Annotated in this window: 102 protein-coding genes, 2 tRNA genes and 1 pseudogene (2 of these 105 running past the window's edge); 50 read left to right on the top strand and 55 right to left on the bottom strand. The window is 69.1% G+C overall.

The window, feature by feature from the left end:
- From ACQP0P_RS28190 to ACQP0P_RS28155, 8 genes are all read left to right on the top strand, one after another.
- A protein-coding gene (locus ACQP0P_RS28190; protein ID WP_433359779.1) for an ABC transporter permease subunit crosses the window boundary here: on the top strand, window positions 1–2,411 show its 3' portion. The gene continues 367 nt to the left of window position 1, outside the view; the window shows 2,411 of its 2,778 coding nt (coding positions 368–2,778); its start codon lies beyond the left edge, outside the window; the stop codon is at window positions 2,409–2,411.
- Between the two features lie 10 nt (window positions 2,412–2,421).
- Window positions 2,422–4,419, top strand: a complete 1,998-nt coding sequence (locus ACQP0P_RS28185) for an alpha-ketoacid dehydrogenase subunit alpha/beta (RefSeq protein ID WP_433359776.1) — start codon at window positions 2,422–2,424, stop codon at window positions 4,417–4,419.
- 264 nt (window positions 4,420–4,683) lie between these two features.
- Window positions 4,684–5,724 carry an LLM class flavin-dependent oxidoreductase gene (locus ACQP0P_RS28180; protein WP_433359773.1) on the top strand — a complete coding sequence of 347 codons (1,041 nt, stop codon included), beginning with the start codon at window positions 4,684–4,686 and terminating at the stop codon, window positions 5,722–5,724.
- A 202-nt stretch (window positions 5,725–5,926) separates the two neighbouring features.
- Window positions 5,927–7,909, top strand: coding sequence for an FAD-dependent oxidoreductase (locus tag ACQP0P_RS28175; RefSeq protein WP_433382150.1), 1,983 nt, complete (start codon window positions 5,927–5,929; stop codon window positions 7,907–7,909).
- Between the two features lie 104 nt (window positions 7,910–8,013).
- A complete protein-coding gene (locus tag ACQP0P_RS28170; protein ID WP_433359770.1) occupies window positions 8,014–9,669 on the top strand; it encodes an FAD-dependent oxidoreductase in 1,656 nt (551 codons plus the stop codon).
- A 29-nt stretch (window positions 9,670–9,698) separates the two neighbouring features.
- Entirely contained in the window at window positions 9,699–10,604 is a 906-nt protein-coding gene (locus ACQP0P_RS28165; RefSeq protein ID WP_433359768.1) for an acyl-CoA thioesterase, read from the top strand.
- A gap of 53 nt (window positions 10,605–10,657) precedes the next feature.
- Window positions 10,658–11,245, top strand: coding sequence for a VOC family protein (locus ACQP0P_RS28160; RefSeq protein WP_433359765.1), 588 nt, complete (start codon window positions 10,658–10,660; stop codon window positions 11,243–11,245).
- 67 nt (window positions 11,246–11,312) lie between these two features.
- On the top strand, window positions 11,313–11,957 hold the full coding sequence (locus tag ACQP0P_RS28155; RefSeq protein ID WP_433359762.1) for an EthD domain-containing protein: 645 nt from the start codon (window positions 11,313–11,315) through the stop codon (window positions 11,955–11,957).
- Between the two features lie 80 nt (window positions 11,958–12,037).
- Here ACQP0P_RS28155 and ACQP0P_RS28150 read toward each other — a convergent pair whose 3' ends face one another.
- Both ACQP0P_RS28150 and ACQP0P_RS28145 read right to left on the bottom strand, forming a co-directional pair.
- Window positions 12,038–13,489: a phosphotransferase family protein gene (locus ACQP0P_RS28150; protein ID WP_433382147.1), complete on the bottom strand. Its 1,452-nt coding sequence runs from the start codon at window positions 13,487–13,489 to the stop codon at window positions 12,038–12,040.
- A gap of 242 nt (window positions 13,490–13,731) precedes the next feature.
- Window positions 13,732–14,433 carry a CBS domain-containing protein gene (locus ACQP0P_RS28145; protein ID WP_433359759.1) on the bottom strand — a complete coding sequence of 234 codons (702 nt, stop codon included), beginning with the start codon at window positions 14,431–14,433 and terminating at the stop codon, window positions 13,732–13,734.
- A gap of 163 nt (window positions 14,434–14,596) precedes the next feature.
- On the opposite strand from ACQP0P_RS28145, the gene ACQP0P_RS28140 reads away from it, so the two are divergent.
- Both ACQP0P_RS28140 and ACQP0P_RS28135 read left to right on the top strand, forming a co-directional pair.
- Window positions 14,597–15,292, top strand: a complete 696-nt coding sequence (locus tag ACQP0P_RS28140; protein ID WP_433359756.1) for a GntR family transcriptional regulator — start codon at window positions 14,597–14,599, stop codon at window positions 15,290–15,292.
- Window positions 15,293–15,320: 28 nt separating this feature from the next.
- Window positions 15,321–16,328, top strand: a complete 1,008-nt coding sequence (locus tag ACQP0P_RS28135) for a 1-aminocyclopropane-1-carboxylate deaminase (RefSeq protein ID WP_433359753.1) — start codon at window positions 15,321–15,323, stop codon at window positions 16,326–16,328.
- Between the two features lie 119 nt (window positions 16,329–16,447).
- Here ACQP0P_RS28135 and ACQP0P_RS28130 read toward each other — a convergent pair whose 3' ends face one another.
- Window positions 16,448–17,410, bottom strand: a complete 963-nt coding sequence (locus ACQP0P_RS28130; protein WP_433359751.1) for a threo-3-hydroxy-L-aspartate ammonia-lyase — start codon at window positions 17,408–17,410, stop codon at window positions 16,448–16,450.
- 656 nt (window positions 17,411–18,066) lie between these two features.
- On the opposite strand from ACQP0P_RS28130, the gene iscB reads away from it, so the two are divergent.
- From iscB to ACQP0P_RS28115, 3 genes are all read left to right on the top strand, one after another.
- On the top strand, window positions 18,067–19,422 hold the full coding sequence (gene iscB / locus ACQP0P_RS28125; RefSeq protein WP_433359748.1) for an RNA-guided endonuclease IscB: 1,356 nt from the start codon (window positions 18,067–18,069) through the stop codon (window positions 19,420–19,422).
- Window positions 19,422–20,072, top strand: a complete 651-nt coding sequence (locus ACQP0P_RS28120) for an SRPBCC family protein (RefSeq protein WP_433359746.1) — start codon at window positions 19,422–19,424, stop codon at window positions 20,070–20,072. The genes iscB and ACQP0P_RS28120 overlap by 1 nt, the downstream gene beginning before the upstream one ends.
- 360 nt (window positions 20,073–20,432) lie before the next feature.
- Window positions 20,433–20,873 carry a cold shock domain-containing protein gene (locus tag ACQP0P_RS28115; protein WP_433359743.1) on the top strand — a complete coding sequence of 147 codons (441 nt, stop codon included), beginning with the start codon at window positions 20,433–20,435 and terminating at the stop codon, window positions 20,871–20,873.
- Window positions 20,874–21,030: 157 nt separating this feature from the next.
- Here ACQP0P_RS28115 and ACQP0P_RS28110 read toward each other — a convergent pair whose 3' ends face one another.
- Window positions 21,031–21,642, bottom strand: coding sequence for a S1 family peptidase (locus ACQP0P_RS28110; protein WP_433359740.1), 612 nt, complete (start codon window positions 21,640–21,642; stop codon window positions 21,031–21,033).
- A 312-nt stretch (window positions 21,643–21,954) separates the two neighbouring features.
- Here ACQP0P_RS28110 and ACQP0P_RS28105 point away from each other — a divergent pair, with 312 nt between their 5' ends.
- Together ACQP0P_RS28105 and ACQP0P_RS28100 are read left to right on the top strand one after the other, a co-directional pair.
- Entirely contained in the window at window positions 21,955–23,283 is a 1,329-nt protein-coding gene (locus tag ACQP0P_RS28105) for an aminotransferase class V-fold PLP-dependent enzyme (protein ID WP_433359737.1), read from the top strand.
- A 231-nt stretch (window positions 23,284–23,514) separates the two neighbouring features.
- Window positions 23,515–24,021: a lytic polysaccharide monooxygenase auxiliary activity family 9 protein gene (locus ACQP0P_RS28100; RefSeq protein ID WP_343977958.1), complete on the top strand. Its 507-nt coding sequence runs from the start codon at window positions 23,515–23,517 to the stop codon at window positions 24,019–24,021.
- A gap of 55 nt (window positions 24,022–24,076) precedes the next feature.
- Here the strand turns inward: ACQP0P_RS28100 and ACQP0P_RS28095 are convergent, their stop codons facing one another.
- The 3 genes from ACQP0P_RS28095 to ACQP0P_RS28085 all read right to left on the bottom strand — a co-directional run bounded on the left by ACQP0P_RS28095 (window position 24,077) and on the right by ACQP0P_RS28085 (window position 26,706).
- Window positions 24,077–25,024: an extracellular solute-binding protein gene (locus ACQP0P_RS28095; RefSeq protein ID WP_433359733.1), complete on the bottom strand. Its 948-nt coding sequence runs from the start codon at window positions 25,022–25,024 to the stop codon at window positions 24,077–24,079.
- Between the two features lie 108 nt (window positions 25,025–25,132).
- On the bottom strand, window positions 25,133–26,191 hold the full coding sequence (locus tag ACQP0P_RS28090; RefSeq protein ID WP_433359731.1) for a hypothetical protein: 1,059 nt from the start codon (window positions 26,189–26,191) through the stop codon (window positions 25,133–25,135).
- A gap of 272 nt (window positions 26,192–26,463) precedes the next feature.
- The gene (locus ACQP0P_RS28085; RefSeq protein WP_433359728.1) at window positions 26,464–26,706 is read right to left on the bottom strand and encodes a hypothetical protein; all 243 of its coding nucleotides are present in this window, start codon (window positions 26,704–26,706) and stop codon (window positions 26,464–26,466) included.
- Between the two features lie 770 nt (window positions 26,707–27,476).
- On the opposite strand from ACQP0P_RS28085, the gene ACQP0P_RS28080 reads away from it, so the two are divergent.
- The gene (locus tag ACQP0P_RS28080; protein WP_433359725.1) at window positions 27,477–31,400 is read left to right on the top strand and encodes an NB-ARC domain-containing protein; all 3,924 of its coding nucleotides are present in this window, start codon (window positions 27,477–27,479) and stop codon (window positions 31,398–31,400) included.
- Window positions 31,401–31,414: 14 nt separating this feature from the next.
- Here ACQP0P_RS28080 and ACQP0P_RS28075 read toward each other — a convergent pair whose 3' ends face one another.
- The 5 genes from ACQP0P_RS28075 to ACQP0P_RS28055 form a co-directional block, all read right to left on the bottom strand.
- Window positions 31,415–32,479 carry a radical SAM protein gene (locus tag ACQP0P_RS28075; RefSeq protein ID WP_433359722.1) on the bottom strand — a complete coding sequence of 355 codons (1,065 nt, stop codon included), beginning with the start codon at window positions 32,477–32,479 and terminating at the stop codon, window positions 31,415–31,417.
- Window positions 32,480–32,606: 127 nt separating this feature from the next.
- Window positions 32,607–34,451 (bottom strand): ABC transporter ATP-binding protein, encoded by a 1,845-nt coding sequence (locus tag ACQP0P_RS28070; protein WP_433359719.1) that lies wholly within the window; start codon window positions 34,449–34,451, stop codon window positions 32,607–32,609.
- Window positions 34,452–34,817: 366 nt separating this feature from the next.
- Window positions 34,818–37,394, bottom strand: a complete 2,577-nt coding sequence (gene lanKC / locus ACQP0P_RS28065; protein ID WP_433359716.1) for a class III lanthionine synthetase LanKC — start codon at window positions 37,392–37,394, stop codon at window positions 34,818–34,820.
- Window positions 37,395–37,460: 66 nt separating this feature from the next.
- Window positions 37,461–39,119, bottom strand: coding sequence for a cytochrome P450 (locus ACQP0P_RS28060; RefSeq protein ID WP_433359713.1), 1,659 nt, complete (start codon window positions 39,117–39,119; stop codon window positions 37,461–37,463).
- A gap of 58 nt (window positions 39,120–39,177) precedes the next feature.
- Window positions 39,178–39,330, bottom strand: coding sequence for a hypothetical protein (locus ACQP0P_RS28055; RefSeq protein ID WP_433359711.1), 153 nt, complete (start codon window positions 39,328–39,330; stop codon window positions 39,178–39,180).
- 113 nt (window positions 39,331–39,443) lie between these two features.
- Here ACQP0P_RS28055 and ACQP0P_RS28050 point away from each other — a divergent pair, with 113 nt between their 5' ends.
- Window positions 39,444–39,782, top strand: a complete 339-nt coding sequence (locus tag ACQP0P_RS28050; protein ID WP_433359708.1) for a MarR family transcriptional regulator — start codon at window positions 39,444–39,446, stop codon at window positions 39,780–39,782.
- On the opposite strand, the gene ACQP0P_RS28045 is transcribed toward ACQP0P_RS28050, so the two are convergent.
- Window positions 39,733–40,809, bottom strand: coding sequence for an RNA-guided endonuclease InsQ/TnpB family protein (locus ACQP0P_RS28045; RefSeq protein WP_433359705.1), 1,077 nt, complete (start codon window positions 40,807–40,809; stop codon window positions 39,733–39,735). The genes ACQP0P_RS28050 and ACQP0P_RS28045 overlap by 50 nt on opposite strands.
- Window positions 40,810–40,901: 92 nt before the next feature.
- Between ACQP0P_RS28045 and ACQP0P_RS28040 the strand changes: the two genes are divergently transcribed.
- Window positions 40,902–41,093, top strand: a complete 192-nt coding sequence (locus tag ACQP0P_RS28040; protein ID WP_433359702.1) for a hypothetical protein — start codon at window positions 40,902–40,904, stop codon at window positions 41,091–41,093.
- A gap of 344 nt (window positions 41,094–41,437) precedes the next feature.
- On the opposite strand, the gene ACQP0P_RS28035 is transcribed toward ACQP0P_RS28040, so the two are convergent.
- From ACQP0P_RS28035 to ACQP0P_RS27970, 14 genes are all read right to left on the bottom strand, one after another.
- Window positions 41,438–42,226, bottom strand: a complete 789-nt coding sequence (locus ACQP0P_RS28035) for an IclR family transcriptional regulator (protein WP_433359699.1) — start codon at window positions 42,224–42,226, stop codon at window positions 41,438–41,440.
- A gap of 44 nt (window positions 42,227–42,270) precedes the next feature.
- Window positions 42,271–42,576: a hypothetical protein gene (locus ACQP0P_RS28030; RefSeq protein ID WP_433359696.1), complete on the bottom strand. Its 306-nt coding sequence runs from the start codon at window positions 42,574–42,576 to the stop codon at window positions 42,271–42,273.
- A complete protein-coding gene (locus ACQP0P_RS28025; RefSeq protein ID WP_433359693.1) occupies window positions 42,573–43,643 on the bottom strand; it encodes a class I SAM-dependent methyltransferase in 1,071 nt (356 codons plus the stop codon). The genes ACQP0P_RS28030 and ACQP0P_RS28025 overlap by 4 nt, the downstream gene beginning before the upstream one ends.
- Window positions 43,640–44,491, bottom strand: a complete 852-nt coding sequence (locus ACQP0P_RS28020; protein WP_433359691.1) for a cupin domain-containing protein — start codon at window positions 44,489–44,491, stop codon at window positions 43,640–43,642. Before ACQP0P_RS28020 ends, ACQP0P_RS28025 begins: the two co-directional genes overlap by 4 nt.
- Window positions 44,488–45,549: an ABC transporter ATP-binding protein gene (locus ACQP0P_RS28015; RefSeq protein ID WP_433359688.1), complete on the bottom strand. Its 1,062-nt coding sequence runs from the start codon at window positions 45,547–45,549 to the stop codon at window positions 44,488–44,490. Before ACQP0P_RS28015 ends, ACQP0P_RS28020 begins: the two co-directional genes overlap by 4 nt.
- Complete coding sequence (locus tag ACQP0P_RS28010) at window positions 45,546–46,511, bottom strand: ABC transporter ATP-binding protein (protein ID WP_433359685.1); 966 nt, start codon at window positions 46,509–46,511, stop codon at window positions 45,546–45,548. The genes ACQP0P_RS28015 and ACQP0P_RS28010 overlap by 4 nt, the downstream gene beginning before the upstream one ends.
- Window positions 46,511–47,380, bottom strand: a complete 870-nt coding sequence (locus ACQP0P_RS28005) for an ABC transporter permease (protein ID WP_433359682.1) — start codon at window positions 47,378–47,380, stop codon at window positions 46,511–46,513. Before ACQP0P_RS28005 ends, ACQP0P_RS28010 begins: the two co-directional genes overlap by 1 nt.
- Window positions 47,377–48,372: an ABC transporter permease gene (locus tag ACQP0P_RS28000; RefSeq protein WP_433359679.1), complete on the bottom strand. Its 996-nt coding sequence runs from the start codon at window positions 48,370–48,372 to the stop codon at window positions 47,377–47,379. The genes ACQP0P_RS28005 and ACQP0P_RS28000 overlap by 4 nt, the downstream gene beginning before the upstream one ends.
- Window positions 48,373–48,400: 28 nt before the next feature.
- A complete protein-coding gene (locus tag ACQP0P_RS27995; RefSeq protein ID WP_433359676.1) occupies window positions 48,401–49,945 on the bottom strand; it encodes an ABC transporter substrate-binding protein in 1,545 nt (514 codons plus the stop codon).
- A gap of 122 nt (window positions 49,946–50,067) precedes the next feature.
- Window positions 50,068–50,889 (bottom strand): VOC family protein, encoded by an 822-nt coding sequence (locus tag ACQP0P_RS27990; protein ID WP_433359673.1) that lies wholly within the window; start codon window positions 50,887–50,889, stop codon window positions 50,068–50,070.
- Complete coding sequence (locus ACQP0P_RS27985) at window positions 50,886–52,337, bottom strand: aldehyde dehydrogenase (RefSeq protein ID WP_433359670.1); 1,452 nt, start codon at window positions 52,335–52,337, stop codon at window positions 50,886–50,888. Before ACQP0P_RS27985 ends, ACQP0P_RS27990 begins: the two co-directional genes overlap by 4 nt.
- Complete coding sequence (locus ACQP0P_RS27980) at window positions 52,334–53,737, bottom strand: aldehyde dehydrogenase family protein (protein WP_433359667.1); 1,404 nt, start codon at window positions 53,735–53,737, stop codon at window positions 52,334–52,336. Before ACQP0P_RS27980 ends, ACQP0P_RS27985 begins: the two co-directional genes overlap by 4 nt.
- Entirely contained in the window at window positions 53,734–54,957 is a 1,224-nt protein-coding gene (locus tag ACQP0P_RS27975; RefSeq protein WP_433359664.1) for an FAD-dependent oxidoreductase, read from the bottom strand. Before ACQP0P_RS27975 ends, ACQP0P_RS27980 begins: the two co-directional genes overlap by 4 nt.
- Entirely contained in the window at window positions 54,954–55,748 is a 795-nt protein-coding gene (locus ACQP0P_RS27970; RefSeq protein WP_433359661.1) for a maleate cis-trans isomerase family protein, read from the bottom strand. The genes ACQP0P_RS27975 and ACQP0P_RS27970 overlap by 4 nt, the downstream gene beginning before the upstream one ends.
- Window positions 55,749–55,933: 185 nt before the next feature.
- Between ACQP0P_RS27970 and ACQP0P_RS27965 the strand changes: the two genes are divergently transcribed.
- The gene (locus tag ACQP0P_RS27965; protein WP_433359658.1) at window positions 55,934–57,064 is read left to right on the top strand and encodes a class I SAM-dependent methyltransferase; all 1,131 of its coding nucleotides are present in this window, start codon (window positions 55,934–55,936) and stop codon (window positions 57,062–57,064) included.
- 10 nt (window positions 57,065–57,074) lie between these two features.
- Window positions 57,075–57,296, top strand: coding sequence for a hypothetical protein (locus ACQP0P_RS27960; RefSeq protein ID WP_433359655.1), 222 nt, complete (start codon window positions 57,075–57,077; stop codon window positions 57,294–57,296).
- A gap of 153 nt (window positions 57,297–57,449) precedes the next feature.
- Here ACQP0P_RS27960 and ACQP0P_RS27955 read toward each other — a convergent pair whose 3' ends face one another.
- The 3 genes from ACQP0P_RS27955 to ACQP0P_RS27945 all read right to left on the bottom strand — a co-directional run bounded on the left by ACQP0P_RS27955 (window position 57,450) and on the right by ACQP0P_RS27945 (window position 61,605).
- Window positions 57,450–58,913 carry a dihydroorotase gene (locus ACQP0P_RS27955; RefSeq protein WP_433359652.1) on the bottom strand — a complete coding sequence of 488 codons (1,464 nt, stop codon included), beginning with the start codon at window positions 58,911–58,913 and terminating at the stop codon, window positions 57,450–57,452.
- 20 nt (window positions 58,914–58,933) lie between these two features.
- Window positions 58,934–60,337, bottom strand: a complete 1,404-nt coding sequence (locus ACQP0P_RS27950; protein WP_433359649.1) for an MmgE/PrpD family protein — start codon at window positions 60,335–60,337, stop codon at window positions 58,934–58,936.
- Window positions 60,338–60,408: 71 nt separating this feature from the next.
- The gene (locus tag ACQP0P_RS27945; protein ID WP_433359646.1) at window positions 60,409–61,605 is read right to left on the bottom strand and encodes a CaiB/BaiF CoA transferase family protein; all 1,197 of its coding nucleotides are present in this window, start codon (window positions 61,603–61,605) and stop codon (window positions 60,409–60,411) included.
- 125 nt (window positions 61,606–61,730) lie between these two features.
- On the opposite strand from ACQP0P_RS27945, the gene ACQP0P_RS27940 reads away from it, so the two are divergent.
- Window positions 61,731–62,495 (top strand): IclR family transcriptional regulator, encoded by a 765-nt coding sequence (locus ACQP0P_RS27940; protein WP_433359643.1) that lies wholly within the window; start codon window positions 61,731–61,733, stop codon window positions 62,493–62,495.
- A gap of 15 nt (window positions 62,496–62,510) precedes the next feature.
- On the opposite strand, the gene ACQP0P_RS27935 is transcribed toward ACQP0P_RS27940, so the two are convergent.
- Together ACQP0P_RS27935 and ACQP0P_RS27930 are read right to left on the bottom strand one after the other, a co-directional pair.
- Entirely contained in the window at window positions 62,511–63,389 is an 879-nt protein-coding gene (locus tag ACQP0P_RS27935) for a cyclase family protein (protein WP_433359640.1), read from the bottom strand.
- A 465-nt stretch (window positions 63,390–63,854) separates the two neighbouring features.
- Entirely contained in the window at window positions 63,855–65,390 is a 1,536-nt protein-coding gene (locus tag ACQP0P_RS27930) for a glycosyl hydrolase family 18 protein (protein WP_433359637.1), read from the bottom strand.
- Between the two features lie 272 nt (window positions 65,391–65,662).
- Between ACQP0P_RS27930 and ACQP0P_RS27925 the strand changes: the two genes are divergently transcribed.
- The 8 genes from ACQP0P_RS27925 (at window position 65,663) to ACQP0P_RS27890 (ending at window position 76,841) form a co-directional block, all read left to right on the top strand.
- Window positions 65,663–65,893 carry a hypothetical protein gene (locus tag ACQP0P_RS27925; protein ID WP_433359634.1) on the top strand — a complete coding sequence of 77 codons (231 nt, stop codon included), beginning with the start codon at window positions 65,663–65,665 and terminating at the stop codon, window positions 65,891–65,893.
- A gap of 93 nt (window positions 65,894–65,986) precedes the next feature.
- Window positions 65,987–66,877, top strand: coding sequence for a sensor histidine kinase (locus tag ACQP0P_RS27920; RefSeq protein ID WP_433359631.1), 891 nt, complete (start codon window positions 65,987–65,989; stop codon window positions 66,875–66,877).
- Window positions 66,878–66,886: 9 nt separating this feature from the next.
- Window positions 66,887–67,591 (top strand): response regulator transcription factor, encoded by a 705-nt coding sequence (locus tag ACQP0P_RS27915; protein WP_433359628.1) that lies wholly within the window; start codon window positions 66,887–66,889, stop codon window positions 67,589–67,591.
- Window positions 67,592–67,721: 130 nt separating this feature from the next.
- Window positions 67,722–68,795 (top strand): ABC transporter substrate-binding protein, encoded by a 1,074-nt coding sequence (locus ACQP0P_RS27910; RefSeq protein ID WP_433359625.1) that lies wholly within the window; start codon window positions 67,722–67,724, stop codon window positions 68,793–68,795.
- A 67-nt stretch (window positions 68,796–68,862) separates the two neighbouring features.
- Window positions 68,863–70,644, top strand: a complete 1,782-nt coding sequence (locus tag ACQP0P_RS27905) for an ABC transporter permease (RefSeq protein WP_433359622.1) — start codon at window positions 68,863–68,865, stop codon at window positions 70,642–70,644.
- Window positions 70,641–71,753: an ABC transporter ATP-binding protein gene (locus tag ACQP0P_RS27900; RefSeq protein ID WP_433359619.1), complete on the top strand. Its 1,113-nt coding sequence runs from the start codon at window positions 70,641–70,643 to the stop codon at window positions 71,751–71,753. The genes ACQP0P_RS27905 and ACQP0P_RS27900 overlap by 4 nt, the downstream gene beginning before the upstream one ends.
- 323 nt (window positions 71,754–72,076) lie before the next feature.
- Window positions 72,077–75,307 (top strand): tetratricopeptide repeat protein, encoded by a 3,231-nt coding sequence (locus ACQP0P_RS27895; RefSeq protein WP_433382144.1) that lies wholly within the window; start codon window positions 72,077–72,079, stop codon window positions 75,305–75,307.
- Window positions 75,308–75,473: 166 nt separating this feature from the next.
- On the top strand, window positions 75,474–76,841 hold the full coding sequence (locus tag ACQP0P_RS27890; RefSeq protein WP_433359616.1) for a cytochrome P450: 1,368 nt from the start codon (window positions 75,474–75,476) through the stop codon (window positions 76,839–76,841).
- Between the two features lie 251 nt (window positions 76,842–77,092).
- Here the strand turns inward: ACQP0P_RS27890 and ACQP0P_RS27885 are convergent, their stop codons facing one another.
- Window positions 77,093–78,370, bottom strand: a complete 1,278-nt coding sequence (locus tag ACQP0P_RS27885) for an MATE family efflux transporter (protein WP_433359613.1) — start codon at window positions 78,368–78,370, stop codon at window positions 77,093–77,095.
- A 113-nt stretch (window positions 78,371–78,483) separates the two neighbouring features.
- Window positions 78,484–79,488 (bottom strand): phosphotransferase family protein, encoded by a 1,005-nt coding sequence (locus tag ACQP0P_RS27880; protein ID WP_433359610.1) that lies wholly within the window; start codon window positions 79,486–79,488, stop codon window positions 78,484–78,486.
- Between the two features lie 301 nt (window positions 79,489–79,789).
- Here ACQP0P_RS27880 and ACQP0P_RS27875 point away from each other — a divergent pair, with 301 nt between their 5' ends.
- Entirely contained in the window at window positions 79,790–80,410 is a 621-nt protein-coding gene (locus ACQP0P_RS27875; RefSeq protein ID WP_433359607.1) for an L-threonylcarbamoyladenylate synthase, read from the top strand.
- A gap of 114 nt (window positions 80,411–80,524) precedes the next feature.
- Here the strand turns inward: ACQP0P_RS27875 and ACQP0P_RS27870 are convergent, their stop codons facing one another.
- From ACQP0P_RS27870 to ACQP0P_RS27860, 3 genes are all read right to left on the bottom strand, one after another.
- Window positions 80,525–81,520: a hypothetical protein gene (locus ACQP0P_RS27870; RefSeq protein ID WP_433359604.1), complete on the bottom strand. Its 996-nt coding sequence runs from the start codon at window positions 81,518–81,520 to the stop codon at window positions 80,525–80,527.
- Between the two features lie 630 nt (window positions 81,521–82,150).
- Entirely contained in the window at window positions 82,151–82,591 is a 441-nt protein-coding gene (locus ACQP0P_RS27865; RefSeq protein ID WP_433359601.1) for a GNAT family N-acetyltransferase, read from the bottom strand.
- A 244-nt stretch (window positions 82,592–82,835) separates the two neighbouring features.
- Window positions 82,836–84,197 (bottom strand): hypothetical protein, encoded by a 1,362-nt coding sequence (locus tag ACQP0P_RS27860; protein ID WP_433359598.1) that lies wholly within the window; start codon window positions 84,195–84,197, stop codon window positions 82,836–82,838.
- 415 nt (window positions 84,198–84,612) lie between these two features.
- Here ACQP0P_RS27860 and ACQP0P_RS27855 point away from each other — a divergent pair, with 415 nt between their 5' ends.
- The 3 genes from ACQP0P_RS27855 (at window position 84,613) to ACQP0P_RS27845 (ending at window position 85,967) form a co-directional block, all read left to right on the top strand.
- Complete coding sequence (locus ACQP0P_RS27855) at window positions 84,613–85,056, top strand: hypothetical protein (RefSeq protein ID WP_433359596.1); 444 nt, start codon at window positions 84,613–84,615, stop codon at window positions 85,054–85,056.
- The gene (locus tag ACQP0P_RS27850) at window positions 85,053–85,337 is read left to right on the top strand and encodes a hypothetical protein (RefSeq protein ID WP_433359593.1); all 285 of its coding nucleotides are present in this window, start codon (window positions 85,053–85,055) and stop codon (window positions 85,335–85,337) included. Before ACQP0P_RS27855 ends, ACQP0P_RS27850 begins: the two co-directional genes overlap by 4 nt.
- 117 nt (window positions 85,338–85,454) lie before the next feature.
- Entirely contained in the window at window positions 85,455–85,967 is a 513-nt protein-coding gene (locus ACQP0P_RS27845) for a YdcF family protein (RefSeq protein WP_433359590.1), read from the top strand.
- Between the two features lie 121 nt (window positions 85,968–86,088).
- On the opposite strand, the gene ACQP0P_RS27840 is transcribed toward ACQP0P_RS27845, so the two are convergent.
- The 4 genes from ACQP0P_RS27840 to ACQP0P_RS27825 form a co-directional block, all read right to left on the bottom strand.
- Window positions 86,089–86,232, bottom strand: coding sequence for a hypothetical protein (locus tag ACQP0P_RS27840; protein WP_433359588.1), 144 nt, complete (start codon window positions 86,230–86,232; stop codon window positions 86,089–86,091).
- A gap of 123 nt (window positions 86,233–86,355) precedes the next feature.
- Complete coding sequence (locus ACQP0P_RS27835; protein ID WP_433359586.1) at window positions 86,356–86,490, bottom strand: hypothetical protein; 135 nt, start codon at window positions 86,488–86,490, stop codon at window positions 86,356–86,358.
- A 253-nt stretch (window positions 86,491–86,743) separates the two neighbouring features.
- Window positions 86,744–88,270, bottom strand: coding sequence for a multicopper oxidase family protein (locus ACQP0P_RS27830; RefSeq protein ID WP_433359584.1), 1,527 nt, complete (start codon window positions 88,268–88,270; stop codon window positions 86,744–86,746).
- Entirely contained in the window at window positions 88,267–88,659 is a 393-nt protein-coding gene (locus tag ACQP0P_RS27825; protein ID WP_433359581.1) for a hypothetical protein, read from the bottom strand. The genes ACQP0P_RS27830 and ACQP0P_RS27825 overlap by 4 nt, the downstream gene beginning before the upstream one ends.
- A 165-nt stretch (window positions 88,660–88,824) precedes the next feature.
- Between ACQP0P_RS27825 and ACQP0P_RS27820 the strand changes: the two genes are divergently transcribed.
- The 3 genes from ACQP0P_RS27820 (at window position 88,825) to ACQP0P_RS27810 (ending at window position 91,913) form a co-directional block, all read left to right on the top strand.
- On the top strand, window positions 88,825–89,958 hold the full coding sequence (locus ACQP0P_RS27820; RefSeq protein WP_433359578.1) for a sensor histidine kinase: 1,134 nt from the start codon (window positions 88,825–88,827) through the stop codon (window positions 89,956–89,958).
- A complete protein-coding gene (locus ACQP0P_RS27815) occupies window positions 89,955–90,620 on the top strand; it encodes a response regulator (protein WP_433359575.1) in 666 nt (221 codons plus the stop codon). The genes ACQP0P_RS27820 and ACQP0P_RS27815 overlap by 4 nt, the downstream gene beginning before the upstream one ends.
- A 294-nt stretch (window positions 90,621–90,914) precedes the next feature.
- Entirely contained in the window at window positions 90,915–91,913 is a 999-nt protein-coding gene (locus ACQP0P_RS27810) for a carbohydrate kinase family protein (protein WP_433359572.1), read from the top strand.
- A 102-nt stretch (window positions 91,914–92,015) separates the two neighbouring features.
- Here ACQP0P_RS27810 and ACQP0P_RS27805 read toward each other — a convergent pair whose 3' ends face one another.
- From ACQP0P_RS27805 to ACQP0P_RS27770, 8 genes are all read right to left on the bottom strand, one after another.
- Window positions 92,016–92,336, bottom strand: a complete 321-nt coding sequence (locus ACQP0P_RS27805) for a hypothetical protein (RefSeq protein ID WP_433359569.1) — start codon at window positions 92,334–92,336, stop codon at window positions 92,016–92,018.
- Window positions 92,337–92,599: 263 nt separating this feature from the next.
- The gene (locus ACQP0P_RS27800; RefSeq protein WP_433359566.1) at window positions 92,600–93,412 is read right to left on the bottom strand and encodes an ABC transporter ATP-binding protein; all 813 of its coding nucleotides are present in this window, start codon (window positions 93,410–93,412) and stop codon (window positions 92,600–92,602) included.
- Window positions 93,405–94,376, bottom strand: coding sequence for an ABC transporter ATP-binding protein (locus ACQP0P_RS27795; RefSeq protein ID WP_433359563.1), 972 nt, complete (start codon window positions 94,374–94,376; stop codon window positions 93,405–93,407). The genes ACQP0P_RS27800 and ACQP0P_RS27795 overlap by 8 nt, the downstream gene beginning before the upstream one ends.
- Window positions 94,373–95,230: an ABC transporter permease gene (locus ACQP0P_RS27790; RefSeq protein WP_433359560.1), complete on the bottom strand. Its 858-nt coding sequence runs from the start codon at window positions 95,228–95,230 to the stop codon at window positions 94,373–94,375. Before ACQP0P_RS27790 ends, ACQP0P_RS27795 begins: the two co-directional genes overlap by 4 nt.
- Entirely contained in the window at window positions 95,230–96,183 is a 954-nt protein-coding gene (locus ACQP0P_RS27785) for an ABC transporter permease (RefSeq protein WP_433359557.1), read from the bottom strand. Before ACQP0P_RS27785 ends, ACQP0P_RS27790 begins: the two co-directional genes overlap by 1 nt.
- Window positions 96,180–97,814 carry an ABC transporter substrate-binding protein gene (locus ACQP0P_RS27780; RefSeq protein WP_433359554.1) on the bottom strand — a complete coding sequence of 545 codons (1,635 nt, stop codon included), beginning with the start codon at window positions 97,812–97,814 and terminating at the stop codon, window positions 96,180–96,182. The genes ACQP0P_RS27785 and ACQP0P_RS27780 overlap by 4 nt, the downstream gene beginning before the upstream one ends.
- 39 nt (window positions 97,815–97,853) lie before the next feature.
- Complete coding sequence (locus tag ACQP0P_RS27775) at window positions 97,854–98,813, bottom strand: nitrilase-related carbon-nitrogen hydrolase (RefSeq protein WP_433359551.1); 960 nt, start codon at window positions 98,811–98,813, stop codon at window positions 97,854–97,856.
- Window positions 98,810–99,772, bottom strand: coding sequence for an agmatine deiminase family protein (locus tag ACQP0P_RS27770; RefSeq protein ID WP_433359548.1), 963 nt, complete (start codon window positions 99,770–99,772; stop codon window positions 98,810–98,812). Before ACQP0P_RS27770 ends, ACQP0P_RS27775 begins: the two co-directional genes overlap by 4 nt.
- Window positions 99,773–99,920: 148 nt before the next feature.
- Here ACQP0P_RS27770 and ACQP0P_RS27765 point away from each other — a divergent pair, with 148 nt between their 5' ends.
- A complete protein-coding gene (locus tag ACQP0P_RS27765) occupies window positions 99,921–100,496 on the top strand; it encodes a TetR/AcrR family transcriptional regulator (RefSeq protein ID WP_433359545.1) in 576 nt (191 codons plus the stop codon).
- Window positions 100,497–100,500: 4 nt separating this feature from the next.
- Here the strand turns inward: ACQP0P_RS27765 and ACQP0P_RS27760 are convergent, their stop codons facing one another.
- The gene (locus ACQP0P_RS27760; RefSeq protein WP_433359542.1) at window positions 100,501–101,445 is read right to left on the bottom strand and encodes a LacI family DNA-binding transcriptional regulator; all 945 of its coding nucleotides are present in this window, start codon (window positions 101,443–101,445) and stop codon (window positions 100,501–100,503) included.
- 288 nt (window positions 101,446–101,733) lie between these two features.
- Between ACQP0P_RS27760 and ACQP0P_RS27755 the strand changes: the two genes are divergently transcribed.
- From ACQP0P_RS27755 to ACQP0P_RS27725, 7 genes are all read left to right on the top strand, one after another.
- A complete protein-coding gene (locus ACQP0P_RS27755) occupies window positions 101,734–103,161 on the top strand; it encodes a purine-cytosine permease family protein (RefSeq protein ID WP_433359539.1) in 1,428 nt (475 codons plus the stop codon).
- A 33-nt stretch (window positions 103,162–103,194) separates the two neighbouring features.
- Window positions 103,195–104,364 carry an agmatine deiminase family protein gene (locus ACQP0P_RS27750; protein ID WP_433359536.1) on the top strand — a complete coding sequence of 390 codons (1,170 nt, stop codon included), beginning with the start codon at window positions 103,195–103,197 and terminating at the stop codon, window positions 104,362–104,364.
- 388 nt (window positions 104,365–104,752) lie between these two features.
- On the top strand, window positions 104,753–105,571 hold the full coding sequence (locus ACQP0P_RS27745) for a PIG-L family deacetylase (protein WP_433359533.1): 819 nt from the start codon (window positions 104,753–104,755) through the stop codon (window positions 105,569–105,571).
- 187 nt (window positions 105,572–105,758) lie between these two features.
- Window positions 105,759–107,345 carry a penicillin-binding transpeptidase domain-containing protein gene (locus ACQP0P_RS27740; protein WP_433359530.1) on the top strand — a complete coding sequence of 529 codons (1,587 nt, stop codon included), beginning with the start codon at window positions 105,759–105,761 and terminating at the stop codon, window positions 107,343–107,345.
- 100 nt (window positions 107,346–107,445) lie between these two features.
- On the top strand, window positions 107,446–108,036 hold the full coding sequence (locus tag ACQP0P_RS27735; RefSeq protein WP_433359527.1) for a phosphoribosylanthranilate isomerase: 591 nt from the start codon (window positions 107,446–107,448) through the stop codon (window positions 108,034–108,036).
- 57 nt (window positions 108,037–108,093) lie between these two features.
- Window positions 108,094–108,507, top strand: a complete 414-nt coding sequence (locus ACQP0P_RS27730; RefSeq protein WP_433359524.1) for a nuclear transport factor 2 family protein — start codon at window positions 108,094–108,096, stop codon at window positions 108,505–108,507.
- 284 nt (window positions 108,508–108,791) lie between these two features.
- Window positions 108,792–109,352, top strand: coding sequence for a GNAT family N-acetyltransferase (locus ACQP0P_RS27725; protein ID WP_433359521.1), 561 nt, complete (start codon window positions 108,792–108,794; stop codon window positions 109,350–109,352).
- A 147-nt stretch (window positions 109,353–109,499) separates the two neighbouring features.
- On the opposite strand, the gene ACQP0P_RS27720 is transcribed toward ACQP0P_RS27725, so the two are convergent.
- Both ACQP0P_RS27720 and ACQP0P_RS27715 read right to left on the bottom strand, forming a co-directional pair.
- A tRNA-Arg gene (locus ACQP0P_RS27720) sits at window positions 109,500–109,572 on the bottom strand.
- A 1-nt stretch (window position 109,573) separates the two neighbouring features.
- Window positions 109,574–109,649 (bottom strand) — tRNA-Met (locus ACQP0P_RS27715).
- A gap of 171 nt (window positions 109,650–109,820) precedes the next feature.
- On the opposite strand from ACQP0P_RS27715, the pseudogene ACQP0P_RS27710 reads away from it, so the two are divergent.
- The 3 genes and pseudogenes from ACQP0P_RS27710 to ACQP0P_RS27700 form a co-directional block, all read left to right on the top strand.
- Window positions 109,821–110,009: pseudogene (locus ACQP0P_RS27710) on the top strand (hypothetical protein); the annotation flags it as partial.
- A 15-nt stretch (window positions 110,010–110,024) separates the two neighbouring features.
- Window positions 110,025–110,462, top strand: a complete 438-nt coding sequence (locus ACQP0P_RS27705; protein ID WP_433382488.1) for a hypothetical protein — start codon at window positions 110,025–110,027, stop codon at window positions 110,460–110,462.
- 33 nt (window positions 110,463–110,495) lie between these two features.
- Entirely contained in the window at window positions 110,496–110,717 is a 222-nt protein-coding gene (locus ACQP0P_RS27700; protein WP_433359518.1) for a hypothetical protein, read from the top strand.
- A gap of 363 nt (window positions 110,718–111,080) precedes the next feature.
- On the opposite strand, the gene ACQP0P_RS27695 is transcribed toward ACQP0P_RS27700, so the two are convergent.
- Both ACQP0P_RS27695 and ACQP0P_RS27690 read right to left on the bottom strand, forming a co-directional pair.
- On the bottom strand, window positions 111,081–111,617 hold the full coding sequence (locus ACQP0P_RS27695; protein WP_433359515.1) for a hypothetical protein: 537 nt from the start codon (window positions 111,615–111,617) through the stop codon (window positions 111,081–111,083).
- Between the two features lie 128 nt (window positions 111,618–111,745).
- Window positions 111,746–111,994 carry a Panacea domain-containing protein gene (locus ACQP0P_RS27690; protein ID WP_433359512.1) on the bottom strand — a complete coding sequence of 83 codons (249 nt, stop codon included), beginning with the start codon at window positions 111,992–111,994 and terminating at the stop codon, window positions 111,746–111,748.
- A gap of 56 nt (window positions 111,995–112,050) precedes the next feature.
- Here ACQP0P_RS27690 and ACQP0P_RS27685 point away from each other — a divergent pair, with 56 nt between their 5' ends.
- The 3 genes from ACQP0P_RS27685 (at window position 112,051) to ACQP0P_RS27675 (ending at window position 114,034) form a co-directional block, all read left to right on the top strand.
- Window positions 112,051–112,287: a hypothetical protein gene (locus ACQP0P_RS27685; protein WP_433359509.1), complete on the top strand. Its 237-nt coding sequence runs from the start codon at window positions 112,051–112,053 to the stop codon at window positions 112,285–112,287.
- A 276-nt stretch (window positions 112,288–112,563) separates the two neighbouring features.
- Window positions 112,564–112,809 (top strand): hypothetical protein, encoded by a 246-nt coding sequence (locus tag ACQP0P_RS27680; protein WP_433359506.1) that lies wholly within the window; start codon window positions 112,564–112,566, stop codon window positions 112,807–112,809.
- A 94-nt stretch (window positions 112,810–112,903) separates the two neighbouring features.
- Window positions 112,904–114,034, top strand: a complete 1,131-nt coding sequence (locus ACQP0P_RS27675; protein WP_433359503.1) for a hypothetical protein — start codon at window positions 112,904–112,906, stop codon at window positions 114,032–114,034.
- A gap of 255 nt (window positions 114,035–114,289) precedes the next feature.
- On the opposite strand, the gene ACQP0P_RS27670 is transcribed toward ACQP0P_RS27675, so the two are convergent.
- Window positions 114,290–114,403: the 3' end of a PEP-utilizing enzyme gene (locus ACQP0P_RS27670; RefSeq protein ID WP_433359500.1), read on the bottom strand. The gene runs 2,220 nt beyond the window's last position; the window shows 114 of its 2,334 coding nt (coding positions 2,221–2,334); its start codon lies beyond the right edge, outside the window — the gene reads right to left on this strand; it ends in the stop codon at window positions 114,290–114,292.

Here is a 114,403-nt window from a genome sequence, read left to right as displayed (position 1 = left end):
TGTTGCCGACTGAACCGATCGAACTCATCGCGGGTGCCCCGGTGGGCATGGACCGGGTGATCCTCTTTGTGATCGGACTGGTCTCCACGGCCGCGCTCTGGGCTGTCTACCGATATACCACGTTCGGCCGGGCGACCAGCGCGGTGGCGGAGAACCAGCGCGCCGCGGCCAGCCTTGGGCACTCACCGGATCGGATCGGCACCGTCAACTGGGCCATCGGATCCGGACTCGCCGCGCTGGCGGGAGCGTTCATCGCGCCGATCACCTTCCTGCAGCCCACCCAACTGTCGTTGCTGGTCATTCCGGCGCTCGCCATCGGGCTGGTCGCCAACTTCACCTCGTTCCCGCTGGTCTTCGCCGCCGGGCTGGGCCTGGGAATCGTCGAGTCACTGATGGCGCGATATGTGACCACCCCCGGTTTGTCGCAGAGCGTCCCATTCGTCGTGGTCATCATGATGCTGATCGTGCGCGGGCGCGGGCTGCCGCTGCGCAGCCATGTCCTCGACCGCCTGCCCGCCGTCGGTTCCGGCCGGATCCGGCCGATCCCCGTGCTGGTGACCTTCGCGGCGCTGACGCTCGTGCTCACCCAACTGCTGTCCACGCGGTGGGTCGACGCCTTCACTGTGAGCATGGGCTTCGCGGTGCTCTGTCTGTCGGTGGTGCTGATCGTCGGCTATGCCGGGCAGCTCTCCCTGGCCCAGTACGTCCTCGCCGGCATCGGCGCGTTCATCGCCGCGCGCCTGGCAGCCTCGCTCGGGTGGGGGTTCCCGCTCGCGGCCGTCGCGGCGATCGTGCTCACCATGATCGTGGGCCTGCTCGTCGCGCTGCCGGCCCTGCGAACCCGCGGGATCAACCTGGCCATCGCGACTCTCGGGCTCGCGGTGGTGCTGTACAACGTGGTCCTCAACAACTTCGAGTACTCCGGAGGGACCAGCGGTATCAAGGTCCCCTCGATCAGCCTGTTCGGCCTCGACCTGAACGCCATCCGGCACCCGGAGCGGTACGCGATCTTCGCCGCGGTGATGCTGTTCGCGGTCGCCGTCGCGCTGCTCAACGTCCGCCGGGGCGCGACGGGCCGCCGTATGCTCGCCGTCCGCTCCAACGAACGTGCCGCGGCCGCGCTAGGGATCAGTGTGTTCGGTGTCAAGCTGTTCGCCTTCGCCGCGGCGGCCGGCATCGCCGCGCTCGCCGGGATCATGCTGGCGTTCCGCAGCAGCAGCGTCATCTCGGCGCAGTTCGCCACCTTCCCGTCGATCACCGCGGTCGCCATGACCGTGGTCGGCGGGGTGGGGCTGGTCGGCGGCGGCATCATGGGGTCGACGCTGCTGCCCGGTGGCATCGGCTCCAAGGTGCTGTCCGGTATCGAGGGCCTCGACACCTGGCTGCCGCTGATCAGCGGTCTGATCCTGCTCTGGATCCTGGTGACCGAGCCCTCGGGCCTGTGGCAGATGAACGCGCATCTCGGCCACCGTGTCGCCAGCCTGGTGCGTCGGACGCTGCCCGGGCGGACAGGACAGGCCGGGCAGGACGCCGCCGGAAAGGGGGCCGCACGCGAGACGGAGGCCGAATCCGTCGCGGAAGCCGGTCTCGATATCGAGAGGGTTCCCGAACGAGGGCTGAGGGTCGACGGGCTGCGGGTGGTCTTCGGCGGCGTCGTCGCGGTCGCCGACGCGAATTTCGAGGTCAGGCCGGGCCGGGTGCATGGTCTGATCGGCCCCAACGGCGCCGGCAAGACGACTGTGATCGACGCGGTGACCGGGTTCGTGGCCGCGACCGGCGGCAGCGTACGCCTCGGAGAGACAGACATCACCGGCTGGAGCGCGCGCCAGATCGCCGAGGCGGGCCTGGGCCGCTCATTCCAGTCCGTCGAGCTGTTCGACGACCTGACCATCAGGGAGAACCTGGCGGTGGCCTGCGACCGCTGGACCCCGTGGCGGTACGTGACCGACTTCCTGCGTCCCGGCCGGATCCGGCTGACCGGCCCGGCGCTCGCCGCGGCTCACGAGTTCGACCTCCACAACGAGCTGGACCTCAAGCCGGCCGAGCTGTCGATGGGTCGGCGCAGGGTGGCTGCGATCGCCCGCGCGGTGGCGGCGTCACCGTCGGTGCTGATGCTCGACGAGCCCGCCGCCGGGCTCAGCGACGCCGAGGCGGAGCACCTCGCGACGCTGATCCGCAGGCTCGCCGCCGACTGGGGGATGGGAGTCGTGCTGGTCGAGCACAACATCGACATGGTGCTGGCCGCCTGCGACGAGGTCACCGTGCTGACCGCCGGCTCGGTGCTCGTCTCCGGGCGGCCCGACGAGGTCCGCAACGATCCGCGGGTGCTCGAGGCGTATCTCGGAGCGTCCGCCGAGGACGAGAGCGACGAACTCACCGGCAGCGCCATCGTGCGGGATGCCGTCGGTTGAACAGGAGACGGTGACAGTGAATCCCGACGAGATCCAAGCCCCGCCGCGGCCGGTGGAGACCGCCCGGCTACTGCGGCTCTACCGTGAGATGTCGCGCATCCGGGCTTTCGAGGAGCGTGCGGCGGTGCTTTACGCCGCCGGCCGGATCCCCGGTTTCGTCCACCTGTCGGTGGGTCAGGAGGCGGTCGCGGTCGGTACCTGCGCCGCGCTCCGTCCGGACGACGTGATCACCTCGACACATCGCGGCCACGGCCATGTGCTGGCCAAGGGCCTCGACGTAACCGCGGCCTTCGCCGAACTGTTCGGGCGGGAGAGCGGTAGTTGCCGGGGGCGAGGTGGGTCCATGCACATCGCCGACCCTGCGCTGGGCATCTTCGGTGCCAACGGCATCGTCGGGGCCGGTGTCCCGATCGCCGTGGGTGCGGCCACCGCGGCTCGGCTGCGTGCCGACGGCCGGGTCGCGGTCTCCTTCTTCGGGGACGGCGCCACCAGCACCGGTGCCTTCCACGAGGGGGCCGTGCTCGGCGGCGAGTGGAGGCTTCCGCTGATCCTGCTGTGTGAGAACAACCAGTACTCCGAGTTCTCCGCCACCGGCGCGTCGGTGTCGCCGGAGCGCCGGGCGGGCGCCTACGACATGGACTTCGTCCGTGTCGACGGCAACGACGTCGAGCGGGTCGCCACCGAGATGGACGAGATCGTGGCACGGGTACGCTCCGGCGGCCGGCCCTGCTTCGTCGAGGCGGTCACGTTCCGGGTGAGCGGACACTACGAAGGTGACCAGCAGCGCTACCGCAGCGCCGAGTTCGACCGGCTGTGGCTGGCTCGTGATCCGATCGATCGGGCCCGCGAGGCGTTGCGGAACAGGGGCGTCGAGGACGGCGTGCTGGAGCGGCTCGCGCTGGAGGTTCAGCGGGAGATCGAGGCGGCCGTCACTGTCGCTGCCGCGGCTCCCGAACCGGCGGCGGAGACCCTGCACGCCTACGTCCGCGCCGAACCGCGGGCCGTCGTGACCGAGACCCCGCTCCCCGCCGAGGCTGAGCCGGTCCGGATGAGCCGCTCGATCCGCGCCGCACTCCGCCACGAACTGCATTACGACCCCGGGGTCTTCGTCGCCGGCATCGACGTCGGGGCCGGCGGCAACGTCTTCGGCCTCACCCGAGGACTCGCCGAGGAGTTTCCCGGGCGGGTGCGGGACACGCCCATCGCGGAGAGTGCGATCGTCGGGATGGGGATCGGTGCCGCGATGGCCGGGCTGCGGCCGGTGGTGGAGCTCATGTACTCCGACTTCATCGGGGTCTGTCTCGACCAGATCATGAACCAGGCCGCGAAGTTGCGCTACATGACCGGTGGGGGCGTCACGGTGCCGCTGACCATCCGGACGCAGTTCGGTGCCGGTCGCTCCTCGGGCGCGCAGCACTCGCAGAGCCTGGAGGCGCTGCTCGCGCACATTCCGGGGATCAGCGTGGTCATGCCCTCGACCCCGAGTGACGCCTACGGACTGTTGCGGGCGGCCATCCGGGACGACAACCCGGTCGTGGTCATCGAACACCGGTTGCTCTACGAGCGCACCGGACCGGGCTTCGCTGAGGATCACCTGGTGCCGATCGGCAAGGCGGCGATCCTGCGTCCGGGAAGCGATGTCACCGTCGTGTCGGTGTCACGGATGGCCAGGGAGAGCCTCGCCGCCGCCGAACGGCTGTCGGCCGAGGGAATCGACGCCGAGGTCATCGACCTGCGGACCGTCGTGCCACTGGACTGGGACACCGTGCTGGGGTCGCTGGCGCGGACGAACCGGCTGGTCGTGGCGCACGAGGCGGTGATCGACTTCGGGATCGGCGCCGAGATCGCGGCCCGGGCGGTGAACGAGGGCTTCTGCCACCTGGACGCCCCGGTGTTCCGCGTCGGCGCACCGGTGACCCCCGCGCCCTACGCTCCGTCGCTGGAGGCCGCCTGGCTTCCCGGCGCCGATGACGTGGTGGCCGCGGTACGACGCAGTATGGCCTTCTGAGCCGGCCTCTGACACCGCGACCCCGATCGGACTGACCGACCCCGGTACCCGGATCGGTCAGTCCGGCCTGCTCCGGGTTCCGCCACGGCGGGTCTGTCGCCGCCGAGGCTCGATCGCCTCAAGGCGAGCTTGTCGAACATTGTTGGGTAAGTAGTTCGGTCGTGGTTTAATAGGCCTCGAAAAACCAAATAGTGTTCGGTGAAGATTCGCGTCACATCATTCTCACCCGATCAGCCCGTCCGCCCTGAAGCGAGGAGTCCCAGCGTGAAGTTCAACATCATGTCTCTCGGGGACCATGTCACCGATCCGGTGACAGGTGTCCGGCCCTCCGCCGCCGCGCGGCACATGACCCTGGTGGAATCCGCGGTGCGGGCGGAGGCGGCCGGGTTCAACGGCGTCAACATGGGCGAACACCACGGCATCGAGTACATCTACTCGGCCCCCCCGGTCCTGCTCGCCGGGATCGCCCAACGGACCACGACGCTGCGATTGGGCACGGCGGTCACGCTCCTGGCGAACCTGGACGCTCTGCGCATCGGAGAGGACTACGCCACCCTGGACGTGCTCTCGGCCGGCCGGGCGGAGATCGTCGCGGGCCGGGGCAACTTCTTCGCCTCGACCTACGCGCTGTTCGGCCAGTCGGTCGATGAGTCGAAGGATCGCTTCCGCGAGAACGCCGAACTGCTGTCCAGCCTCTGGAGTGGCGAACCGGTGCACTGGAGCGGCCGGTTCCGCGCGCCGGTGAACGGTGAGCGGCTGCAGCCGCCGCCGCTGCAGCACGAGCGTGACGTGATGTGGATCGGAGGTGGCAGCTCGATGGACTCGGTCGAGCTTGCCGCCAGGCTCGGATGGAAGCTGATGCTGCCCAGCGCGTTCGGCAACCCCGACTTCTTCGTCCCGGTGGTCGAGCACTACCTGCAGAAGTGGCAGGAGTTCGGCCACCGGCACGAGCCGGAGATCGGCGCGGGCTGGCACGTGTGGGTGGGCCTCGACGGGCGACGCGCCCGCCAGGCGTGGGAACCGCGCTACCGTGCCTACCATCAGTGGATGCAGCAGCTGCTGGCGGTGGTCAATCCGGAGCTGCCCGCGCATCAGGCGCGTCCGTTCGACTTCGAATGGCTGACCGCGAGCGGGCCCGCCGTCGTCGGCAGCCCGGACGAGGTCGTGGACCGCATCGGGCAGCTCTCCGAGCGGTTGCGGGTCAGCACGCACCTGCTGTACATGGACATGGGCGGAATGCCGGATGCCGAGCTGCTTGAGGCGATCGATCTCATCGGGGACAAGGTCATCCCGCAGTTCGGCTGAGCGCTCACCGGTCCCGAGGCCCGCGTGCGAGGGTGCGTCCCCCGATCTGTCGGCGTTCGTCCGCACCCCGCCCTTCGCGATGACCCCCACGGGTGGTCTGTTCTTTCGTGGATCTCGAACACCTATCCCGTATTACCAAACGCCGTTGTGTTATTCGCGGTCGCCGTGATACCAATTGTTCCGCGGAGCTTACCTGGGCAGGGTGCGCCGCGGCGCCCGAGGGTCGTCGAACACCCCATGTCCGGAGGCATCAGTGTCGCAACTGTCGCTCTTGTTCACGCCGATCACGATCGGTGGAGTCGCGGTCCGTAACCGAGCGGCGATCACGGCACACGGTGCAAGCGAGATGTTCCGCAATCCACGGCTGGCGCCCGAGCCCTACATCGAGTATCTGCGGCGACGGGCGGCCGGCGGGGTCGGCCTGATAATCGCCCAGGCGCTGTACGTGAACCCCCTCGACGATTACCCGGCCGAGTTCGCGGACCGGCACGCCCGGCTGGCCGAGGCGGTGAAGGCGGAGGGGGCGACGCTACTGCTGCAACTCGTCCATCTCGGCGCCACGTTCCGCTCCGATGCCGACGTGCGCAGGCCACCGCTGTGGGGGTTCGGCACCACGCTGACCGACCGTGGCGAGATCTCGCACGCGATGACCGGTGAGCAGATCGAGATGATGATCGCCGGTTACGGCCGAATCGCCGCGATGGCGGTGCGTGCCGGTTTCGACGGGTGTGAGATCCACGGCGCGCACGGCTATCTTGGTCAGCAGTCGCTGAGTCCGTGGCTGAACCGTCGCGACGACGAGTGGGGCCTGGACCGCACGCTCTTCCTGCGCCGGGTGATCGAGGTCGTACGCGGCGAACTGGGACCCGATCGGATACTCGGTTACCGGAGCGCGACCGACGACCTCCGGTCGCCCGAGGACGAAGGCCTGGGCGCGGTCGGATCCATCGCGGCCGTGCAGGCCATGCTGGCGACGGGGGAGATCGACCTCGTCAACACCACGGTCGGGCACGGTGGCAAGAGCTACGCGCAGGCGATCCCCAGCTACCGGCACACCGAGGGGGTCAACATGCCCAGGACCCGGCGGCTACGGGACGCGATCGGCGCCGCGGTCCCGGTGATCGGTGTTGGGCGCATCTCCTCGATCGCGGTGGCCGAGGCCCTGCTGCGGGCCGGTGACTGCGACCTGGTGGCCATGACCCGTGCGCATATCGCCGACCCTGACATCGTGTCCAAGGCGCGTCGCGGGGTTGCGCACCGCATCCGGCCGTGCGTCGGAGCACTGGTGTGCAAAAGCCGTAAACTCGACGGATTCTCCGAGATCACCTGCCTGCACAATCCCGAGGCGCTGCGCGAACACGAGTTCGTGGTGCGGCCCGCCGAACACTCCCGGAGAGTGGTCGTGGTGGGTGCGGGACCGGCCGGGCTGAAGTGTGCCGAGGTCGCGGCCCGTCGCGGCCACGAGGTCCGGATCTTCGACGCGGCCCGCCGGGCCGGCGGGGCGCTGCGCTGGGTGGAACGGACCGCCGCGGCCGACCTTGCCGGCAGCGTGGACCATCTGGCCGCCGAACTTGAGATTCTGGGCGTCAAACCGGAGCTCGGCGTGACCGTTGACGCCGGGCTGCTTGAGGAACTACGGCCCGACCACGTTGTCCTCGCCACCGGTGCGGCCCGGGCGCCCGGCGAGCCGTTCCCCGGTGCGGAGACCACCAGGGTGCTGTCCGGTGTCCAGGCGCTCGACGCCCTGGATGGCGATGGTGACGACGTGCTCGTGTTCGACGCGATCGGCGCGAACGAAGGGGCGCTGGTGGCCGAGGCGCTGGCGGCCCGCAGCCGGCGGGTGACGTTCGTGACGCCTTACGAGACCGTGACACCGTACAGCGGAGCCAGTCATCGCATGGAGGTGCCCGATGTGCTGCGCAGGCGGATGTCCCAGATTGTCACCCAGGGGCTGCTCGGATTCGCCGACGGGCGCGTCGTGACGGTTGTACGCCCGGAGGGGGAGACGATCGCGGAGATCGAGGTGGGCGCTGTGGTGGCGATCGTACCGCCAGAACCGCGGCTGGAACTGCTGGAAACCATCAGGGCCACCGGCGTGTCCCACTCCATCGTGGGTGATGCCCAGGCGCCGCGGACCGCGACCGAGGCGTTCCGCGAGGGCGCACTGGCCGCACTGGTCATCTGAGCATCGCAGAGGTGTTCCGCTGGGGTTTGCCGCCAAATTAATCAATCATCGTTGGTTTATGGGGGTCGTTACCCCTTCCGCCCGTTGGACAAGGAGTAGATGACATGACTGAGCCGGTCCAAGGTGGGGCGATCCCGGCCGCCACCGGAGTCGTGGTGCTGGGATCCGGAGCGGCCGGCCTGTCGGCCGCGCTCTCGGCACGTGCTTACGGCGCCGACGTGGTGCTCCTGGAAAAAGGGCCATCGGTCGGGGGCACCGCGGCGCTGTCGGCAGGCGTCGTCTGGGTCCCGGGCAACCATCACGCGGCGGCGGCGGGCATCGTGGACTCCCGCGAGGAGGCGATCCGCTACATCACCTCGCTCTCCAACGACCGGCAGAACCCGGAGACCGTGGCGTCGTTCGTGGATGCCGCTCCAGAGGTGCTGCGGTGGTTGGAGGAGAACACGGGGCTGCGCTTCATCGTGCTGCCCTATCCCGACTACCACTCCGAGAACCCCGGAGCGCTCCCCGCGGGCGGCCGCTCGCTGGCCGAGGAGATGTTCCCGTTCACCGAACTCGGTCCGTGGGCATCGAAGGTCATCCTGTCACCGGGGCAGCACGGGCGCATGCGGCTGAGTCCCAACGAGACCATCTACGGTGGGGCGGGTGGCGGCCCCTCAGCCGAGGTGGTCGCCGACCGTGAGGTCCGTGATCTGCGAGGCTGGGGCCAGGCACTGGTCGGTGCCCTGCTCGGAGGGTTGTTGGAGCGCGGTGTCGAGCCGGTGACCTCGGCGCACGTGACCGAACTCGTCGTCTCCGGAGACCGGGTCACGGGTGTGCGTGGCAGGCACGAGGGGGAAGCCTTCGAGATCAGCGCCGAGGCCGGGGTGGTCATCGCCACCGGCGGCTTCGACTGGGCTCCTGATCTGGTGCGGACCTATCTGCGTGGCCCGTTGCAGAACTCCGTCGCGGTGCGGGAAAACGTGGGAGACGGGCTGCGGCTGGCTCAGCAGGTCGGCGCCGAGCTTGGCACGATGCAGGAGGCGTACTGGACACCGCTGATCCGCCGCCCAGGTGACGTGCGGCGCGGTGACGGTGTGTTCCCTCGTTCGGCCACAGTGGTCACCGAGCGCAGCCGACCCGGTTCGATCATCGTCAATCGGGCAGGTCGGCGGTTCTGCAACGAGGCCACGAACTACAACGCCATCGTGGGAGCCTTCCACGCCATCGATCCGGCAAGCCTGGCGTTCGGCAACCTGCCCGCCTTCCTGGTGTTCGACGAGGGTTTCCACGCCAGGGGGGCGGTGGCCGACTGGATACCCGGCGACGAGGTGCCGGACTGGATCGTCACGGCGCCGACGCTCGCCGAGCTGGCGGTCGCGATCGGGGTCGATTCCGAAGGGCTGGTCTCGACCGTGCGGCGGTTCAACGAGCACGCCGAGGCGGGGCACGACCCGGACTTCCACCGCGGCGAGTCGTCGTTCGAACGCGCCAACGGGGACCTGAACCGGGCCGGGCCCGCGGCCAACCTCGGCCCGCTGCGCGAGCCTCCGTTCTACGCGGTGGAGATCGAGGTCGGGGCCTTCGGCACCCGGGGCGGCCCGGTCACGGACGGTGTCGGGCGGGTGCGGAGAGACGGCCGCCCGGTGCCGGGACTGTACGCGGCGGGCAACGCGGCGGCGTCGGTGATGGGCATGGCCTACCCGGGCGGAGGGTCCACCCTCGGCCCCGCGCTGACCTTCGGGCACCTGGCCGGGCGGCACGCCGCAACCGGCAAGTAGACGACCTGAGCGGGAGGAGAGAGGCGAAGGTGAGTGCCGAGGACGACAGCCGGGCCGGGTTCCTGACAAGGCTGCGGCTGGAAGAGGCGGGCGTGGACCGCTGGTACGGCCGTGTCGCCGGCAGCCGGGCGGAGCAGATCCCGCGCGGGCTGCTCGCCGCGCAGGGCACGATGGCGGCTGGCCGGACCGTCGACACCCGCTGGAGCTGGGTGCACTCGGTACACGTCACCCACCTCGCCGAAGGCGACCCGGTGGCCGACGTCGAGTACCGGGTCGAACGACTGCGCGACACCGAGCACACCGCGAACCGCCTGGTGCGGGCGATGCAGGGACAGACCGCTCTCGCGGTCGTGACCGTGGCGTTCCAGACACCGCGGCGCGGGTTCGGGCCGAACCACCAGGAGGAGTGGTCGAGCGAGCCGCCCGACCCGCATTCGCTGCCGGCCGTCTCCTTCGAGGCGGGCATCGTGCCTCTGCTCGACGTCCGCTACATCGATCGCGCGCCTTGGGAGCCCTTGGCCGGCCCCGAGGCAGCGAACCGGATGTGGATCCGCTTCACCGAGGAGCTTCCCGACGAGATCCTCCCGCACTCCGCGGCGATCGTGTTCGCGACGGAGTCGCTGCCAGTCGAACCGGTCGCGCCGAGGTCGGGGGAGTGGACCGACCTGGAGTCGGGCCGCGGACTGCATGCCGTGGCGCTGGACCTCTCGGTCCGGTTCCACCGCAGCTTCCGCGCGGACGACTGGGTGGTGCACGAGCACCGATCGCCCTCGAGCGCGGACTACCGGGCCCTCTCCACGGGCCGGTTCTTCTCCTCGATGGGCAGGCTCGTCGCCTCCGTGTCCCAGGAGACCGCGCTGCTGCCTGTCGCCGATCCGGTCGAGCACAAGGAGGTTGCACAGCAGGCGGGCACCTCATCCGGTGCCGGTCGGTAGTTCGAGACGGCGGCGTCGGCGGACGTCGGCGCCGCCTCGATGAAAGGAATGGCATGCCGTTTCATCACGTCGCCGTGGCGGCGAAGGACGTCAAGAAGTCGCACAAGTTCTATACCGAGGCCATGGGCTTCACCCTCAAGAAGGTGGTGAAGCGGCAGACCCCCGAAGGGGGCTGGACCAAGCACATCTTCTACGACACGGGCGAGGGCGAGCTCTTCGCGATCTGGGATCTGCGGGGTATCGAAGGCGTCGTGGTCGACCCCGACCAGTGGCAGGGGGGCATGGGCAACGGCCTGCCCTACTGGATCAACCACATCGCGTTCGACTGCAAGGACATCGGCGGCCTTGAGGAGCACAAGCAGCGCTGGCTCGATCACGGCTACAACGTGGCCGAGGTCAAGCACGAGTTCATCCACTCGATCTACACCCGGGACCCCGACGGCACCCTGGTCGAGTTCACCTTCGACACCCAGCCGCTGACCGAGGCCGACGAGCGGGAGGCGGTGGAACTGCTGGCTGACGACAGCCCGGCCCAGGTGCCGGAGTACGAGGGTGTGCAGCACAAGTCGCCGCATTTCCAGGCCCGGCGTGAGGCGGAGAAGAGGGAGCAGTCCATCGCCGGGGCGGGGGCGGCGATCTAGACGATCCGGTGCGAGCCGGGGCGGCCCGGGGAGCGGGGCGCTCCGGCTCGTTGACAAAGGGACGGCGATGACGACCTGCACCACGGTGCACCTGTTGCTCGGGCTCCACGAGGGCATCCGGCCGTCGGCCGGTCACTACGAGGTGGTCTCCCCGGTGCTGGCCAAGTCCGCGCCGGACGGGACGGCCCTGCCGATACCCCCGGCGCCCTTCGACGTCCTCGTCGAGGTGCGACTGCCCGGCGCGGAGCCCACGATGTCCGACGCGGTGTTCAGGGCGCTGTCCGACGTGCTCGGAGCGCACCTGGGTTTTGACAGGCGGCGCAGTGCGGTCCTCGCCGGTGTCGAGCACACCGTGATCCCTGGCTCGGACCGGGCACTGGCGGTCGGTCTGATCCGGCGCCGGGCGCGGCTGACCCGCGCGGCGTTCCTGGAGCACTGGCGGGAGCGGCACGTCGCCTACGCTCGGCGCGTCTCGGGCAGTGCGGGCTACCGCCAGTTGCACGCCGTCCCGGAGTTCTCCACCGCGGTCGCCGCCGAACTGGGGATCCCAGAAGCCGGATTCGACGGTGCCGGGCTGCTGTACTTCTCCGATCTGACGTCGATGTCGCGGGTTCGCTCGTCGCCCGAGGTACGGCGCGACGCGACGGAGGACGAGATGCGTTTTGTCGACCACGCCCGGTCGCATTTCTTCGCGGTGCGAGCGTCGGAGTAGACCACCGCCCTGGCCGGAGATCACCAAGAAGCGGGGGCCGCCCACCGGCGGATGAGCCGGTGGGCGGCCCCCGTCGCGGGTCAGGTCGGGTCGCCGGGGAATCCGGGGAGCAGCCGGCCGTGCAACCGGGCGTCGTCGGCGGCCGGTGCCTCGTCGGTGGCACGGTCCCACGTGTCGGTCGCGGCCAGCGGGGCGACGGCGTCGATTCGCCGGACGGCCTGGTGGCTGAAGTAGCGCACAAGGTCGTCGAGCCGGTGCGCGGCCTGCTCGTGGACCAGCGCCGTGATCTCCGCGTGCTGTGCCCGTGGGTCCGCCGGGCGGTGGCCGAGCAGTTCGGCGGCATCGTCGCCGTCCCTGGCGTCGGGCCGCAGGCGGCTCGCGCGCAGCACGGTGCGTGCTAGCAGCAGCGTGTGCGCCGACCCGCCGGGAGCGCCGGTGTTGTCGACCGGAGTGGCTTCGATCCGGTCGGCCAGCAGCGAGGTGAGAGCACTCAATTCCCCGCCGTGGGGCGGGCTCGGTGTCAGATCGAGAGGCGGGTGCCCCAGAGACTCGCCCAGCACCTGGCAGATCCCCGCCCGAGCCAGGGCGTCCCACCAGAAATGCTGTAACGCCTCCGGGTTACGGACCCTCGGGCGGTGTACGTCGCTGCTCATCCCGGTGAGCAGGAGCACCCCCGCGGCCACCGTGTAGTAGTCCACGACCGCGCGGTCGACCGCGCGGCCGGAGGCCGCGGCGTACTCGGTGACGAACTCGGGGAAGGCTCCGCTCGGGTAAAGCGCCTCACGGAAGCGGGTGTAGCCCAGGTCCGACAGAGGGTGTCCGAGGTGAGCCACCTCCCAGTCCAGCAGCGCGGTCAGCCGGTCGCCGTCGAACATGAATTGGTTCGGTCCGGCGTCCCCGTGCAGGAGGCAGGTCTCGCCGGCATCGGGTGCGTTGCGGCCGAGCCACCACACCGCCAGGTCTATCAGCGGATCGGGACGCGTGATCTTCGGTCGCAGCACGTCGTAGTCGGCCAGCACCGCCGCGAGCGGGCCGGGCCGGTCGGGTCCGGTGCCGGTCACCTCAAGCTCGTGCCGGCTCTCGAGGTGGCTCCACCGGAGGCTGTGGGTCACGGCCAGCTGTCGGGCGTACTGGCGCATCAGGCTCACCCGGTCCGCGGCTGGGGCGGACTGGAGGAAACCGGACCCCGCGACCCGTCCGATGAGCAGGACCTTGGCCTCGGGAAGGTAGCCGTGGTAGCTCGGTACGGCGACGCCGGTGTCGCGCAGCGTTGTCAGCGCCGCCGCCTCGCGGCGGGTCCCGAAGGCGGACAGCATCCGGGAACGGGCCTCGACCGCCGGCGGAACGCGCGGGCCCTTGAGCACCAGAGTGATCTCTCCGGCGGCGGTGTCGACGTCGATGAGATAGTTGGGCCGCCAGCGGGCCATCCGCCGGGCCCGCAGGACGCGTCCTCCGACGAGCCGTTCCACCCACTCCCGCAGGCTTGGATCCAGCACTGATGCCGTGTCGGGGACGTCGTGGCGAGTGGTCATGTTCACCCGATCTTCCTGTCGAGGCGATCGACTCGGCGACACCCGGTTTCGGAGTGCCTCGGTCCGGAGCCAGAATAGCCAAACAGTGTTTGGATATCGATTCGGGGCACGCGACAAAGGACAGGCGGTGCACGACGTGCGGAGGTGTCGTGGGCACGCGGCGGTCCGGGCGGCCCCGCGCACCGGAGCGGTGGGCGGGGCCGTGACAGCCGAACCGGTCATGACGTCCCGGATGGGCGTTTCTAGCGGCCCTGCCACATGGGGGTGTCGTTCTCGTCCCACTCCAGTTCGTCGATCAGGTCGACCACCCCGTGGACCCGCAGCGCCATCCGGGCCGCGATCAGCGCGTCACTGTGCCGTGCCATGTGACCGCTCAGCTTCGCGATGCCCTGCTTGACGGTGACCTTCACCTGGGAGGTGTCCACCCACAGGGAATGATCGAGAACGTCCTCCCTGATCTCGCGGGCGATCTCGTCGTCCGTGCGCAGGAACACCTTGAGCAGGTCCTTACGGCTGACGATGCCCTCCAGCCTGCCCTCACGGTCGACCACCGGCAGGCGCTTGACGCCGTGCTCGTCCATCAGCCGCATCGCCGACACCACCGGGGCGTGCGGGGTGATGGTGACGGCGGGCGCGGTCATCAGTTCGGCCGCGGTGTCGCCGTGGGCCTTCTCCTGGGCCGAACGCCCCTCCCGGCTGAGCCGGTACCGCAGCCGGGCGCGCAGCGGCGGCCGGTAGCCCTCGCGGTAGTACTGCTCCTTGAACTCCTCCTTGGCCAGCAGGTCCGCCTCCGAGACGACGCCGAGGACGTGGTTCTCGGCGTCGACGACCGGCACCGCGCTCACCCCGTGGGCGATGAGCACCTCGGCGACGTCCTTGAACGGCGTGCTGCCGTTGACCGACGCGACAGCTCGCGTCATGACCTCGTTCACCTTCACGCGCATCGTTTCCTCCTCGAAGGGGTGGAAGCCTCTCCTTCATTGGACAGCGGGACCCGCCCCGGGGTGAGGGTCGGAAGTCCTTCATCGGTGGTCTTTCGGTCCTGATGAGGCATTCGGCGCTTGGGCTCGATTGACAATACGCAAAGTATGATGTGCAATATTTTGCATGCCGGTCCCGAAAAGCCAAGGCCTCGTCGCCAGATCCCTGCTGCGGGAGGACGCCTACCGCGCCCTCCGCGACGCGATCGTCGACGGCACCCTCGCGCCCGGCGAACGTCTCAACGACGCCGATCTGATCAGCTGGCTGGGCATCAGCCGCACGCCGATCCGCGAGGCACTGGCCCGTCTCGAACAGGCAGGTCTCGTGCAGACGAAACCGGGCCGGTTCACCATCGTCAGCCCGCTGGACGACAGAGAGACCCGCAACGCCCAGTCCGTCGCCGCGGCCATGCACGAACTGGCCGTGCGCGAAGCGGTGCCGGTGCTGTCGGGCGAGGAACTCGACCTGATGCGTCAGGCCAACGAGCGGTTCGCGGTGGCGCTGCGGCGCGGTGACGTCGACGGGGCGCTGGCCGCCGACGACGATTTCCACCAGGTCGCCGTCACGGCGTGCGCGAACAACGTGGTCAGGTCGGTGCTTGAGCAGGTCACCCCCGCGCTGCGCCGGGTCGAGCGGCTGCGCTTCTCCTCGCTCACCGGCCGGGGATCAGTGGAAATGCACGACGAGATCATCGCGCTGTGCGCGGCCGGGGACGCCGACGGCGCCGCGCTGGCCGCGCGGGCCAACTGGCAGACCCTCGCACCACTGCTGGACTCGGCGACCGGGGACGCGGCCGGCGGCGCGTGGAAACTTTCAAGCTGAATCGCCCCGGAAACCCAAGGAGCACGACATGTCCCTCGCGGACTTTCCCCGCTATCCCCTGCTGTTCGGGCCGAGCCCGGTGCACCCGCTCGGCCGGCTCACCGCGCACCTGGGCGGAGCGCGTATCTGGGCCAAGCGGGAGGACTGCAACAGCGGTCTCGCCTTCGGCGGCAACAAGACCCGCAAGCTGGAATACCTGATCCCCGAGGCACTCGCCCAGGGCGCCGACACCCTGGTCTCCATCGGCGGCGTGCAGTCCAACCACACCCGGCAGGTCGCGGCGGTCGCGGCCAAGCTGGGGCTGAAGGCCCTGCTGGTCCAGGAGAGCTGGGTCGACTGGCCCGACTCGGTCAACGACCGGGTCGGTAACATCCTGCTCTCCCGGATCATGGGTGCCGAGGTGCGGCTGGTCGACGAGGGGTTCGACATCGGCTTCAGGGACAGCTGGGAGCAGGCTCTCGCGGAGGTGCGCCAGGCGGGGGGCGTGCCCTACGCGATCCCGGCAGGGGCCTCCGACCACCGCCTCGGCGGCCTCGGCTTCGCCAACTGGGCCTACGAGGTCCAGCAGCAGGAGCGGGAACTCGGCGTGTTCTTCGACACGATCATCGTCTGCAGCGTCACCGGTTCCACCCACGCCGGGATGATCGCCGGATTCGCCGGCCAGGACCGTCCCCGCCGGGTGATCGGCATCGACGCCTCCGCCAAGATCGAGGCGACCCGGGCACAGGTGGCGAGGATCGCCCGGAACACCGCCGAGCTGATCGGTCTCGGGCGCGACCTGCGGGAGGACGAGATCACCGTGCTGGAGGGCTGGGCCGGTGACTTCTACGGCATACCGGTCTCCTCGACGCTGGACGCGATGCGGCTCACCGGTGGCCTGGAAGGAATGATCATCGATCCGGTGTACGAGGGCAAGTCCATGGCCGGGCTCATCGACCTGGTCAGCAGCGGTGAGATCGGCCCGGACTCCAACGTTCTCTACGCCCACCTCGGCGGGCAGCCCGCCGTCAACGCCTACAGCGCCCTCTTCCGCTGACCTCCGCGTCCCCGCCCTCCTCGCCACGGGTCTGCGTCCTGCCGCCGCCTGACCCACAGAGGCATGCGGGGATCCTCCGAGAACGGGTCCGGCAGCCGGCCTGATCGCACAGGTCCGGGTCAAGAGGTCAGCAGTGCCGCGTAACGGTCGAGGTCGACGTTTCCCCCGCTGACGATCACGCCGACCCGCTGCCCGCGCAGTTGGGGGGCGAGGTTGCGGACGGCGGCGAAACCGAGGCATCCGGTGGGCTCGACGACCGTTTTCATGATGGACCCGAAGACCCTCATGCTCTCGACGAGTTCGGCGTCGGTGGCGGTGAGGATGTCGTTGACATCGCGGCGGATGATGTCGAACGGGTAGGTGCCCAGGTGCTGGGTCTGCGCGCCGTCGGCGATGGTCTTCGGGGTGTCGATGTGGACGATGGCGCCCTGGCGCAGCGATCGCCGGCCGTCGTCGCCCGCTTCGGGTTCGACGCCGTACAGCATGCAGTCCGGTGACAGCGCCCGGGTCGACAGCGCCGTGCCGGACAGCAACCCGCCGCCGCCCAGAGGTACGAAGAGCGCGTCGAGCTCACCGACCTCGTCGAACAGCTCCTTGGCGGCGGTGCCCTGACCGGCGATCACGTGGGGGTGGTCGTACGGGGGGATCAGCGTGAGGCCGCGGTCGGTGGCCAGTGTGCGGCCGATCTCCTCCCGGTCCTCGGTGTAGCGGTCGTAGCGGACGACCTGCCCGCCGTAGCCCTCGGTGGCGGTCACCTTCGCGGCCGGCGCGTCGTGCGGCATGATGATCGTGGCCGGGATGTCCAGCAGCCGGGCGGCCAGGGCGATCGCCTGGGCGTGGTTGCCGGAGGAGTAGGTGACCACGCCGGAGCGCCGCTGCCCGGGGGTGAAGCGCGACAGGGCGTTGAACGCGCCGCGGAACTTGAACGCGCCCACACGCTGGAAGTTCTCACACTTGAACACCACATCGGCGCCGACGCGCTTGTTGATCAGTCGCGAGCGCAGCACCGGGGTCCGGTGGGCCTGTGACGCGATGCGGGCGGCGGCGCTCCGGACGTCGTCGTAGGTCGGCGACTGGGGCATCGGCTGGCTCTTTTCTGTTGGACACGGCTGGGGTCACGATCTCGATGAGATGATCCGCACGCCTCCGGTAAAGGCAGGATCCTACCCAGAGAGGGGAAAGCACCGCTTCTACCATCTTTCGCAGTTAGCGGCCTGATCTATCCCTATGGTCAATCGAACGTGTTCACCGAACCGGCTGCTCACCGCTTAAGCACGTTCTAATATTTCCTGGCGCGCTCCGAGGTACGCCCCCCAACCGGTGAGCACCGCACCGATGCGCGATGTCGACCCCAGCGCCCCGGCGAGGGACCAGACCAGAGGAGAACCGCGTCAACGACCCCCTCCTGAAGGAGGGGGCTTGAAGTGCAGTAATGCGCTTTGAAGCCCCGCGTTGACCAGCCCTGGCCATCAGCTCAAGGAGGTGCGTTGTGATGGCTACGTTGAACACGAGATCGCAGACCCGCCGGCGGGTGCTTCCTCAGCCTGCCGCTCTGGAATCCGTGGGAGCAGACACGCCCGAGGGTGGGCACGAAACGGCTCACGGACACCGCCTCGCGGCGGTACCTGGTGTTCAACCTGGGCGAGGGGAGATCGAGCAGGCCGGCACCCGGTCCACTCGGCGTCACCCCGACCCGGCTTCGGCTGGGAAGGGAGCGGGCAGTCCAGCCCACCCGGTCGTGTTCGTCCTGGACAAGCACGGCCAACCGGTGCAACCCACGAACCCGGCCTACGCGCGGAAACTCCTCCGTTCCGGCCGGGCCGTGGTTCACCGGCATACCCCGTTCGTTATCCGACTGAAGGACCGCACAGCAGCTGATTCCGTCGTGGCAGGCGTACAGGTCGGCATCGACCCCGGCTCCAAGCACACCGGCCTGGCGGTGTTCACCGAGCGCGACGGGAGCCGGACCGGCAGGTACGCGCTCCAGCTCGACCACCGGGGCGGGGCGATCCGCGACAAGCTCACCGCCCGCTCGCAGTATCGGCGGCGACGCCGCAGTAAAAACCTGCGTTACCGCGCCCCCCGTTTCTCCAACCGCACCAAGCCGAAAGGGTGGCTCGCGCCGTCGCTGCGACACCGCGTCGACACCACCATGTCGCAGGTGGCGCGGCTCACCCGCTGGGCGCCCGTCACCGCCGTCCACGTGGAGAAGGTCTCCTTCGACACCCACGCCTTATCAGCCGGGCGACCGCTCGAAGGAGCCGAATACCAGCAGGGCACCCTCGCCGGGTACGAGGTCCGCGAATACCTGCTCACCAAATGGGGGCGCACCTGCGCCTACTGCGGCGCGAGCGGCGTACCGCTCAACCTCGACCACATCCACCCCCGCAGCCGGGGCGGCTCCGACCGGATCAGCAACCTCACCCTGGCCTGCATCGGCTGTAACCAGACCAAGAACGCCACCCCCGTGCAGGAGTTCCTCAAGGACAAACCCGCCCTCCTCGCAAAAATCCTCAAGCAGGCCAAAGCGCCGCTGCGGGATGCCGCCGCCGTCAACACCACCCGGTGGGCACTGTGGCAGGCACTGCAGGCGACCGGCCTGTCCGTTCACGCCGCCTCCGGCGGGCGTACCAAATGGAACCGCTCCCGTACCGGCGCGCCGAAGTCCCACACGTTGGACGCGCTGCACGTCGGCCGCCTAGACGCCGTGACCACCTGGCCGTCCACCGTGCTCGTGGTCAAGGCGACCGGGCGCGGCACCTACGCCCGTATCCGCACCGACCGCTACGGCTTCCCTCGCCTGCGGCTGCCCCGGATCAAGCAGGTCAAGGGGTTCGCCACCGGCGACCTGGTCCGCGCGACCGTCCCGACAGGTAAGAAGGCCGGAGTTCACACCGGGCGGGTCGCGGTCCGCAGCACCGGCAGTTTCAACATCACCACCTGGCACGGCACCGTGCAGGGAATCGGCCACCGCCACGTCCGCCTGCTCCAACGAGCAGACGGCTACGGCTACACCACCCACCCGGAAGTGCGGCAGCGTGCCGCGTTTCCTCCCGGCCCTGAAGGACCGGGTCTCCACGCTGGAGGTAATTGATGATCGATGTCACCGGGCAGATCAGCGCCGTACGGCGGCGGGTCGGCAGCCGTGTGCTCGAGGCGGGTGAGGCGCGTGTCGTGATAGTCAGCCAGACATACGACACCGAGATCGAAGACCTCTGGGACGCCTGCACCAACCCCGAGCGCATCCCCCGGTGGTTTCTGCCCATCTCCGGTGACCTGCGGCTCCATGGCCGCTACCAACTTCAGGGCAACGCGGGTGGCAGGATCGAGCGCTGCGACCCGCCCAAGAGCTATGCCGCCACCTGGGAGTACGGCGGGAACGTCAGCTGGATCGAAGTCCGGCTGACGGCCGAGCCCGAGGGCGGAACGCGTTTCGAGCTTGAGCACCTCGCTCATGTCGACGACAGATGGGAGGAGTTCGGGCCCGGCGCGCTCGGCGTCGGCTGGGACCTGGGACTCGTGGGCCTGGCCGTCCACCTGTCGTCAGGACAGGCCGTGGACCCGCAGGAGGCCGGGGCGTGGACGGCGTCCGACCAGGGCAGGCGGTTCATGGTACTCAGCAGCCTGGGGTGGTATGAGGCAGACGTCGCGGCGGGTGCGGACGAGGCCCGCGCGAGGGCCGCGGCGGATCGGGTCACGGCCGCCTACACCGCCCCGGCCGCTGAGGCGTCGAGCGAACTCTGACGCACCGGCCGGCCGGGAGAGCCGGCGAACGGAGGGCGAAAGCGGTCGAGATGATCGTGGATCGATGCGCGCGGCGCGCCGTCCGGGCTAGCATCGGGTCGTCCGGCCTGAACGGGGACGGTGCGGGCCCGGTCCCTCGGCGGGCCCCGGCAGGCGGCCGGTGCCGGGACCGCCCACGGATCGGGTCGTGGATCCGGTCGTGGATCCGGTCGTGGGGTGCCCGGGAGGTCGGGTGGTGGCAGGCAGAGCGATGAGGAGGAGAGCGGTGATCCGGCGCGACAGGCGGGCCGGATCCTTGGGCCGGAGGGTTCCGGCAAGATCATGTAAAGCGTTGCAATTCTCTGTGTAGGTGGTGTTGTGGTGGCAATCGGTACGATCCTCCGTTTCGACGAGGTGCGCGGATACGGTTTCATCGCCGCTGTCGGAGGAGGCGAGGATGTGTTCTTCCACGCCAACGACTTCGGTGAGAACCGGCATGTGGTTCAGCCGGGCCTCCGGGTGGAGTACGAGGTCATGGAGAGTGAGCGTGGCCTGAAGGTGTCGACGGTCAGCCTCGTGGACCCGCCGCCGGCGCGCCGGCCGGTCGTGGTGACGGCGCCGTCGGTGACGCCTTCCCCGGTCGCCTTTCAGCAGATCGGCGACGACGACGGCGTGTGTGACGTGCTGTCGGCGAAGTCCTTCGGCGGCGCGGTCACCGAGCTGCTCATCGAGCACGCGCCCACGCTGACGGGCGCGCAGATCGGGCAGGTCCGGCAGCATTTCCTGGCGTTCGCCCGATCCCATGGCTGGGTCGACGACTGACGCCTCTCGCGTGCGGCCCGCGCGTCCTCCTGGACGCGCGGGCCGTGGCCGGTTCGGTCGCCGAACGAGAACCAGCCGATGCCGGTGGGCCGTCCTGCCTCGCTCCGCCGGCTGAACGGTGCGGCGGAGATCGTCAGGACACCGGTCCCGATGGGCGTCAGAAGGGCCGAGGGGTCTCCGTGGAGGGCTGCACGACCACCAGAGACCTGTCCACCGGGACGGAGGCGACCAGGAGCCGGGTCGCCTCGGCGTACCTGGACAGGATGACCACCTTGTTGCTCTTCACGTCGACGTAGCGGACGCTTCCTCCGGTCGGATGGTTCGGCAGGGACTCGTCGAGTTTCCGCTTGATCGCCCTGAGCTTCGCGAGCGACGCGGCAACGACCTTGGGTTGGGCACCCGCCGCGACGATGAGGGGGATGTCGGCCGCGCGGGTGGTGGCCACCACCAGGGTCTCGGAGAGGGTGCCCGTGAGCCAGGATCCGCCGAAGCAGCCGCCGAGCATGTCGCGGAGCCTCGCTTCGACCGCCGTCAGCCGAGCCTCGTTGCGCAGCCGGGTCTCGGCCTGTGCCCTGGTGAGACCGAAGTCGCGTTGGAGTGCTTCGATCACGCCCGGCGGTAGCCGTTTGATGGGATCGGGCGGTGGTTTCCGTTTCCCGGTGGACGAGGCGGCAAAGGTGCTCGCCTCCCGAACCGGGACGACAGCCGGGACGATCGATGAGGTAAGCGTCAGAACGCACCCTGCGGTGACGATGTGCCTGCGGGACATGAGCCTCTCCTCGACTCCGGTTTCTCCGGACGTGAGGGGACCCGTGTCTGCGGCTGGTGACGCGACACGGGTGATGTAATGCTAATTCAGCCGTCACCGGTCACGGCCACAGGGAGCGGACGCCACGCGGATGGTGATTTCGAGCGGGGTCACCAGGCCGTTCCCGGACCTCCCGGGTGGGGCCGGTGCCGCCACGCCACGCCTGAACAGCGCGGATGCCCGCCTGGGGAGTCCGTTTCGCGCACACTGTGACTGATCCGTTGGAACAGGCCGGGGCTGCTGGGCCCTCGCTGATCGGTGTGGAGTGGTTCGATGAGCTTGTCCAGGCGTGAGATGGTCGCAGGGCTGGGTGTGCTGGCCGTTCCCCTCGCCCCGGGGCCGACGGCCCCGTCCTCACCGGAGCCCCGATCGACGGCCGCCGCACTGCCGGTCGTTCCCGCCGGTGTCGCTCCCGGGCGGCTCGCCCGGGACGAGGGCTTCTGGAGCACCGTGGCGCGGCAATATCGGGTCAGCCGGGACTTCGTCAACCTGGAGAACGGCTACTACGGGATCATGCCCGAGCCGGTGCGCCGTGCCTACCACCGCAACACCGACCACCTCAACGAGGTGAGCTCCTACCTGCTGCGCAACACCTACAAGGGGCAGGCGGACCAGGTCAGGAAACGCATCGCGACCATGCTCGGGGTCTCCAAGGAGGAGATCGCACTCACCCGTGGCGGTACCGAGGCCCTGCAACTGCTGATCGCCGGCTATCTGCGGCTGCGCCCCGGCGATTCGGTGATGTACGCCGACCTGGACTACCACAGCATGCAGTACTCCATGAACTGGCTGCGCGACCGGCGTGGCGTCCAGGTGGAGCGGCTGGTCATTCCCGAGCCGGCGACCCGCCAGGCGGTGCTGGACGCCTACGCCCAGGCGTTCCGGGAGCATCCCCGGGTCAGGCTGCTGCTGCTCAGCCACATGAACAATCGCACCGGACTGGTGGTGCCCGTGCGGGAGATCGTCGCGATGGCCCGCGAGCGGGGCATCGACGTGATCGTCGACGCCGCCCACTCCTGGGGGCAGCTGGACTTCACCATGGGCGATCTGGAGGCGGACTTCGCCGGATTCTCTCTGCACAAGTGGATGGGCCTGCCGCTGGGGGCGGGGTTCCTCTACATCCGCAAGGATCGCCTGGCCGACATCGACGTCGCCTTCGATGACGTGACCTTCCCGCGCGACGACATCCGCTCGCGAGTGCACGCCGGCACCCTGAACGTCGCCCCCGTCCTGACCGCCGACGTCGCACTGGACTTCCACGACGCCCTGGGCGCCGCCGCCAAGCAGGCGCGACTGCGCTTCCTGCGCGACCGCTGGGTGGGCCAGGTGCTCGACATCGACAACCTGGAGATCCTCACCCCCGAGGAGCCCGCCATGTATGGCACGATCACCGCGTTCCGGATCACCGGACGTACCTCGGAAGCCGAGAACATCGCGATCGCCACCGACCTGATGAAGCGATACCGGATCTTCACCGTCAACCGCGGCGGCCCGGCCAGGGGCGGCTGCGTGCGGGTGACACCGGCGCTCTTCAGCACCCGTGACGATGTCGACCTGCTGGCCGCGGCGGTGCGCGACATCGCGGGGCGGATGCGCGGCTGAGGGTCCTCAAGGTCCGGCACGTCGTCGAAGTCCTTCGGCGGTGCGGTTGAGCACGCGCCCACGCTGACGGGGGCCCGGACCCGCCCGGAGGGGGAGTGATCGTCGGGGCGCCCCGGCGACGTCCGGCTGACAGGAAGTCTGACAATGTTCTCGGGTATTCGCTGACTCAAATATTTACTGTTAGGAAAGTTTCTTTTATATTTGGGTCACCCCCCAGCGAAGGAGCAGTACATGCGCAGAACGGTCACCTTCCTCGCGACGGCGATCATCGCCATCGCCGCCACCGTGTTCGTCGCCTCACCGGCCAGCGCGCACGGCTACATCTCGTCGCCGCCGAGCCGTCAGGCCATGTGCGCCCAGGGCCGCGTCTCCAACTGCGGCGACATCATCTACGAGCCGCAGAGTGTGGAGGGCCCCAAGGGCCTGCGAAACTGCCACGGAAACGTCGGCCGGTTCTCCCAGCTCAGCGACGAGAGCAAGGGCTGGCCGGCCACGAGTGTCGGCAACTCGGTCACCTTCAACTGGGTGCTGACCGCCCGCCACGCCACCAGCACCTGGGAGTACTACATCGGCAACACCCGGATCGCGGTCTTCAACGACGGCGGCAGGCAGCCCGGCGCCACGGTCTCCCACAACGTGAGCCTGGGCGGCAGGACAGGCCGCCTGAAGGTTCTCGCGGTCTGGAACATCGCCGACACCGCCAACGCCTTCTACTCCTGCGTCGACCTGCAGCGCTGATCCCCGGCCCGCTCCCGCTCCCGCCGCGCCCCGGTGGGGGCGGGGGCGGGTCCCGTCATCCTGGCCGCCGCTCGGGCAGCGCGGCTATGCCGAAGCGCAGGCGCCGGTGGTCGTCGTACATCGAGCGGTCCGTGGCCAGGCGGTGAAACGCGAACGGCCAGTTGCGCATGTAGGCCGCCTCCTCGTCGCGGAACGCCTGGAGGCTGCTCTCCTCCGCGGAGTCCTTCGGACCTCGTGCGAGGAAACCGTCCCTGAAGGCGTTGAAGGTGTCCTGCTTGGAGAAGTTCTCCGCCCCGCGTGCCAGGGTGCCGTTCTCCAGCAGGGCCCGCCGGCGCGCGAGCGCCTCGCGCGCCCGCTCGCCGTGGACTCCCTCGTCCACCACGATCCGGTCACCGTCGGTGATCCTGCCACCCGCGGACAGGACCGCCTCCAGCAGGTTGACGGTGCCCCCCTCGTAGTCGCCGAGCTGCACGGCGTACCCGCCGTTCGCGGCGGCGTACTTCCAGAGCTGTTCGGTCGTGGTGGGTACGGGCAGGCCACGGCGGTAGAACAGCAAGGGTATGTCGGTGACGAAGGGCACCGCGTACTGGACACCGTCCACCTGGCCCGTCTTCAGAACGTTGTACATGAGGAGGCCCGCCCTCTGTGAATCGAGAGGGTACGGAAGGAGATAGCCGCTCCGGGCGAATTCGGCGGTCCAGGCCACGTCCACCGAGAGCACGTCGTAGGCGCAGCTCCCCAGCCGGGCACGGCCCGCCATCTCGGCCCGCTCCTCGTCCGTACGGTCGGCCACCTCGACCAGGGTGACCTGGGTGGTGTGCGTGCGGTTCCACTCCTCGATCAGGTCACGGCGGAAGCTACCGGCGGTGATGTCGGCGCCGGTCGCCACGGTGAGCCGGTCCGGCCCTCCGCAGCCGGTGGTGAAGGTGGGCTCACCGGGGAGGAGCGAGGAATCCTTCCCGGTGAGGGAGACGAGCATCGAGGCCAGCACCAGCCCCGCCACCACCCCGGCCCGCGGTTTAATCTGCCGAGCAGGGCGCGCGGACGTCGCGTCAGTCTCATCGAATCTCCTTGACTGTGGAGATCTCGGGCTCCGGTCCAGGGAGGGAGGTCAACGATGGTCCTTTCCACGCAGGCTGGAGATCAGGTGTCTCAGTGCCTGCCGCATGTCGGCTCCCGCCTCCACACACTCGCGGTACTTCCCGGCACGTGGAGGAGAGCGATCACAGCCGTTGTCGCCGAGGGCCAGCACATGGAGGGCGTTGACATTGGACGCGCGGGCGAGCGTCCCGCCGACGCTCTCCCCGCGCCGCTCGTTGTCGAAGACGCCTCCGTCGGTCACGACGACGAGGGCACGCCCGGGAGATCCGGCCCGCCGGTTCAGGTTCATGATCATGTCTGATATCGGGGCGTCGGAGCCCTCCGCCCTGGTACCGGCGACGCTCCTGGTCAGTTCGTCGAACTCGGCACGGCCCGCCGCCGGCTGCAGCTCCCTGACCCGGGTCCTGCGGCCGACCGTGGAGAAGGCGCTCAGTGCGAGGTCGTCACGAGGAGTGATCAGCGGTTTGATGTCGGGAAAGGTCTCACGCAGGCGTACCAGCAGGGAGCGGGGCGGTGCGGTCATCGAGCCGGACACATCGAGGGCGATCTCGACGTCGAGCCGGGGCAGGAGTTCGAAGAACCGGCTCTGGGCCTCTCGCAGTTCCGCGGGGGAGCGTATGACCACCCTTTCATCGGGGCGCTCACCGAAGAGCGGGTTGGCGGCCAGCCACGAGCGAAGAAGACCGAGCACGGTCGCGCGTTCCTCGCTCCGCTCGTCCGGCCAGCTGATCGTGACGAACGGGTAGTCCAGCCTGGAGAGCCCGGGAGAGGGGAACTCCTTGAGCTTGGCCATCCCGCTCGGTGCTCCTTCGGGGCAGTGGGGGTCGTTGAACCGCCCGTTGTTGTAGTCCGTCAGGCTGTGAAGCGGGATCACCAGGGCGGGGCTCCGGTTGAGCTCCTCGCCGCCGGTCCCGCGGCTGGCGGTCCTGAACCGGCAGAGCAGTGAGCTGACGCTCTCGGCGACGATGTCGGACTGCTCCCGGTCCACGACGTCGCCCAGGGGCATGAGGTCGGAGACCGCGACGAGCCCGGCGGTGGAGAGCTCGGGCTGCGGGTAGCTCACCGGCATGCCGAATTTCGATCGGACCACCTTCCACAGGACCGGGAGGCTGTGGCCGCCCGGCCGCCCGGCCGCCCGGCCGCCCCGCCGGCAGTTCCTTCCTGACCTTCTCGGCACGCCCGCTGATCATGCCGACCACCAGGCGGTCGGACGCGACCGAGGGACCGATGTCGAGGGTGGCGCCGCCCGCTGCCACGTCCTCGGCGACGAGCCTGGCCTCTCCGGTGCTGGTGGCGACCCAGGCGTCGGCCCGGGGACCGTACAGCCGGCGAAACGGCTCGTCACCCTCCTGGCGCGCGTCGTCGCGGTACCAGTTGTCGCCGAAGGCGTAGGCCAGTTCCCCGATCGAGGGCGCCACCCCGTGCCCGCACCCCGTCCGTCAGCACCGCGAACAGAGTGGTGACGCCGCCGGTGACCAGGGCGGTCGCGGCGATCTCCTTGAGCTTCGCCGGGAGGCCGCCGGGCGGGTCGGTCTCCGGTTCCCGCGGGCCGTCGGCGGGTGGGGAGGGGGAGGGGCCGGACATGGAGATCACTACCTGTTCGACGACGTGAACGACGGGCTCTCAGACGGCGTACTTCGAACGGGGCACTTCGGACGGCGAGATTCCAGGCGACGGATTTTCGGGTGACAGGATTTCGACGGGAGTTCGAGGACGGCGCCGTGGTGTGAGATGGGCGGGGAGCGACCTTTCCCGGCTCGGCTCTGACCGGGTCAGATTCTAATCCGCCGGTCCGTCGAATGCGATGGATATCTTGATTTCACTGTCTTTTTTATCGACACTAAACATCGATTCGGACACGAGCCTCTATGTTCGCCTTATGGCTGCATTTAGTGACAGGGGAAGTGTTTGCGGCACGCCGCCGTTCGCGGCCTGGTCGCGTGCGAGGCGGCTCCCCGCAGGCGGACCTGGCCGCTGCCGGCCACGGCGGACCCGGTGGGCGGCTCGAAAGGGATGGCCGAGGGTGATCGTGGCGCCACGGAAAAGGATCTCCGTTGAATGTGAATCGGAATGGCCGGTGTCGATGCCGTGGACATAGCAGCGCAAAGTGTGCAACACGGCTTTCTGTGCGCGCTTTAATTACCCGAACCTCGGTGATTCAACTCGGCGGCAATGGGGAACAGATATCGTGCGTTCAGGGTTCCCGGCGCCCGTCTGGGCAAGGGTTGACATTGTCGAGGTGATCGTTGGCTCGTCGCACAAAAAAATTCGCCGATATGGCCACGGTGCTTCTGGTAATTGTTGGAATCCTGGTCGGGCTGCCGTTTGGAATAGTCGGAGAATATTTCCCGGAAATGGTGGCGGAGAACCAGATCGCATGGGTCGCGATTTTTGGGTTGACCGCCTTCCTCACCGTCCTGCTGACCCGGCTGACGCCGGAGCTGATGAAGTCGCGCGCTCGCGATGGGCTCTTCCAGGTGCCCGAGAGGAAAGCGGGATGGGTCCGCAGAACCGAGCTGGACGACGTGGTCTCCACCCTGACGATGAGAGGCTCGGGAACGATCGGCCTGACCACAGGCATCGCCGGGGCAGGTGGTTTCGGTAAGACGTCCCTGGCCGTGGAGGCGTGCCACAGCGCTGAGGTGAGGAAGCGGTTCAAAGGCGGCGTCATCTGGGTCACGGTGGGCCGCGACCGCACCGGTGTCGACATCGCGGCGCTGGCCAACGACGTCACGGAGGCCGTGACGGGCACCCGGCCGGAGTTCTCCAGCCCGGAGCAGGCCGGCCACCGGATGGCCGAGATCCTGGCGGAGCGGGGCCGGATGCTGCTGGTGGTCGACGACGTGTGGAGTCTGTCACAGCTGAGACCCTTTCTGGCCGCGGCGGTGCGGTCCCGGGTGCTGGTGACGACCCGCCTGCCCAGAGCCCTCCCCCCGAACGCGATCGCGATGATCGTCGACGAGGTGGCGCCGCGGGTGGCCGTCCAGTTGCTGAGCCGTGGGCTACCGCCGATGAACCCCGGCGTCGTCAACAGCCTGATGGGCCTGACGGGGAGATGGCCGCTGCTCCTGGACCTCGTCAACGCGCGCCTGCGTGACGAGCACGGTGGCGGGGTGAACGCCGACGTCGCCGCCCGCCGGGCGGTCGAGCGGCTCGGCCGGGCCGGACCCGCCATCCTGGACGTCACCATTCCCCGCCAGCGGGAGACCGCGGTGCGCGTGACGGTCGAGCACAGCCTCGAAGCCCTTGGCGTGTTCGACCGTGCCCGCTTCCTTGAGCTGGGCGTCTTCCCGCAGGACGCCGACATACCGGTCGGCACCGTCGGGCTTCTCTGGCGCGCCACCGCCGGACTCACCTCCGAGCAGACCGAGCGCCTCTGCGCGAGGCTGCACGACCTGTCGCTGATCGGCAGGCACGAGACGGAGGGAACGGTGCCGTCGATCACGATCCACGACGTCGTCCGTGCACACCTCCGCTCGGAGTACGGGCTGGAGAGAGAGCGCGTCGAGGCGGCCAACCGCGACTTCCTCGACGAGGCCCGCAGCCTGATCCCCGACGACGACCTCGCGGCGGACGCCGAATGGTGGAGACTCCCCAGGGAGGTGCCCTACCTCTGGGAGCATCTGCTGTTCCACCTCGCCGAGGGGAGAAGGCATCGGGAGCTGGAGTCGCTCCTGCATGACGTGCGATGGTTCGTCACCCGGATACGAGCCTTCGGGGTGGCCGCGGCGGAGTCGGATCTGATGCTGTCGACCTCCCGCTCCGTCGCCGGGGTCCGGCAGCTGATCGCCCGGAGCGCGCACCTGCTCACCCCCTTCGAATCGGATGCCGTCTCCACCGCGAACCTGCTGGCCCGCCTGTACGCGTTCCCGCCGATGCGGGCGTCGATCGAGCGCTACAGCCAGGAGACCGAGACCCCCTTCCTGAGAGCCCGCTGGCCGCTGCCCGACATCGGCGCCACCTGCCTGCTGGGAACGCTGACCTCGACGACGAAACGGCTGAGGGACGTCTCGATCACACCGGACGGATCGAGATTCGTCGTGCACGGCCGCGACGGTGTGCAGATATGGAAGACCGACGGCACTACCCGGACAACGCTGGCCACTCACCGGAAGCCGGTTCACGAGGTCGCCGCCGCACCGGACGGTTCGTGGCTGGCGACCCGTTCCGGACGCCGGAGAGTGCAGGTCTGGGGGATCGACGGCACCCAGAGAGCGATCCTGGAGAACGGCGTCGGCAGGCTCGCCGGGATGGTGGCCGCGCCGGACGCCTCGTGGCTGGCGACTCTCTCCGCGCGGGGAAGGGGCGTTCTGTGGAACCCCGAAGGAAGCAGGCGCGCCGTACTGAGGAGCGGGATCGGCAGGCTCGCCGGGATGGTGGCCGCGCCGGACGCCTCGTGGCTGGCCACCTTCTCCACGCGGGGAAGGGTCGTCCTGTGGACCCCCGAGGGGAGGAAGCGCCTGACCCTCAGGAGCCCGGTCAGGGTGAGGACCAAGCCGCGAACCCTGAGGGACGCCCTGCTGATGCGCGGCTGGAACCAGGAGAACGAGAAGGTCTCCGGCCGGAACAGGCCGATACGCGAGGTCTCCAAGATGGCCGTCTCGCCGGACGGCGGCTGGCTGGCGACCCTCTCCGGAGACGGGAGCGTGCGCCTGTGGGGAGTCGACGGCGACGAGCGAGCCGTCCTGACGGGACACACCGGAGCGGCACCCGGGATCCGTATCGCCCCTGACAGCAGCTGGCTGGCCACCTGGACGTCCACCGGGTCGGTCCGGCTGTGGGAGTCCGACGGCAGGCAGCGGGCCGTTCTGTCCGGGCATGCCGGGGTGGTGCGTCAGGTGGTGATCGCCCCGGATGGCAGCTGGCTGGCGACCCTTTCCGAGGATCGGAGCGTGCGGCTGTGGGAGTCCGACGGCAGGCAGCGGGCCGTTCTGTCCGGGCATGCCGGGGTGGTGCGTCAGGTGGTGATCGCCCCGGATGGCAGCTGGCTGGCGACCCTCTCCGGGGAGCAGAGCGTGCGGCTGTGGGAGTCCGACGGCAGCGAACGGGCGGCTCTGTCCGGGCATGCCGGGGTGGTGCGTCAGGTGGTGATCGCTCCTGACAGCAGCTGGCTGGCCGCCTGCTCACAGGACGGGGAGATCCGGATCTGGCAGTCGGAGCGCTCCGGGCGGCAGAGCCGCAGGGGCCGGACCGGGATGGTGCGCAAGGTGACCATCTCCCCCGAGGGGAACTGGATCGCCACCCATTCCGGCGACGGCTCGGTGAAGCTCTGGAACGAGGACAGGATAGAAGGAGCGACCCTCACCGTTCCCATCGAGACCGGTCACTACGGCGCGATCTCGCCGGACAAGACGTGGCTGGCCGTCTGGTCCGGTGATCACGTGATCCGGATACGCGGAGCCGGTGGCCGCAGGAGGGCCATTCCGACGGGGCACACCGGACGCGTGCGGGGAGTGGCGATCGCCCCCGACAGCACCTGGCTGGCGACCTGGTCGGCCGACCGGACCGTACGGCTCTGGGGCGCGGGTGGCAGCAGGAGGGCGGTGCTGGCCGGTCACACCGGGCCGGTGCGCGAGGTGGTGATCGCCCCCGACAGCAGCTGGCTGGCCACCTGCTCGGAAGACGGCACCGCGCGTATCTGGTGGGCCGACGGCACCGAGCGGGCAGTACTGGTCGCGAACATCCGGGCGACCGCTCACATTCTCATCTCACCGGACGGCGCCTGGCTCGCCACCTTATCCATCTACGGAAAAATCCAACTCTGGAAACCGGATGGCAGCAGGTACGCCACCCTGAAAAGCAGGGTGGAGGCCATAGGCGAGATCACCGTCGCCCCCAACGGCAGGTGGTTCGCCATCGTCTCGGTCAACGGGACGGCGGGCCTGTGGGGAGCCGACGGAAAGGCGCGGGCCTCGCTCAAGGGATGCCCGGGAGCGGCCCGGCAGGTGGCGATCGCCCCCGACGGCACCTGGCTGGCCGCCTGCTTCGAGGACGGCACCGCGCGTGTCTGGTCGGCCGGCGGCAGGGACCGGGCGACGCTGCCCGCGAACTCGGGAAAGATTCGCGGCGTGGCCGTCTCCCCGGACAGCAACCTGCTCGCCACCTGCTCGGACGACGGAACCATCCGGCTGTGGGACAGGTACGGCGAGTCGGCGGGCGCCGGAGCCAGGGTCGAGGCGGGTCTCAACTGTCTGGCCTGGTTCCCCAACGGCCTCGGTCTGGCCGCCGGGGGAGACCAGGGCCTGTACGGCTTCGACCTCTACCCGCCCCCCACCTGAACCAAGGGCGCGTCTCACCGCCGGGCAGGGCGTGTTCCGGAGTCGGTGGGTGCGAATTCCGGCCGGCGGTCGATACGCGCGCGGTCGGCCTCGGACCCGAAGTGATAGTCGATTCTCCGGGTCGCCTCCGCCCACTGCCTCATCGTGCGCACGGGCGTGAGCGTCTCGACCACGAACGGATCGTGCCAGCGTTCGACGGCTCGTCGCCACAACTCCTCCGGGGAGTCCGTAAGCACGTTGCCGATCGTTCCCTCGTAGGCGGCCATCGCCCGCGCGGCTCCGTCCGGCTCAATCTGCAGGACGGGGAAGAACGTCCCGCCGCGGATGCGCTCGGGGTGCATCTGCAAGGCCAGGTTGTCGGTCGTGGCCACGTGCACGGACGACGGCGCCAAGGACCGCAGATGTTCTCCGTACTCGTGACTTCCCAGCAGCTCGACCTGGGAGTCGGAGAGCAGTTCGTGCCGTGCGAACCCCTCACGGCTGGCGAGCCCTTCCGGTATCACCGCCCCGAACGCGATGGACTCCAACTGGGGGAACCTGGGCGCGATGACGGTGCAGAAGTCTTCGAGCTGGTGGAAGTTGCTGCTGACCACGACACAGTCGATCCCCAGGCCGAGGCGACTCCCCCCGCTCAGGCGCCGTCTCTCGGCGGCCTTGTCCAGGAGCGCCAGCGCGTTCATCGCCCGGTCGAACGATCCGCGCCGGCCGCGGATCCGGTCGTGCACCTCCGCGGTGGCCCCGTCGACGCTCACGCTCACCTTGAAGGAGCCTCGCACGATGTCGTCGATCATCTCGGGACGCAGTGACCAGCCTCCGGTGAAGAGCGAGACCTTTATCCCCGCGGCGGACATCCGGTCGGTGACCTCGAAAACGCCCTTCACCAGGAGAGGTTCGCCACCGGCTAGGCAAACGCCGTACGGGTTCATCGCGATGATGGCGTCGGCGGCGCGAAGCATCTCACGGTGATCCAGCTGGCGTGCCGGCCGACGCCCGGATTCCGAGTAACAGTGGGAACACCGCAGCGGGCACGCGTAGGTGATGTCCCAGACGATCTCAAGCGGGCGATCGGGTATTTTCATGGTGGCGCTCCTGACGCATGGCAGGCCGGGGCCGGCTTTGTGGATGTGCAGAACTCCGGGTGAGTCCTTGCGGCGAACGGATGGGTGAGGCCGTCACCGGCCAGGTCGGCGGTGCCCGCCTGGCGCATCAGCCGGTGGCGATGAGGAACTGGGTGGCGGCGAGTTCGGCGTAGAGCGGGTCCGTGGTGACCAGCTCGCCGTGGGTGCCGACCGCCTGGACCCTGCCCGCGTCGATGACGACGATCCGGTCGGCCAGGGTGACCGTGGACAGCCGGTGCGCCACGACCAGCACCGTCGTCGTCCGGGCAGCCTCGGCGACCGTGTCCCGCAGCGCCGCCTCGTTGACGGCGTCGAGCTGCGAGGTGGCCTCGTCCAGCAGGAGGAGGCGGGGGCGGCGCAGGAGCGCGCGGGCGATGGCCACGCGCTGGCGCTCGCCGCCGGAGAGCTTGGTGCCGCGGTGGCCGACCAGGGTGTCCAGGCCCTTGGGCAGCTGTGCCACCAGGTCGTCGAGGCGGGCGGTGCGCAGGACTCGCTGTATCTCGTGGTCGGTGGTGTCGGGGGCGCCGAGCAGGAGGTTGTCACGGAGGGAGCCCGACAGGACGGGAGCGTCCTGCTCGACGTATCCGATCGCGGACCGCAGCTCCGGGATGTCCCAGGCGCTGAGATCACGGCCGTCAAGGAGGATGCTTCCCGAGGTCGGCTCGTAGAACCGTTCGATGAGGGAGAAGAGGGTGGTCTTGCCCGCGCCGGAGGGGCCGACGAAAGCGGTCATGCCCTGTGGCGGGACGGTGAAGGTCACCCCGCGATGCACGGGCGGCAGGCCGGGCGCGTAGTGGAAGTGCACATCGTGGAACTCCAGTTCGGCGGGTGCCGTGCCGGGCGCGGGGAGCACGGCGACCGGCCTCTGTGGCTCGGCCGGCAGCCGCTCGGCCTCCTGGATACGTGCGATGGCCGCGGCCCCGACCTGGTACTGGCTGACCGCGGTGACGAGCCCTTGGACGGGTGCCACCAGGTTGAACACGTACATCAGGAACGCGATCAGCGTCCCCACGTCGGTCGCCCCGGCGGCCACCCGGGCCCCGCCTGCGGCGAGGACCGTGAAGAAGGCCACCTGGAGGGCGAATTCGCTGGTGTGCCCGGCGATCGCCAGCCATTTGCCGGCGCGCACGTTGGCCCGCCACGCCTGCTCGGCGGCCCGATGGATGACCGCCTCCTCGCGGTGCTCGGCACCGGACGCCTTCACGGTGCGCAGTGCCCCGAGCATCCGCTCCAGGGCCGAGCCCATCGCCCCCACCGACTTCTGGGCGTCCTTGCTCGCCCGCCTGACGCGCGGCATCACCACCCGGATGACCGTCCCGGCGAAGATCAGCACGCCGACCGTGACCGCCAGCAGCGCCGGGTCGAGCACGCCCATCAACGCCACGGTCGCCAGGAGCGTCAGGCCTCCGGTGACCGCGCCGACGAGCGAGTCGGTGGTGACCTGGCGCAGCAGGGTGGTGTCGGAGGTGACCCGGGACATCAGATCTCCGGGTTCGGCGTGGTCGAGGGCCGAAATCCGCAGCCGCAGCAGATGGGAGACCAGGCGGCGACGGGCGGCGAGCACGATCGACTCACCGGTACGGCGCAGCACGTACTCACCCAGCGGCCCGATCCCCGCGGCCACGACGACGAGGACGCCCATCAGCAGCAGCACGCCGGTCAGCGGCCGGTCCGCGCCGAGGTCGTCGATCAGCTGCTTGGCCGCGAGCGGAAGCGTCAGCCCGACCGCCCCGGTCATCAGATTCAGCAGCCCGCCGAGGGCGAGCCAGCGCCAGGACGGGCGCATGTAGCGCAGCAGCACACGCCAGGCGGGTGACGGGCCGGGCGGCCCGCCGGCCCCGTCCGCGCGGGGAGCCGACTGTCCGGGGCCGGGGACGCGATGCTCGGCCGCCACGGCCGCTGGAGCGTCGGGCTGATCGCGCTGCGTGTCCACGGGGTTCCTCGCAAGGATGTTTGAGTGGGAGAACTGCGGGGGCACCGGCCTTCCCGCCATCCGGCCCTGGTCGAGCGCGCCGGAGCACGCTCGACCAGGGCCGGCCGTTCACCGGTCTTCACCGGCGCGATGGCACGGTCCGGCCTCGATCACCTTCCAGGAGGCGGCCGGCGCCGGCTCGGACGAGAAGCGCGGGTGAAGCGGCCGGGTTGATCGGTGCCGGGGCCGTTACCGGCCCCGGCAGCGGATCGATCAGACGCAGACGTAGCAGGCCGTGCCGTTGTACGACGTGACCAGGCTGGAGCACGGGTGCGCCTTGCTCTCGGTCGCGTTGAGCGTCTGGAGCTGGAGGATCTGAGCCATTTCTTATTTCCTTTCTGTCGCCTCGAAAGCGGGAGACCGCAGATCGAGGACGGGGATGACCGACGCGCTCTGGTCGAACGCGACGCTGAGGGCAACGAGAACTCCGGCCGAACCCGTTTCCAGGTCCATGGACAGCCGCATGAGTTGGTTGCCGGGGAAGGCCAGATGGCCTTGGTAGGAGAGGGCGTGCCAGGAGAGGCGGCGCATGTGCTCACGGATGAGCGGCCGGTCTTCCGGCAGGCCCAGCAGGCGGAAGGTCGCGATGGTGCCGGCCCGTCCCATGAACAGGGCCGGGTGGCGGCTGAACGGCGCCCGCAAGGCGCGGCGGACGCCCTCGATGACGCTCGTGAAGTCCGGATCGGAGCGCCGGGCCAGGTACTGGGACAGAACCAGCGCCAGGCCGCCGCTCCCGCCGCCGAGGTAGGCGAGGTAGCGGTTGCTCTCCAGCAGGCAGAAACCGCCGTCCGGCAGCACCTGGCCCCGGGCGATCTCGCGCCGCAGTGCCAGCTCGGCCAGGTCGAGGTGACGGGTCTCCCCGGTGGCGGCGTGCAGCGTGAGGAAGTAGGAGGCGACCCCGGTCAGCCCGTGCTGAAGGCCGACCCTGCCCTCCGAGGGGAACATCGAGGAGTCGCCGTCGCCGAGTCCCGCGGCCAGTCTCTCCCCGATGTCCAGGGCCTCGGTGCGCAGGTCCTCGTCTCCGGTGATCTTCGAGAAGTGCAGGAGGCTGAGGCCCGCTCCGGCAAGTCCGCCGTGCACACCGGGTACCACGAGGCCGTCGTGCAGTTTCCGGGCCCGGCCGAGGACGTCGAGGGCGTCGTCACGGCGTCCGAACGACTCCAGCGTCGCAGCCACGCCGTGCAGCCCGTTCAGGAGGCCGGGGAGCGGGTCGGCGGCCCGGCGGGTGGCCTTGACGAGCCAGTCCACGTACTCAGGCGGCACCGCGACGCCGGCCTGCCGCAGCGCCCAGAGCACGCCGGCGGCGCCGTTGGCCACGGTGAACCCGCCGGTCGCGAACTGCTGCGGATCTCCAGGGAAAAGCCGGTCCCTACGGTCGGGCGTCGCGCTCGCGGTGATTCCCGCCACGAGCGAGTCGCGGATGGCCGGCCAGTCGGGGCTCTCGACACTGAACATCTGGGCCGGTCTGTCCTCGCCGAGAGGTCCCTTGACCTTGCTGAACTGCCGGACCAGACGTGTCCCGAACGCCGGCGGCACCGGGAAGTGCTCGGTGATGACGTCGGTGAGGCTGACGAGCTTGACCGGGTCCCGGTCCTGCAGGGGACTGATGGGGAGGAACATCCACTGCCGCAGACAGTTCATGACGTAGTCATCGGCGGCGCGGCCGGAGAGGTCCTTCGGCGCGGCGAATCCCGCCGCGGCGAGGCCTGGGGGCCGCGGGTCGGTCAGGTCGGACGCGATCTCGAAGTCGATCAGCGCGACGCGCCCGTCCTGGCGGACGATGATGTTCTCCGGGTGCAGGTCGGCGAAGCGCACCCCCCTCGCGTGGACGGACATGAGCGCGTGGTCGACCTTGGCCAGGATGTCGGTCGCCCACCGGGTGTACGCGGCCAGCGTCTCGGCGCTCGGGTCGGGGCTGGTCAGCGGGTAGCGCTCGAACACCTCGTCCAGCAGGGTCTTGCCCTCGATGTACTCCTCGACCAGAAAGTGGTGTTCCCAGATCGTGCGGTAACCGAGCAGCCGGGGTACGCAGTCGAGGCCGCTCAGCCGCTCCAGGATGTCGCGCTCGTGTGCCAGCCTGGTGACCGCGTCGACGCCGCCGGTGTCCAGGCCGGCGTGTGGGCGGGCCTCCAGCAGCACCACGTACCCTCCGGACGCCCCGTCACGGGCGAGATACACCCCGCCGCCGTTGGAGAAGTGCAGTGCCTTTTCGATCTGCCAGGGGAACTCCTCCTCGGTTCCCGAACCGTGCTTCGCGACCGACTCGCGCAGCACCTCGGGGATGGAGACCCACTCCGGTACGGTGAACGCCGGATCCCGCCTGTCCGGGACCAGCCGCCCGTCGGGTGTGCGGATCGCGTGCCCCAGACTGCCGTCCGACTTCGTGTAGGTCATCGGCTGGAACGCGCCGTACCGCACGTAGACCGGTGAGTCCTCGTACCGGAGGTCGCTGAGGATGTACGGGCCGGTGAAGTCCCGCAGGAGCTCGGCCAGTGCCGGCAGCACCTCGCTCAACTGGTCCTCGTTGACCGGGTACAGCGTGATGAGCTTGCCGCTGCCGCCTCGCTCGGCGTACTTGTTGTTGAGCAGCCGCATCGCCATCTTGCTTCTGAGGAACTTGACGGCGATGTTCCGGGTGACGCAGAAGTCCACCACGAGATCGCAGACTGTGCCGGCGTCGGAGTCGGTTCCCGAGACGTGGATCTTCCATCCCTGCTCCGGAAGCGCGACCTCGGGCGGGAGCAGCACGACCCACAGGTCGCTCTCGCCGACGCGCCACCCGCTCGGGAGGGGCCGGCGCGCCGTGGGGAACCGGTTGTCGTCGTCCGGTATGCGCCAGACCGGCTCGAAGAACACCGGATCGGCCTGGCAGTAGGCCACAAGCTGAGGAAGTGTCTCTTTCATCTGGTCGAACTCCAGGATGCTGAAGGCGCGAGGGGAACTATTCGCACGAGATCGTGTTTTCTGACGTCACGCGCCGGTTGCCGGCCGCCGGGGACGGTCCGGTTCGAGAACGACCGGCAGTCCGAGGAGGTAGCGCACGCTGCTCTGCCGGTAGTGCAGGCTCTGGGAGTCACGGGCGAGCTCCATGTCCGGGAAGCGCCGTGCGAGCGTGCCGATGGCGATCTGCGTCTGGGCCCTGGCCAGTTCCGCCCCCAGGCAGTGATGGTGGCCGTGCCCGAAGGAGAGATGGGGGTTGCTCGCCCGCTCGATGTCCAGCAGATCCGGATCGGTGAAGAACGACGGGTCCCGGTTGGCCGCCACCAGTGACGCGGTGAGGAGGTCGCCCTTTGGGATCGGCGTGCCCTCCACATCGATCGGGGCCGCCACGTGACGGGCGATGCCCACAGGGAACGGTGTGATGAGCCGCAGCAGTTCCTCGACCGCGGTGACGATCAGCGTGGGGTCGTCCACGAGCCGCTTCCACTGCTTGCGCCGCAGCAGGGCGGCGACACCGCTCGCCAGCACGGTCGTCGGCGCCCGATGCCCGTTCACCATCAGAAACCTGGCCGCCGAGACGAGGTCCTCTTCGGACAGTCCGTCTCCCTCGGCTTCGACGACCCAGCCGAGCAGGTCATCCGAGGGGCGGTCCTTCCTGGCCGCGATCAGGGCGCGCAGGTAGTCGTCGATGTCGCTGTGCGCCTTGGGAGGCGGGGAGACAAGCCTTTCCAGGATCCACTCGCGTATGTAGCCCCGATCCTGCTCCGGCACGCCGAACAGCTCGCACAGGACGACGACCGGCAGGGGGTAGGCGAACGTCGGGAGGAGGTCGATCACCTCGTGGGCGGGGATCGCGTCCAGCAGCGCGTCGGTCTCACGTTGTATGCGCGGACGCAGCGCCTCCACCCGTCGCGGTGTGAGGTGCCGCTCGATCAGCCGGCGCAGCCGGGCGTGCTCCTGCCCGTCGATCGTGATCAGATCCAGTTCGCCCCGGTGCGCGAGAGCCGGATCGGCCGACTGGAGCCGGAACCCCGCCGTGATCTCCGCGTCCCCGGTCAGTCCAGGGCCGGCGAGGGTCGTGGTGGTCGCCTCATGCCCGGTCAGAAGCCAGGACGTCGCCACGCCGGACGCGTTGACCCGGTGGACCGGCCCCAGTTCCCGCCACTGCCGGAGCGCGTCGAGATCGTTGAAGATCGCCGGGGTGAGCACCGGGAGCCTTGCCGGGGCCTTCAGGTGAGCGCCCGCCTGCCGGTCCAGATCGGTAAGGAAGGGAACGAGCGCCGGGACCACCGTCTCCGGGTCGGCGGTGGAGAGCATCAGGACCGGGCAGAGCAGATCCGGGGCGGAGTCTCCGGGGGCCGGACTCCCATCACTCGGTGAGTCCACGACCACCACCGCGGCCACACGCTCCGGATGACGATCCGCGACCTCCATCGCCGCCGATCCGGCCGCACCGTAGCCGAGTAGCACAGCGCGATCCGGGCTGTCCGGCGCCGCCAGGAAATCCGTGATCCCCCCGATGCACGCGTCAAGGTCACCAGCCGGTACGCCGGCCATCCGCACCTGCCAGCCCCGGCCGGTGAGCTCGTCCTCCAGGCGCTCGCTCCCGGCCCCCCGGTTGAGGATCATCAGGACACGACCCCCGGCCTCCTGGGCCGACTCGTCATCCTTCGAGGTCGTAACGGGCATTGCCCCAACTGCGCTACTGGCGACTGTCGCCACCTTGTCTCCCCGGTACTGCGGTGATTCAGAACGCCTCGATTGGCTTGTGATCAATGTTGTCGAGGGCACTTGTGATGCTCTTGCGGACGTTTGTATTTGACTTGTAAGTCTCTTGTTGTGGAGCGTCACCTGTCATGAGCTGGGTGCGGGTGACGGACGGGAAGACCAGGGCGAGCACGGCCGGTGGCTCTTTCCGCGGCCTGGACCTCTGGGAGGCGGCGCCGGGTTCGGACCCGATCCGGGGCGTCCCGGCGTTGCCGCAGCCGAGGGGCGGTGCGGGAGACTTGGCGGGTGACAATCGAGAACGCCCGTTCAGGTCCGCCGGAGACCAGCCCCTTCATCGTGCTGCTCACGCTGGCGCACCGGATCGAGTCCGAGCTCGGCGCCGCCCTCGCGCCGCTCGGACTGACGGTGAGCAGGTTCGGCCTGCTCGGGCACATCACCGGCGTGCCCGGCGCATCGTTCAGCGACTTGGCGCGAATGTCCGGAATCACCGTCCAGAGCGTTCATACGGCGGTCAGCTTCTCGGCCCTGAAAGGGACCGAGCTTGCAGCTCCTCGCCATACCTGGCAGATACGGTTCAGGCCGCGTCGTCGGCAGCGTGACACACTGCCCGGCGACCGATATTGATCGCCGCGAAGTAATCCGCCGGGCCAGCGAGCCCGCACAAAACACAACAGAACTCATCCCTGGTGGGACGGTTCCGTTTGTCGAGGTGACCGCACCCGGGGCAGGTGCGGGAGGTGTTGCGCGGATCCACCAACCGCACCGGTACCCCGGCCAGGGCGGCCTTGTACGTCACGAACGTCCGCAACTGATGGAAACCCCACGAGTGCAGGTCGGCACGCTGAGCCTTACGAACCGTGACCCGCTCCCGAATGCCCTGAAGATCTTCCAGGGCGATCCCGGAGCGGGTGTCCTTGGCCTTGCCGACCAGCTTCTTGGCGATGACATGGTTGACGTCACGGGCGAACCGCGACTCCTTACGGCGGCGCCTCTTTAACAACCGCTTGGCGGACTTGGTGCCCTTGGCCTGGAGGCGGGCCCGCAGCCGGGCGTTACGCCGCCGCACGGCCCGCACCCCTTTGCCGCTGTAGGGCTCACCGGTGGAGTCGGTGGCGAGGTTGACGATGCCCAGATCCACCCCCAGCCACCTCACCGGCTCGCCACCGGCTGACGGTTCGGGGACCTCGACGACCACGGCCAGGAAGAACACCCCGTCGCGGTAGACGAGATCCACCTGCCCCCGCAACGTCGCCCCCTCACTCTGGAGCCACCGGCCCCGGTAGAGAACGGGCACGATGACCCGGCCACTCAGGGTGAGGAGGCTGACCGCCTCAGAGCCTTTCCAGGTGAGGATGCGCTGGTCATAGGCGACCGCCCCCAACGGGCGGAAGACCGGTTTGACGGTCTTGTCGCGTTTGTAGGCCTCGCAGGCCTTGGCGATGGAACGAACAGCCATCTGCGCCGACAGCCCGAACTCCTGGCGCAGCTCGGTGTAGACGAGCTTCTGCAAGGCGATCTTGTTCGCGGTGCGGTGGGCGAACGCGACCTCGGCGGCCCTGGTCGCGGCGGCGTTGCAGGCGCGCATCGTCGCCAGCAGAGCCTGCCCCTCCTCGGGCGAGGGCGCGAGTTTCAGCATCTCCGTCACCAGCACGCACCGATCCTGTCACTCACCGCTACCGGACAGCACCGTTTTCCGCGTTTCCTCCCCGCCGTGAACGACGGGGCCTCCACGCTGCAATTCCGGTGAAGGCGCTGTCCGGGGCCGGGCTCGTTCGTGACAACACCGCTCGCGCCGGGTCCGCTTCGGCCATCGAGATCACGCCCGAGGGTGCGCGTCTCATGCGGGAGGCGATGAAGGCCGTGGCCGGAATCTACAACCTGCTGTGGGCGATCGTCGTGGTCCTCATGATCGTCCGCCCGGGAGCCCAGGCGTGACCACCGTAAGCGGCTTAGCGAGAACCCGCTCTCTTCGGTCAACGGGACGGCGGGCCTGTGGGGAGCCGACGGAAAGGCGCGGGCCTCGTTCAAGGGATGCCGGGGAGCGGCCCGGCAGGTGGCGATCGCCCCCGACGGCACCTGGCCGGCCGCCGGGGGCGACCAGGGCCTGTACGGCTTCGGCCTCTACCCGTCTGTACCAAGGGCGAACGGCTTTTGGTGTCGCCGACCGGCCCTCTTCGAGACTGTCGCGGACCTGCCTGTGGCCCGCGCCGGACAGCCGGAAGCGCGGCGTGCGGGCGGCAAGGCGGCCATGGCAGGAGGGGATCGCAGCGCAGGCCGGATCAACGGAAGGTAGAGGTCCGGTGGAGCACGACGGTGGAGATGTGCCCGGCCACCTTGGCGACCAGCGGCCCGTAGGAGGCGCGGGTGGTCTCGTCGAAGCGGGTGATCGGGCCGCAGATGGAGACCGAGCCGAACACCGTGCCGTCCGGGCGGAGTACGGCCGCCGCCACACTGCCGGCGGCCGACTGGCGTTCGCCGGCGCTCTCGGCGTAGCCCAGGCGGCGAATCCGCCCGACCTCCGCCAGCAGGGCGTCCGGGGTGACCAGGGTGTGCGGGGTCAGTGCCTCGAAGGGCTGGAGCCGCAGGAACTCGCTGATGTCGCGGTCGGACATGGCGGCCAGGATGGCCTTGGACGACGAGCCGGCGTGCAGGGAGTACGGTCGGCCGACGGCGACGGTCATCCGCACTTCGCGAGGGCTTTCCACCTGGTCCAGGTAGATACGGGTCCACCCCTGCCTGATCGACAGTGTGGCGGTCTCTCCCGTGGCCTGGACGAGGTTGCGCAGGAAGGGATGGACGGCGGCCTGGAGGCCGAGGCTGGAGATGGCGCTGAGGCCCACGCTGAGCGCGCCGACGCCCAGCGTGTAGCGCTTGGTCTCCTCATCGAACCGGAGGAAGCCGTCGTTGCTCAGCGTCTTGAGGATGCGGTGCGCCACTGCCTTGGGCAGGCCGAGGCGGCGGGAGATCGCCGAGACGCCGATGCCTGTGGAGGTCTCCTCGGCGACCGTGTAGATCACCTGCAGGGCCCGAGTGAGGCCCGACGCTGATGCCGGATCGGAGGTCTCCACGGCCATACTGTTTTCCGCGCTGGAAGTCATCGGTGCCCTCACCGTCACCCGTTGGCCAAGAGTCGATCAATATACTGGTCCCGGAGGGGCATCCGGTGATCATCCGCCTCGGTGATGACGCGTGTCAGGCGGTCGAGAAGGGCGTTCCCGTCCGACGCCAAGCGCTCCCTGGCCTCTCCCGCCGGGCGATAGCCGTCGACGGCCCCCGCCCGGATGGCTCCGTTCTCCGTCAGGAGCTCCTCCAGAGCGAGCACCCGCTGCCGCGTGACGTGCAGTTCCTGGGCGAGTTGCCAGACCAGCGATACCAGCCGGTCGGTGTGGGGATCGTCGAAGTAGTGGATCTCCGTCATACCGTCGTCTCCGGCTTCTCCGCGCACAGCACGGCCCAGGGGAAGAACCATTCCCGGCGTTCCGGCCTGTCACCGGACAGCAGACCGTGTTCCCGCTCGTCGAAGGGCGTCCAGCGGGCGCCGGTCAGCCCCGCCTCGGCGCAGACGCGTGCCGTGTCGATCCCGAACAAGTCGCGGAAGTACGGCTCGTTGTTGCGTTCGGCGTGCTCATAGACGGTGGCGTCGCGCACCGGGTCGCCGGTGGGCCAGAACTCCAGGAACCGCACCGATCCGCCGGGGCGGAGCAGCCTGGCGGCCTCGGCCAGCGTCGCCGCGATCTCCGCGTCGGGCATCTCGTGCAGCACCATCGTCCCCGTGACCAGGTCGGCGGAGCCGTACTCCAGACCGGTGGCGCTCCCGAAGGCCTGCCGGTAGCGAAGGGAAAGGCCCGCCGAGACCGCTTGGGCGTGCGCGAGGCGCAGGTTGGGGGCAGACAGGTCGATGCCGACGATCTCCGCGTCAGGATACTTCGCCGCCAGCGGGCGGGTGCTCTTGCCGAATCCGCAGCCGATGTCGACGACCCGGGCTGCCCCCGGCAGGTCGGGCAGCGCGGTCTCGGCGAACAGGCGGTGGAACTTGTAGCCGTCGTTGTCCCGCAGCATCACCACGCGGGCGCCCAGTTCATAGATGAACGCCGAGGCGTCGGCGGCGAAGAACGAGCCGGGCTGCAGATGGATGTCGACGTCGGTATACCAGTCGGGCAGGCTAAGCCTCGGGTCGAGTTCCGGCGATCCGGGCACGTCGAGACCGCTGGACAGTTCCTTCCTCAGTCGCAGTACCGCGTCGCCCGCGGCGCGCCACAACATCTTCTGCTGCTGGCGTTCCAGGTGGGCGAACCACGAATAGAGCGGGGACCGGCGCAACGCCGAGGTCGCGCCGGCGAGAGTGGTGACGTCGTCGCCACCGCCGCGGGCGTCGGCGGCGAGGCGTGGATAGAACTCGTGGGCCCAGCGGGCGCGCAGCCCGCCGACGAAGTCGACAGCCGAACGTTCGTCCAGGCTGAGATGCTCCTCGACGTCGAGCATCATTCACCTCCGGTCAGGGGAAGGTCGTCTGTCTTCGAGGGTTTCCCGGGCGAAGGCAGGTCGCGCAGGTGAGGCGGCAGGATCGGGCGGTGCTCGGGCTCCCAGCAGAAGTCACCGTGCTCGGTGTGATATTCGGTGCTCAGCGGTCCGCCGACCGTGCGGAACAGCATGAGGTTGCCGGTGAGCGAGCCGAACGGCCCGTGCCACTCCTCGGGAGGACGCCAGAAGTAGGCGCCCGGACGCATGATCCCCAGGTGCCCGACCAGTTCGCCGGAGAGCAGGAACATCTCCTCCACGACTGGATGCCGCTCCGCCTTCTGCCCATGGCGCAGCGGCATTGTGCCGAGAATCCAGGTCTCGTCCCCGGTCACCGGGTCACGGCGCAGCCATTTGCGGCCGGCCCCCGGCGGGAACTCTGGGTGGAAGCCGCCGCCCCACGCTCCGTCGAGCGCGTCGATACGCTCGACGACCCGCTCGCTCACGAGCGTGGGCAGGTGGCTTGAGGCGGGTACGGCGTGCGCCTCGGCGGCGAAGAAGGTCAGCACCACCGCGCCCGCCGGTGAGGACATGCCCGCCCGGTGGTAGCCGGAGGGCAGGTGGCCGTAGGAGTAACGCCCGTAGTCCACCTCGCCGATCCGCAGCGACCCGGAGAGGACGAAGAACTCCTCATCGGTGTCCAGCGCCTCATCCCGTTCCCTGCGCCACCCGGCCGGATAGCGCACCAGCGTGCTGCAAGCCCCGGTGGCGGCGTCGCGGCTCAGTTCGCGCACCTCCGCGCCTTCCCTGATTCCCCCCGCGCCGCTCCACGCGAGGCGCTGGGTCTGCAGGAACTCGATGAAAGGACGGTTCACGTCGTGACCTCCGAAGAGTCGAACAGCCGGGGGCCTGGTAGCTCACCGGGATGGAAGCAGGCGACCTCGCGCCCCGTGGCGTCGGTGACCGGCTCGGGCGACTCAACGCGGCAGCGCGGCCGGGCGATCGGGCAGCGCGGGTGGAAAGCGCAGCCGGAGGGCAGGTCGAACTGCGACGGCGGGCTGCCCGGTAGCACGATCCGCTCCCGCGCGCCGGTGCGGCCCAGCGAGGGAGCGGCCGACAGCAGCGCGGCGGTGTAAGGGTGCAGGGGGGCGCTCACCAGTTCGTCGCAGGATGCCTGTTCGACGATCCGGCCGAGGTACATCACGGCCACGCGGTCGGCCAGATGGTGCACCAGCGCCAGGTCGTGCGAGACGATGAGATACGACATCGTTCTCTCGCGCTGGAGGGCGCGCAGCAGGTTGATGATCTGTGCCTGGATCGACACGTCCAGAGCCGACACCGGTTCGTCGGCCACCAGCACGTCCGGTTCCAAGGCCAGGGCGCGGGCGATGGCGATGCGTTGCCGCTGTCCGCCGGAGAACTGCGCCGGCCGCCGGTCGAGGGCGTCGGGCGGTAGGCCGACCTGTTCCAGGAGGGCGAGTACCCGCTCGCGGCGGTGCGCCCGGGAGGCCAGGCCGTGGGCGCGCAGCGGCTCGCCCACGATGCGTTCCACGTTCATCCTCGGATCGAGGCTCGCGTAGGGGTCCTGGAACACCATCTGGACCCTGCGCCGGAAGGGGCGCATCCGGCGTTCGGACAGGCCGGTGACATCCTGCCCGTCGAACATGATCTGGCCGTGTTCGGGCCGATGACCGCCCATCATGGTCAGTGCGAGAGTTGTCTTGCCGGAACCGGACTCCCCGACGAGCGCGACCGTCTCGCCGCGGCGCAGGTCGAGGCTCGCCCCGTCCACGGCGCGCAGCGGCCGTCCGCCGCTGAGGAAGGTGACGCTCACATTCCGCGCGGACAGCAGCACATCCGAAGCGGGAGCACGGCCGGGGCCGGGAGCCCGGTCCAGGTCAGAGGTCGTGCCGGAAGCGGGTTCTGGGGTCATCGGGCGTCCTCCTCAAGCGGTCGCCAGCACATCACGCCGTCAATCTCGGGAGGTTCCTGGCCGAGGCAGGTCTCGTCGGCATGGGGGCACCTCGGGGCGAACCAGCAGCCCTCGGGCCGTTCCGCCGAGGTCGGCGGGCTGCCGGGGATCGGCCGCAGTTCGGCCCGCGAGGGGTCGAACCGCGGCACGGCGGCGATCAGCCCCCGGGCGTAGGGGTGGCGGGCCCGGCGCAGGATCTCCCGGGTGGGGCCCTGTTCGACGAGCTTGCCGGCATAGGCCACCAGTACCCGGTCGCACACCTCTGCGGCGACGGCCAGGTCGTGGGTGATCAGCAGCAGCGAGGTGTCCCCGAGGGTGGTTCGCAGCACGTCGAGGATCTGGGCCTGGATGGTGGCGTCCAAGGCGGTGGTGGGCTCGTCGGCGATGATCAGACTGGGCCTGTTCACCAGGGCCAGTGCGATGACGACGCGTTGGCGAAGCCCGCCGGACAGCTGGTGTGGATAGGCGCTCATCCGGTCGGCGGGGGCGGGCACGCCGACCGCGGACAGGGTGGCCACGACCGCGTCGGCGGCGGCGCGTTTGCCGATCCGCTGGTGGCGGCGGACCGCCTCGATGAGTTGGGATCCGATGGTGCGTACCGGGTTGAGCGAGGTCAGCGGGTCCTGGAACACCATGGCGGTGTCCTTGCCGCGCATGCGCTGGAGGGCGGGTTCGGCCGTCCCGACCAGCTCGGTGCCAGAGATCTGCACCGAACCGGTGACCCGGGCGTGTTCGGGGAGCAGGCCGAGCAGGCTCAGCCCCAGCATCGTCTTGCCCGAGCCCGACTCGCCGACCAGGGCCACGCGCTCACCGGGCTCGATGCGCAGGGACACGCCCCGCACCACCTCGCGCCAGCCGGTGGCCGTGGCGAAGGCGACCCGCAGGTCTCTGACGCTCGCGACCGCTTGTGTGGTCTCGTTCATTATCCCGCCCGCGTGTTCTTGAGCCGGTCGCGAGCGGTCAGCCCGTCACCGAGCATGTTGGCCGCCAGCACCGAGGCCACGGTGGCCGCGGCGGGCGCGAGCATCAGCCAGGGGGAGGTCGCCAGATAGGACTTGCTCTCGGCCAGCATGTTCCCCCAGGTGGGCACTCCGAGCGGGGCGCCGAGGCCGAGGAAGGACAGACTGCTCTCCGCGATGAGCATGTCGGCGAACATGAAGGCGGCCATCACCTGAAGCGTGGGCCGCAGCGCCGGGAGCACATGGGAGAAGACCGAGGCCAGGCGTCCGACCCCGATGAGCCGGGCGGCGGTGACATATTCGCGCTTGGCGAGGCCCAGGGTCTCGGCGTAGACCACGCGGGCGAAGGTCGGCCAGCTCACCAGGCCGAGCGTCAGCGCCAGTGGCCAGAAGCCGTGCCCGATCACGGCGATGACGGTGATCGCGGTGACCAGATAGGGAAAGGAGATGCCGATGTCGACGGCGCGGGTCAGCACGACCCGGACCCAGCCCTGCGACCAGCCCGCCCCGACGCCGATCAGCGTGCCGGTGACGGCCCCGAGCGCGGTGGCGACCGTGCCTATGCCGAGGGACCAGGAGGTGCCGGCGAGCACCCGGGACAGCACGTCGCGGCCGAGCTGGTCGGTACCGAGCAGGTGGTCGCCGCCGGGAGCGAGCAGCCGGCGGGCCAGTTCGGAGGCGCCCGGGTCGTACGGCTCCAGCATTCGATGGGTGAGGGCCAGCAGGACGAGGACGGCGCACATCCCGACCCCCACGGCCAGGGAGAGTGGCGAGCCCCGGCCGGGGCGGCGGCGCAGCAGGCCGCGCGGTGCCGCGGCGGAGGGGGCGCTCATGCCCGGCCCCGGCGCAGTCGGGGATCGGCGATCTGGAAGATCGAGTCCATGACGACGTTGACGGCGAAGACGAGCAGCGCCACGACGCAGACCGACGCCTGGACGACGGGGAAGTCCAGGTGCGTCACGGAGTTGACGAGCAGCAGGCCGAGACCCGGCCAGGAGAAGAGGAATTCTGTGATCATCGAACCGGACATCATGTAGGCGAACTGGGCGCCGAGCAGGGCTGTGGTGGCCAGCAGGGCGTTGGGGAGCACATGCCGTACCAGCAGGGTGGCCGGGCCGGCGCCGGTGGCGCGGGCGGTACGGACGTAGTCCTGATTCATCGACTCCGACACGTTCGCCGCCGAGACCCGGATGAGCTGGGGCGACAGGAACGCGGCGAGGGTCAGGGAGGGCAGTATCCACTCCAGGCCGCCCCCGCCCGACACCGAGGGGAGCACGCCAAGCCAGACGGCGAAGATCTGGATGAGCAGCAGCCCGACGATGTAGGCCGGGATGCCCTGGGCGACGCTGGTGAGGCCGTTCATCAGCCGCCGGGGCCCGGTCTGCGGCCGGGCCCCGAGCCAGCTCCCGATCGGGATGGCGATGAGCATGTTGACGATGGTGGCCAGGGCGGCCAGCTCCAGCGTGGGCGGGAGCTGGCGCAGCACCAGGTCGAGGGCGGGTTCGCCGGTGGACAGCGAGCTGCCGAAGTCCAGCAGCAGCATGTTGCCGATGAACGCGGCATATTGCACGACCAGCGGGCGATCGAGGCCGTATTGCGCGCGCACCTGCTCCAGTGTCTCCGGCGAGCTGTCCTCGCCGGCCAGGATGCGGGCCGGATCTCCGGTGAGCCGCAGCAGGAAGAACAGCGCGGTCGAAACGACCATGATCAGGACCACGACCTGGATGAGACGAGGTCCGACGGTACGGAGGATCCGGCGGGCCACGGTGAGCCCGGTCGAGGCCGCCGTCGCGGCGGGTGGGGTGGTGAGTGCCTGCTCGGCCATCGGCGGCACCTCCTTTCGGCGTCGGGGCTCAGCCGCCGACGGTCATCTGCTCGTAGTGGATGAACCGGCTGTCGTTGAGATAGCCCTGCACGCCCTTGGCGGTGGCGTTGACGTCGGTCTGCTGCACCAGATAGATGGACGGCGGGTTGTCGTGCACCTTCCGTGCCAGCTCCTGGAGCGTGGACAGCCGCTTGGCCTCGTCGAACTCGTTGTTCGCCTGCTCGATCAGCGGCATGACGCTTTTGTCGCAGAAGAAGGCGGTGGCCTTGGCGCAGGAGAAGATGCGGTAGGCGCGGATGGCGTCCATCCAGGGGGCCGAGTTCCACGACAGGCCGAACATGTCGCCGCTCCAGCCGTTGGTCTGGTATTTCTCCAGCCACTCGGCGAAGGTCATCTGCCGCAGGGTGAGCGTGACACCGACCTTGGCGAGGTCGGCGGCGACCGCCTGGTAGAGCTGGTCGTCTGCCGGATAGGAGCCCACGACCACGTCGGCGGTGAGGCTCAGTCCCTTGTCGTGCCCGGCCTCCTTGAGCAGTTCCTTGGCCTTCTCCGGGTCGTACGGATAGGGCTGGGTCTGCGGGTCGTAGCCGAAGGTCGACTCCGACGCGCCCTGCCCGGTCACCTTGGCCAGGTCGCCGGTCAGGTTGGTGACGATGGCCTGCTTGTCGACCGCGTAGTTCAGCGCCTGGCGCAGCTTCTGGTCGGCCACCTTGGAACCGGACTTCGTCTGGTAGAACGCCAGGGACATGACCTGCGGCGCGGGGTCGGTCTGCGGGGTGCCGCCCGCGGCGCGCACCTGCTCGATCTGGTCGGGGTTGAGCTGGATCGCCACCTCGATCTGCCCCGACTGCAGTGCCTGGAGCCTGGCGGCGGCGTCGGGCAGCTTGATGACCTGGAGCTTGTCCACCTTGGGCTTGCGCCAGGAGTCGGGGTTGGCCGACAGCTCCCAGCGGTTCTGGGTGATCGAGTCCACCTTGAACGACCCGGTGCCGACCGGCGCGTTCGCGAACGCCTTGGGGTCCTGCTGCCACGCCTTGGGCGCGACGATGTAGAGCTCGGACAGGACCTTGGGCAGGATCGGGTCCGGCTTGGCCGTCGTCACCTCCACGGTGCGGGGGTCCACGGCCTTGGCTCCGGAGACGTTCATCAGGTCGACGCCCACCGGGGTGGATCGGGCGGCTTCGCTGTTCACGTGGTCGATCGTCGCGATGACGGCTGAGGCGTCGAACACCTCGCCGTTGGAGAACTTCACGCCCTCGCGCAACGTGAACCGCCAGCGGGTCGGCTCGACCTGTTCCCAGGACGTTGCCAGCGCGGACTGTACTGCGCCCTTGGCGTCCACGAGGGTGAGCGCGTCGAAGATCGCGGACCATGCGTAAATGCTCGGGCTGCCGGTTGCGGTGAAGGGGTTGCCCTGCCCTGGAGCCAGCGACGCCACGCCGACCCGCAGCGTCTGTGTCTTCCCGCCACCCGAGGCCGGGGTTCCGCCGTCGGTCGAACCGGACGAGCAGGCGCTGGACAGGAGCAGTGCCGCGCCTGCGGCGATTGCGATGCCGAGTCGGTGGTTGTTCACACCGTGTCCCTACGTTTTCATGGGCGCCGCCTGAGAAGGCGGCCCCGTGTTCCATAACAGAAGCTGTTCCTATAGCAGGAACATCGTCCCGATTAGCGAAAAGGATTGCCGAGTTCTCCCCGTCAGGTCAAGGGATGAGGCCGGATCGTTTCCTTATATGAGACAGGGGTCCGATAAATGTGCGTCGCCGGCTCCACCTCCACCAGCCCGCCGTACGGCAGGGCGAAGGCGGTGGGCTCGATGCCGCGCACCGTCACCACGCCCATCCCGGGGACCGGCCCCGACCGGGGTGCGGCCCGGGGCCGCGCGGCCCCGGGGTACTCGTCTATCTCGATGGCGGTCCGCTCGGCCAGCCGTACCGAACTCAGCCGGTGCTCGGCGGTGTCGGGCAGGCCGAAGGCATGGTTGAGCACCTGGATGCGGGCCCGCCGGTCGCTGGCCCGGACCGCGCCGAGCCGCGACTCCACCACCCGCCGGCTCTCTTCGAGGTCCGGGGTCGCCAGTACCGCGATGAACACCCCGTCCACCGGATCCCGTTGCCGGGGCAGCGCGAACCCGGGTACCTCGCCGAGGATCTGGGTGAGGTACACCCCCTCCCCGCCGATACCGGCGAGCTGGGCCGCGCGCAACGGCAGCGTGCCCAGCCGCAGCGGCGGGACGAGCACCGTGAAGCCCGCGCGTTCGGCGTCGAGCACCGCCTGGTCCACGTCGCGCACGGCCAGTTCGAGCGCGGCCCAGCCGTACGTCGTGAACGGTGCCGGCGGGCTGCCCTCAGTCCGGACGAGCCGCACGTCGCCGCCCTGGCCGCCGGGTGGGCCCACGGTGATCCTGTCTCGTTCTCCATCCGGCCGCACGGTCCAGCCGAACGCGGCGAGGTAACGTCTGGCCGCCGACGGGGGATCGGGCACCCCGACGGTCACCCGGACGATCGGGCCCGCGCTCACAGGAGATGCACCGCCTGGAACCGCAGGTAGGAGGCCAGGGCCTCCACGCCGAGCTCCACGCCGAGCCCGCTGCCGCGCCGCCCGGCGAACGGGGCCGCGGTGTTGAAGCCGAAGCCGTTGACGCCCACCGACCCGCTGTCCACCCGGGAGGCCAGGGCCACGCCGCGTTCCTCGTCCGCGGTCCAGACCGATCCGGCCAGGCCGAAGTCGGAGTCGCCCGCGAGCGTGAGAGCCTCCTCCTCGGTGTCGTAGGGGATGACCGCCAGCACCGGGCCGAAGATCTCCTCCTGGCATATCCGCATGTCGTTGGTCGCGTCGGCGAACACCGTGGGCTCGAAATACCAGCCCGGCCGGTCCGGCGCGCCGCCTCCCGTGGTCAGCCTGGCGCCCTCGTCGAGTCCCGAGCGCACATAGGAGGCGACCCGGTCTCGATGTTCGGCGGTGATCAACGGGCCGATCCGGGTCGCCGGGTCGAACGGGTCGCCGACCGCCAGCCCGGCCGCGAACGCCGTGACGGCCTCCACCACCTCGGTATATCTCCGCCGAGGGGCCAGGATCCGGCTGTGGATGAAGCAGTTCTGGCCGCTGAACAGGAAGCCGAGCACGCCGAGCGAGCCGACGAAGGCCGACAGGTCGGCGTCCTCCAGCAGGATGGCCGCCGATTTGCCGCCCAGCTCCAGCGTCACCGGTTTGAGGGCGCGTCCCGCCAGTTCGGCGATGCGCCGCCCGGCCGCCGTCGACCCGGTGAAGCCGATCTTGTCGATTCCCGGGTGGGTGACCAGCCACTCACCGGTCCTGGCGTCGCCGGGCACGATGTTGAGCACGCCGTCCGGAATCCCCGAGGCAGCGACCGCCTCGGCCAGGAGGTAGGACTCCAGCGGTGCCTGCGGCGGCGGCTTGAACACCGCCGTTCCACCCGCGGCGAGGGCCGGGGCGAGTTTGTACATCGGCAGGGTCAGCGATCCGTTGTAGGGGGTGATCGCGGCGGTCACCCCGATCGGCTCGCGGCGCACGATGGAGTGCCGGATCGGTGAGGTGGCCTCGGGAGCGGCCCGCCGCTCCTCGGTCACCAGGGTGCGGATCACCTCGGCGTAGTAGCGCAGCAGCTCGCTGCCCCGCAGCGTGGAAGCCCGTCTCCCGCCCACGGGCCGTCCGGTCTCCCAGGCGAGCAGTGTGGTCAGCTCGTCGATCCGCTCGTCGAGCAGCCCCGCCAGCCGGTCAAGGGCCGCCGCCCGTTCCCCGGCGGGCCAGGTGCGCCACCCGTCCGGGTCCCGGAAGGCGGCGCGGGCCGCGGCCACCGCCGCGTCCACGTCCTCGCGCCCGGCGCACGGGACGCGGCCCACCGGTTCCTCGGTGGAGGGAGAGATCACCTCGACCGTTTCATCCGAGGTCGGCGCGACCTGCCTGCCGCCGATGAACAGGTGGTCGTGCCGGTAGAGGGTGCTCATCGTGCCTCCGTGAGGTAGGCGGCGGGCATGCCCGGCTCCATCGACGTCCACACGCTCTTGGGTCTGGTGTACAGGTTGACCGCCTCCGTTCCGTTCTCGTGGCCGAACCCCGACCGGCCGACGCCGCCGAACGGCACCAGGTCGGACAGGATCCGGTAGGTGTTGATCCAGACCGTGCCGACGCGCAGTTCGGCCGCCATCCGGTGGGCACGGCCGATGTCGCGCGTCCACACCCCGGCGGCCAGCCCGAACTGCGTGCGGTGGGCCAGTTCGACCGCCTGGCGTTCGCCGTGGAAGGGCGCCACCGACACCACGGGCCCGAAGATCTCATCGGTCAGCAGCGGTGCGTCCGGTGCGACGTCGGCGAACACGGTCGGCGGGACGTAGAAGCCGTTCTTGAGCCGGGGGTCGTCCGGCGTCGCCGCCTGCGCGACCAGGCGCGCCCCGCCCGCACGGCCCTCATCGATGTAGCCCAGCGTCTTCTCCGCCTGCGGCAGAGTCACCTGCGGCCCCACCTGGGTGCCGGGCTCACGCGGGTCGCCTACCCGCAGGACGCCCGTCCGCGCCGCCAGTCGGTCGACGAAATCAGCATATGCCGGTTCCTCGACGTAGACCCTTGACCCCGCCACGCACATCTGGCCGCACGCTCCGAAGATCCCGCCGAGTACCCCTTCGAGAGCCGCGTCCAGGTCGGCGTCGGCGAACACGAGCTGGGGCGACTTGCCGCCGAGCTCCAGCGCCGAGGGCGCGAAATGCCCAGCGGCGGCCTGTGCCACCGCGCGGCCCGCCGGATGGGATCCGGTGAACACCACCAGGTCGGTCCGCTCGTCGCCCACCAGGGCCCGCCCGACGTCGGCCCCGCCAGGCAGGATCTGCCCGACGCCCTCGGGCAGCACCTCGGCCAGGATGCCGGCCAGCACCAGCGCGGTCAGCGGCGTCTCCTCCGCCGGCTTGACGATGCTGACGTTGCCGAACGCCAGCGCCGGGGCCAGCTTCTTGGCCGCGAAGAAATAGGGAACGTTCCAGGGAATGATCCCCACCGCGATGCCGTACGGTTCCCGCACGGTATAGGTGTGGAACGGGCCGGGCACCGGGATGACCGTGCCGGTCACCTTGTCGGCATAGCCGCCGTAATACTCGAAGCAGGCCGCGGCCCGCTCTGCCTCGCGTCGCGTGTCGCTCAGGAGCTTGCCGGTGTTGCGGGTCTCCAACTGGGCGACCTCCTCGATCCGCGCGCGCATCCGGCGGCCGACCTCGACCAGCAGCCGTCCCCGCTCACTCGCCGGCATGCCGCGCCAGCCGGGCAGCGCCCGGGCCGCCGCGCTCAGCGCGACCTCGGCGTCGCCGGGTGCGACGTCACCGATGACCTGTCCGTCGATCGGGCTGTAGATCTTGCTCATCGAGCGGTCAATCCCTTCCGTACGCGCTCCGGCAGCGGAGCGGTGAGCATGCTCGCGGCCATCACGTGGGCGCGGGAGCGGTCCTCGTCGGCGGCGATCCCGGCCAGTTCGGCCAGCCTTTGCCGGCGCTCGGCGGGGTCGCGCTGGGCGAGCCTGATCGCGCCCTCATGGGTGAGGGGCTGCACGAATTCCATCGCGGCGGCCCGCCGTGCCGCGCCGTACGTGGCGGCGGCCTCATCCGCGTCCGCTCCCGAGCGGATCACCGGGACCAGCCGGTCGGCCGCCTCGAACGCGTCGTGCACGCCGGAGTTCAGGCCCATGCCGCCCGTGGTGCTGTTGAGGTGCGCGGCGTCGCCGACCAGCAGCAGCCGCCCGAGGTGGAAGGTCTCGGCGACCCGCTGGTGACTGCGGTAGGTCTGGTGCTGGATCAGCTCGACGTCCCCGGCCGCGCCGGTCAGCAGGTCGAGGCCGGTGCGGACCGCCGGATGCGGGTCGGCGGTGCTGCCGCCCTGCTCTCCGGGCGCGGAGACCGCCAGCCGCCAGACGTCGGGGGTCCTGATCAGTGAGAGCCGTCCCGACGGGCCGCTCCAGTAGCTCACCGGAGCCAGGTCTCCGACCACCCGCTCGAACGGGAACGGGCTGGCCGCCACGATGCTCCGCGTGTCGAGCGTGACGCCGGGGAAACCGATGCCGGCGTGCTTGCGCAGGGCGCTGTGGCTGCCGTCGGCCGCGATCAGAAAGGCCGCGCGCAGTTCGACCCGCCCATCCGGGGTGTCGGCCGTCACTGTCACGCCGTCGTCGTCCTGCCGCATCTCGCGCACCGTGTGGCGGAACCTGAGGTCCACCTCGCCGGCCCGCGCCGCCCGGTCGCCGAGCAGGCGCAGCATCTTGTACTGCTCGAACTGCGTGCGGAAGGGGTAGGGCGTGTGTCCTTCGAGCAGGCCGAAGTCGAACTCGACGACCTCGTCGAACTCCAGGTCGCGATGCTGCACCCGGTCGACCCGCGTCGAGCCGGACAGGATCTCCGGCGTGAGGCCGATCTCGTCGAGCAGTTCGAGCGTCGGCGGATGCAGGGTGGAGCCGCGCCATTCCGCGCGCACCGACCCGTCGCCCGACTCCAGGAGCACGACGGGCACGTCATGCGTGGCCAGCGCCACGGCGGTGGTCAGCCCGACGGGACCACCGCCGACGACGATCACCGGAGCATCTTGACTGATCATGCTGAGGGGCCTCTCCTGGAGGTTCCGGCAAGCTGGGGGAGGACGGCGTCGGCGGTGAGCCTGCGCATCGCCGGGCTCGGCGACTCGCGCAGTTCCCCGCTCGCGCCGGCGGAGGACGCGAGCCGCCACGCACCGCAGAGATTGGACGACAGGACCGGAACGCTCAGCTTCCCGGCCGCCGCGTCCATCGCCGCGAGGCTCGGCGCACCCGTTCCGGCGACGAGGACCGCGTCGGCCTGGCCCGGCCGTACGGCGTCGATGACGCGGCGGACGTCCTCGCCGGTCAGGTCGTAGATCGCACCACTGCCCGGAATGGGCAGGACGTCGTTCACCTGGTGGCCGGCCTCCCGCAGGAATCCGGCGCACTGCTCGGTGAGCCAGGCGGGATACGGCGAGACCAGGACGAGCGACCGCGCGCCGAGCGCGGTCAGGGCGGCCAGCACACAGGACGCGGCGGTGAACACCGGAAAGCCGTGGCGTGCGGACAGGTCGGAGCAGAGCCGGGCGTCACCGTCCGGTCCCAGCGGATAGGAGGACCCGGTGCAGGCCAGCAGCGCCGCGCGCAGCGGCAGGCCGCCGAAGGAGGCCAGCGTCCCGGTGTGGTCGTCGTTGTAGCGCGACAGGCGCGTCCGCAGGTCCACCCCGTCGTGCACCGGCAACCTGGCCGTGTGGGTGATGAGCGATCGGGGGAGCAGTCCGGTGATCTCGGGTTCGGCCGAGGGGTTGCCGGGAGGGACCACGACGCCGACTCGTGCAGGTGCCTCCGCGAGTCTGTCAGCTGTTCCACTCACTCGAACGATTCCTTTCGGGGTCGGAATGGATACTGCCAGCTGTAGCGAGCGTTGGGTAGGGGATAACCAGACATTAGGCCACCTTATTCGCGGCTGCGCCATCGAGGGTCGGTTGTGGACTGTCTGTAAGCGGTGTTAGTTTCCAGCAGAGTGGATAGCAGATTGTTCCTCTGAGAGGAACAGTGATGAAGCAGATAATCGGAGGACAGATGGCGCTGCCCAGCGAGACCGAGATCCCGCCCGTGCCTGTGCCGCAGGCTAAGGTGAGTGACTTCCTCGATTGGCGTGAGCACGAGGTGCCCCGGGCAGCGACGCTGCTGGGGCTGCGCCGCTATTGGATGAGCACGCTCTATCCCCGGCTGGCGGAGCGTTACGCCGAGGCCGCCGGCGACCCCGAGCCGCGGTCCCTCGAGGCCGCCCGAGAGGTCATCGACACGCTGCCGGGCCGCGATCGCTTCCTCTGGATGGACCGTTACATCCACCTGCGCATCTGGGAGGAGGTCGGGCGGATGGCCGACGAGCGGCTCGCCGAGCGGCCGGACCTCCTCGACGAGCGCGAAGACGACCTCGGCTCGCTGACCGTGCCGGAGGGCTTCCAGGCGCCCGCGTATTACACGGGATACGACTTCCACCGCCAGGACGGCGGCATCTGGCGCGACGACCGGGGCGCGCTCGTCTACGCCCTCGGCGCCCGTCTCGTGCACGCGGGCCGGCGTGCGCCCTCGGCCCTGCACGACGCGCTGACCGCCGCGATCCCCGAGGATCTCGCGCCGCGCCGGGTGATCGATGTGGGCTGCGGGTTCGGCAAGACCACCTTCTCCCTGGCCCGCCGCTATCCCGACGCCCAGGTCTCCGGCGTGGACCTGTCGCTGCCCGTGCTGCGGCTCGGCCGCAAGATGGCGACCGAGGAGGGACTGGCCGTCGACTGGGTTCAGGCGGACGCCGAGGCGCTGCCCGGACCCGAGGGAAGCGCGGACCTCGTGGTGGTCTCGATGGTGCTGCACGAGATGCCGCTCTCGTCCATCGAAGGGGCCATGCGTGAGGCCAGGCGGGTGCTGCGGCCAGGCGGGGTGTTCGTCGCCCTGGAGACCAGGTTGATCGGCGATCCGTTCCGCGACGTGCTCGGCGCCTACCACAGCGAGATCACCGGCGAGCCGTACATCAATGCCTTCCGGGCGCGTGAGTTCGGTTCCTTCGCCCGCGCGGCGGGCTTCGACGACGTGACCGTGCGTGGTTTCGCCCCGCCCGGCGCGCCGGAAAAGGTGGACCGGCACATTTGGTCCACTCCGTGGGCGCTGCTAACCGCCCGTAAGTAGGCGCGAACCAATGAACGAACGAGACGACGAGAAAGGCGCAGCGGTGAATTTGCCGACCGACGGATTTCTGACCCCGGACATGGAAGCGTCACTGGAAATCAACTGCAATCTCATTTTCGAGCTGGTGCAGGTGCGGTCCCGGCTGGCCGTGCTCACCGAGGGAACCGATGAAAGCGTGTGGGCCGAAGCCGAGGCCACCGTCGCCCGTGTTCTGGGCCCCCTGCTGGACTGAGTCCGGTAGGCCCCGTCCCGATGCCGCCCGCCGGATTCACCGGCGGGCGGCATCGGGATGCGGGCACCCCGGTGGTCAGGTGCCGGGGCACGAGAGACGCGGCGGCCGTGCTCCCGCCTGGTCACGGCGGGCGGGAGCACGAGTTCCAGCGGGTCAGGCGCCGGTGCGGGAGATGTAGCGGCCCTGCGGATCGCCCTCGACCTTGCCGCCGCGCAGCACGTGGTGGCCCCGGACGAACGTGTCGGTGACCCGCGCGCCGAGCTCGAAGCCCTCGAAGGGGGTGTATTCCTGCGTGGACTCCGACTCGGCCGCCCGCACCGTCCAGTTCACGTCCGGATCCACCAGGCAGAGGTCCGCGTCGTAGCCCTCGGCGAGCGCACCCTTGCCGGTCAGGCCGTATCTCCTGGCGGGGTTCCACGACAGCAGCCGTGCCATCTCGGAATAGGGCAGGCCGCGCCGGCGGCCCTCGGTGATCAGGCCGGGCAGCAGGTATTCCGCGCCGCCGAAGCCGGACTTGGCCACGAACACATCGTCGCGAGGTTCGCCGAACTTGGCCTCCTCCCGGCAGCACGCGTGGTCGCTGACCACCCAGTCGACCTTCCCGTCCAGGACGTACTCCCACAGCGCCTCGACGTCCTCACGGGGCCGGAGGGGTGGGTTGACCTTGCCGCCGAGCCCTGAGGCGGTGTCCACGTCGGCGAGCAGGTGGCCGATGGTGACCTCCCTGCGGAAGTCGATGTGGGGGAAGGCCACGCTCATCCGCAGCGCCGCATCCAACGCCTTGCGCGAGGTCAGGTGCAGCAGGTTGACGGTGGGCAGACCGGTCTCGTGGGCCAGGTAGGAGGCGATCGAGACGGCCAGCCCCTCGGAGTGCGGGGGCCTGGACTCGTGATAGGCGCGCAGGTCGCGTACCCCTCCGCGCTCCTCGACCATCTTGGTGTAGGCCGTCATGATCTCGGCGGTCTCGCAGTGCAGCGACAGCGAGATCTGGTCGGCGATGTCGGGGAAGCGCTCACGCGCGGCCTGCACGCCGCGCATGACGAACTCGAAGTGGGCGTAGTCGTAGCGCTCGTCCTCGGGCGTCATCAGGAAGGAACGCTGGTCGGCGGAGCGGCCGTGCAGGCCGTGGCCACCGTAGAACATGAAGATCTTGAAAGAGGTGACGCCGAATCTCTCGACCAGGTCGGGGATCTCCTCGATGTGGCGGCGCGACATCGGGGCCAGGTGGTAGGCGTAGTCGACGTGGGCGTTGCCCTCGGAGATCGACAGGACCTCGGGGAAGAAGTCCGCGTAGTCGCCGCCCTTGTTGAGGTAGTACTGGCCGGTACGCATGTAGGACAGTGCAGTGGTCACCCCGCCTTGGGCGCAGGCGCGGCTCTCGCTGCGGGTGTCCTCGGCCAGCGGGTTGTAGATGCCCCAGTGCTGGTGGGCGTCCACGACACCGGGGAAGGCCAGCTTGCCGCCGCCGTCCACCACGGTGGTCGCCTCGGTCACGGGGATGCCGGGCGCGAGCCGTACGATCCGCCCGTCCGACACCCCGATGTCGAGGGTCTCCAGCTCGGGCCGGTCGTGCCGTACGACCCGGACGTTCTTCACCACGAGGTCCAGGGATTCCATCGTCGCCTCCACGCGATCCATCAGGAGACCTGTCGCAGCAGGTCGTTCAGGTTGCTCATTTCCGCCATACGGCGTATCCCGCTCTCGATGCGGTCCATCGCCTCGGAGGACAGGGCCCGGCCCGCGTTGTCGCGGAACTTCAGCCCGAGCTCCTCCTCCGACAGCGGGCGCTGCGGGCCGCCCCGGTTGGCGAGCACCTCCTCGGTCCACTTCTGGCCGTCGACCGTGCGCACGCACAGAACCGCGGGGAACTGCTCGGGGAAGATCTGGTCGCAGCGCTCGTCGGCGACCACCTCGACCTTGGCCATGAGGGCCCGCCGCCGCGGGTCGCGGGCCAGCTCGTCTGTGAAGTCGTCGAGGCCCACGCCCAACCCGCCGCCGCCGAGCAGTCCCGCCGTCACGGCGTACGGCCCGCTGAACTGGGCCTGGTAGCCGGTCTCCGGCAGTCGTTTGTGCTCGATCGGCTGGCCGATGGTGCGGATGACCGGAGAGGGGACACCGAGAGTGATCGACTCGATCTCACCGGGGTCGAGCCCCCGCGCCCGCAGTGCCAGGGCCGCGTCGATGGCGGTGTGGGTGAAGTGGTTGGCCGGGTACGGCTTGAAGAAGATGCCGGGTACGGCCCATACGGTGCCCAGGCCGCGGGTGATCTCCTCGGCGTCGAACTCGCCGCGCAGGAAGGCGGTGAAGAAGCCGAACCTGCCTTCGAGGACGGTCGGCGGCCCGGTGATGCCCCGCTGGACGAGCTGGGCCGCCGTCACCCCGGAGTGCGCGGCCCAGCCGCAGTGCGTGCGCTTGACCGTGCCGCCGGTGCGGTTGGCCTCGATGATCCCCGAGGACATGGAGGCCGCCACGCCGATCGCGTTTCGGATGCCCTCCTCGCCCAGGCCGAGGAGCATGGCCGCCGACACGGCCGAGCCGATCGTGCCGCAGATCGATGTGGCGTGCTGGCCGTACTCGAAGAAGGTGGAGTTTCCGGTCTTCCTGTCGTAGCCGGCCATGCCGAGCCGCACGCACACCTCCAGGCCGACCGCGATCGCCGCGATCGTCTCCCGGCCCGAGGCGCCGGCGAGCTGGCCCACGGCCAGCGCGGCGGGTACCACCGAGGCGCTGGGGTGCAGGACCGACGGCAGATGGGTGTCGTCGTAGTCGAGCGAGTGGGCGAGCACCCCGTTGGCCAGCGCCGCGAGCGCGGCGGGCACGGGCTCGGGCTCACCGATCACGTGGCTGTCGCCCCGCCCGCCCTGGTCGGTGACATATCCGAGCACCGCCTGGCTGGAGGGCAGGCTCCTGGCCGCCAGGCACAGGCCGAGGATGTCGAGGACCCGGCTGCGGACGCTGTCGGTCACATCGGGGGGCAGTTCGTCGTAGCGGCAGGCCGCCGCGAAAGCGGCGATCCGCTCCGCGAGGGTCTTCTCACTCACCGGTTTCTCCAGAGATTGTTCCGATATTTGTAACCTTGTACCACTATGCGGACCAGGGGGCAAGGTGGTCACTAGATCACACCCTGGTCGCGGAGCTCGCTCAGTTCCCCGGCCGACATGCCGAGGCGTTCGCCGTACACCTCGTCGTTGTGCGTGCCGAGCGCCGGCCCGGTCCACCGGATCGAGCCTGGCGTCTGTGACAGGCGGAACAGGACGTTCTGCATCCTGATCGGCCCGAAGTCGGGGTCCTCGACCGTGGTGATCGAGTCCAGCGCCTGGTACTGCGGGTCGGCGAAGACGTCGCGGATGTCATAGATCGGGGCGACCGCCGCCTCGGCCTTCTCGAAGGCCGAGACCACCTCGGCGACATCCCGGGCGGCGATCCAGCCGCCCACGTGGGCGTCCAGTTCGTCGCCGTGCTCGGCGCGGCTCTTGCCACCCTTGAACCACGGCTCGTCGATGACCTCGGGATGGCCGACGAGGCGCATCACCCGCTCGGCGATGTTCTGGGAGGAGGTCGAGACCGCCACCCATTTGCCGTCGCGGGTCTTGTAGGTGTTGCGCGGGGCGTTGTTGATCGAGCGGTTGCCGGTGCGCGACGGCACCTCGCCGAGCTGGTCGAACGCGAGGGGCTGCGGGCCGAGGATGGTCAGCAGCGGCTCGATGATCGCGAGGTCCACCACCTGGCCCTGGCCGGAGCCGTGGTCGCGGTGGTAGAGCGCCATGGTGATGGCGTTGGCGCAGACCAGGGCCGATATACCGTCCGCCAGGCCGAAGGGCGGCAGGGTCGGCGGGCCGCCGGGCTCGCCGGTGATCGCCGCGAAGCCGCTCATCGACTCGGCCAGCGTGCCGAAGCCGGGCCGCCGGGAGTAGGGCCCTTCCTGTCCGAACCCGGTGACCCGGGCGATGACCAGGCCGGGGTTGATCGCGTGCAGCTCGGCGGGGGACAGGCCCCAGCGCTCCAGCGTGCCGGGCCGGAAGTTCTCGATCAGCACATCGGCCCGCTCCACCAGCCGGCGCAGCAGCGCGGCCCCCTCGGGCCGGCCGAAGTCGCAGGTCACCGCCCGCTTGTTGCGGGAGAGCATCTTCCACCAGAGCCCCACGCCATCCTTGGCCGGGCCGTGCGATCGTGAGGGGTCGCCCTTGGCCGGGTGCTCGACCTTGATGACGTCCGCACCGTAGTCGCCGAGGATCGTGGCGGCGAGTGGTCCGGCGAAAAGGGTGGCGATGTCAAGGACGACGACGCCGTCCAAAGGGCCAGTGGCCATGAGGGGCCTCCTAATGTTCCTTTTTTTGGAATATTGTTCCGAAATATACTGAGATGCTGACGGCGTGCGCGACGCGCGGCCCGATGCGAAGATCTGTTGAGCCCCTGTGGAAACGGAGTCAGCCCATGTCCGAAGACGACCCGGCTCAGCCCACGAGCCAGACGGCATCGACGGTCGAGCGGGCGGCCGACGTGCTCGTGCTGTTCGCCGAGTCGGCCACGCCTACCCTGGGCGTCACCGAGATCGCCGACCGGCTGTCCCTCTCCAAGGCCGCCGTGCACCGGATCCTCGCCTCGCTGCGCAGCCGTCAGCTGATCGAGCTGGACGAGGAGACGCGCAGATATTCGCTCGGCGTGATGTCGATGCGACTTGGCCTCGCCTACCTCGACCGTATCGACATCCGGGGCGTCGCCGCTCCGGAGCTCGCGGCGCTGTCGGCTGAGACCGGGGAGACCGCGACACTCTCGGTGCGCAGCGGCAAGGGCCGGATCTACGTGGAGCAGGTCACCCCCGCGCGCGAGGTCCGCATGTCGGTGACGCTCGGTGTGCCGTATCCCCTGCACATCGGGGCCTCCTCCAAGGTGTTCCTCGCCTTCCTGCCGGACACCGAGCGCGACGGCTATCTCTCGCGTCACGCTTCCGGCGAGCGGGCCACGTTGCGGGAGCAGCTGGAGCACATCCGCCAGGTGGGTTACGCGGTCTCCTACGGTGAGCGTCAGCCCGGCGCGGGCTCGGTGGCGGCCCCGGTCTTCGACCATGCGGGGCGCCCGCTCGCCGTCATCAGCGTCTGCGGACCTCTTGAGCGGTTCAGGAACGAGGCCGACGGCTGTGCCGCCGCGCTGGTCAAGGCCACCGCTCGGGTCTCCGGCCGGCTGGGGTACCTGTCCTGATCCGCGGCTCACGGTCTAGGCCAAGGCGGATGTCTCGACGACGGCCAGCGGGCGTACGGGCGCACCGGTGCCGCCGACGATCTTCAGTGGCGCGAGCACGAAGAGGAATTCCGCCACTCCGGCGGCGGCGGGATCCTCCAGGCGCAGGTGCTCGATGATGTGGATGCCGTGCTCCACCAGCAGAACGCGGTGAGCGGGCAGCAGCCGGTGGCCCTGGCCGGGCGGAATGTGCTCATAGGCGGTGGTGTCCGCGCCGGTGGCCACCACGCCGCGCTCGGCCAGCCATGTCGCCCCCTCCTCGGTGACACCGGGCACGCCGCTGTTGTGACCGATATACGCTTCGGCGTCGTGCCAGTTACGCGCCCAGCCCGTGCGCACCAGCACCACGTCTCCGCGCTCCGGTGTCACACCGGCCCACGCGGCGGCTGCGGCAAGGTCCTCGGGGCCGATCGGATGCCCGCCGGGAAGCATGTCCAAACCGTGCGCGCCCGCCACGTCGAGCAGTAGGCCCCGGCAGAACATGGCCGGGATCGTCTCGGCGCCGTGCACGGTGAACCGCCCGCCGCGCTGGGCACTCTCCGCCTCGACGCCGCCGTGGAGCAGGCCGTTGTGCGACACATGCGACAGGGCGTCGACATGGGTGCCCACATGGCCGCCCATCATGAACATCTCGTTGGACGCCGAGCCGCCGTCCGGGCGGACCATGTCCCCGTGCCGCCGCATTAGCGCCATCTTGAACCCGGGATGGTTCGGCGAGGTGGGCATGCCAGGCTCCAGCGGCTGGGACAGATCGAAGATCCGCACTCCTCGCCGCATGATGTCCAGCAGCCCGCCGGGCATTGTCGATCCTTCGTGCGCCATCAGTCCCTCGTGTTCAAGACTCAGCTCGGCCATGACCGGTTTCTCCTTATTTGGGGGGTCCGCCCTTGCAGTCTGGCACGGATGGGCTCAAATATGAAACAGTGTTCCTGTCATAGGAACGATTGGGTTGGTTATGGAAGAGGAAACACGGACGAGGGCTTGCCCGGACGCTCCGGAGAAGCCCGGCCGCACCCACCCCTGAGCCGACTTCCACGGCGACCGACACCGTGCCCCCAGTCCGACTCCGGCCCCCCTGAGCAACCGCCGCCCACCCCTGGTCGTATCCGGCCGCACCGTGGCAACGATCCGGTGGCGGCCCAGGCGCGGCTCAAAAGGACGAGCCCGGATCTCGAATTCGAGATCCGGGCTCGTCCTCTTCCGGCAAGCCGCTCTCCGGCGGCGTCGAGAGTTGGGGGAGCCTGCACACCCCCGTGGACGCGCCGGCCCCGACCGCCCAGCCGGGCCCATGCTCTGCGGACCGGCTGGGCGGTCGAAGAACTAGCGTCCCTGAAGTGCCTTGACGTTGTCGCCGAAGGTCCAGCCCTTTGATCCATCCCAGTTGATGGACCAGGTCATCAGCCCCTTGAGGCTGCCGCCGAAGCTGTTCCAGCTCTGGCTCACCAGGGAGGGCGTCATGTGGCCGCCTCCGGCTCCGGGCTGGGCGGGCAGACCGGGAACCTGCTTGTCATAGGGAACCTTGATCGTGGTGCCCTGGATGACCAGGCCGTTGTTCAGGCAGGTGGTCTGGGCGGTGAATCCCTGAACCGTGCCCGCGGAGTACGAGTCACCGGAGCAACCGTACATGCTTCCGTTGTAGTACTGCATGTTCAGCCACCAGAGGCGGCCGTTGTCGGCGTACTTCTTGATGATCGGCAGGTACGAGCCCCAGATCGAGCCGTAGACGACGCTGCCACCGGTGACGTACGCCGTCTCGGGGGCCATGGTCAGGCCGAAGTTGGCGGGCATCTGGGCGAGCACGCCGTCGATGATGCGGATGAGGTTGGCCTGGGACGTGGACAGCTGGTTGATGTTGCCGCTGCCGGTGAGGCCGGTCTCGATGTCGATGTCGATGCCGTCGAAGTTGTACTGCTTGAGGATGGGCACGACGGTCGCGACGAAGCGGTCGGCGACGGCGCTGGAACTGAGGTCGATGCCTGCGGTCGCCCCGCCGATGGACATCAGGATCGTCAGGCCGGCGGCCTTGGCCTGGCACATCTCGGCCGGGGTGGCGACCTTGACGGTGGAGTCCATGCCGTCTTCCCACAGGACGGTGCCGTCGGAACGGATGACGGGGAACGCCGCGTTGATCACGTTATAGCCGTGCTGGCGAATGCGGGGGTCGGTGATCGGCGTCCAGCCGAAGGGCGGGTGCACGCCGTTGACCGCGCCGTCCCAGTTCTCCCAGTAACCATGCAGGACCTTCCCGGAGGGCTTCGACTTCACCGGGCACGTCGTGTCACCCGTCGGTGTGGGAGAGGCCGTGGGCGTGGGGCTGACCGTCGGCGTGGGGCTGGCCGTGGGCGAGGCCGTGGGAGTGGGAGTGGGCGGGGTTCCGGGGCCGTCGAAGCTGACATCGTCGGCGTAGTACGTGCCCTGGCCGTACCAGCCGTGCAGGTAGACCACGGCGGTGGTCTGGTTGGCCGCGGTGGTGAAGGGGACCGTGAGCTGACTGTACGCCGAGGGCGAGGAGGTCCAGGTGGAGCCGCCGCCGTTCACGCCGAGGTACACGTAGCCACCGCGAACCCAGGCGGTCAGCGTGTAGGCGGTGTTCGGCAGGACGGACACGGACTGACTGCACCGGGCGGTATCGGAGGAGCCGGCGGCGCCGGCGAGCGCCTTCGTGCCGGAGCGGACGGGGGAGGCGACCACGGATCCCAGGCCGCCGGTGCAGGACCAGGGTGACAGAGCGCCGGTTTCGAAGCCCGGGTTCGCGAGCAGGTTGGCCGCGCGGGCCGAGGTCTGGGTGACCAGGACACCCAGGGCCGCGAGCAGTAATGAGACGACTAGCACGAGCGGGCGCGGTATTCGCGTCATGTGGACAACCCTTCTTCCAGCCCGGAGACCGGGCTTCGACGGGCGCGGCGCAGGGACTGGGAGGCCGCGATGATGGGGGGTGCGCGGTCTCCCATTATTGTAAAGAAACTTATCGATTGTCTACGGTGGCCCAGGTGCGGGCGCCTCGGCGGCGGTCAAGGTTGTCACACGCATACACACACACTTTGCGCCTGAGTTGACTTTTTTATGGCCAAGGACAATTTTTCAGTGAGTGGGGCGCATAAGGTCCTGGAGATGAAACGTGTCGCTGTGTGCGTGGCCGTACAAAGGTGGACGCCTCCGACCCCGGCAACGTGTGGGTCATCGCCTACGATCCCGAAGGCGGCGAGGACGGGCTGCTCCACTTCGACGGGCGGCGATGGTCCCATACGCCTGGGAGCCAGCAGGAAGTGCTGGCTCTGCCCGGCGGTCGTGCATGGACGTTCGGCCGCAAGACGCGCCATTTCGACGGGAGTCGCTGGACCGACCACTACCGGGCCTGAGGACGGATACCTGGGCGAAGTGTGCTGATATGTTCGCTGCGAGGCGACATGAAGATCACATCATCGCCCCTACCCGGAAGGTCGTCCCGAGCCGTGCGGCGAGTCGTGTCCCGGTTTCCGCGGCTGCCGTTGCTGGCCGGTCTCGTCAGCACGGCCGGTGCCGCCGCCGCGGTGCTGGCCGGGCCATGGCCGGTGGCGGCGGGGATCGCCGGATTCGTCGGCGGGACCGGGCTGGCCGTGGCGGGGGTGCGCGGGATGCTGGCCGCGCAGCAGGCCGAGCTGGACCGGCTGGGCGAACTGGTCGACCGGCGAGCTGAGCAGGTGACGTCGCTCAGCCACGAGCTGCGTACCCCGCTCAGCATGATCAAGGGGGCCGTGGATCTGCTGGTAGAACGGACGCCGGGGCCGCTGACCACGGCGCAGGAACGGTTTCTCACCGTAGTGGACCGGCAGTGCGCGCATGTGATCGCGCTGTGCGAGAGCCTGCTCATCCAGGCGAAGATCGAGGCCGGCCTGTTCACGCCACGCCTGGAGCGGGTTGATATGTCCGTGATCGCGCGCGACGTGGTCACCGCGATGCGCGCGCTGTGCGCGGAGCGGCGGCAGCGGATCACGCTGGACACCCCACAGGTCACCCCGGACATCGCCGCCGACCCGCTGCTGCTCACCCAGGCGCTGACCAACCTGCTGTCCAACGCGAGCCGGTTCACCAGCGTCGGGGGCAGCATCGACGTGCGCGTCGCGGTCATCGACACCGAGACCTACATCGGGATCGCGGTGTACGTCACCGACGACGGCGCCGGGATGACGCGGGAGCAACGCCGGCGGCTGTTCCACCGGTTTGCCACAGGGCGCCCGCTGGCCGACGGCACCGGGCTCGGCCTGGCCATTACCAAGACCATCATCGAGTTGCATGGCGGGTCCATCATGGTGGACACCACGTCCATGCACGGGACCACCTTTCTGTTGACCCTGCCCGGTTGAGGGGATGCGATGGCCACCGCTCTCGTCGTCGACGACGAACCGCAGATGACGGCGATCGTCGAGTTCGCGCTGCAGACGCAGGGCTTCACGGTGCACACGGCACACGACGGTGCGACCGCGATGCACTTGCTGCGCACCTACGACGTGGACCTGGTGGTGCTCGACGTGCTCATGCCGGCGCTCGACGGGCTCGCGCTCTGCGAGCGGATCCGGGCCAGGTCGGACGTGCCGATCATGCTGCTCACCGCGCTGGCGCAACATGAGGACATCATCGCCGGGCTGGAACGCGGCGCGGACGACTACGTGACCAAGCCGTTCCATCCGCGGGAGGTCGCGCTGCGCGCGCAGGCGTTGGTGCGCCGCCGCCACGGCGGCGGCGAGGGAGCGGTGCTGCGGGTCGGGGAACTGGTCGTCGACTCGGCGCTGCACACCGTTACGGTGGCCGGTCGGCGGCTGGAGCTGCCGTACACCGAGTTCAAGCTGCTCGCCCATCTCGCGGCGCGGCGCGGCAGCCCGCAGTCGTGGCAGGACTTGCTGCGCGCGGTGTGGGGCACCGCGGATCTGGTGGGCGGCCGCGACGTGGTGAAGACCACGGTGTACCGGCTGCGGTCGCGGCTGGCCACCCTGGACGACGATGCCGCCCGGTACGTCCATACGGTGCGCGGCGTGGGCTACATGATGCCGTACCGGCCCTCCGGCGCCGACGGACCTTAGCCTGTCGCAGGTGACGGCGCTGTTACCAATGCTCACGGCGCTGTTACGGAGGTGCGTGCGCGGCGGTTTACCGTCGGTACACAGCAACCAAGCGGCCCGCCCCGGCGCCGGTCCATCCCAGGAGGCACCCATGACTCCACAATTCAACGGCCGCGCCCTGCGGTCGGTGCCGGCGCTCGCCGGCGTGATAGCGCTGGCCGTCACCGGCTGCGCCCGTACCTCGGCCGGCCCAGCCGACACGGCCGCCGCGGACACCGGCAAGGTGACGGTGGCCTGCGGCGCCACGGAGGAGTGGTGTGCGGCGATGACCGCGGGCTTCACCTCCGCGACGGGCGTCGAGGCGGAGTTCGTCCGCTTGTCCAGCGGCGAGGCGCTGACCCGGATTCAGGCCGGCCGGGCCAACGCGGAGTTCGACGTGTGGCACGGCGGCCCGGCCGACGGGTACGCCGCCGCGGCCGACCAGGGCCTGCTGGAGAACTACACGTCGCCGAACGCCACCGCCATTCCCGACCGGTACAAGGACAAGGCGGGCTCCTGGACCGGCGTCTACGTGGGCGTACTCGGCTTCTGCAACAACACCGAGGTGCTGGGGGAGAAGCAGGTGACGGCGCCAGACTCGTGGCAGGGTCTGCTGAACCCGGCGCTCAAGAAGAACGTCGGCATAGCCCATCCCTCCACCTCCGGCACCGCCTACACGGCGCTGTGGACCCAGGTTCTGCTCAACGGCGGCGCCGAGGACGGGGCACTGGCGTACATGAAGAAGTTGCACCCCAACGTGCTGCAGTACAGCAAGTCCGGTGCCGCGCCCGCACAGCAGGTGGCGCGCGGCGAAATCGGGGTCGGCATCGTTTTCTCCCACGACTGCGTCGCGACCCGGGAGCAGGGCTTCCCCAACCTGACGGTCACCTTCCCGGCAGAGGGCAGCGGCTACGAGGTGGGCGGCGTCGCACTGGTCAAGGGGGCGCACAACCCGGTCAGCGCGAAGAAGTACATCGACTGGGCGCTCACCGCCGCGGCCCAGGAGATCGGGCCGACCGTCAAGTCCTACCAGGCGCCGACGAACCCCGACGCGAAGAAGTCGGACAAGACCGTGGACCTGACGAAGGTGAAGCTCGTCGAGTACGACAGCGTCGCCGCGGGCACCGTCAAATCCGCCCTGACCCGGCGGTTCGATACCGAAGTGGCGCAAGCCCCCAAGGAATGACCGGCCCCGGCCGGGGGCGGCACGGGGCCTGCCTCCGGCCGGTTTCACCACCAGCGGGAGACGCACCATGACCACCCTGACCCACTCCTCCGATCCGCCGCCGCTCGCCGGTGCCGCCGGCCCGCCCGGCGCGGTTCGCCGGCCCCCCAGTCGGCCCCGCCGCCGGCGCCGCGAACTGAGCGTGCTGCTGGCGATCGCAGCCTGCGTCGTGCTCGTCACCGTCGGCACCGTCCTCCCCATCGGCGCGGTGCTGGCGTCGGCGTTCTCGGAGGACGCGCTGCCGCGCTACGCGGAGTTCTTCACCTCGACGGTGGATCTGCGCATCCTGTGGAACACCCTCGTCCTCGGCCTGCTGGTCGGGCTGGCCGGCACCGCGATCGGCTTCCTGTTCGCCTTCGTGCAGACCCGGCTGGACGTGCCGGGCAAGCGGGTGCTGCACCTCATCGCGCTCGTGCCGGTGATCAGCCCGCCGTTCGCGGTGGCCACCGCCACTATCGTGCTGTTCGGACGACGGGGACTGATCACCCACGAACTACTCGGCCTGGAATACGACATCTACGGGCTGGACGGCCTGGTGTTCGTGCTGGCGCTGTCCCTGTTCCCGGTGGCCTACCTGGGCCTGCTCGGCATGATGCGTGGCCTGGATCCGGCCACGGAGGAGGCCGCCATGACACTGGGCGCGTCCCGCTGGCGGATCTTCCGCACTGTGATGCTGCCGCTGCTGGCGCCCGGTCTCGCCGCCCCGTTCCTGCTGTTGTTCGTCGAGGCCATCGCCGACTTGGCCAACCCGCTCGTCATCGGCGGCGACTACACGGTGCTGGCCAGCCGCGCCTACCTGGCCATCACCGGCGAGTACGACCTCACCAGCGCCTCGGTCTACAGCCTGATCCTGCTGGTGCCCTCCATCGGGGTCTTCCTGGCGCAGCGGTACTGGCTGAGCCGCAAGGTCCGCACCACCATCACCGGCAAGCCCTCGGGCAGCGTGCACCTGATCACCGGCTGGGTCCGCTGGCCCGTCTACGGACTGGCCGTGCTCGTGGCGCTGGTCATCGTGGCCCTGTACGGCACCGTCATCGCCGGTGGCGTCACCCAGGTGTTCGGCGTGGACTACACGCTCACCTTCGCCCACCTGCACGAGGTGCTGCTCGGCGTCGGCCGGGAGGCGATCGCGGACACGGCCACGCTGGCCATCGTCGCCACCCCCATCGCCAGCGTGTTCGGCCTGGTCATCGCCTGGCTCGCGGTCCGGCACCTGCCGAGGTTCGGAGGCTGGCTCGACTTCGCCGGCACGCTCGGCGTGGCCGTGCCGGGCACCGTGCTCGGCATCGGCTACCTGCTCGCCTACCGTCCCGACCGGTACGTAGGCGACTTCCTGGTGCTACCCGGCCTGGTCGGCGGCAGCGCGGTCGCCGGCGGGGCGATCGCCATCGTGCTGGCGTACATCGTCCGCTCGGTCCCGGCCGGGCTGCGCACCGGCGCGGCGGCGCTGTCCCAGCTGCATCCGAGCCTGGAGGAGGCGTCCACCGACCTCGGCGCCGGGCCGCTGCGCACGTTCCGCAAGGTCACCCTGCCGCTGATCCGCCCTGCCCTGCTCACCGGCCTCAGCTACAGCTTCGCCCGGTGCATGACCTCGATCTCCACGATCATCCTTCTGGTCACCCCGGGTACCCGCATCATCACCTCGCAGATCCTCAGCGCCGCGAGCACCGGCCGGTACGGCGTGGCGTTCGCCTACTGCACGGTGCTGACCGCCATCGTGCTCGCGGGCTTCGGGGTCATCCGGCTGCTGGTCGGACGCAACGCCACACTTCACCGGGTCGCCGGCTCCCCCGAAAGGCAGAAGCGATGACGGCCACACACGTCACCACCGATTCCGAGAACGTCGGCCGCCTCCATCTGGACAGGCTGACCAAGAAGTTCGAGACCCGCGGCTCGGCGCCCGTCGTCGCCGTCGACGCGGTCACGCTCGACGTGGCGCCCGGCGAGTTCATCACCCTGCTCGGTCCCTCCGGCTGCGGCAAGACCACCACACTGCGCATCGTGGCCGGGCTGGAGGAGGCCACCGGCGGGCATGTCCGGCTCGACGGCGACGTGATCGACACGATGCCGCCGCAACGCCGCCCGATGGCCATGGTGTTCCAGAGCTACGCTCTGTTCCCGCATCTCACCGTGAGTGAGAACATCGCCTACGGCCTGCGTATCCAGCGCCGCGGCAAGGACGAGACCGAGGCCGCCATCAAGATCGCCCTCACCAGCATGAACCTCCTCGGCCTGGAGAACCGCAGCCCGCACGAGCTGTCCGGCGGCCAGCAGCAGCGCGTCGCGCTGGCCCGCGCGCTCGTCGTCCAGCCCAAGGTGCTGCTCTTCGACGAGCCGCTGTCCAACCTCGACGCCAAGCTGCGCGGCGCCATGCGCGCCGAGATCCGCCGCATCCAGCGCCGGCTCGGCATCACCAGCCTGTACGTCACGCACGACCAGGACGAGGCGATGACCATGTCCGACCGGGTGGTGGTGATGAACAAGGGCCGGATCGAGCAGGCGGCCGCCCCGGCCGACATCTACTTCCGCCCGGCGACCGTGTTCGTCGCGGACTTCATCGGCCGGGCCAACTTCATCGAGGTCGTCCCGGAGCGGATGGAGGCGGACGGCGCGGTGATCAACGCCCTGGGCCGGGAGATGACCGTTCCGGCCCACCCGGAGGTGCGCGCCAACGGCGCCGCCGCGTACCTCATGCTGCGGCCGGAGACCCTCTCGCTGGCCGTCGCGCCCGCGGGCGGCGTCGGCTCGGTGCTGCGCTCTACATTCCACGGTCACAGCGTCGACTACGAGGTGGAGACGAACGCCGGCACACTCGCGGTGACGGTGCCCGGCCCGGAGCCGCGGCGCCTGCTCGCCGAGGGTGCCAACGTCACCGTCACCGTCGACCCGGCGCGAGCGTACGTCCTCAACAAGGACTGACCGAGCCGTGCCGCGCAAGGGGCCGGAGACGGCACGCCTCCGGCCCGGTCGGGTACGAGCGCCACCCGCCGACCAGCGAGGCGATGATCCGCTGGGCCGCGACCAACACACCGCTACGGCGCGTTACCCGAGGCCGTCCCGCCCACTCGAAAGGGTTCACCGACCCTCGTGGTCACTGCTCAAACACGTTGTCAGACCGTGCTTCTTGACGATTCACGTGTCGGGCAAGAACGATGGCCGTGGGGGACGGTGAGCATGATCTTTTCGTAGTCGATACCGCCTGAACGCAGTCAGGCGTCAGGCGGGTGGAGGGCGAGGTGACCATGGAGGAGGCTCCTCGTTCCTTCCAGGACATCGTGCGGCGGCGCCAGCGTGCGGGGTTTGTGGGCAGGGAAGGGGAGCGGGCATTCTTCCTCAACAACCTCGTGCTTTCGTCGAACGACGATGCACGGCGCTTCCTGTTCGCCATTCATGGAGACGGAGGCGTGGGTAAGACCTTTCTGCTGACCCGGCTCCGAAATGCCGCGACCGAGCAACGGTGGCTCACCGCCGGTACTGACGAGTCCTCCTATGGCGTCGTTGAGGTGATGGCTGAGATCGCCCAGCAACTTGAGGGTCAGAGCGCCCGGATGAAACGCTTCACCCAGCGACATTCGGTCTATCGGCAGCGTCGACACGAACTGGAGACGGACTCCGCTCCCGAAGAGGGGATCGCCTCCTTGGCGACCAAGGCGGTGGTGCGGGTAGCCCTGGACACGGCGACCGCCACCATTCCGGGCGGCAGCATCGTCGCCAAGGCGGTGGATTCGGCCGCGGTGGCCGACAACGTCGATCGGCTCCGTTCCGGAGCCCTGCAGAAGCGATACAAGCAGGATGATGTGCGGCTGCTCACTTCACCGGAGGAGGAGCTCACCCCGCTCTTTCTGGAGGGGCTGTACCAACTTCGCCGGCCGCTGGCGCTCTTTTTTGACACCTATGAGCGGACGAGCTCCTATCTGGATTCCTGGCTCCGTGACGTGCTGATGGGCCGCTACGGCGATGCTCCACCCGACATGATCATCACGATCGCCGGGCGCCATCCCCTGAACGCCAGTCGCTGGGCTGATTTCTTCGGCCTGCTCGTCGACATGCCGCTCGCGGCGTTCACCGATGTGGAGGCGCGACAGGTTCTGGCGGACAAGGGCATCGTGGACGAGCAGGTGATCGAGGTCATCCTGGCCGTGTCCGGAGGGTTGCCGTTGGCGGTGGCGATGCTGGCCGAACAGGGACCGACAGCGCCCGAGGCTCTGCACGACCCCTCGGGCAGTCTCGTCGAACGCTTCCTGCAGTGGGAGGACGACCCGGCCCGGCGCGCGCTCGCACTGGCGGCCGCCCTGCCCCGTCAGGTGAGCCGTGACCTGGTGGCCGCCCTGCTGCCGGACGAGGCCGCCGACACCGCGGACCTGTACGCGTGGCTGCACGGCCAGAGTTTCGTGACACAGACGGTGAGCGGCTGCCGGTATCACGATCTGGTACGTGAACCCATGATTCGCCTGAGTCGTAACCAGTCGCGGCAGGAATGGCAGAAGTCACACCGTCGGCTGGCACATACCTACATGGAGTGGCGCGAAGGTATTGGACAGTCGGATAAGAGTCAGAGAAGCGATGAGACCTGGCAGAACCACCTTTTGGAAGAGTGCTATCACCGCCTCTGCGCGGACTCAATGGCTGCGCTTCCAGAGGTCATCGATTTAGTAGTCGGGCCACACGGAGAAGGGCCGAAGTCCGTACGCCGATGGGTCGACATGGTCGTCCAGGCCGGGCGGGACACGGATGCGGTACTCCTGGCAACATGGGGTCAAAAATTACAGACAATACTGGATGCGGAGGGTGGCGACCTTTCACCATTTCTAGATGACCTTCTCCGGCAGCCGTGGTTTCCGTCCGGATCCAAGAAGCACGCCTATCGGGTTCGCGGTTATCAACACTACCTCGCCGATCGCTATACGGAGGCGATCGCCGACTTCACCATGGCCATCGATCTGGATTCCGAATACACTTGGGTTGTCAGTCGGCGTGGTGAAAGCTACCGATTAATGAATAGGCATGAAGAGGCTTTGGCTGACCTCAACGCGGCTATTAATCTTGACTCCGAAAACTCCTGGGCGATTGCTTCGCGTGGTGAGACCTATCGGTTTTTGGGTCGGTATGAGGAGGCGTTGGCTGACTTTAACGTGGCTATTGGTCTTGCCCCTGAGTATGCCTGGGCGATTGCTTCGCGTGGTCGAACCTATCGGTTGATGGGTCGGTATGAGGAGGCGTTGGCTGATTTCACTACAGTTATCGATCTTGACTCCGAATATGATTGGGCGATTGCTTCGCGCGGTGATATCTATTGGTTTTTGGGTCGGTATGAGGAGGCGTTGGCTGACTTTAACGTGGCTATTGGTCTTGCCCCTGAGTATGCCTGGGCGATTGCTTCGCGTGGTGAGACCTATCGGTTGATGGGTCGGCGCGAGGAGGCGTTGGCTGATTTCACTACGGCCATTGGCTTTGCCTCCGAATACGATTGGGCAATCGCCTCGCGTGGCCAGACCTATCAGGCGATGGGTCGGTATGAGGAGGCATTGGCTGACTTTGATACGGCTATTGGTCTTGACCCTAGGTATGCCTGGATGTTCGATTCGCGTGGTGAGACCTATCGGTTGATGGGTCGGTATGAGGAGGCGTTGGCTGATTTCACTACGTCTATTGGTCTTGACTCTGAATATGCGTGGGCAATCGCCTCGCGTGGCCAGACCTATCAGGCGATGGGTCGGTATGAGGAGGCATTGGCTGATTTCACTACGGCCATCGGCCTTGGCTCTGAATATGCGTGGGTGTTTTCTTCGCGTGGCGCGAGCTATCAGGCGATGGGTCAGTATGAGAAGGCGTTGGCCGACTTCGACATGGCCATCAGCCTCGACCCCAACGATCCGTCTGACCGTCTCGTTCGGGCAATGATACGGGATGAATCGGTTATCAATGGCGACCGCTATCAGTGGGTGGCCGATCCTGAAACCAGCCCCCCCGAATCCAGGGCACTGGCGCAACGTGTGGTGGACTGGTTGGTTTCGGAAGGCGTGATCTCCGCAGAAAAAACAGCGACCGATATCTATCTTCCCGGAAGTCAATACGCCACGGAGCAGGGAAATGTATCCCCGACGGGTGGTACTCGGCGGCTCACAATACATTATGAGAGAGTCATATGCCATCCAATGACGGCTGATTTTTTGATCTGTCCAAACTGTGAGTATCGACTACCTTTACGAAAGGACGGCCTGCCTACCCGGACATGGAGCGAAGTCATCGATCTCGCCGACTGCTGGAGTTATTATCGCCCAACTCAGCGGGAATGTGTGAGTTGCGGGCAGGGTGCCCAGTTGCAGGATTGGTTGTTTGATACGCCCTGGGTGTTTTGTAATTTTGCCATCTGTCTTTGGAACTGGGAGCCGCTGGATCTCGCGTTCGTTGATCGACTTTCGGCGCATCTTGGGCGCCCCCTCATCCACGTTCCGGTGAGAGACGACGGCTGACTCCGGCGTGACCAGGCGGGTATCCCCCCCCGGCAGCGGCGCCTCGTGCGGCTTGGCGCTCCTCGCGGTGGCGGGCCCGGCCGTCGGGTACGACCACGGCGGCGCCCATCTTGCTGGTGAGGTAAGCCGCACGTACCCTCATGTCGAGCGAACGGATGCGTGACGCATGGCAAAGATGTTCGACACCGCGCTGCGCATGGACGCGGCGGGCCCCGGGGGAATTCCCCTCCTCAATAACCTCAGCTTCCTCCGGCACCCCGCCTGGTACGCCTTCGACCGCATCGCCCCGGCCTTCCCCGGCCCGGTGGTGCCGTTGAGCCGGGGCAACGGGTCGATCGTCCTGCTCAGGGGCGAGGAGGCCGTCAGGCGGTACTTCACCGACAACGACACCTTCCACCGGTTGAGCGACGGCCTGTTCACGCTGCCCGAGGGGCGGCCGTGGTCGCGGATGTTCGACGCCGTCATCACGTTCAACGGCGAGTGCCACCGGCGGTCCCGCAGGTTGCTGATGCCGATCGTGCACAGGACCGCCATGGAGCACTACCGGAAGGTCTTCGCCGACACCTTCAAGCAGTCCCGGTTCGCGTCGGCGGACCGCGAGCCGTTCGACATGGTCGCCGAGTTCCTCCGCATCACCCGGGCCAACCTGCTCACCTGCCTGCTCGGGCTCGAACCGGACGCCAGGAACGTCGCCCTCGCGCAGTCCGTCAGCGACCTGTTGCAGGCCACCCTGAACCCGATGGTCTTCATGCACCAGAAGGATCGAGACTGGACGCCCTACGGCCGGTGGGTGCGGCGGGTCGCCGGGGTGTACGACGAGTTCGAGGCGATCATCGAGCGTAAGCGGGCCGAGGAGCCCCGGCCGGACGCACTGTCCATCCTGTGCCACACGACCGACGAGGACGGCGACTCACTCACCACGCCGGAGATCGCGGGGGAGTTGCACGGGTTGTTCGCCGCCGGGTTCGAGACGACCGCGATGTCGATGACGTGGGCCATGCTCACCATCCTCGGCACGCCGGAGCTCACGGTCTGCGACGATGAGACGCTGGACACCGTCGTCAAGGAGTCCCAGCGGCTCATCCCGACCGTTCCGCTCTCGTTACCCCGGCGGGTCATGCGCGAGGTGGAGATCGACGGCTCGCCGCCGATCCCCCCGGGCGCGCTGGCGTTCGCCGCGCCGTTGCTGGAGCATCGCGATCCCGCGGCGTTCCCGGACCCGGACGTCTTCCGGCCGTCGCGGTGGGCCGACTCCCGACCCTCACCGTACGAGTTCCTGCCATTCGGTGTGGGCCAGCGCCGCTGCCTGGGTGCGTCCTTCGCCGACCTGCAGATTCGGACGACCCTCGGCATGGCGCTGGAGTACGGTACGCCGGAGCTGCTCACCACCGAGGTCGACTATCGCATCAAGTCCGGCGCCACCGCGTTCCCGAAGAAGCCGATCATGATCGGGGTGGGCCGGGACGGCTCCTCCGTCCGGCGGTGCGTCACCGGCAGCGTCACCAAACTCTGGAGCCGGTTTCCGCCGCGGTGAGCGCGGTGGCCGGCGGGTGGAGCCTGCGCCGGCCTTCGACGCGGCGGGGGAATCCACGCTGATTCCCCCGCGTCATGTGATTGCGGAGCCCATACACGCCCTGGACCGGCGGCGGGGCCTCGTGCGGGGGGTAGCGCGCCCCGAACAGCCCAGCGGTCAGCTCGGTGACCCCTGATACCTCCGGTGTACCCCCGGGAAATCCCGGTCGGCGATCGGCCTGTCCCTAACCTGACCACGGCCTTTCGAGACCATTAGCAGGGCTGGAGGTGCTTACCGTGTGGTCCGTGTGACTTTCCCAGGCGGAGCAGGATCAACATCGCGGCTCCCGCGACGACGATCTCGGCCACCGGGAAGCTGATCCACAACCACAGGGTTCCGAAGAGGCTGAAGGCGAGCAGCAACGGCACCCGGACCGCCACGATCGACCCGATCGAGATCATGTAGGACGGTCGCGCCCGCCCCAACGCCTGGAAGTACGCCGACACGAGCATCGCCACCCCCGAGAGGGGATAGCTGAGCGCGATGATTCGCAGGGCATGGGTCGCCGCTTCCCGGACCGCTGGATCGTCGGTGAACGCCGCCGTCAACGGCGCGGCGGCCACCAGCAGGACGAGACAGGCCACCGTTCCGTAGACCGCTGTCGCGCGAAGGGCGAGTGTTCTCGTGCGGCCGACGCGAGCGGCCAGGGCTCGGCCCGCGTTGTATCCGATCAGCGGCTGCATCCCCTGTGAGATGCCGAGCTGGGGCATCAGGACGAACGTGCCGATCCGGCTGCAGATGGCGTAGGCGCTCATCAGCACCGGGCCGCCGAGCGTCACCAGCAGGTTGTTGACGAGCGCCACGACCAGGGTGTTGCCGAAGCCTCCGAGAAAGGAAGGTGCTCCCACGGCCACCAGCAGGCGCAACGTGGGGCCGTGCGGGCGCAGATCGGCGCGGGTGACGCGGTAGGGGCGGTCGCGCTGGACGAAGAAGAACCACAGGCTCATACCCATGGAAACCGCCTGGCCGCCCACCGTTCCCAGCGCGGCGCCGCGAACCCCCAGGTCGAAGCCGAAGATCAGCAGCGGATCGAGCACGATCTGACAGACCACCGGGGCCACCCAGAGCATGGTCGAGAAGCGCGTCCGCCCCTCGGCCCGCACCAGGCTGGAGAAGCCGGTCGCCGTGATCGCGCCCGCCAGAATGATCAGGGCGTAGTCGCGCGCGTAGCCGTGAGTCTCGTCCGTGGTGCCCAGCAGGGTGAGGAGCGGGTCGACCAGCAGCACTCCCAGCACACCGATGATCACGGCCGTCGTCCAGTAGACGAGGAACGCGTTGCCGGTCGCCCGAGCGGCCTGCCGGAGGTCGCCGGCGCCGAGGCTGCGGGAGACCAGCGACGCGCCGCCGATCCCGACCGTGGTCGCCACCGCCCCGAGGATCAACAGGACGGGCGTCACGATGTTCACGGCCGCGAACGCGATCGCCCCCACGCCGCGGGAGACGAACCAGGCGTTCGTCAGCGCGTAGACGCCGTAGGTCGCGACCGACACGGTCGCCTGGGAAGCGGAGTCCCAGAGCAGCGGCCCGACCGGTCGCGTGCCGAGGGCCGTGGTCCGGTCCCCGCGGTCACCGCGTGGACTCGACGGGAGAATCCCCGCCGGAGTCATCGCCGGTGGCCGAAGGTTTCCATGATCTGCGCCAGTTTCGTCCGCGCGAAGTCGTACTGCGAGGAATCCGTGTGCCCGCGGTAGACGGTCTCGATGACCATGATCAACAGAAGATGAAGGTTGTACAGGCGGCGCCGCGTTCTTTCAGCCGGAGTGAACGACTCCCTGCCGTAGCCCCGCATGAAGCTCTCCACGTCACTCGACATGTCGTCTGTCTCGGTGGCGACGAATCCGGCCTCCATGATCGGATCGCCGTACAGCGCACGCTCATGGTCGAGGATGCTCACCAGGGCGCCGTCGCGCACCATGACGTTGGAATCCCAGAGGTCCCACTCGACGAACGTCGGCTCGGTCACCTCGTCGAGGCAGTCCGCGTGCTCGGCCACGAGCCGGCGGATGACGTCGTAGTCCCAGCCGATGTCGACGTTGCGTCGCTCTCCGTCGCGCAGGACGTCCTCGACGATGCCGGTGAAGACCTGCCGCCAGGTGGCCCCGCTCGCCGTGTCGTCCAGCAACGGCCCGAAATGATCGCCCTTGATCTGGTTGAGGGCATGGTTCGCCGCACCGAGTGCCTCCTGGCAGGCGCCGTACACCTCGGGGGACAACCGGTCCTTGATGATGCCGAGATTGTCGGCGTCGACGAACTCCATGAAGAAGTAGTCGGCGTCGCACAGCTCGTGGCTCTCGTCGTAGAAATGAACGGCGGGCACCGGTACGGAGGTACGCTCACGGACCATCGTCAGCGCGTGCACCTCGGTGCGCATCATGTTCCGCTCGTACGTCATCACCTCGACGTCGGCGAGCGGCGCGATCTTGAGCACCACCGACCGGCCGTCTCGCAGGCGGATCCGGTAGGCCACGTTGAACCAGCCGTGGCCCAACTCCTCGACCCAGTCCTCACCCTCGGGCACCTGGGCGTCCCCGAAGGCACGCGTGACCATGGCACGCAAGCCGTCGATCGACTGCCGGTTCTTGGTGACGCTGTCGGTCACGGCTTTCATGAAGATTCTCCGAGATCGCGTTGGGGGGATGATCCGCTCGTCCATTCTCCGTCCTCCGCACGGCTCCACGGCCATGTTCCGCAGGCCGCCCGAGCGGATCTTCGCGGCGTGCGGCGCTGCGGCCTGGCCGAGTCGATGAACGGACTCTCGTAAGGTGACGGGACGGCGGTGATCTGGGCCGGCCGGTTGAACGACGACCGGGCGCCGCGTTGAAGGGGCGGACGGTGACCTTCGGTTCACTCGGTGTCTGCGGGCAGCCCGCATGTCATGTGATGGAATGTCCGCTTCTAAGCTTCAAGGTGTGACGAAATACCTTGATGTGCATCCGGAAGATCCGCAGCCTCGACTGATCGGCCAGGTGGCCGATCTTCTGCGTGCGGACGGGCTGATCGCCTATCCGACGGACTCGTGCTACGCGCTGGGGTGCCGACTGGGCAACAAGGAGGGCATCGACCGGATCAGGGAGATCCGCGACCTGGGCAGTGATCACCACTTCACCTTGGTCTGCAGAGACTTCGCCCAGTTCGGCCAGTTCGTACATGTGAGCAATGCGCTGTTCCGCTCGGTCAAGGCGGCGACCCCCGGTGGATACACGTTCATCCTGCCCGCGACCAAGGAGGTGCCACGGCGGTTGCTGCACCCCCGGAAGAAGACGGTCGGCGTCCGGATCCCCGACCACGTCATCACGCAGGCGCTGCTGGCCGAACTCGGCGAACCGCTGCTGTCGAGCACCCTGCTGCTGCCCGATGAGACCGAGCCCCCGACACAGGGCTGGGAGATCAAGGAGAGGCTCGACCATGTGGTGGACGCCGTCATCGACTCCGGTGAGTGCGGTGCCACCCCGACGACGGTCGTCGACCTCTCGCAGGGCGAGCCGGAGATCCTCCGCAGGGGCACCGGAGACCCGTCCCTCTTCGAGTAAGACGACCGGCAGGTCTGGCACGTCCCCCCGGCGACTTCGTCAGGTGCGAGTCCTGAATCCGCGCAGAACCCGATCGAGGCACTGCCGATGTGGATTCGGGCGGGAAGGCGTGATTTATGCAGCGATGAGGCGTGGCCGCTTCAACAGTTCGCGGGCGAGGGCGGCGCCGCGTTTGACGTCCGCGGTCGGGATGGGTTTTCCGGTCCGGGTATCGGCGCACTGAGGGCATCTGCCAGGAGTCGGTACGGGGCGTGCGCAGTCGTCGCACTCGGTGCGAGCCACGAGCCTGGCAGGTGCGGTCACCGGTGCGGGGGCGGGCAGTTTGGTCCGCAGCCGGTGCATGATCAGTTTGGCGGGTGAGCGGATCTCGTCGGGCAGTCCGACGGTCAGGACGGTTCGGATCTGCGTCTCGGTGCTGCCTCGGTCGAACCACTCGGTGAGGAGGGGCAGAAGGGGGGCCATCTCGGATTCGCCGATGGTGAGCCGGGGTTCGGCCCGGCCCAGGCGGGTCAGGAAGGCAACGCCGGGGGCTGCGGATCCACCTCCGCCGCCGTTTCCGCCGCCCCCACCGTCTCCATCATCCCCGCCGTCCCCGTCGTCTCCGTTGTCCGGGGGCGGCTTGGCGGGCCAGGCGGGTTCGCCCGAGCCGCGCCGTCGCGCGGCCGGGTCGGGGGAGGGGGTGGTTTCTTGAAGTTCTTTCTTTACTCCCGTAGGGAGCGGGCTCGTCTTACCGAGGCTTGGCTTGTCAAGGCTTGGCTTGTCAAGGCTTGGCTTCCCGGGGCCTGAGATGACCTGGAGGTCGGGGTCGGGGCGGTCGTGCTGCGGGGTGTCGTAAATGTCCACCACGGTGTGCAGCTTCCCGGCCTCGTCGCGGAAGCGCCTGCGGATCAGATAGCCGTGGTCGGCCAGCTCCCGCATAGCCCTGGCGATGGCCTGCTGGCCCTCGGGGTTCTCGGTGGCGAGCGCCTTGATGCTCTGGTGAATGCTGTCGGGGCAGGACAGCAGGTAGGCGAGCAGGCCGCGGGCGACGAAGGACAGCCGCCGATTTTTGAGAAAACCGTTGGGTAGGATGGTGAAATTGGCCTTGGGGTTGCTACGGTGGATTCGCATGCGGAAGTTGCTCCGGGTGCCGTGTCCCGGGGGTGTTGGTGCACCCGCCGGGGCTTTTTAATGTTTCGAGGGGAACCATAGCCCGAACGGTGATTCGACGGGCCGTAATTCCCGCCTACTTTGCGCGACAATCCCCAGCCCACAGGTGCCATCGTCCTCGATTTGGACTTATGTCCGGAAAGCTTGCGGAATACCATTCTTGGGTTTTATTACGGGATGAGAACCTGATGATGAATGGTCAAGTATTTTACGTGCGGACTATTTTTTGTCGCATTGATGGGTTTGTCTGAAATGCTCTCTTTTGTTGGGGTTTTTCGGGTGAACGTATGAGTCTGTGCGGGTTGGTCCGTACGGCGGACGGAAGGCACCTCACTCGGCCTCCTCGCTGTCATAGCCACTCGCGAAGAAGCCGACGTAACCCGTCAGCGGGCCGAGGCTCTCGTCCGAAACGGTCACACCATCGCCCAGCAGGCCGTACAGCCCAGCTGAGTTTTTGACCGATAGGTGGCCCTTGGGAGCGATGGCTGGCCCGTTTGGCGAGTTCGGCCGTACGAGGCGTGGCCAGGGATGGGGGCTGTCAGGTCACACCTTTGCGCACCGCCGACGACCACTGGCGAACACTCGTGACGATCAGATCGGTGGGCTCGCGTAATGGTGCAGCAGGGCCGGCTCGCCTGTCGTGTTGAGCCAGGTGGCGCGGGTGCTGCCGACCCTGCGCCAGCCAATCCGCTCGTAGAGTCTGATGGCTGCTTCCCCCTCGGAGGAGACCTCCAGCTTCAAGGGGGTCTGAACGGCGGCGCGGACCGTGCCGATGAGCCGGGCGGCCACGCCACGTCCCCGGGCGGCGGGGGTGACGAACAGGCGGGTGATCTCCATGCCCCGTGTGACAGCCACATGGCCGAACACCACCTCTGCCTCGACCGCTACCCATGCTCCGGCCAGGTCACCCGGCGTCAACCAGCCACCGGGATCGTTCGGCCAGTCCACGGGGTAACGATCGACGGTCTGAACGTCGGCGAGAGCCGCAATGCAGGCGTCCAGATCGGCCGGGGTTCTGCCGCGGATGTCCACGCGAGCAAGCATAGGAGACGTGGGCCATCCGAGGCTGTGAACGAAAGATGGCGGATGAGACGAGAACATCTTCAGCCGATCAAGACGTGCGACCAACTTCCGCTCCCAGATGGGCCGGCGTTATAGCGCACGGTTTCCCGGACCCGACGTGAGTGAGAGCCGGAACGGGGTGTCCGTCAGCAAGCGCGATCGAGTCGTGCGGCGCGGGATGTGACCGTTCCGCGATCTCGTGGCGGTCCCGTGCTCAGGTTGTGAGGGCCAGGCGGCGCTCGTGGAACTCCTCCGCGTCGCTCAGGCCGGGGTAGCGCTTGGTGAGGATGCGGTCGAGGTGTGCAGCACGGGAGTGGATGGGGGCGGTCAGGCGTGGTGACTCCAAGCCCTGCGAGCCCATCGAGACGGCTTCTTCTGGGGCGCCGAGCTGGGCGAGGGCGATGCCCAGATAGATCCGAGTGAGAGCTTCGCTGCTTGGGACCCGGTTTTCTGCGGGCTTTGCCTCGTAGGCGGCGATCGCGGTTTCCGAATGTCTCCGGGATTTCTCGAAGTCCCCGAGCGACAGCCATGCCAGAGCCGAGTAACTGGGGATGGTCTGGGTGGCACCTGACGCACCGGCATCGGTTCCGAAGCTTCCCTGCGACCGGTCCGGCAACCGCTCGTATACCGTCTCGGCTGCCTGGAGCAGCGATTCGCACTCCGCACGCTGGCCGAGCTGCGCGTGTGCTCTGGCGGCCTGGGTGTTCAGTCGGATGGCCAGTACGTGACGTGTCGGGACTCTGCTCAGCCCTTTCTGGGCGGCCGACAGCGCACGGTCCGGGTGTATGCCCTGGATCGAGATGGAGGCCATCACGTTGGCCGCGTGAGCGTACAGCTCGTCATGTCCGGCCTGGTGAGCGTGCTCGAAGGCGTCGATGGCGTAGGCATGGGCGGCGACCGGGTTGCCCAGCTCATGAGCCAGCCAGGAAAGCTCATGAGAGAGCCAGCCGGCGTAGACGTACAGCTCGCGGCCTTCTCTGAGGGTGTGCGGGCTGCGGATGAGCTGGTCCACACGCTGACGGTAGGCGCGGGCCACGACGAGCATGTCGGCGGGTGAGTTGCGATTGACGTTTGTGGCGATGTCGGTGATCACGACCTCAAGATGATCCAAGGTGCTTTGTCCGACGGCGGACTGGCTGGCGCGGCGGGTGAATTCCATGGCCTCGTCGGTGGCGTCGCCCAGGACTCGTCCCATGGCGGCGGCCAGGCCGACTCTGAGCACGTCTCGGCGGTTCGTAGGATCACCTTCTCCCTCGTGACCGGTGCAGTGGTCCTGCTGCTGATTGTCGGTGGTGCCGTCGTACGGGCTCAATGTCCGCGCGGGTGCGAACAGGATGGCCTCGGGGATGCCCAGGGCGCGGCTGTAGAGCAGCCGGTAGCGCTCGCTCAGCGTGGTGGTCTCGCCGGACTCCCAGCGGCGGATCACCCGGACCAGGGACTCCTGCGGGGGCAGGCTGTCGCCGTCTCCGAGGGCGGCGCGCAGTCGCCGCGCCATCATCGGCACGTCCCATCCCCGCGTCTTGCGCTCGGTGCGGATCCGCACCACCCACCCGGAAAGCTCGCCGCCTCTGGCCACCGCAATCACTCCTCGAACGAGAAAGGACACCCAGCGCACCCATCTTCCCGATCGATTATCACTCTCCGCAATTATTCGCACACATTTTCCCCAACTCTCGGCAGATCTGCCGACCGGGCGACCATCCCCTCGGGGAATCGGCATGTTTTCCGATGAATGCAGGAGCGCAGGTGAGCCGATCCGTACGGCGGGAGCAGGCGCGTCGGGCGGCCGTCGTCTGATCTTCGACGGGTGCTCGGCACGCTCTTCTTCGGCGAGTCGCGACTCCACGTCGCCTGATCTTCAGCGGGACAGATCTTCAACGGGTGGGGACGTCTGTCCTGTTCGGTGCCGTCGCCGGTTGTCAGCCTTCACCGCAGGTCATCCGCACCTTCTAATGACGCCGACGGATTCGGTGACCGGAGGTGGGTGCACGGTGGACGATCGGATGGCGGAGAACGCCGAGAACAGGGCGGCGGGGCGGGAGCTGGCCCGGCGGCTGCCGTGGTGGACGGTCTGGTACGGCGAGTACACCGGTCGTTTCTGGGCCGTTCCCCGGGGCGGGGAGCTGTCAGCCGCGCCGCACATCGAGGCGGTGACCGCCGAGGAGTTGGAGGGCACGGCCCGTCACATCGAACGCGCCTTCACCGAATGGAAGGAGGGCTCCCACCCGAACGTCCCCGCAGGGGAGGCTCACCCACCGGATTCCCGCACCGGGCAGGCTCGCTCCTCGGACGCCCCCACCGGAAAGACTCCCCACCCGGATTCCCTCACCCGGAAGGCCCGTCCCTCGCGGGACGCGCAGAGCGGGCCGGATGAGCCGTACGATCCCCCGGCCGGAGACCCGGCATGGGGTCGTAGGCCCCGGAGGCCCCGATGACTGTGCAGAGGGCGTTGGAGAATCTCCGCCGCGAGCTGTTCACCCTCGGGGTGGCGACCGAGGACCGCGATGTGTTCTGGACGCAGTCCGGAGACCCGGCGCTCAGTCTCGCGCCGGGGCTGGTGGTCTGGACGGGCCCCGAGTGGTTCCGCTGGATCGGCGAGGAGCTCCGGTGGCGCTGCCACACCATCCACGACCCGGCGGGCGCGGCCCGGCAGATCCACCGGGCCTACAACCCGCCCCCGGAGAACCCCGCCGAGAACGGCGCGGCCCCGCTGTGAGTCTCCATCTAGGTGCCCTAGAGTCGCCGCATGCGAGGAAGGACGGGATTGGCGGTAGCTGGGGCTGCAGCCCTGGCCTGGGGTGAGTGGTTGAACTGGCGCTGGTCTCGAGCTCTCGTGGGGAACAGTGAGGGCGCATTCGAGGCCGTGGTCGTACTGGGCTACCGGAACCCCCAAACGACGGCGAACCTCATCAACCGCTGGCGAGTCCGTGCTGGAATTCGCTCCATCGCCGCTGACAGCGCGCGTGGCACTCGCGTGATCTTCAGCGGCGGTGTGACCAGCGGTGGCGCTGCGGAGGCCCAATTGATGGCTGACTACGCGAAGTCAGTGCTCGAATTCGACGGCACGGTTCTCCTCGAAGACCAAAGCGCGACGACATGGGAGAACATCACGAACGTGATCCCACTGCTTGAGGACGCCGATCGCATCAAGATCGTCTCCCAGCCGGCTCACGCGCTCAAGGCCCGCGCGTACTTGCGGCGGCAGCGCCCTGATCTGGCTGAGAGGCTCGTGCGCGCGGATGACTACCGCTCTGGCGAATGGATGGCTGTCAAACCGCTGCTGGCTCTGTATGGACTTTGGACACTCCGCGGCCTCAAGGCTGATGAACGGAAGATCTCGCTGTAGACGGCCGCTGTCGCGTCGGCGTCACAAACGGTGGTTCTTGAGCCGACGCCAGCAGATGATGCTGCACCCGAGAGCCCAGGGCCCCGGCGTTGAATTGTTATGTCCAATTCCGTCCTGTTGATCAGATGTTGTAGACGGCGAATGCGGCATCGTGGTCGAGAAGATCGCGGCGGGCGTGGGCGATGTTGGCCCACCTGCAGGTGGCCGGGATGGTCTTGACCTTGGACGCCCTGCACACCACCAAGACCACCGCCCGTCTGATCACTCAGCCGGGCGGCCACTACGTTCTCATCCTCAAGGGCGATCAACCGCTGGCACGCGCCGCCGCGCACGCGCTGTTGTCCGGGCCGGATGCCGACTGGACGCAAACCACTGCGGTCGATGACGATCACGGGCACGGCCGTACCGAACGCCGCACCATCCGCACCGCTTGCGGGCTTCGGGCGGCCCACTGCCAGATCGCCACGACGCTGTCGCCGCCGACGACCAGGGTCGCGCACGCGGCCAACGTCAAGATGGCCACCAGCGGATGGCGCAGACCGCAAGCAGACCGCCGATCGGGAACCGTCGCCAACCGGCGCATCAACGCCGATTCCACCACGACTCGAATTCGTCCGGTGTTTTTCCAGGCCAAGAGGGCCGAAGGTCGACCAGTACGCCAAGGAGGACCGTTTCCTCCCGGCGCCTCCCGGAAGCAGGTGTCAGCGTTTATCCAGCGAGTCCGTTCTCCGAAGCGGGGCGGGCTTGAGGAGCCGGCATGGGTATGCCGGGAGCGGTCACACCACTTCGAAGTCGGCCATCATCGCCATGTCCTCGTGTTCCAGGTTGTGGCAGTGCGTCATGTACCGGCCTCGGTGGCCCGTGAAGCGGACGAGCACCTCCACGACCTCGTACGGCCGCACGTCCACGGTGTCCTTCCAGCCCGCGTCGGTGGCGGCGGGCGGCCTGCCGTTTCGGGAGAGCACCTGGAAGTGGGCCAGGTGCACGTGCACCGGGTGGTGGAAGTCGCTGGTGAAGCGCCAGATCTCGGCCGTGCCGAGACGCGGGCGGGCCAGCGGGCTGCCCGGCCGGAAGGGCTGCCCGTTGATCGTCCAAAGGGCACCCGGCCCCCGCCTGGTGGCGCGGAAGTCGAACGTCCTGGTGGTCACCGCCGAGGACCGCTCGGCGGGCTCCGGCCGCGACAGCCGTTTCGGGATCGCGCTGTCGTCGAAGGCCCGGTGAGTGACCAGGAAGCGCAGCACGTTCCTGGTGGGGCCGCTCCCCAGGGTGTTGACCAGGGTCACCTCGCTGCCCACCGGGTAGTCGGAGAAGTCCACGACCAGGTCGAACCGTTCGGCGGGGGCGATGGTGACCGCGGCGTGCGTCACCGGCGCGGCCAGCAGCCCGGCGTCGCTGCCGACCTGTGTGAAGCGGCCGCCGGGAGACAGCTCCAGCCGGTAGCGGCGGGCGTTGGAGGCGTTGAGCAGGCGCAGCCGGTGGCGGGTGGCCGACACCTCCAGGATCGGCCACGGGGCGCCGTTGACCAGGATCACATCGCCTTCGACCCCCTCCATGTAGGCGTCCTCGACCCCCGGCGTGATCCGCAGGCTCGGGTCGAGCGACGGGTAGCGGAACGAGCCGTCCTCCTCGAAGGACCGGTCGCAGATCATCAACGGGAGGTCGCGCTCGCCCTTCGGCAGCGGCAGCGCGTCGTCCTCGTCGTCGCGGACGATCAGGAGTCCGGCCAGCCCTCGCCACACCTGCGGACCGGTGAAGTCCATCCGGTGGTCGTGGTACCAGAGCGTGGCGGCCCGCTGGTCCAGCGGGTAGACGTAGTCCCTGGCCCCGGAGTGGAACGTCCACGACGACAGGTCGTGCTGGGAGTGGCCTCCCGGCGGCGGCCCGAACCCCTGGCCCGCGGGCACCACGAGGTCGGTCGGGTAACCGTCGGAGTCGGGTGGGGTGACGCCGCCGTGCAGGTGGGTGGAGGTGGGCACCGGCAACTCGTTGCGCACCCTGACGGTGGTACGGTCGCCGCGGCGCAGGTCGAAGGTCGGCCCGGGGAAGGTTCCGTCGAACCCCCACACCTCGGTCGTGGTACCGGGGATGATCTCCACCCTGGCCGCGCGCTGGACCACCTCGTAGTGGCCCGGCCGTACCGGCAGGGCGAGTGCGGGAACGGGCAGCGGTACGGTGAACGGCCTGGGTAGCGGCAGCGCGCCGGCAAGGGCCTCGCCGCTGGTCTCGCCGGTCAGGCTCCCGCATCCGGCGACGGCGAGGCCCGCGCCGCCCAGCAGTCCGAGGAAGGCTCTGCGCGAGGTCATGCCGCGACCCTCCGCAGGCCCCGCCAGGTCCAGGCGCACAGCACCGCGGAGAGACCGAAGATCGTCATGCCGAGCGGGAAGTGCAGGGCGATGACCCGGTCCTGGCCCAGGGCGACCTGCGCCGTCTCCAGGGCCACGAGCCCGGCGCTCGCCCAGGCAGGCCAGAGTGGCCCCCGGCCGGGCCGCCACAGCCCGATCGCGGCACCGAGCTGGAGGTAGAGCAGGACGTGCGTGACGCCGGCGTTGTTCCGGTGCCAGGTGAGCATGTCCACGTCACCGGTGACGAACAGCCCGGCCAGCGCGGCCTGCCCGAGGACTCCGGCCAGGTGCGCGGTGGCGAACAGGCGCAGTGACCAGATGGTCCAGCCGGGGAAGGGGGGAGAGTCCATGCACGCCATGCTTCCGATCCGGCGCTTGACGATCGTCGCCCCGAAGACGGCGTTTCGCCGTACACCTCCGGAAGTACCCGGGGGCCGCGATACCACCGGGGAGGTACGCCGGACCTCCCCGGCCGGCGGGAGGATCGGCCAGGTCCGGTGGCCTAGCGTGGCGGGGTGAGGAACCACAGGACGGACGTGCTGATCGCGCTGGCCGCGCTGACCGGGATCGTCGCGGGCACCTACGGCGGGCTGTCCTGGTCAGGACCGTTCGAGCGGCCGCTGGACACCACGGGTCTGGCGCTGATCACGGTGTCGTCGCTGGCGCTGGCCTTCCGCCGGAGGACACCGGTGATCGTCGGGGTGGTCGCCGTCGTGTGCGGTGTCGCCTACTACGCGGGGCGGTATCCGGGTGTCTTCGCCGCCGCGCCCGCGTTGACGGCGATCTACACGGCGGCGACCCTCGGCCTCCGCAGGCAGGCCGTCTCGCTCGCCGTGGCGCTGGCCGTGGGCGTCTACGGCCTCATCGCGCTGTCCGACTCCGACCCCGGGCCCGGCGACGGGTTCAACCTGCTCAGCGGGTGGCTGGTGGCGATGGTGGTCATCGGAGAGGTCGTCAGGAACCGCCGCGCCTCCGTGCGGGAGGTCGAGCGGCGTGCGGCCGAGGCCGAGCGCACCCGTGAGGAGGCCGCGCTGCGCCGGGCGGGAGAGGAACGGCTGTGGATCGCCCAGGAACTGCACGACACGCTCACCCACAGCATCTCGGTGATCAACGTCCAGGTGGCGGTCGCCCTGGAGCTGCTGGATCGAAAGCCCGAACGGGCCCGCGAGGCGCTGGTCGCGATCAAGGACTCGGGGCACGAGGCGATGCGGGAACTGCGCGCCACGCTGGGGGTGCTGCGGCAGGCGGAGCCGGACGGTCCCGAGGCGGGGCTGGCCCGCCTGCCGAGGCTGGTGACCAGGGCCGAGGCGGCGGGGCTGCCGGTGAGGTCCACCACCGTGGGAGTGCCACGGGAGCTTCCCCCGGACGTCGACCGGGCGGCCTACCGCATCACGCAGGAGGCGTTCACCAACGTGCTGCGCCACGCCGGGCGCGCGTCGATCGCGCTGACGCTGGAATACCATCCCGCCATGATCGTGGTACGCGTCGAGGACGACGGTGAGTCCGGCACGGGCATCGTGGAGCACGGGATGGGCCTGATCGGGATGCGCGAGCGCGCGGTGGCCGTCGGCAGCTCGCTCACCGCCGGACCGCGCGACCGGCACGGGTTCGCCGTCCGCGCCGAGCTGCCGCTGGCCGGGCAGTCGTGATCCGGGTGCTGCTGGCCGACGACCAGGCGCTGATGCGCGCCGGTTTCCGGGCCCTGCTCGAACTCGCCGACGACATCGTCGTGATCGGCGAGGCGGGCAACGGGGTGGAGGCCGTCGAGCTGACCCGGCGGCTGCTGCCGGACGTCACGCTGCTGGACGTGCGGATGCCGCTGCTCGACGGGATACAGGCCACCCGCAGGATCGGCGAGGATCCCGAGCTCGACGGAGTCCGGGTGGTGATCCTCACCAACTACGCCCTCGACGAGTACGTCTTCGCCGCCCTGCGCGCGGGAGCCAGTGGATTCCTGCTCAAGGACATCGAGCCTGCCGAACTGCTGCAGTCGGTACGGGTGGCCGCCCGCGGCGACGCGCTGCTTTCGCCGTCCGTCACCCGGCGGCTGATCGAGGAGTACGTCTCCACGCCGCCGCGCCCGGTGGCCGGTCCGGGGCTGGAGCGACTGACCGAGCGGGAGCGCGAGGTCCTGTCGCTGGTGGCGGCCGGCATGTCCAATGAGGAGATCGCCACCCATCTGGTCATCAGCCACGCCACGGTCAAGACGCACGTCAGCAGGACGATGACCAAGCTCGGCGCCCGCGACCGCGCGCAACTCGTCGTCTTCGCCTACGAGTCGGGGCACGTCGTCCCGGGAACCGGTCGCTGAACCGCGCGCCCGCCGGGAGATCAGCCTCTCGGGTCGATGAGGCCGCGACGTGTGATGTCGTGAATCGCCGCGACCGGGGAGTTCCGTTCCGAGCCGTCCCGGGTGATGATCTGGTGGACGTCGGCACCCTCCGGAGCCTTCCGGATCGTCCAGCGGCACCGGTCCGGCTGGGCTGACCGGGGGACGAAGAACTCCCGGCGGGTGTCGAGAGCAAGACCGGGTAGGCATGTTCGAGGACTCTTGGAGAGACGTGGCAGACCAGTTGGCAACCCCCCTCACGGTGACGGACCAGCCGTGATCAGCGTCATCGGCGAGTCGGTCGTCGACATGGTCGCGGAGGACGACGGCCGAACCTACACCGCGCATCCGGGCGGCAGCCCGCTCAACGTCGCGGTCGGCCTGGCCCGCCTGGGCGATCCCACCGTGTTCGTCGCCCGCCTCTCGTCGGGGGTGCTGGGCCAGACGCTGCGCGCGCACGCCACGGCGAACGGGGTGGACCTGCGCTGGGCGGTCACGGCGAGCGAGCCGGCCACCCTCGCCATCGTCTCCGTCGACGAGGCGGGTCAGGCCGCCTATGACTTCCACGTCGAGGGCACCGCCGACTGGCAGTGGCGGGACGGCGAGCCGCACCTGCCGGCGGAGACCCAGGTGATCCACGCCGGGTCCGTGGCCGCCTGGCGGCCGCCCGGCGGTGACCGGATCGCCGACGCCGTCGCGCGGGCGAGAGCCGAAGGCCACGTACTGCTCAGCTACGACCCGAACATCCGGCCCGCCCTGCTCGGCGACCCTGCCTCCGCGCGCCCGCTCATCGAGCGGTACGCGGCCCTCGCCCACGTGGTCAAGGTGAGCGAGGAGGACCTGCGCTGGCTCTACCCGGAGCGGCAGGCGAGCGAGGTGGCCGAGGGATGGCTGGCCCTGGGCCCCGACCTGGTGGTGGTCACCTACGGTGGCGAGGGCTGCCTGGGGCTGACCCGAGGCGGCCACGCGCTCCGGCGACCGGCGATCCCGGTTCAGGTGGTGGACACCGTCGGTGCCGGAGACGCTTTCACCGCCGGCCTGCTCGACGGGCTGCTGCGGGGCGGTCGCGCCACCCCGGCCCTGATCGGCGAGTTGTCCGAGGTGGAACTGACCGGAGTCCTCGACCAGGCGGTCATGGTGGCGGGCCTCACCTGCCAGCGCGCGGGAGCGAACCCGCCCACCCGCGCCGAACTACGGGCCGCCCAGGACCTGGACCGTCGGTACCGACACACGGCAAAGCGGTCAGATCGGGACATCGGTGCTGGAGGTAGGTAGCGTGGGCGGTGGGGCCGATCGGTGGCCGTAAACAGGCCCGGCCGGACGCGGCTCGCCCCGGTCGCCATGAGGCTCCGAGCGCGGGACGCGCCCGCCGGATCCTCAACGGAGAGCCTTCTCCAGTTGCGCCTTGCTCATGGTCGAGCGGCCCTTGATGTTGCGGCGCTTGGCCTCCGCGTAAAGCTGATCCTTGGTGCGGCCGGCGGCTCCGGAGCGCGAGCGCGGTCCGCCGCGCCGGGACGAGGAGATGTCCTGGGTCGAGGTGCGGCTCGCGGTGCGGGACTCCCCGGCGCGGGCGCGTTCCTTGTCGACGGTCCGGGCCGCGATCTCCTCGGCCCGGCTCTCCTTCTCCCCGCGCCGTCGCGCGCTCTCCTTGATGTGCCTGTACTGCCGCTCACGCTTGGAACTGGAACCACGCGGCATGGCGATCACCTCTTCGCATCGTTCACTTCTGCCTTACCGCTCCGCTACCCGCGCCGTCCCGCCTGACACCGGCATCACCGCCGTCCCAGACCGACTCTTGACGATGACTGTGCCGTTGGCCGAGATACGAAGCCGGCTCGCCACGATGACAACGGAGGCACTTTCCCAGCGGAGCCACGAACCTCGCCGCCGACCGGAACGACTGGGGCCGGTCGGTCTACCCGGAGGGCTGAAGACCGCCAAAGCCTCCGTCCAGTTCATCGTCATCCGGCGGGCCCGGGGAGGTCGCGCCGCGCGCGGGCGATCGACTCGGGCCGCCAACCGGGCCTGGGCACCGAATCCAGTAGCAGCCGGGTGTAAGGGTGCCTGGGTTCGGTCAGCACCTGCTCCGTACGGCCACGTTCGACGATCTGCCCGTGTCGCATGACAATGAGGTGATCCGCGGCCTGGCTGACGACGCCCAGGTCGTGGGTGATGAACAGGTAGGCCGTTCCGGTCTGTTCACGCAGGTCGGCGAGTAGGTTGAGGATCTGGGCCTGGACGCAGACGTCAAGGGCGGCGACGGCCTCGTCGAGGATCAGGATCGAGGGTTCGACCGCGAGAGCGCGGGCGATGGCGACTCGCTGACGCTGCCCGCCCGACAACTGCCGGGGCAGCCCGGTGGCCTCCCGCTCGCCCAGCCCGACCTGGTCGAGGAGTTGCGCGATCCGCCGGGTGTGGTCGGTGCCGGGGAAGTGCAGCCTCAGTGTCTCGCGGAGCACCGCGCCGGGACTGATCCGCGGATCCAGCGACAGGAGCGGATCCTGGAAGACGATCTGAACCTCGCGGGCTCCGCGCAGCCGCTCCGCGCGTCCGCGTCGCCGTGGTGAACGGTCGCGACCACGCACGGTGACGCGCCCGGTGTCGGCTCGTTCCAGGCCGAGGACGATGCGGGCGGTGGTGGTCTTGCCGGAGCCGGACTCGCCGACGATGCCCAGCGAGCCGCCTTCGGCCAGCGTGAACGACACGTCACGCAGCGCGGGAACGCTCCCGTAGGTCTTGTACAGCCCGGCGACCTCAAGCAGCGGCTCAGCCACGTGTCTCACCTCCTTGGAGTGGCAGCAGTGCGCTGTGGTGGCAGGCGACGATCCGATCCGGGTCGTGTGCGGCCGGAACCGGGACGTCGGTGCCGCACACCGGTGTCGCGTGCGGGCAGCGCGCCGCGAACGCGCAGCCGCCCGGCTCTGTCAGCAGATCGGGCGGTTGCCCGGGGACGGAGGCCAGCCGGGTACGCGGCGCCTCCAGCCGGGGGGTGGAGGCCAGCAGCGCGGTGGTGTAGGGGTGGCGTGGGCCGCTGAACACCGCGCGGGCCGGTCCGCCCTCCGCGATCCGTCCCGCGTACATGACGTACACCCGGTCGGCGATGGCGGCCGCCAGTTCCAGGTCGTGGGTGACGAACAGCAGTCCGGTACCGTATCTCCGCCGCAGGGTGTCGAGCACGGCGATGATCTCGGCTTGGGTGGTGACGTCGAGGGCGGTGGTGGGCTCGTCGCAGAGCAGCAGCTTCGGGGCGCCCATCAGCGCGGCGGCGATCATGACGCGCTGCAGCATGCCGCCGGACAGTTCGTGTGGATACCGCCGCAACACGCGAAGATCCAGGCCCACCGCGTCCAGCAGCTCGTGGGCGCGGGCTCGCGACGCGGCACGGGGCTGTGACGAGGGGCGGGCTTCGTAGAGGAAGTCGTCGATCCGGCGGAGCGGGTTGGTGGCCGCCCGCGGGTCCTGGAAGATCATGGAGACGGTACGGCCGCGCAGTTCGCGCAGCCGGGACGGTGACATGGCGAGTACGTCCTCGTCCCCGACGCGTACCGCCCCCTCGGTGTGCGCGCCGGCCGGCAGTAGGCCGAGCGCGGTCCGCGAGGTCAGGCTCTTGCCGGATCCGGACTCGCCGACCAGCGCCACGATCTCGCCCGCGCCGACAGTCAGGTCGACGCCGTCCAGTACCGGTCGGCGCGTGGCCGGCAGCCACAGTCGCAGCCCCTTGATCCGCAGCACGTTCACACCCGCCTCCGGGACACCCGGTCGGCCCAGTGCTCGGCGACGACGTTGAAGGACACCACGGTGAGGACGATCGCCGCGCAGGGCGCGATGGCGGAAAGCGGGTAGCCCTGCAGCAGCGCGGTCTGGCCGTCGTTGATCATCGATCCCCAGTCCGGGGTCAGCGGCGGTACGCCCAGCCCCAGGTATGACAGAGCAGACAGGTCGAGCAGGGCGTAGCCGAAGTTGACCGACGACTGGGCGAGCACCACCGGGGTGATGTTGGGTATCAGGTGGCGAAGGCAGATCGTTAGGTTCGAGAAGCCCTGCACCCGGTAGGCGGCCAGATAGGGCCGTTGCCTCTCGGAGAGGGTGAGGTTGCGGGCCAGCCGACTGACGTAGGGCAGGTAGGCCAGTGACAGGGCGATCACCGGGGCGGTCAGGCCCGGACCGTGCAGCGCGACGAGCATGATCGCCACAAGTAGGGCGGGGAAGGCGAGCAGCAGCTCGCTGGTCCGCGACAGCAGGGCGTCCACCCAGCCGCCGAGCCAGCCCGCGGCGACGCCCACCGCGACCCCCGCGACGGTGGAGACGACGACCACCGCGATCGGTCCCAGTAGCGAGGTGCGCGCACCGAGGAGGAGCCGGGACAGGGTGTCACGGCCTGCGGCGTCGGCGCCGAGCGGATGCCCGGGGGACGGGCCGGTCAGGGCCGTGCCGAGGTCGGTGGCGTTGGGGTCGGCGTGCGCCAGCCAGGGCGCGACCAGCGCGATGCCGACCAGCAGCGTGGCGAAGGCGAGGCAGGTCAGATAGAGCGGGCCGCGGCCGGTACGCGGGCTGCCGAGGCTCGGCCGACGGATGAGCGGGGCCGCGGTCATCAGGCGCCGCTCCTGGCGCCGAGGCGGGCCCGCGGGTCCACCAGCGGGTGGCACAGGTCCACGATCAGGTTGGTCAGGGTGAACAGCGCGACCACCAGCAGGGCGATGGCCTGCACTACTGGGAAGTCCTTGACCTGCACCGAGCTTTCCAGCAGTGCGCCGAGTCCGCCGATGCCGAAGGCCGCCTCGACCAGCACTGTGCTGATGACCAGTCCGGAGAGGGTCAGACCGCTGACGGTGACGATGGGCCCGAGCGCGTTGCGCAGCACGTGCCGCCGGATGACCGCGCGTTCGGGCAGGCCCCGGCTACGCGCCACCGTGACGTGCTCAAGGCCGAACTGGTCGAGCATCGCGCTGCGGGTGACCCGGGCGAGCCAGCCGGTCCAGTAGAGGGCGAGCGCTATGGACGGCAGCGCCAGGTGGTAGATCATGCCGCCCAGGCCGCTGCCGCTGCCGATGGTGGGAAACCAGCCGAGCTGTACCGAGAAGACCCACAGCAGTCCGATGGCGGCGACGAATGACGGGGTGCCCAGCGCCACCGAGGTGCCGACCAGGACCGCGGAGTCGGCGACCCCGCCGCGCACCGCGGCCAGCCGGCCCAGTCCGATACCGAAGAACACCACCAGCACCGCCGCCATCGTGACGAGCAGCAGCGTGCTGGGCAAACGGGCCTCGATCAGACCCAGCACGGGGCTGCGGTACTGCATCGACCGGCCCAGGTCGCCGGTGACCACGCCGCCCGCCCACTTGACGTACTGCACGACGAACGGGTCATCCAGGTGGTACTGGACCCGGATCGCGGCGAGCGCCTCGGGGCCGGCCGCCCGGCCGCCGAGCAGGAAGGTCTCCGGACTGCCGGGGGCCAGGTAGAGCGCACCGAACACCAGGAACGACGCGGCCACCAGGCTCGACGCCGTTTCCAGCAGCCGCCGGACGAGGAACCTGACGATCATCCGGCCGCCCCCACGTCTGCCGCCCAGGGGTAGTACATGTAGGAGATGGAGGTCGGCGCGCCCGTGATCCGGGTACCGAGGAACAGCGAGGTCGGCCACTCGGCGACCGGGATCCACAGCACCTGGTCGGTCTCGGCCTTCTGCAGCCGCGCGGTCAGCGCGGCCCGCTTGGCCGGGTCGTACTCCGCGATGGCCTGGTCCACCAGCGAGTCGTAGGCGGGATCTGAGTAACCGGCATAGTTCTCGAAGGCTCCGGAACGGAAGATCGAGTAGCTTGCCAGCGGGTCCGTGATCGACAGGTAGTAGGTGCTGGGGAACAGGTCCACGGCCGCGCGCGCCTTCGGATCGGAGAACAGCGCGGTGTAGGCGTCCGGTGCGATGCTCTTGAGCTCGACGTCGAGGCCGATCTCGGTGCCGGCCGCCTGTACGGCGGTCGCCAGTAGTGACACATCGGAGCCGATCGGGCTGGTCGCGACGGTGATCTTCTTACCGGTGGCGCCCGCCTGCCGGATGAGCTCCTTGGCGCCGGCCAGGTCCCGCCTGACGGGTGGCAGTCCGGTGTAGGCGTCGTCCACGGCCGCCTTCGGCAGGCCCTGCCAGGCTTCGCGGGGGGCGGGGGCGGCTGCGGGGGAACCGACTCCCTGCAGCCCGGTCTTGATGAAGCCGTCCCGGTCCAGCGCCAGGGACAGGGCGCGGCGGACCCGGACGTCGCTCAGTGTCCCCTTGAGATTGGTGAAGGCCAGATTGATCGTGGTCAGGCTCTTGCCGAAGTGGAGCGTGCCCTTGCCGCCTGAGCTGAGGCTGGCATAGCTGTCGGGGCCGATGAGATATCCGCCGTCGATCTCACCGGTGAGCATGGCGTTGGTACGGGCGGCCGGGTCGGTGATGAACCGGAAGACGGCCTTACCCGATCTCGCCCTCCGTCCCCAGTAGCCGTCGAAGCGGTCAAGTTCGATCGACTCGCCCTTGCGCCAGACACCGAGCCGGTAGGGGCCGGTGCAGTCCACGCCGCCGTCGGGGTTGCCGTACTCCTTGCCCATGGCCTTGATCGTTCCCGGGTTGACGATGGTGCCGGCCGAGGTGGCCATCCACTGGTTGAACTGGGAGTCGGGCCGCTTGAGCCGGACGGTCACCTCCATCGGCCCGGTCTTGTCGATCGAGGCGACGCGTTCGAAGGACTTGGCCCAGTAGGACCCCAGGCCGGGATCCAGGTGGCGGCGCAGGCTGTGGACGGCGTCGTCGGCGGTCAGCTCCCCGCCGCCGTGAAACCTCACCCCCGGCCGGATCCGGTAGACGTACGTCCGGGGATTCGGCTGCTTCACCTCCGACGCCAGCCCGGGCTCCAGACCGAGCTGTGGGGTCCAGCGCATGAGGCTCTCGCAGACATTGGAGAGGATCATGTTCTGGGGGTAGTCGAACGCGTAGATGTAATCGAGCGTCGGCGGCTCGGCGTAGATCGACCACGAGAAGGAGTCGATGTCGCCCTTGGGCACGGGTGTCGACGCCGACAGGGTGTAGCCGGTGCCGCCGGCGTTGTCGCGGGTGGCGACCTCGCCGCAGGCGGTTCCCATGAGGGCGGCGACTGTGAGCGCGGCGGCCAGCGCGGCGGGCGGGGGTGAGATCTCCGGCATGGGGGGCTCCCTGGTTCGCGGATCAGCGGCGGGTGGTGGTCACGAAGGCGCCCCCGCTCGGTGACCAACCGGGCGGGTCAGGGCGCCGTACAGCTCCGGCCGCCGGGTGCGGATCAGTCCGAACTCCAGCCAGTCGCGCTGCTGGTCCAGGTCGAGGTCGGCGACCAGCACCGCGGGCCGGTCGCGCGGGGCACGCAGCATCACCCGGCCGTAGGGGTCGGAGATGAACGACGAGCCGTAGAAAGTGATCGGTCCCTCCGCGCCGACCCGGTTGGGCACCACCATGAACAGGGCGTTGGCCAGGCCGTTGGCGGAGATGGCGTGCTCCCACATCGGCCGGGTGTCGAACTGCGGCCACTCCGGCTCCGAGCCGATCGCGGTGGGGTGGACCAGCACCTGCGCGCCGTCCAGCGCGTACACCCGGGCCAGCTCGGGAAACCACTCGTCCCAGCAGGTGGGGAAGCCGAACCGGGCGCCGGCCACGGTGGTCACCGGGAACCCGGTGTCGCCGGGCCGGAAGCACAGATCCTCGTGGTAGCCGGGAAACCGGGGGATGTGCAGCTTGCGGGTGCGCGCGAGCAGCGCCCCGTCCGGACCGACACAGATCGCGGTGTTGTAGCCGAGCCCGCCGTCGAGGGCCTGTTCGTACAGCGAGGCGTGCACCGCGATGCCCAGTTCGACGGCCAGCTCGGTGGCCAGGCGGGTGGTCGGCCCATCCGGAAGGTCTTCCAGATACAGGCTGGCGCCCGCGGCCGCCTTCTCGTCGGTCGCGAAGTAGGGACTGCGGGTCAGCTCGGGCAGGCACACCAGCTCGGCGCCCTGGTCGGCGGCCAGCCGGACTCCGGCGCGCAGCGCCTCGTCATGCGCCCCCTCGTCGGCCTGCCAGCGCATCTGCACGAGGCCCACGCGCAGCATGGTCCCCGGGCCGGGCCGGGTACGGCCGGGAGAGCCGAGCGGCGATCCGAACGAGGTCAGCAGGGCGTAGTCCGTCTGGCTCACCGCGCACCGTCCTTGGCCGGGATCTGCTGGGTGATGCAGTGCACCCCGCCGCCGCCGTAGGCGACGGTCCTGGCCACCACCCCGATCACCTTCCGGTCGGGGAAGGCCCCGGCGATGACGGCCAGTGCCTCCTCGTCGGCCGGTACCCCGGCGACCGGGACGATCACGCCGCCGTTGGCCACGTAGAAGTTCAGGTAGCCGACCTCGACCTGGGCCCCGGCGACCTCGACGAACGCGCTCTGCGGAAGTTCGGTCAGCTCGAACCGCCGTCCGGCCGCGTCGGTGGAGGCGTCCAGCACCGCCCTGTTCGCGCGCATCCGCGCGTAGTCGGGGTGTTCGGGATCGTCCGGCACCTGGATCAGCACCTTTCCCGGGGCGGTGAACGCGGCGACACCGTCCACGTGGCCGTCGGTCTCCCGGTCCTCCAGCCCGCCGTACGGCAACCAGATCACCTTGGTGACGCCCAGCCTGGCTCTGAGTTCGGCCTCGATGTCCGCGCGGGACAGGTCAGGGTTCCGGTTCGGGTGCAGCAGGCACTGCTCGGTGGTGATCAGCGTGCCCTCGCCGTCGACGGTGATCGCGCCGCCTTCCAGGATCATCCGGGAATCGACGCGGTCCACGCCGAGCCGCTCCAGCAGCACCGCGCTGATCTTGTCGTCCTGATCCCACGGGTGGTGTTTGCCGCCCCAGGAGTTGAACCGGAAATCCACCCCGGCGCGGGCGCCGTCGGAGCCGAGCACGAAGATCGGCCCCGAGTCACGCAGCCACGAGTCGTCGATCGGCAACTCGATCACCTCGACGGTGTCGCCGCACTGCTCGCGGGCCTGAGCGCCCTGGCCGGGCAGCGCCACCATCGTTACCGGCTCGAACCCGGCGATGGCCCGGGCCACCGCCGCGTACTCGGCCCGCGCCGCGGCGAGCGCGCCCCCCCACAGGTCGGCCCGGGTCGGCCAGGCCATCAGACATCCGTCATGTGCGGCCCATTCGGCCGGCATCCGCATCATCGCTCTCCTAGCTGAAAAATCAGTCAGTTGTTGGGTTGCTATAGTGGCGACTGACTGAAGTTTTAGTCAAGAATCGAATGTAACTTCTACAACGTGAGGCGCCATGTCCGATCGTCAGCGACTGATCCTGGAAGCGGCCGTCCGCGTCATCGCCCAGAGCGGCGTGCGTGGTCTGCGGGTGGAGAAGCTGGCCGCCGAGGCCGGGGTGTCGACCGCGCTGATCTACTACCACTTCGAGGACCGGGCCGGGCTGATGCGCCGGACCCTGGGCTTCGTCAACGAGCGGGCCGACCGGTACACCGAGGAGGCGCGGGCGATCGGGGAGGATCCGCGCGCGCAGCTGGAGCTGCTCCTGCTGCTGGAACTGCAGGACACCCCGGTGGTCCGGGAGAACAGCGCCGCGTGGGGCGAGCTGCGGGCCAGCGCCGTGTTCGACCGGGATCTGCGCGAGCCACTGAGATCGTCCACCCGTGAGTGGGCCGACGAGCTCGCAGACATGATCCGGCAGGCGCAGGCGGCGGGCCTCGCCGCAGCCGAGGCCGAGCCGACGGACGCCGCCGAGCGCCTCACCGCCCTGGTCGAAGGGCTGAGCGAACGCTGGCTCAGCGACTCGATATCCCTGGAGCGCGCCCGCGAACTGCTGAAGGGCGCCGTCGCCGCCGAGTTGGGCAGGCGATGATCTTTTATCCGGCTCGCAGAGGGAGGGTTGACGCCCGCTTGACAAGCCGGGTGGGCAGGGCCTTCGTGATGGGGGCTTCGGGGCTTTCCCCCAGGAGGCCGGCGAGGAGGTCCGCGCCGTACCGGCCCATCAGACGGGGGTTCAGGTCGATCGCGGTGATGGGCGGCATGCACGAGCGCAGTGAGGAGTGATCTACACAGGAGGCGATGAGGATGTCGTCCGGCGCCCTCCTGCCGTGTCGTTCGGCTGCCTGGAGGGCGCTGAGAGCCCCGCCCTCCGGGGCGCTGACGATGGCGTCGACCTCCGGATGGCGGCTCAGCAACTCGTCGGCCGCCTCGAACCGGGGTCCCGCCGTCGCGACGAAGGGGGTCCGGCCGATGAGCGGTGCCTGTCGGCGGGCCGCGCACCAGTCCAGGTACGCGGTGTGCACGTCGCTGCCCCAGGCGGTGTCGTCGCTCAGACCGAGCAGGCCGATCGTGGTGGCGCCGTTGTCGGTGAGGTGCCGGAGAAGCTCCTGGACCGCGCCGCGGTTGTCGGCCGTCACGGTGCCGGAGAAGCGGGTGGCGGAGCCGAGATCGCGCTCGCAGCTCACGATGGGAAGGCCGAGGTCGGCCAGCTTGTCCAGCACCGGGTCGCCGAGCATGGGATCGACCACGATCAGGCCGTCGACGTGGGCCGAGGCGATCTGCCGGCCGTCCCAGCGGGGGGACACCAGGGCCAGGGCGAGATCGTGGGCGAAGGCCGCGTCGGTGGCGCCCAGCGCGACGTTCATGTAGTACTCCAGACCGGCTGCCCGGTCGGGGAAGTACAGGCCGATGGTCCCGGTGCGGCCCTGCCGGAGCCGGCGGGCACGCGGGTTGGCCTGGTAGTCGAGCGAGGCGGCCACGGCCGCGACGCGTTCCCGGGTGGCGGCCGGCAGGCGGCCCTTGCCGCTGAGCGCGTCCGACACCGTGGTAACCGAAACGGAGGCTGCCGCCGCCACGTCACGGATCGTTACTCGCTTCGGCGGGCCCATGCCCTGAATCTACCTCTCCGAGGTAGTGACCTGCTCGTTTCCACATCCGCAGAAACGTTTCTGTAGAAACTATTGCAGAAACGTTTCTGCAGGCACACACTGTGGCGTCAACACCACAAAAAACCTCGTCCCGGTCTGGGGCGGTGGCGAGGCCCCTGTTCCCAAGGAGGCTGCATGTCGAAGGCGACCACGGAATCACCTGGTCTTTTACCTGATGAGGGCGTGCCGGGAAGACACCGCAGGACCATCGAGCGGCATTCGATCGACTGGGTCCCGCTCTCCGAACGCCATGGTCGGGTATCCAGCGTCGGCGCCATCTGGTTCGTGGGTAGTCTCAACCTCACCGGCTTCGCCACCGGTGTGGTCACGCTGTCCATGGGGGCCTCGCTCGTGTGGACCGTGGTGGCCACGGTCCTCGGCTCCCTGTTCGGCACGTTCTTCATGGCGTTCCACTCGGCGCAGGGACCGCAGCTCGGCCTGCCGCAACTGGTGCAGTCCAGGCCGCAGTTCGGCTATGTCGGGGCGGCGCTGACCGTGTGGGTGTTCGCCCTGGTGAACTACATCGGCTACAACACCTCCGACGCGCTGCTGTCCGGGGATGCGATGAACGCCCTGTTCGCCATCCCGTCCTGGCTCGGGTACGTGTTTTCCGCCGCAGTCGCCACCGTGATCGCGCTGCTGGGCTATGACTGGATCCATGCGGTGAACAAGTGGCTGACCTGGCCGTTCGTCGCCGTCATGGTGGTCCTCACGGGGGCTGCCCTGTTCGGCGGGGGGCTTCCCGCCGACGCCTGGACGCCGGGCCCGTTCGAGTTGAGCAGTTTCATGCTGGTGTTCGTCTTCGTCAGCGGTTTCCAGCTGGGCTGGGCGCCGTACGTGTCCGACTACTCGCGATACCTGCGTCCCGACATCCCGGCGCGCAGCACCTTCTGGTGGACCTACCTGCCGAGCGCGATCTCCGGGCTGTGGGTGTTCGTCCTGGGGGCGGTGGTCTCCGCGGCCGCGCCGCCGGGGGCCACGCCGGTGGCCGCGCTGAAGCAGGCGGCCGACCGCCTGTTCGAGGGGTTCGGCGCCGTCGCGATCTCCGTTCTGCTGGTCGGCCTGCTGTCGATCATGGCGATCAACCAGTACGGCGGCAGCCTCACGATGATCTCCATCGTGGACTCCTTCCGGCCGATCAAGCCGACTCGGACGATCCGGGCCGTGACGATCGGCATCATGCTCGTCCTGGTCGGCTCGATCGCCACCTTCGTGGGCATCGACCAGTTCAACTGGTTCTACGCGAACGTGGTGGTCTTCCTGACGTACCTGTTCATCCCGTGGACCGCGATCAACCTGGTGGACTACTTCTTCGTCCGCCGCGGCCAGTACGTCGTCAAGGAGATCTTCAACCCGCACGGCATCTACGGGCGCTGGGGATGGCGCGGCAACCTGGCCTACCTGATCGGCCTGGCCGCGATGGCGCCCTTCATGGTCATCGTCGGCCTCTACACCGGACCCATCGCTGAGAGCCTCGGCGGCGTCGACTACTCCCTGTTCGTCGGGCTTCCCGTGGCGGGCGGCTGCTACCTGCTCTTCGCCCGCGGCCTGGACCTGGCCGGAGAACGCCGGATGGTCCAGGAAGAGGGCCTGCTCACACGACTTCACTGACCACCTTCACACCCCCCATGAAAGGAATGCTCCATGAACGACCAGTACGAGAACGACAGGCCCGGCATCACCCGCAGGTCGATGCTGGCCCGCACCGGACTGGCCGCGGCCGGCCTGGCGGCGGCGCAGGTGCTCGGTGACGCCTCGCCGGCGCTGGCCGCGACCTGGTGGGTGCCCGGAGAGGAGAGGTCGCACAAGCGCAGCTGGATGGCCTGGCCGTCGAGTTCCACGATCTGGGACAACCTGCTGGCCGGGATCCAGTCGGACATCGCCAAACTCGCCAAGGAGATCGCCAAGTACGAGCCGGTGATCATGTGCGCGAACGGCGCGACGGCCGCGTCGAAGGCCAGGACGATGTGCGGGCCCACCGTCACGGTGATCAGTTCGGTTCCCGTCTCCGACTGCTGGATCCGCGACACGGGCCCGCTGTTCCGCGTCAACGGGTCAGGCGGCCGCGACACGTTCGGCCTGAACTTCAACGCCTGGGGGGAGAACGCCACGAGCTTCTACGGCATCCCCGCCTCCGCGTACAACAACGATCGGCAGTTGGCGCAGAGACTCGCCGCCTACGAGGCACTGCCGTTCGCGAAGTCCAGTGTGGTCGGCGAGGGCGGCGGCATCGAGTACGACGGCGACGGCACGCTGATGGCCACCGAGAGTTGCTGGGTGAATGCCAACCGCAACCCCGGCAAGTCCCGGAGCCAGATCGAGGCGGAGCTGCTGTCCCGGTTCGGCGCGACGAAGATGATCTGGCTGCCCGGGGTCAGGGGATGGGACGTCACCGACGGCCACATCGACGGCACCTGCCGGTACATCAAGCCGGGTGTCGTGATGGTGCAGTTGGCGGGGGCGACACGGCCCGATGTCTGGAGCCAGAACGCGCAGGCGATGTATAACGTCCTGGTGAACGCGACCGACGCCAAGGGGCGCAGGCTGCAGGTTCTCACCATCGAGGGACCCGACTCCCTGCCCCGGATCCCGAACGGCCAGCAGCAGGACTTCCTCAGTTCCTACATGAACTGGACCGTGACCAACCAGGCGGTGATCACGGTCCAGTTCGGCGACACCGCGAAGGACGCGGCGGCCAAGACGAAGATCGCGGCGGCCTTCGGCAAGCCCGTCGTCCAGCTCAACCTCGACAAGCTCTACGGCAACGGAGGTGGTGGCGCGCACTGCGTCACGATGCAGGAGCCCAACCCCTGACCAGGCCGTGAGATTCCCCGGGGGGACGATCGTCCCCCCGGGGAATCTCGCTGATCCGTGCGGTGAGCGGTTCCCCAGGCGGACCAAGGCGGCCGGGCCCGTGAAATGCCACGTCCGTGTCGCGCGCGAGGCCTGAGCGAGCAGCATCCGCAGCACGAGAACGACGAGCGCGACCCCCGGGACTGCCGCGACAGCCCCGCACACAGCGCTCCAGAGTCCGTCTTCAAAGATCATCCGGATGACAGGCCGTCATGAACTCACCGATCAACGGTCCCATGAAGACCGACGCCGGGCGGCGGGCATGGAGACGGCCGTCAACTCGGACTGTCGGTGGGAAGTCATAGGGTGGGGCGGTTCGCTGGGTTTTCCTATGGAGGGAGCGGTGTCGGTGAGTGACGGGCTGACGTTGATGGCGGTTCATGCTCATCCCGATGACGAGGTGCTCGGGACAGGCGGGATCCTCGCCAGATACGCGGATGAGGGCGTCCGCACCGTCCTGGTCACCTGCACGAACGGTGAGCAGGGTGACGCGCCCGGTGGGGCGAAGCCGGGGGAGCCCGGCCATGACGAGGCGGCGGTGAGCGCGCTGCGGCTGGAGGAGCTCCGCGCCTCGGCGGCCCATCTCGGGATCTCCCACCTGGAGTTGCTCGGTTATCGGGACTCGGGCATGGTCGGCTGGGCCGGGAACGAGGCCGAGGACGCCTTCGCCAACGTGCCGTTCGAGCAGGCCGTGGGCCGGCTCGTCGCGCTGATGGAGCGCTACCGCCCGCAGGTCGTCGTCACCTACGACGAGAACGGCGGCTACGGCCACCCCGACCACATCCAGGCACACCGGATCGCGGTCGCCGCGACCGAGGCCAGCGGGATTCCCGGCAAGCTCTACTACACGGCGGTGCCCCGCGAGCGGATCGCCGAGATGTTCGCCTATCTCCGCTCGACCGGTGCCGCCCCCGAGGATCTGGAGCTTCCCGACGACTTCGGCGTCCCCGAGGAGCAGATCACCGCCGTGGTCGACGTGGCGGACCAGGTGGAACGGAAGCGCAAGGCGCTGGAGGCGCACGCGAGCCAGGGCGAGAACATCTTCCTGCTGCGCATGCCCGCCGAGGCCCAGCACCGGGCGTTCGCGCAGGAGTCCTTCATCCGCCACCTCAACCGGGTCCCGGCCGCAGCCGACCGTGAGGACGATCTCTTCGACGGCCTCCGTTAGCGCGCCGGCCGGAAACGTGCACCCGGTCGAGTGACCCTCGATCGACAGTCGCTCCGGCCAAGATTCGGGGTCTTCGCCGGCCACGCTCCGGTACCGAAGTCGAGAAAATCCTGGTTCGCCACTGCCTATCACCTTTACGATCTTTTCGCTGGTAGGCAACCGTGGAAACCCAGGGGAGCAAACGGTTATGCGGGATCGACGGCTCCTCGTGCTGGCCGCCTCGGCGGTCGCGATCGTCGCCTTCGGCGTGTACGGGGTGATGGCGGCACCGGGGGCCGTGGTGGCCTCGCCGTCGCCGCGGTCCACGCCCACCGAGGAGCCGCGGTCCGACCCGAAGCTGACCCTGTCCGATCCGGCACCGGTCACACCGACCCCGCAGGACGGTCCCGCACAGGCCGGGGCGAGATACCTCACCGCCTGGCAGGCCGGTGATCTCGCCGCCATGGCGGACCTGGTCACCGACCCCCCGGCCGACTTCGCCGACCGGCACCGCAGGTTCGACGCCGACCTGCGGGCCTCGTTGTCCTCCCTCGCCCCCGGCGAGCTGCACCGCGAAAGCGAGTCGGCCGAGTTGTCCTTCACCGGGGTGAGGGAGGTCGCGGGGCTGGGCCGCTGGCCGTTCACCTCGGTCCTGCGCCTGGTGATGCGGGCGGACACCTGGAAGGTGCTCTGGAGTCCGGAGACGATGCACCCGGCGCTCAAGGACGGCGGGCGCCTGGTGCTGAAGGAGACGGAGGTCCGGCGCCCGGCCACGCTGACCCGCGAGGGGGTGCCGTTCCCCCGCGACAGCAGGGCGGGCGACTACTTCACCGGGCTGGGCGACACGGTCCTTGATGTGAAGCTGGAGGAGGAGAGCTCCGGCCGGGTGTTGCTGGCCTCCCCGCCCCGGCCGCCCTCGGGGAGGAAGACCACGATCTCACAGCCCGTTCAGGCCGCCGCCGCCCGTGCCCTGGACGGCGTCGAGCAGCCCGCCGCGATCGTTGCGGTGGACATCAAGACGGGCCAGGTGCGCGCGGTGGCGGACGGGCTGGGCGTCAGGGAAGCGTTCAACGGCCTCTACCCGCCCGGCTCGACATTTAAGGTGGTGACCGCGGCCGCGCTGCTGCGCAACGGCATGACTCCGGAGTCGCAGGTGGCCTGCCCGGCGGGCTACACGATTCCGAACGGCCGGAGTTTCACCGACTCCGACGGTGTCGACCACGGCACCGTGAGCCTCACCACGGCCTTCGCGCTCTCCTGCAACACCACCTTCGCCCAGCAGGCGTACGAGCGGCTGCGCGACGACCGGCTGCGTGCCGAGGCGGCGGACCGGTTCGGGTTCCGGGAGAAGCCGGGGCTGAGCTACTGCCGGATCCAGTCCTACGAGGGCCCGGACCAGCTGGGTTCCGACGCCATCGGCCAGAACTCGGTGCAGGCCAGCCCGCTCTGCATGGCCGAGGTCGCCGCCGCGGTCGCGAGCGGCGTGTGGAGACCCGCGATCACGACCGCCGAGCCCCCCGCGGACTCGCCGCAGCCGGTGCCGCTGGACGATGAGGTGGCCTCGGGCCTGCGGACGATGATGGGCGCCGTGGTCAGCCGGGGGACGGCCGCCGGGGCGGGCCTCCCGCCGGGCACCGCGGGCAAGACCGGTACCGCCGAGGTCGAGAACGGAGGGGACCACGCCTGGTTCATCGGCTACCGGGGCTCCCTGGCCTTCGCGGTGTTCGTCCGGCACGGCGGAGCCGGGGGTACGATCGCGGCGCCGATCGCCGCGAGGTTCCTGAACGCCCTTTGACGTTCCTCCTCCCGTACCGGGAGCGGATCGTCCCGGTGTCAGGGGCGGGAAACCCCGCCGTCAGCCGGTCACGGGCGGAGAACGGGCTAACGTACAGGGCGTGTATGTGAAGATCTGCGGGCTGCGTGAGCCCGGACATGTGACGGCCGCCGTCGAGGCGGGCGCCGACGCCATCGGATTCGTTCTCACCAGGAGCTCGCGGCGGGTCACCCCGGCGCGGGCGCGCGAGCTGGCCTTGGCGGTCCCCCCGCACGTGCTGACCGTGGCGGTGTTCGCCGGCGAGCCCACCGCGGAGGTCAGGGCGGCCACCATGGAGTCCGGGGTACGCGCCGTCCAGCTGCACGGTGACCACCCGCACGCGGACTTCACCGCGCTGAAGGACCTCGGCGTCACGCTGGTCCGCGCCGGGGCCGCGAGCACCGACCTGCGCTGCGGCGCCCTCGACGAGGACCTGCTCATCGTGGACGCGCCCAGGCCGGGCTCGGGGGAGCCGTGGGACTGGGCGGCCGTGCGCGGGCGCCCGGAGGGCCGCTGGCTGCTGGCCGGGGGCCTGACCCCGTCGAACGTGGCCGAGGCCATCACCGCGGCCCGACCCTGGGGGGTCGACGTGTCGAGCGGCGTGGAGGTCGCGCCGGGGGTGAAGGACTCGGGGCTCATCAGGGATTTCATCACCGCCGCCCGCGCGGGGTAGAGCCGCCGTCATTCTTGTTGGTCGTTTAGGTTGTCCGTTATGACGACTTATGGAGACATGTCCACGCGTGCCACTCTTGAGGAGTTGCTCCGCAGGATCGGGGAGGGCGACCCGGAGGCAGTGGCCGCGCTGTACGCGGAGGAGGTCGACTGGCAACTGGACTGGCCCGCCGACGAGCACGGCGGGGCGATCCCGTGGATCCGGTACAGGTCCGTGCGCGCCGAGGTCGCCGAGCATTTCCGGGAGATCGCGGCCGGCCATGTGCCGGAACTGGCCTCGGTGGAGGTCACGAAGATCCTGGTCGACGGGGCGGACGCGGTGGTCATGGGCACGATCGTGAACACGGCGAGGTCCACGGGCAAGGGCTACCGGGCGCGTTTCGCGCTGCACGTCACCGTGGAGAACGGGCTGGTCACCCGGCACCACGTCTACGAGGACAGCCTCTCGGTCGCCCGGGCCTTCGCGGACTAGGTCGAGTCACGTGGATCTATGACGCTATCCAGTACCTGCCCTGGGTGATCGAGAACCTCACGGCACCCAAGGTCGAAACCGCCCTCGACCGCGTTGTGAACTCACTGACGGCCATGGTCGTGGGCGGCGCACTCGTCAACCGCCCGTCCGACGCGGCGGGCGAGTGTCCCGTGGGGGACACAATCCAGATGCATCCCCGCTGATCTTTGATCGCGTTCGAGGAGACGCGCACGGGCGAGAAAATGGGATGCCGGTGGTCGGAGGCGCTTGCTACCGTCGGCATCATGCCCAGTCCGGAACCCCGGAGCAACCTGTCGGTCACCTGGCATCGCCTCACCGAGCAGGACTTCCCGCTGCTGCGCGAGTGGCTGCAGCAGCCGCACGTGGCCCGCTGGTGGCATCACGAGACCTCTCCTGAGGCGGTGGCCCGCGACTTCGGCCCCGCCGCCAGGGGAGAGGAGCCGTCCGAAGACCTGCTGGTCCTTCTCGACGGACGACCGCTCGGCCTGGTCCAGCGGTCGAGGTACGCAGACTACCCCGAGTACATCGCCGAGCTGGCAGCCATCGTCGCCGTCCCCGAGGGGGCGATGAGCATCGACTACCTGATCGGCGATCCGGCGCAGGTCGGGCGCGGCCTCGGGACGCTGATGATCCGGACGGTCATCGAGCGGACCTGGGTGGAGCTCCCGGCCGCCTCCTGCGTCCTGGTCCCGGTGTCGGCGGCCAACCGCGCGTCCTGGCGGGCGCTGGAGAAGGCCGGGCTGCGCCGGGTGGCCGAGGGTGAGCTGGAACCGGACAACCCGATCGACGACCGCGACCACTACGTCTACCGGATCGACCGGTAGACCCCGGACGCGGGCGACCCGCAGCCGTTCCAGTTCCCGCTGTCCGGAGCCGGCATGGATCCGTGCCTTCGATGAGGAAGGTAGCACTGGAGCGCATTCCCGTATCGGGGTGTTCGGCCACGGTGGACATCCGGTTGCCCGGTACAGCACCTCTGGCTGGAATCGAACCAGCGACCTCCTGCTCCGCAAGCAGGCGCGCTCTCCACTGCACCACAGAGGCCTGGTAGCGGGTGCGGGAATCGAACCCGCCCGCAGCGGCTTATGAAACCGCCGAGCACACCAGCGCCCTCACCCGCCCAGAAAAAAGCCGTCCTGGACCACGTGGTCCGGGACGGCTCGCGTCGTGACAGTAGATGTCACTCGCGAGCCTCCCGGGGCATGCGCATACGGCGACGAGCGCGCATGACGCGACGGCTCCGACCGTGATGACGGCGCATGACCTCTCCTCGTGAAGCTCGACTGCTCTGAGTGAAGGATGCCGGGTTTCGGGAATCGTCCGCAACGTGTTTTATCCGCACGATCCGGTTATCGGTCGTTACCAGAGTGATCGCTCATGTTGATGAGCTGCCGCCCGGAGGCCGGGCGGGACAGCCGTGGCCATCCGTGCAGCTCGATGCCTACCGGAAGTTATGCGCGCGCCTGTGCGAGGAGTTTCGCCTCCCGGCTTCGGTGGTGAAGGGCCACAAGGAGGTCAACACCGCCAAGCCCGACCCGCACTCGATCAACATGAACACCTTCCGGGCCGAGGTCGCCCGGCTGATCGCAGGAGACGACATGCCGACCGCGAAAGAGATCGCCGACGCCGTGTTCGAGCAGTTCACGCACACCGTCCCCGCGGATGTGTGGGCCGCCCGGGAGATGATCCTCGACCCGGGCCAGAAGGTCGACCCCCGGACCGCGTTCCGGCAGATCTGGGCGTACACCAAGGACGGCTACGCCCGGGACCGGGAGATCCTCGCCCGGCTCGACGCGCAGAACGCCACCATCCGCGAGCTCGCCGGCGCGCTCGCCCAGCGAGACGGCGAGATCGACGTGGAGGCTCTCGTTCGCCGGATCGAGGTGGCCATCTCCGGGATCACGGTCCGGCTCGACGTCAATGACCACGCCTGATCAGAGACCACGTTCGTTCGAAGGGAAAAGCGGATGAAGGACGACACGAAGCGGGCGATGCGCACGGTCCTGCAGACTGGCGTCGGGATCGCTGCGGCACTACCGATGATCGTGACCGCGTCCGGGATCCCGGAGGCGCTGCCGTGGGTCGCGGGGGCACTCGCGGTCGCTGGCGGGGCGGCCCGGGTGATGGCGCTCCCGGTCGTGCAGGTGCTGCTGCCGTCGTGGCTGCGGACGGGCACACCCCAGCGGTAGCCTGATCTTCCTGGTGAGAGCTTCGGGGGATCTCAAAGCCCAGGGAACGCCCGCCTCTGCTACCCCCACGGGCGTGGGGAGGACCCGTACGCGCCCACCAACGACAGGCCGCGGATCGGCTCACCCCCACGGGCGTGGGGAAGACTGGGACCGAGGGGTCCGGCGCTCTGACGTTGGCGGCTCACCCCCACGGGCGTGGGGAGGACAACACGCCCGATCTGGACCGGCGCGTCCACTGCGGCTCACCCCCACGGGCGTGGGGGTGAGCCGCAGTAAGGAGGGCACCCACCCGTGGGGTGGGTGCCCTACGACGGACAGCAGAAAGCCCCCGCCGTGATGACGGGGGCCTTGCTGGAGCCTCGGCTAGGTATGGCCCAGTGGAGAGACCTGATGCTCTGAGTCCCACCAGATCGGATAGAACACCCGCGGAGACTCGTTCGACAGCACGCCCCACAAACGGCCCTTTTGCATGATCCGGAAGCGGAACAGCTCATCCCAGTCGTCCAGGCCTAGGTCGTCGAGCCGTTTCTGCGCCTCGGCGCACAGGCTGTCCACCGGCTGGGCGTGATGCTTGGCCAGGGACCGGCTCTTGCTGTGCGCCTGCTGGGCGCGGATCTCTCTCCAGGTCAGTCGTTCCATCGCGGTCAACGCCTCGATGATCGTCATCAGGGTGTCGCCGCCGATCTTCCATGACCAGCTTCCGTCATGCTCGCGGTCGAGCAACGACAGGCGCCACACGGGATGGCACAGGTCATCGTCATCGCTGTCGGTGTGGACCCCGAGCAGCTTCTTCGGTGCGATCGGTTTGCCTGCCCCGGGCGCAAGAGAACCCGGTACGACGGGCTTGCTCTTGCCTTTCGGGACTGCTGGGACAGGCTGCCGCTTATCCCTCTTCGCCATACGAGACGGCCGTCACCATGGCGTCGAAGAACTCGAACATGTCCTCCTCGGTGAGGGGTTCGGCGCTGCGCTCCATGGGGACGCGCCTGCGCGCTCGCGGGCGAACGTTCAGGGCTTCTCGGCGTGGGTCATCTGGGACAGCTGGTTGGCGGTGAAGTCGCTGTAGGAGGCCAGGACGAGGTCGATGGACTCGCGCTCACCTTCGTCCAGGGCGTTGATGTCGCCGGCCTGGAGCTGGAATCGGCCGCGGTGCTTGGCGTACAGGGTTGAAAGACGGGGCCGTTGGCCCAGGCTTCGAAGCGCTCGGGGAACAGCTGTCGTTCTTCCCATGCGAGGTGGTAGCCGTAGAAGTAGTAGCAGAGCTTCTGCAGCTTCATGGCCGTCATGGGGTCGAGCTTGTCGAGGATGTAGGCGCGGCTACGTCGTCGGGGTGGTGCGCCGCGCAGACGTCACGCGGGCCGCGGTGCTGACCGACGGGGCGGCGTGCATCGTGCACCCGTACGAGGTGATGGGCTGGGGCGAGGTGCTCGATCTGATGGGCGAGGCGGGGCCACAGGCGCTGATCGACCGGGTTCGGCAGGCGGAGCGGGGGGACCCGGAGTGTGTTCGGTGGCCTCGGTACAAGCCGGGCGATGACGCGACGGCTGTGTGGTGTGGGCTTCCCGGCTGAGATGCCTGGTGCCCGCGAGGGGGTGGATCGCTGTGGCGCCACCTGCTCTGGGTGTGCTTGGCGGCAACGGTCGCGTTACCCTGTTCGACGGGTCTTCGCCGGGTTAGAGCCGGTGGTGATCAAGGGTCTGTCTGGCGCTACCAACGCTGGGCAGGCCCGTTTTTCGTTCTAGGGGTAAGGGCCAGTCCGGTCGAATGTTCCAGACATTCACCGTCAACCTCCGGAATACGCATGCCCACCACTGGCGAACGTTGGGGAAAGCCGTATGCTGCCTGCATGCAACGTCCGCAACCGCCCTGGATTCCCGTCGGTGTCGACGGCATCGCCAAGCAGCTCCGCGTCTCAGAAAACACCGTCGTCACCTGGCGGCGACGATCCGCCAAGGAGTGGGTCACAGTCGAGAAGTTTCCTGACCCCGAAGGGGCCATCTCGGGCCGCGACTGGTGGTGGCTCGCCGACATCCTCGACTGGGCCCAGAAGACCGGCCGTCTCAAGGATCAGGAGGGAACGCCTGGCGACTGACACTCTCCACAGCTGAAACTTCGGGACCGTCCGGCGTTGGTAGCGCCAAACGGGCCTTTGATCACCACCTGCTCTAACCAGGAGGACGAGCCCTGTGGGCTACGAACTACGCCGTTGGCTTGCCGACCGGCTGCCCGTCGGACTCTCGTCGGGCGAGCGCCTGGTCGCGCTGGAGATCGCCGACCAGGCCAACGATCAGAGCCGTCACGCCTACGGCAGCGAGACCCGCGCCATCATCCTGCGGCGCACCGGCTACGCCGATGAGAAGCAGCTCGGCAAGGTCCTGACGAAGCTGGCCAAGAACGGCATCGAGATGCGCGAGCCGGTTCGCGGCAGGGACGGCGAGCCCGTGCGCGATAAGCGCGGCCGGGTGGTGTACGCCTGCAACGGCCACGAGGTGTCGGAATTCGTGGTCCCCCGGCTGGGAGACCTTCCAAGCTGCCCCGAGCGGGGCAGCTTCCCGGATGAAGGTGCCCCCGAAAGGTCACCCGAGTGGGGCAGCAAAGAGGGTGAAGGTGCCCCGCCTGGTCCTGAAGCTGCTCCGGACGGGGGACCTTCAGGCGCGAAGGTGCCCCGCCTGGTCTCGAAGGTGCCCCCAGCGGGGCACCCTTCTCCTCAATCTCCTCAGGAGAACTTCTCATCTCTCCTCAGCTACGAGCGCGTCGTCATGGAAGCGTTGGCGCCCGCCGGGGTCACCGAGGACGAGATGAGAGAAGTGATCAAGGAGATTCGACAAGCGACCAAAGGCAAGATCGAAAACCCGAACAGCTACTTCCGCACGATCGCTCAACGCGGCGACCTCCCCGACTACCTCAACCGAGTCCGAGTCAACGCCGAACGCCGAGACTCCTACGCCGTCAGACAGGCACAGCCGCCGCCCGTCGTCCCCGAACAGGCTCCCGACCCCGACACCCCCTCGGTGACACCCGAGGAACGCGAGGCCGCCATCGCCGCCGTCCGAGAAGCCCTCAGCAGCTCCCGCATCCGCAGAGGCGAGAAAGGCCCCGCCCGCGTCCTACAGCCACGCCACACCCCCGAGGAGGCTCCACCCGCCGTCCAGGCCGCTCACGCCTACCTGGGTGGGTGTGGCGACTCCTTCGGCTGGATGGCCATCGCCCGAGAGAAGCTCGGCCCCGCCGCACCCACCGGGGAGGTGGTGGTTTTGGCGGCCGAGCTGGCACGCGACGCCGACGCGGAGACGCCGTCAGGCCTGCTGACAGGGTGACGGCCATCGACGTACACCTGCGAACGATCACCGGGTGGGGTGAGCATGGCCGCGCCGATAGGCACGGCCGCGCTGACGGTGAGCAGCCTGCTTCTGGCGTCGCGGGCGGCTTCTTACGCTCGCAGTGCGGCGAGCCCCGCAGCGCCGCCTGACCCGCAGGGTAGGCCCGGGTAGTCGGACGCCAGGGACTCCGTATGCGCCCGCGAACGCCCCTGTCACCAGTTCTGGTGCAGGGGCGTTCGCGGTGCCGGTACCTCAGGACGCCGGGATGATCAACTGTTGTGCGCAATCGAGAGTGACGGTGTGCGCGCAGGCAAGGTAGGCGAACATGTCGTGCCCGCATCCGATCGCCGCCGGGGTGCCTGTTTC

Origin of the sequence: Streptosporangium sp. CA-115845 (assembly GCF_050943795.1) — a bacterium.
Taxonomy (GTDB): domain Bacteria; phylum Actinomycetota; class Actinomycetes; order Streptosporangiales; family Streptosporangiaceae; genus Streptosporangium.
The sequence above is the reverse complement of the archived record's forward strand: the minus strand, read 5'-3'. Positions and strand labels throughout refer to the sequence as shown.

Bases quoted from the DNA above. Each gene is read 5' to 3' on its own strand.
- ACQP0P_RS27965 (WP_433359658.1), top strand. From the start codon at position 55,934: ATGAAGCAGATAATCGGAGGACAGATGGCGCTGCCCAGCGAGACCGAG.
- ACQP0P_RS28140 (WP_433359756.1), top strand. From the start codon at position 14,597: ATGCCGGTCCCGAAAAGCCAAGGCCTCGTCGCCAGATCCCTGCTGCGG.
- ACQP0P_RS28100 (WP_343977958.1), top strand. From the start codon at position 23,515: ATGCGCAGAACGGTCACCTTCCTCGCGACGGCGATCATCGCCATCGCC.
- ACQP0P_RS28110 (WP_433359740.1), bottom strand. From the start codon at position 21,642: ATGTCCCGCAGGCACATCGTCACCGCAGGGTGCGTTCTGACGCTTACC.
- ACQP0P_RS27900 (WP_433359619.1), top strand. From the start codon at position 70,641: ATGACGGCCACACACGTCACCACCGATTCCGAGAACGTCGGCCGCCTC.
- ACQP0P_RS27905 (WP_433359622.1), top strand. From the start codon at position 68,863: ATGACCACCCTGACCCACTCCTCCGATCCGCCGCCGCTCGCCGGTGCC.
- ACQP0P_RS28090 (WP_433359731.1), bottom strand. From the start codon at position 26,191: ATGCCGGTGAGCTACCCGCAGCCCGAGCTCTCCACCGCCGGGCTCGTC.
- ACQP0P_RS27960 (WP_433359655.1), top strand. From the start codon at position 57,075: ATGAACGAACGAGACGACGAGAAAGGCGCAGCGGTGAATTTGCCGACC.
- ACQP0P_RS28145 (WP_433359759.1), bottom strand. From the start codon at position 14,433: ATGCGCGTGAAGGTGAACGAGGTCATGACGCGAGCTGTCGCGTCGGTC.
- ACQP0P_RS27830 (WP_433359584.1), bottom strand. From the start codon at position 88,270: ATGACCTCGCGCAGAGCCTTCCTCGGACTGCTGGGCGGCGCGGGCCTC.
- ACQP0P_RS27980 (WP_433359667.1), bottom strand. From the start codon at position 53,737: ATGAGCAAGATCTACAGCCCGATCGACGGACAGGTCATCGGTGACGTC.
- ACQP0P_RS27940 (WP_433359643.1), top strand. From the start codon at position 61,731: ATGTCCGAAGACGACCCGGCTCAGCCCACGAGCCAGACGGCATCGACG.
- ACQP0P_RS27785 (WP_433359557.1), bottom strand. From the start codon at position 96,183: ATGATCGTCAGGTTCCTCGTCCGGCGGCTGCTGGAAACGGCGTCGAGC.
- ACQP0P_RS27730 (WP_433359524.1), top strand. From the start codon at position 108,094: ATGTCCACGCGTGCCACTCTTGAGGAGTTGCTCCGCAGGATCGGGGAG.
- ACQP0P_RS28150 (WP_433382147.1), bottom strand. From the start codon at position 13,489: ATGACCACTCGCCACGACGTCCCCGACACGGCATCAGTGCTGGATCCA.
- ACQP0P_RS27700 (WP_433359518.1), top strand. From the start codon at position 110,496: ATGAAGGACGACACGAAGCGGGCGATGCGCACGGTCCTGCAGACTGGC.
- ACQP0P_RS28005 (WP_433359682.1), bottom strand. From the start codon at position 47,380: ATGAGCGCCCCCTCCGCCGCGGCACCGCGCGGCCTGCTGCGCCGCCGC.
- ACQP0P_RS27930 (WP_433359637.1), bottom strand. From the start codon at position 65,390: ATGACGCGAATACCGCGCCCGCTCGTGCTAGTCGTCTCATTACTGCTC.
- ACQP0P_RS28160 (WP_433359765.1), top strand. From the start codon at position 10,658: ATGCCGTTTCATCACGTCGCCGTGGCGGCGAAGGACGTCAAGAAGTCG.
- ACQP0P_RS27750 (WP_433359536.1), top strand. From the start codon at position 103,195: ATGAACGACCAGTACGAGAACGACAGGCCCGGCATCACCCGCAGGTCG.
- ACQP0P_RS27935 (WP_433359640.1), bottom strand. From the start codon at position 63,389: ATGGCCGAGCTGAGTCTTGAACACGAGGGACTGATGGCGCACGAAGGA.
- ACQP0P_RS27880 (WP_433359610.1), bottom strand. From the start codon at position 79,488: ATGAAAGCCGTGACCGACAGCGTCACCAAGAACCGGCAGTCGATCGAC.
- ACQP0P_RS28030 (WP_433359696.1), bottom strand. From the start codon at position 42,576: ATGACGGAGATCCACTACTTCGACGATCCCCACACCGACCGGCTGGTA.
- ACQP0P_RS27910 (WP_433359625.1), top strand. From the start codon at position 67,722: ATGACTCCACAATTCAACGGCCGCGCCCTGCGGTCGGTGCCGGCGCTC.
- ACQP0P_RS28135 (WP_433359753.1), top strand. From the start codon at position 15,321: ATGTCCCTCGCGGACTTTCCCCGCTATCCCCTGCTGTTCGGGCCGAGC.
- ACQP0P_RS27975 (WP_433359664.1), bottom strand. From the start codon at position 54,957: ATGATCAGTCAAGATGCTCCGGTGATCGTCGTCGGCGGTGGTCCCGTC.
- ACQP0P_RS27765 (WP_433359545.1), top strand. From the start codon at position 99,921: ATGTCCGATCGTCAGCGACTGATCCTGGAAGCGGCCGTCCGCGTCATC.
- ACQP0P_RS27945 (WP_433359646.1), bottom strand. From the start codon at position 61,605: ATGGCCACTGGCCCTTTGGACGGCGTCGTCGTCCTTGACATCGCCACC.
- ACQP0P_RS27890 (WP_433359616.1), top strand. From the start codon at position 75,474: ATGGCAAAGATGTTCGACACCGCGCTGCGCATGGACGCGGCGGGCCCC.
- ACQP0P_RS28060 (WP_433359713.1), bottom strand. From the start codon at position 39,119: ATGCCCGTTACGACCTCGAAGGATGACGAGTCGGCCCAGGAGGCCGGG.
- ACQP0P_RS28010 (WP_433359685.1), bottom strand. From the start codon at position 46,511: ATGAACGAGACCACACAAGCGGTCGCGAGCGTCAGAGACCTGCGGGTC.
- ACQP0P_RS28130 (WP_433359751.1), bottom strand. From the start codon at position 17,410: ATGCCCCAGTCGCCGACCTACGACGACGTCCGGAGCGCCGCCGCCCGC.
- ACQP0P_RS27790 (WP_433359560.1), bottom strand. From the start codon at position 95,230: ATGACCGCGGCCCCGCTCATCCGTCGGCCGAGCCTCGGCAGCCCGCGT.
- ACQP0P_RS27770 (WP_433359548.1), bottom strand. From the start codon at position 99,772: ATGGCCTGGCCGACCCGGGCCGACCTGTGGGGGGGCGCGCTCGCCGCG.
- ACQP0P_RS27870 (WP_433359604.1), bottom strand. From the start codon at position 81,520: ATGCGAATCCACCGTAGCAACCCCAAGGCCAATTTCACCATCCTACCC.
- ACQP0P_RS28155 (WP_433359762.1), top strand. From the start codon at position 11,313: ATGACGACCTGCACCACGGTGCACCTGTTGCTCGGGCTCCACGAGGGC.
- ACQP0P_RS28120 (WP_433359746.1), top strand. From the start codon at position 19,422: ATGATCGATGTCACCGGGCAGATCAGCGCCGTACGGCGGCGGGTCGGC.
- ACQP0P_RS27850 (WP_433359593.1), top strand. From the start codon at position 85,053: ATGACTGTGCAGAGGGCGTTGGAGAATCTCCGCCGCGAGCTGTTCACC.
- ACQP0P_RS28015 (WP_433359688.1), bottom strand. From the start codon at position 45,549: ATGACCCCAGAACCCGCTTCCGGCACGACCTCTGACCTGGACCGGGCT.
- ACQP0P_RS27955 (WP_433359652.1), bottom strand. From the start codon at position 58,913: ATGGAATCCCTGGACCTCGTGGTGAAGAACGTCCGGGTCGTACGGCAC.
- ACQP0P_RS28085 (WP_433359728.1), bottom strand. From the start codon at position 26,706: ATGTCCGGCCCCTCCCCCTCCCCACCCGCCGACGGCCCGCGGGAACCG.
- ACQP0P_RS28025 (WP_433359693.1), bottom strand. From the start codon at position 43,643: ATGATGCTCGACGTCGAGGAGCATCTCAGCCTGGACGAACGTTCGGCT.
- ACQP0P_RS28170 (WP_433359770.1), top strand. From the start codon at position 8,014: ATGACTGAGCCGGTCCAAGGTGGGGCGATCCCGGCCGCCACCGGAGTC.
- ACQP0P_RS28080 (WP_433359725.1), top strand. From the start codon at position 27,477: ATGGTGGCGGAGAACCAGATCGCATGGGTCGCGATTTTTGGGTTGACC.
- ACQP0P_RS28075 (WP_433359722.1), bottom strand. From the start codon at position 32,479: ATGAAAATACCCGATCGCCCGCTTGAGATCGTCTGGGACATCACCTAC.
- ACQP0P_RS27680 (WP_433359506.1), top strand. From the start codon at position 112,564: ATGCAACGTCCGCAACCGCCCTGGATTCCCGTCGGTGTCGACGGCATC.
- lanKC (WP_433359716.1), bottom strand. From the start codon at position 37,394: ATGAAAGAGACACTTCCTCAGCTTGTGGCCTACTGCCAGGCCGATCCG.
- ACQP0P_RS27725 (WP_433359521.1), top strand. From the start codon at position 108,792: ATGCCCAGTCCGGAACCCCGGAGCAACCTGTCGGTCACCTGGCATCGC.
- ACQP0P_RS27780 (WP_433359554.1), bottom strand. From the start codon at position 97,814: ATGCCGGAGATCTCACCCCCGCCCGCCGCGCTGGCCGCCGCGCTCACA.
- ACQP0P_RS27805 (WP_433359569.1), bottom strand. From the start codon at position 92,336: ATGCCGCGTGGTTCCAGTTCCAAGCGTGAGCGGCAGTACAGGCACATC.
- ACQP0P_RS27695 (WP_433359515.1), bottom strand. From the start codon at position 111,617: ATGGCGAAGAGGGATAAGCGGCAGCCTGTCCCAGCAGTCCCGAAAGGC.
- ACQP0P_RS27690 (WP_433359512.1), bottom strand. From the start codon at position 111,994: ATGAAGCTGCAGAAGCTCTGCTACTACTTCTACGGCTACCACCTCGCA.
- ACQP0P_RS27985 (WP_433359670.1), bottom strand. From the start codon at position 52,337: ATGAGCACCCTCTACCGGCACGACCACCTGTTCATCGGCGGCAGGCAG.
- ACQP0P_RS27740 (WP_433359530.1), top strand. From the start codon at position 105,759: ATGCGGGATCGACGGCTCCTCGTGCTGGCCGCCTCGGCGGTCGCGATC.
- ACQP0P_RS28105 (WP_433359737.1), top strand. From the start codon at position 21,955: ATGAGCTTGTCCAGGCGTGAGATGGTCGCAGGGCTGGGTGTGCTGGCC.
- ACQP0P_RS28000 (WP_433359679.1), bottom strand. From the start codon at position 48,372: ATGGCCGAGCAGGCACTCACCACCCCACCCGCCGCGACGGCGGCCTCG.
- ACQP0P_RS27825 (WP_433359581.1), bottom strand. From the start codon at position 88,659: ATGGACTCTCCCCCCTTCCCCGGCTGGACCATCTGGTCACTGCGCCTG.
- ACQP0P_RS27915 (WP_433359628.1), top strand. From the start codon at position 66,887: ATGGCCACCGCTCTCGTCGTCGACGACGAACCGCAGATGACGGCGATC.
- ACQP0P_RS27895 (WP_433382144.1), top strand. From the start codon at position 72,077: ATGGAGGAGGCTCCTCGTTCCTTCCAGGACATCGTGCGGCGGCGCCAG.